This is a genomic window from Burkholderia sp. BCC1977, from assembly GCF_905339595.1.
Taxonomy (GTDB): Bacteria; Pseudomonadota; Gammaproteobacteria; order Burkholderiales; family Burkholderiaceae; genus Burkholderia.
The window spans coordinates 55848-167288 of record NZ_CAJPGQ010000013.1 but is presented as its reverse complement, the minus strand read 5'-3'; the positions used below and the strand labels follow the sequence as shown (position 1 = coordinate 167288).

96 protein-coding genes, 2 tRNA genes and 2 pseudogenes are annotated in these 111441 nt (G+C 67.7%); 48 read left to right on the top strand and 52 right to left on the bottom strand.

The features are described 5' to 3' along the window. Positions 1–404 precede the first annotated feature (404 nt). The 4 genes from U5771_RS14065 (at position 405) to U5771_RS14050 (ending at position 3387) form a co-directional block, all read left to right on the top strand. A complete protein-coding gene (locus tag U5771_RS14065) occupies positions 405–1319 on the top strand; it encodes an integrase domain-containing protein (RefSeq protein WP_322024532.1) in 915 nt (304 codons plus the stop codon). A 213-nt stretch (positions 1320–1532) separates the two neighbouring features. Beyond that, positions 1533–2093 (top strand): hypothetical protein, encoded by a 561-nt coding sequence (locus U5771_RS14060; protein WP_322024531.1) that lies wholly within the window; start codon positions 1533–1535, stop codon positions 2091–2093. Between the two features lie 191 nt (positions 2094–2284). Then, positions 2285–2632, top strand: a complete 348-nt coding sequence (locus U5771_RS14055; protein ID WP_322024530.1) for a hypothetical protein — start codon at positions 2285–2287, stop codon at positions 2630–2632. Beyond that, positions 2629–3387 carry an HNH endonuclease signature motif containing protein gene (locus U5771_RS14050; RefSeq protein ID WP_322024529.1) on the top strand — a complete coding sequence of 253 codons (759 nt, stop codon included), beginning with the start codon at positions 2629–2631 and terminating at the stop codon, positions 3385–3387. The genes U5771_RS14055 and U5771_RS14050 overlap by 4 nt, the downstream gene beginning before the upstream one ends. Before the next feature lie 19 nt (positions 3388–3406). Here U5771_RS14050 and U5771_RS14045 read toward each other — a convergent pair whose 3' ends face one another. From U5771_RS14045 to U5771_RS14030, 4 genes are all read right to left on the bottom strand, one after another. Continuing rightward, on the bottom strand, positions 3407–4402 hold the full coding sequence (locus tag U5771_RS14045; RefSeq protein ID WP_322024528.1) for a hypothetical protein: 996 nt from the start codon (positions 4400–4402) through the stop codon (positions 3407–3409). A gap of 28 nt (positions 4403–4430) precedes the next feature. Beyond that, complete coding sequence (locus tag U5771_RS14040; protein ID WP_322024527.1) at positions 4431–5660, bottom strand: tyrosine-type recombinase/integrase; 1230 nt, start codon at positions 5658–5660, stop codon at positions 4431–4433. A gap of 167 nt (positions 5661–5827) precedes the next feature. After that, positions 5828–5902: transfer RNA gene (locus tag U5771_RS14035), tRNA-Arg, on the bottom strand. 147 nt (positions 5903–6049) lie between these two features. Beyond that, a complete protein-coding gene (locus tag U5771_RS14030) occupies positions 6050–6232 on the bottom strand; it encodes a rubredoxin (protein WP_006478164.1) in 183 nt (60 codons plus the stop codon). Between the two features lie 196 nt (positions 6233–6428). Between U5771_RS14030 and U5771_RS14025 the strand changes: the two genes are divergently transcribed. The 5 genes from U5771_RS14025 (at position 6429) to U5771_RS14005 (ending at position 14316) form a co-directional block, all read left to right on the top strand. Continuing rightward, positions 6429–6836 (top strand): DUF4399 domain-containing protein, encoded by a 408-nt coding sequence (locus U5771_RS14025; protein WP_322024526.1) that lies wholly within the window; start codon positions 6429–6431, stop codon positions 6834–6836. 200 nt (positions 6837–7036) lie between these two features. Next, positions 7037–9022 (top strand): ATP-binding cassette domain-containing protein, encoded by a 1986-nt coding sequence (locus U5771_RS14020; protein ID WP_322024525.1) that lies wholly within the window; start codon positions 7037–7039, stop codon positions 9020–9022. A gap of 221 nt (positions 9023–9243) precedes the next feature. Next, entirely contained in the window at positions 9244–11226 is a 1983-nt protein-coding gene (locus tag U5771_RS14015) for a DNA topoisomerase IV subunit B (RefSeq protein WP_124487170.1), read from the top strand. Positions 11227–11288: 62 nt separating this feature from the next. Then, the gene (gene parC, locus U5771_RS14010) at positions 11289–13610 is read left to right on the top strand and encodes a DNA topoisomerase IV subunit A (RefSeq protein ID WP_322024524.1); all 2322 of its coding nucleotides are present in this window, start codon (positions 11289–11291) and stop codon (positions 13608–13610) included. Positions 13611–13857: 247 nt separating this feature from the next. Next, positions 13858–14316, top strand: a complete 459-nt coding sequence (locus tag U5771_RS14005; RefSeq protein WP_322024523.1) for a CopD family protein — start codon at positions 13858–13860, stop codon at positions 14314–14316. Between the two features lie 62 nt (positions 14317–14378). On the opposite strand, the gene U5771_RS14000 is transcribed toward U5771_RS14005, so the two are convergent. Then, positions 14379–15263, bottom strand: a complete 885-nt coding sequence (locus U5771_RS14000) for a LysR family transcriptional regulator (protein WP_322024522.1) — start codon at positions 15261–15263, stop codon at positions 14379–14381. Between the two features lie 113 nt (positions 15264–15376). On the opposite strand from U5771_RS14000, the gene U5771_RS13995 reads away from it, so the two are divergent. Next, positions 15377–15823, top strand: coding sequence for a multidrug/biocide efflux PACE transporter (locus U5771_RS13995; protein ID WP_322024521.1), 447 nt, complete (start codon positions 15377–15379; stop codon positions 15821–15823). Positions 15824–15859: 36 nt separating this feature from the next. Here U5771_RS13995 and U5771_RS13990 read toward each other — a convergent pair whose 3' ends face one another. From U5771_RS13990 to U5771_RS13960, 7 genes are all read right to left on the bottom strand, one after another. After that, the gene (locus U5771_RS13990; RefSeq protein WP_322024520.1) at positions 15860–17068 is read right to left on the bottom strand and encodes a chromate transporter; all 1209 of its coding nucleotides are present in this window, start codon (positions 17066–17068) and stop codon (positions 15860–15862) included. A gap of 197 nt (positions 17069–17265) precedes the next feature. After that, positions 17266–19605: an EAL domain-containing protein gene (locus U5771_RS13985; protein WP_322024519.1), complete on the bottom strand. Its 2340-nt coding sequence runs from the start codon at positions 19603–19605 to the stop codon at positions 17266–17268. 218 nt (positions 19606–19823) lie between these two features. After that, complete coding sequence (locus U5771_RS13980) at positions 19824–20705, bottom strand: PhzF family phenazine biosynthesis protein (RefSeq protein ID WP_322024518.1); 882 nt, start codon at positions 20703–20705, stop codon at positions 19824–19826. Positions 20706–20718: 13 nt separating this feature from the next. After that, entirely contained in the window at positions 20719–21177 is a 459-nt protein-coding gene (locus tag U5771_RS13975; RefSeq protein WP_006478174.1) for a RidA family protein, read from the bottom strand. A 42-nt stretch (positions 21178–21219) separates the two neighbouring features. After that, a complete protein-coding gene (locus U5771_RS13970) occupies positions 21220–22401 on the bottom strand; it encodes a PLP-dependent aminotransferase family protein (protein WP_322024517.1) in 1182 nt (393 codons plus the stop codon). Between the two features lie 152 nt (positions 22402–22553). Then, positions 22554–23462 (bottom strand): DMT family transporter, encoded by a 909-nt coding sequence (locus U5771_RS13965; RefSeq protein ID WP_322024516.1) that lies wholly within the window; start codon positions 23460–23462, stop codon positions 22554–22556. 54 nt (positions 23463–23516) lie between these two features. Continuing rightward, positions 23517–24209, bottom strand: coding sequence for a VOC family protein (locus tag U5771_RS13960; protein ID WP_322024515.1), 693 nt, complete (start codon positions 24207–24209; stop codon positions 23517–23519). A 230-nt stretch (positions 24210–24439) separates the two neighbouring features. On the opposite strand from U5771_RS13960, the gene U5771_RS13955 reads away from it, so the two are divergent. After that, positions 24440–25906, top strand: a complete 1467-nt coding sequence (locus tag U5771_RS13955) for a PLP-dependent aminotransferase family protein (protein ID WP_322024514.1) — start codon at positions 24440–24442, stop codon at positions 25904–25906. A 288-nt stretch (positions 25907–26194) separates the two neighbouring features. Here U5771_RS13955 and U5771_RS13950 read toward each other — a convergent pair whose 3' ends face one another. Further along, entirely contained in the window at positions 26195–26653 is a 459-nt protein-coding gene (locus U5771_RS13950) for a DUF2778 domain-containing protein (protein ID WP_322024513.1), read from the bottom strand. 260 nt (positions 26654–26913) lie between these two features. Between U5771_RS13950 and htpG the strand changes: the two genes are divergently transcribed. From htpG to U5771_RS13935, 3 genes are read left to right on the top strand one after another with little or no spacing between them, the layout of a single operon-like run. Next, complete coding sequence (htpG, locus tag U5771_RS13945; RefSeq protein WP_322024512.1) at positions 26914–28812, top strand: molecular chaperone HtpG; 1899 nt, start codon at positions 26914–26916, stop codon at positions 28810–28812. Between the two features lie 8 nt (positions 28813–28820). After that, complete coding sequence (locus U5771_RS13940) at positions 28821–29420, top strand: chorismate--pyruvate lyase family protein (RefSeq protein WP_322024511.1); 600 nt, start codon at positions 28821–28823, stop codon at positions 29418–29420. Further along, on the top strand, positions 29420–29896 hold the full coding sequence (locus U5771_RS13935) for a DNA-deoxyinosine glycosylase (protein ID WP_322024510.1): 477 nt from the start codon (positions 29420–29422) through the stop codon (positions 29894–29896). The genes U5771_RS13940 and U5771_RS13935 overlap by 1 nt, the downstream gene beginning before the upstream one ends. Positions 29897–29931: 35 nt before the next feature. Here U5771_RS13935 and U5771_RS13930 read toward each other — a convergent pair whose 3' ends face one another. Beyond that, positions 29932–30735, bottom strand: a complete 804-nt coding sequence (locus U5771_RS13930; RefSeq protein ID WP_322024509.1) for a hypothetical protein — start codon at positions 30733–30735, stop codon at positions 29932–29934. Between the two features lie 76 nt (positions 30736–30811). Continuing rightward, on the bottom strand, positions 30812–31507 hold the full coding sequence (locus U5771_RS13925) for a mobilization protein (RefSeq protein WP_322024508.1): 696 nt from the start codon (positions 31505–31507) through the stop codon (positions 30812–30814). Between the two features lie 156 nt (positions 31508–31663). Between U5771_RS13925 and U5771_RS13920 the strand changes: the two are divergent. Then, positions 31664–31912, top strand: a pseudogene (locus tag U5771_RS13920) (DNA-deoxyinosine glycosylase); the annotation flags it as partial. On the opposite strand, the gene U5771_RS13915 reads toward U5771_RS13920, so the two are convergent. The 4 genes from U5771_RS13915 to U5771_RS13900 form a co-directional block, all read right to left on the bottom strand. Beyond that, a complete protein-coding gene (locus tag U5771_RS13915) occupies positions 31887–33689 on the bottom strand; it encodes an alkaline phosphatase D family protein (protein WP_322024507.1) in 1803 nt (600 codons plus the stop codon). The pseudogene U5771_RS13920 and the gene U5771_RS13915 overlap by 26 nt on opposite strands. A gap of 396 nt (positions 33690–34085) precedes the next feature. After that, complete coding sequence (locus tag U5771_RS13910) at positions 34086–34340, bottom strand: hypothetical protein (RefSeq protein ID WP_322024506.1); 255 nt, start codon at positions 34338–34340, stop codon at positions 34086–34088. Positions 34341–34354: 14 nt separating this feature from the next. Continuing rightward, positions 34355–34663, bottom strand: a complete 309-nt coding sequence (locus tag U5771_RS13905) for a type II toxin-antitoxin system RelE/ParE family toxin (RefSeq protein ID WP_322024505.1) — start codon at positions 34661–34663, stop codon at positions 34355–34357. Next, positions 34660–35055: a YlcI/YnfO family protein gene (locus U5771_RS13900; protein WP_415859405.1), complete on the bottom strand. Its 396-nt coding sequence runs from the start codon at positions 35053–35055 to the stop codon at positions 34660–34662. The genes U5771_RS13905 and U5771_RS13900 overlap by 4 nt, the downstream gene beginning before the upstream one ends. Before the next feature lie 50 nt (positions 35056–35105). Between U5771_RS13900 and U5771_RS13895 the strand changes: the two genes are divergently transcribed. The 3 genes from U5771_RS13895 to mctP all read left to right on the top strand — a co-directional run bounded on the left by U5771_RS13895 (position 35106) and on the right by mctP (position 38010). Continuing rightward, a complete protein-coding gene (locus U5771_RS13895) occupies positions 35106–36023 on the top strand; it encodes a spermidine synthase (protein WP_322024504.1) in 918 nt (305 codons plus the stop codon). A 197-nt stretch (positions 36024–36220) separates the two neighbouring features. Beyond that, positions 36221–36463, top strand: coding sequence for a DUF3311 domain-containing protein (locus U5771_RS13890; protein ID WP_011352801.1), 243 nt, complete (start codon positions 36221–36223; stop codon positions 36461–36463). Then, the gene (mctP, locus tag U5771_RS13885) at positions 36460–38010 is read left to right on the top strand and encodes a monocarboxylate uptake permease MctP (protein WP_322024503.1); all 1551 of its coding nucleotides are present in this window, start codon (positions 36460–36462) and stop codon (positions 38008–38010) included. The genes U5771_RS13890 and mctP overlap by 4 nt, the downstream gene beginning before the upstream one ends. 62 nt (positions 38011–38072) lie before the next feature. Here the strand turns inward: mctP and U5771_RS13880 are convergent, their stop codons facing one another. The 5 genes from U5771_RS13880 to U5771_RS13860 all read right to left on the bottom strand — a co-directional run bounded on the left by U5771_RS13880 (position 38073) and on the right by U5771_RS13860 (position 43206). Next, on the bottom strand, positions 38073–38525 hold the full coding sequence (locus U5771_RS13880; protein ID WP_047898684.1) for a VOC family protein: 453 nt from the start codon (positions 38523–38525) through the stop codon (positions 38073–38075). Between the two features lie 249 nt (positions 38526–38774). After that, a complete protein-coding gene (gene tal / locus U5771_RS13875; protein WP_322024502.1) occupies positions 38775–39728 on the bottom strand; it encodes a transaldolase in 954 nt (317 codons plus the stop codon). Positions 39729–39896: 168 nt separating this feature from the next. Continuing rightward, the gene (locus tag U5771_RS13870; RefSeq protein ID WP_322024501.1) at positions 39897–41108 is read right to left on the bottom strand and encodes a benzoate/H(+) symporter BenE family transporter; all 1212 of its coding nucleotides are present in this window, start codon (positions 41106–41108) and stop codon (positions 39897–39899) included. 58 nt (positions 41109–41166) lie between these two features. Then, positions 41167–42342, bottom strand: a complete 1176-nt coding sequence (locus U5771_RS13865) for a VWA domain-containing protein (protein ID WP_322024500.1) — start codon at positions 42340–42342, stop codon at positions 41167–41169. 21 nt (positions 42343–42363) lie between these two features. After that, complete coding sequence (locus tag U5771_RS13860; RefSeq protein ID WP_322024499.1) at positions 42364–43206, bottom strand: MoxR family ATPase; 843 nt, start codon at positions 43204–43206, stop codon at positions 42364–42366. Positions 43207–43451: 245 nt separating this feature from the next. On the opposite strand from U5771_RS13860, the gene U5771_RS13855 reads away from it, so the two are divergent. Continuing rightward, entirely contained in the window at positions 43452–43811 is a 360-nt protein-coding gene (locus U5771_RS13855; protein ID WP_322024498.1) for a c-type cytochrome, read from the top strand. Positions 43812–43852: 41 nt separating this feature from the next. Then, positions 43853–44212, top strand: coding sequence for a cytochrome c (locus U5771_RS13850; protein ID WP_322024497.1), 360 nt, complete (start codon positions 43853–43855; stop codon positions 44210–44212). Between the two features lie 71 nt (positions 44213–44283). Here the strand turns inward: U5771_RS13850 and U5771_RS13845 are convergent, their stop codons facing one another. Next, a complete protein-coding gene (locus U5771_RS13845) occupies positions 44284–44718 on the bottom strand; it encodes a DUF1841 family protein (RefSeq protein WP_322024496.1) in 435 nt (144 codons plus the stop codon). A 247-nt stretch (positions 44719–44965) separates the two neighbouring features. Here U5771_RS13845 and U5771_RS13840 point away from each other — a divergent pair, with 247 nt between their 5' ends. Continuing rightward, entirely contained in the window at positions 44966–45895 is a 930-nt protein-coding gene (locus tag U5771_RS13840; RefSeq protein ID WP_322024495.1) for a DMT family transporter, read from the top strand. A gap of 97 nt (positions 45896–45992) precedes the next feature. On the opposite strand, the gene nth is transcribed toward U5771_RS13840, so the two are convergent. Both nth and rsxB read right to left on the bottom strand, forming a co-directional pair. After that, a complete protein-coding gene (gene nth, locus U5771_RS13835; protein ID WP_322024494.1) occupies positions 45993–46637 on the bottom strand; it encodes an endonuclease III in 645 nt (214 codons plus the stop codon). Then, entirely contained in the window at positions 46634–47626 is a 993-nt protein-coding gene (gene rsxB, locus U5771_RS13830; RefSeq protein WP_322024493.1) for an electron transport complex subunit RsxB, read from the bottom strand. The genes nth and rsxB overlap by 4 nt, the downstream gene beginning before the upstream one ends. Positions 47627–47782: 156 nt before the next feature. Between rsxB and U5771_RS13825 the strand changes: the two genes are divergently transcribed. Beyond that, positions 47783–48415, top strand: a complete 633-nt coding sequence (locus U5771_RS13825; RefSeq protein WP_322024492.1) for a TetR family transcriptional regulator — start codon at positions 47783–47785, stop codon at positions 48413–48415. 97 nt (positions 48416–48512) lie between these two features. Here the strand turns inward: U5771_RS13825 and U5771_RS13820 are convergent, their stop codons facing one another. After that, positions 48513–50018 (bottom strand): polyhydroxyalkanoate depolymerase, encoded by a 1506-nt coding sequence (locus U5771_RS13820; protein ID WP_322024491.1) that lies wholly within the window; start codon positions 50016–50018, stop codon positions 48513–48515. 211 nt (positions 50019–50229) lie between these two features. After that, a complete protein-coding gene (locus tag U5771_RS13815) occupies positions 50230–52059 on the bottom strand; it encodes a glycoside hydrolase family 15 protein (RefSeq protein WP_322024490.1) in 1830 nt (609 codons plus the stop codon). A gap of 166 nt (positions 52060–52225) precedes the next feature. Between U5771_RS13815 and U5771_RS13810 the strand changes: the two genes are divergently transcribed. Next, a complete protein-coding gene (locus U5771_RS13810) occupies positions 52226–53473 on the top strand; it encodes a lactonase family protein (RefSeq protein WP_322024489.1) in 1248 nt (415 codons plus the stop codon). Between the two features lie 114 nt (positions 53474–53587). On the opposite strand, the pseudogene U5771_RS35590 reads toward U5771_RS13810, so the two are convergent. Together U5771_RS35590 and U5771_RS13800 are read right to left on the bottom strand one after the other, a co-directional pair. After that, a pseudogene (locus U5771_RS35590) lies at positions 53588–55660 on the bottom strand (DNA translocase FtsK); the annotation flags it as partial. A gap of 3213 nt (positions 55661–58873) precedes the next feature. After that, positions 58874–59419 carry an META domain-containing protein gene (locus U5771_RS13800; protein ID WP_322024487.1) on the bottom strand — a complete coding sequence of 182 codons (546 nt, stop codon included), beginning with the start codon at positions 59417–59419 and terminating at the stop codon, positions 58874–58876. A gap of 226 nt (positions 59420–59645) precedes the next feature. On the opposite strand from U5771_RS13800, the gene purT reads away from it, so the two are divergent. From purT to U5771_RS13780, 4 genes are all read left to right on the top strand, one after another. Then, the gene (gene purT, locus U5771_RS13795; protein WP_322024486.1) at positions 59646–60860 is read left to right on the top strand and encodes a formate-dependent phosphoribosylglycinamide formyltransferase; all 1215 of its coding nucleotides are present in this window, start codon (positions 59646–59648) and stop codon (positions 60858–60860) included. 18 nt (positions 60861–60878) lie between these two features. Next, complete coding sequence (locus U5771_RS13790; RefSeq protein ID WP_322024485.1) at positions 60879–61073, top strand: DUF6726 family protein; 195 nt, start codon at positions 60879–60881, stop codon at positions 61071–61073. Between the two features lie 82 nt (positions 61074–61155). Continuing rightward, the gene (locus U5771_RS13785) at positions 61156–61539 is read left to right on the top strand and encodes an MliC family protein (RefSeq protein ID WP_322024484.1); all 384 of its coding nucleotides are present in this window, start codon (positions 61156–61158) and stop codon (positions 61537–61539) included. 454 nt (positions 61540–61993) lie between these two features. Beyond that, a complete protein-coding gene (locus U5771_RS13780; protein WP_322024483.1) occupies positions 61994–63538 on the top strand; it encodes a DEAD/DEAH box helicase in 1545 nt (514 codons plus the stop codon). Positions 63539–63789: 251 nt separating this feature from the next. Here the strand turns inward: U5771_RS13780 and gluQRS are convergent, their stop codons facing one another. Both gluQRS and U5771_RS13770 read right to left on the bottom strand, forming a co-directional pair. Continuing rightward, entirely contained in the window at positions 63790–64683 is an 894-nt protein-coding gene (gene gluQRS / locus U5771_RS13775) for a tRNA glutamyl-Q(34) synthetase GluQRS (RefSeq protein WP_322024482.1), read from the bottom strand. A 22-nt stretch (positions 64684–64705) separates the two neighbouring features. Beyond that, on the bottom strand, positions 64706–65563 hold the full coding sequence (locus tag U5771_RS13770) for a sulfurtransferase (protein ID WP_322024481.1): 858 nt from the start codon (positions 65561–65563) through the stop codon (positions 64706–64708). A gap of 222 nt (positions 65564–65785) precedes the next feature. Here U5771_RS13770 and dnaE point away from each other — a divergent pair, with 222 nt between their 5' ends. The 3 genes from dnaE to U5771_RS13755 all read left to right on the top strand — a co-directional run bounded on the left by dnaE (position 65786) and on the right by U5771_RS13755 (position 72097). Further along, positions 65786–69319 (top strand): DNA polymerase III subunit alpha, encoded by a 3534-nt coding sequence (dnaE, locus tag U5771_RS13765; RefSeq protein WP_322024480.1) that lies wholly within the window; start codon positions 65786–65788, stop codon positions 69317–69319. A 333-nt stretch (positions 69320–69652) separates the two neighbouring features. After that, positions 69653–70684, top strand: a complete 1032-nt coding sequence (locus U5771_RS13760; RefSeq protein WP_322024479.1) for a glycosyltransferase family 9 protein — start codon at positions 69653–69655, stop codon at positions 70682–70684. Positions 70685–70918: 234 nt separating this feature from the next. After that, on the top strand, positions 70919–72097 hold the full coding sequence (locus U5771_RS13755; RefSeq protein ID WP_322024478.1) for a glycosyltransferase family 9 protein: 1179 nt from the start codon (positions 70919–70921) through the stop codon (positions 72095–72097). A gap of 142 nt (positions 72098–72239) precedes the next feature. Here U5771_RS13755 and U5771_RS13750 read toward each other — a convergent pair whose 3' ends face one another. The 3 genes from U5771_RS13750 to U5771_RS13740 form a co-directional block, all read right to left on the bottom strand. Continuing rightward, positions 72240–73520, bottom strand: coding sequence for an O-antigen ligase family protein (locus U5771_RS13750; RefSeq protein ID WP_322024477.1), 1281 nt, complete (start codon positions 73518–73520; stop codon positions 72240–72242). 134 nt (positions 73521–73654) lie between these two features. Next, a complete protein-coding gene (locus U5771_RS13745) occupies positions 73655–74497 on the bottom strand; it encodes a glycosyltransferase family 2 protein (protein ID WP_322024476.1) in 843 nt (280 codons plus the stop codon). 152 nt (positions 74498–74649) lie between these two features. Continuing rightward, positions 74650–75402, bottom strand: a complete 753-nt coding sequence (locus U5771_RS13740; RefSeq protein WP_322024475.1) for a glycosyltransferase family 2 protein — start codon at positions 75400–75402, stop codon at positions 74650–74652. A gap of 224 nt (positions 75403–75626) precedes the next feature. On the opposite strand from U5771_RS13740, the gene msbA reads away from it, so the two are divergent. After that, positions 75627–77378 (top strand): lipid A export permease/ATP-binding protein MsbA, encoded by a 1752-nt coding sequence (msbA, locus tag U5771_RS13735; protein ID WP_322024474.1) that lies wholly within the window; start codon positions 75627–75629, stop codon positions 77376–77378. Positions 77379–77461: 83 nt separating this feature from the next. Next, on the top strand, positions 77462–77854 hold the full coding sequence (locus U5771_RS13730; RefSeq protein WP_322024473.1) for an RcnB family protein: 393 nt from the start codon (positions 77462–77464) through the stop codon (positions 77852–77854). Positions 77855–77910: 56 nt separating this feature from the next. Here U5771_RS13730 and U5771_RS13725 read toward each other — a convergent pair whose 3' ends face one another. The 15 genes from U5771_RS13725 to upp form a co-directional block, all read right to left on the bottom strand. After that, positions 77911–78501, bottom strand: a complete 591-nt coding sequence (locus U5771_RS13725) for an FUSC family protein (protein WP_322024472.1) — start codon at positions 78499–78501, stop codon at positions 77911–77913. 36 nt (positions 78502–78537) lie between these two features. Continuing rightward, the gene (locus tag U5771_RS13720; RefSeq protein ID WP_322024471.1) at positions 78538–79797 is read right to left on the bottom strand and encodes an MFS transporter; all 1260 of its coding nucleotides are present in this window, start codon (positions 79795–79797) and stop codon (positions 78538–78540) included. Beyond that, positions 79794–80762: a PRC-barrel domain-containing protein gene (locus U5771_RS13715; protein ID WP_322024470.1), complete on the bottom strand. Its 969-nt coding sequence runs from the start codon at positions 80760–80762 to the stop codon at positions 79794–79796. The genes U5771_RS13720 and U5771_RS13715 overlap by 4 nt, the downstream gene beginning before the upstream one ends. A gap of 257 nt (positions 80763–81019) precedes the next feature. Continuing rightward, positions 81020–82141: a collagen-like triple helix repeat-containing protein gene (locus U5771_RS13710; RefSeq protein ID WP_322024469.1), complete on the bottom strand. Its 1122-nt coding sequence runs from the start codon at positions 82139–82141 to the stop codon at positions 81020–81022. Between the two features lie 465 nt (positions 82142–82606). Beyond that, entirely contained in the window at positions 82607–82942 is a 336-nt protein-coding gene (locus U5771_RS13705) for a YggL family protein (protein WP_322024468.1), read from the bottom strand. A gap of 649 nt (positions 82943–83591) precedes the next feature. Next, positions 83592–83668: transfer RNA gene (locus U5771_RS13700), tRNA-Met, on the bottom strand. 215 nt (positions 83669–83883) lie between these two features. Then, positions 83884–85353, bottom strand: a complete 1470-nt coding sequence (gene rng / locus U5771_RS13695) for a ribonuclease G (RefSeq protein WP_322024467.1) — start codon at positions 85351–85353, stop codon at positions 83884–83886. An 8-nt stretch (positions 85354–85361) separates the two neighbouring features. After that, positions 85362–85994, bottom strand: a complete 633-nt coding sequence (locus U5771_RS13690) for a Maf family protein (RefSeq protein ID WP_322024466.1) — start codon at positions 85992–85994, stop codon at positions 85362–85364. Positions 85995–86045: 51 nt separating this feature from the next. After that, positions 86046–86516, bottom strand: coding sequence for a 23S rRNA (pseudouridine(1915)-N(3))-methyltransferase RlmH (gene rlmH / locus U5771_RS13685; protein ID WP_044844705.1), 471 nt, complete (start codon positions 86514–86516; stop codon positions 86046–86048). A 19-nt stretch (positions 86517–86535) separates the two neighbouring features. Next, positions 86536–86982, bottom strand: a complete 447-nt coding sequence (gene rsfS / locus U5771_RS13680; protein ID WP_322024465.1) for a ribosome silencing factor — start codon at positions 86980–86982, stop codon at positions 86536–86538. Positions 86983–86986: 4 nt separating this feature from the next. Then, positions 86987–87700 (bottom strand): nicotinate-nucleotide adenylyltransferase, encoded by a 714-nt coding sequence (locus U5771_RS13675; protein WP_322024537.1) that lies wholly within the window; start codon positions 87698–87700, stop codon positions 86987–86989. Positions 87701–87740: 40 nt separating this feature from the next. After that, the gene (hemF, locus tag U5771_RS13670) at positions 87741–88661 is read right to left on the bottom strand and encodes an oxygen-dependent coproporphyrinogen oxidase (RefSeq protein ID WP_322024464.1); all 921 of its coding nucleotides are present in this window, start codon (positions 88659–88661) and stop codon (positions 87741–87743) included. Between the two features lie 118 nt (positions 88662–88779). Next, on the bottom strand, positions 88780–90060 hold the full coding sequence (gene purD / locus U5771_RS13665) for a phosphoribosylamine--glycine ligase (protein WP_322024463.1): 1281 nt from the start codon (positions 90058–90060) through the stop codon (positions 88780–88782). Between the two features lie 105 nt (positions 90061–90165). After that, complete coding sequence (locus tag U5771_RS13660) at positions 90166–90894, bottom strand: YebC/PmpR family DNA-binding transcriptional regulator (protein ID WP_006752214.1); 729 nt, start codon at positions 90892–90894, stop codon at positions 90166–90168. Positions 90895–91112: 218 nt separating this feature from the next. After that, entirely contained in the window at positions 91113–91763 is a 651-nt protein-coding gene (gene upp, locus U5771_RS13655; RefSeq protein WP_006478229.1) for a uracil phosphoribosyltransferase, read from the bottom strand. A 217-nt stretch (positions 91764–91980) separates the two neighbouring features. Here upp and U5771_RS13650 point away from each other — a divergent pair, with 217 nt between their 5' ends. The 16 genes from U5771_RS13650 (at position 91981) to U5771_RS13575 (ending at position 109414) form a co-directional block, all read left to right on the top strand. Beyond that, a complete protein-coding gene (locus U5771_RS13650; RefSeq protein ID WP_322024462.1) occupies positions 91981–92760 on the top strand; it encodes an SDR family oxidoreductase in 780 nt (259 codons plus the stop codon). A 55-nt stretch (positions 92761–92815) separates the two neighbouring features. After that, the gene (locus U5771_RS13645) at positions 92816–93208 is read left to right on the top strand and encodes a methylglyoxal synthase (RefSeq protein ID WP_322024461.1); all 393 of its coding nucleotides are present in this window, start codon (positions 92816–92818) and stop codon (positions 93206–93208) included. Positions 93209–93411: 203 nt separating this feature from the next. Beyond that, entirely contained in the window at positions 93412–94386 is a 975-nt protein-coding gene (locus tag U5771_RS13640; RefSeq protein WP_322024460.1) for a quinone oxidoreductase, read from the top strand. 329 nt (positions 94387–94715) lie between these two features. Continuing rightward, positions 94716–94808: a K(+)-transporting ATPase subunit F gene (gene kdpF / locus U5771_RS13635; protein WP_006752209.1), complete on the top strand. Its 93-nt coding sequence runs from the start codon at positions 94716–94718 to the stop codon at positions 94806–94808. Further along, positions 94805–96610: a potassium-transporting ATPase subunit KdpA gene (gene kdpA / locus U5771_RS13630; protein WP_322024459.1), complete on the top strand. Its 1806-nt coding sequence runs from the start codon at positions 94805–94807 to the stop codon at positions 96608–96610. Before kdpF ends, kdpA begins: the two co-directional genes overlap by 4 nt. Positions 96611–96664: 54 nt before the next feature. Continuing rightward, complete coding sequence (gene kdpB, locus U5771_RS13625; protein WP_322024458.1) at positions 96665–98749, top strand: potassium-transporting ATPase subunit KdpB; 2085 nt, start codon at positions 96665–96667, stop codon at positions 98747–98749. A 24-nt stretch (positions 98750–98773) separates the two neighbouring features. Further along, the gene (gene kdpC / locus U5771_RS13620) at positions 98774–99355 is read left to right on the top strand and encodes a potassium-transporting ATPase subunit KdpC (RefSeq protein WP_322024457.1); all 582 of its coding nucleotides are present in this window, start codon (positions 98774–98776) and stop codon (positions 99353–99355) included. Positions 99356–99517: 162 nt separating this feature from the next. Then, entirely contained in the window at positions 99518–102355 is a 2838-nt protein-coding gene (locus U5771_RS13615) for a DUF4118 domain-containing protein (RefSeq protein ID WP_322024456.1), read from the top strand. Next, positions 102348–103046: a two-component system response regulator KdpE gene (gene kdpE / locus U5771_RS13610; RefSeq protein WP_322024455.1), complete on the top strand. Its 699-nt coding sequence runs from the start codon at positions 102348–102350 to the stop codon at positions 103044–103046. Before U5771_RS13615 ends, kdpE begins: the two co-directional genes overlap by 8 nt. A gap of 157 nt (positions 103047–103203) precedes the next feature. Then, on the top strand, positions 103204–103488 hold the full coding sequence (locus U5771_RS13605; protein WP_322024454.1) for a DUF333 domain-containing protein: 285 nt from the start codon (positions 103204–103206) through the stop codon (positions 103486–103488). Positions 103489–103735: 247 nt separating this feature from the next. Then, positions 103736–104056, top strand: coding sequence for a quaternary ammonium compound efflux SMR transporter SugE (gene sugE, locus U5771_RS13600; protein WP_322024453.1), 321 nt, complete (start codon positions 103736–103738; stop codon positions 104054–104056). 222 nt (positions 104057–104278) lie between these two features. Continuing rightward, complete coding sequence (locus U5771_RS13595) at positions 104279–104896, top strand: DUF4126 domain-containing protein (RefSeq protein WP_322024452.1); 618 nt, start codon at positions 104279–104281, stop codon at positions 104894–104896. A 107-nt stretch (positions 104897–105003) separates the two neighbouring features. Continuing rightward, complete coding sequence (locus U5771_RS13590) at positions 105004–107508, top strand: ABC transporter permease (protein WP_322024536.1); 2505 nt, start codon at positions 105004–105006, stop codon at positions 107506–107508. A gap of 42 nt (positions 107509–107550) precedes the next feature. After that, on the top strand, positions 107551–107961 hold the full coding sequence (locus U5771_RS13585) for a group II truncated hemoglobin (protein WP_322024451.1): 411 nt from the start codon (positions 107551–107553) through the stop codon (positions 107959–107961). A gap of 107 nt (positions 107962–108068) precedes the next feature. Then, the gene (locus U5771_RS13580) at positions 108069–108800 is read left to right on the top strand and encodes an alanyl-tRNA editing protein (protein ID WP_322024535.1); all 732 of its coding nucleotides are present in this window, start codon (positions 108069–108071) and stop codon (positions 108798–108800) included. After that, a complete protein-coding gene (locus tag U5771_RS13575; protein WP_322024450.1) occupies positions 108797–109414 on the top strand; it encodes a DUF924 family protein in 618 nt (205 codons plus the stop codon). The genes U5771_RS13580 and U5771_RS13575 overlap by 4 nt, the downstream gene beginning before the upstream one ends. A 96-nt stretch (positions 109415–109510) precedes the next feature. On the opposite strand, the gene U5771_RS13570 is transcribed toward U5771_RS13575, so the two are convergent. Next, positions 109511–111406, bottom strand: coding sequence for a glycosyl transferase (locus U5771_RS13570; RefSeq protein ID WP_322024449.1), 1896 nt, complete (start codon positions 111404–111406; stop codon positions 109511–109513). Between the last annotated feature and the right edge of the window lie 35 nt (positions 111407–111441).

Below are 111441 nucleotides of genomic sequence, written 5' to 3'. Positions count from 1 at the left end.
AATCAATCCGTGACGTGCGCTCACCAGCGCTAACGCCGTGTCTTGTCGCGTCTGTCTCAATCGTCTTCGTGACGATCGACGGCGTGCTCGGCCTCGGTGTCTGGAATCTCGTGCCGACTCAATCGGTACGCATCAATTCGCGCGGTCGGGGCATTGGCGCCCCCCGATCGGTCGCACAGCCAAAACACGGATCAAACGGGGGAAGCGTCTTCCCGCCACGCGTCGAACCTCATTGGGTTCATGCGTGCCGGGCTGCGTCAGCTGGCTGGCGTAGAACGCTCCCAATCTCACCAGGCCGAGGCTCGTGCCCCCGTTTGTTGTCTCCCAGCTGCGTTTTCGCGGCTCCGTCCAGCGGACAGGCGGGCAACTGGGGTCGAGCCTCACGTCATGGATGCGGGGTACGCATGTCGCACAAATCTCTCACGGCCGACCTGTGCCGTGCTGCGCGCGGGGCGCGTGGCAAACAGGCAAACGCGACTTCCAAAGGTCGCGAGAAGTCGCTCGCGCGTTTCGCGCGGTTTCTGTGGGACATGGGCTTTCAGGTTCACACGACCGATCAGCTCAAAGAGAAGCATCTGATCGCCTGGTCGAACGACATGACGGGCCGAGGGCGTTCGAAGCGGACGGCCGTCAACAACATGTCGCACATCCGAACTGCGCTCGAAGGGATCGGTCGACGGCCGTTTGCTGACAAGATGAGCAATCCGGCGCTCGGTCTGTCGGGCGCGAGCCGGGCCGGCACGAAGCGGCCGATGATGCGCGACGAGCTGGAGCCGTACCGCGCCGCCGTTGCTGCGATCGACCAGGGTATTGCGGTTGTGCTTGAGCTGCAGCTCGAACTTGGGCTGCGGGCGCGGGAGGCGGTTCAGAGCGTCAAATCGCTGGCTGACTGGCAGCGCGCGCTGTCGAGCTCGATCGGGGATGGCTTCGTGACCATCATCCACGGGACGAAGGGAGGTAAGACGCGTCGGAGTCCGCCGTTGGATCGGCGGCGCGCCGCGGAACTGGTGGAACGGGCGATCGAGCTTTCTGGCGAATACGGCGGGAAGCTGGTCCGCAAGCAGGATCTGAAACGGGCGATGGAGCGCTATCACTATGTCGTGCGCAAGGTCGGCATGACCGATGAGCGCGCGCCGCACAGCCTCCGCTACGGATACGCAACCGAGCATCTGGAGCGCCAGAAGGCGGCCGGCGTATCGCGCCGTGAGGCGGCCGCTGGGGTGTCGACATGGCTCGGCCACGGAGAAGGGCGCGGGACGTGGGTGGAGCGCATCTATGGACGGGAGGTGCTGGTCGATGCGGAGGTGACGCATGCATAAGCGCGTCGACACGCTGCCCGTAGTCGGCCATTCGCGCTGGAGCCAAATCGCACCGTTTGTGGGTGTTTGTCGGGAGACGTGGCGAAAGCTTTGCTTGGCCGGACGCGCGCCTCAGCCGATTCAACTATCACCGCGGTGCACGGTATGGAAGAACACGGAGATTCATCGTTACCTTTCCGATCCATTGCAGTATCGGGGCGAATAAGTCGAGCTATGGAAAATTCGCAATTGTACATCTCAAGTTACATGATTGATGACCGATATGACGTATCAAGGAGGTGTGACTTTATGGACATGGCGGATCTTGGAAATTCATTCGGCATCGCGTCGCTCATAGGTGCTGTCGTTATACTCGTTGGTGTAAAGGGCGCAAAACCGTATAGCGCCACGACTTTCGTCTCTGGCGCTGTATTGATCATGATTGCAGCAACAACGGCATCAACCTTTTCACATTTCGAAGTGATTGCGAAGGCTCTGAATTTGCAGCACCGGTTGAGTGATAGGGCGTTAGAGGAGGGCCTCCGCATTAATAGTTTGTGGGTACTTATATACCCCGCGCTTGTCGGAGCGATGGGTGTAAACCTTTTGACAACATGGTTTCAATCCAGCAAGCCGAAGTCTGACAGAGACTCGATCGAAACAACTGTTCTGAGACTCGTTGCGGAGGCGCGCAACTTAGATGCCGGCAAGAACGTTCAACGTGAGCAAGGATCCTCTGGACCCACGCGACGAGTTCGGAAAAATGAGAGGGCGACGCTTGTGCGGAAGCGCTGATGGCCATGCTCAGAAGCGGGCCTTGTATTCCGGCTTGGCGTAACTGAGACCGTTTGCCTCGGACTTTCGGCTACTTGTTAGCCCAGTATGAAGGAGGAAAACGGACGTGACGGACGAGTGCCTATCGCCGGCGCGACTATATCGATCAGCGGAAAGTCGGGGGATGAGAGCCCGCACATCAAAGGAACGCTATGATGCGGCTGCTAAGTGGCATGTACGAAGTGTGGTTGAATTTGTCGCTGAAGACAAAGGTCGTCATCGTGACGGGATTGGTAGGATTGGTTTTGGGTATCCCCACAAGCGAAAGGGCGCTGGCTTGGCGCTGGTTCAGGCAGGGAGTCCAATCGCAGAATTGCATCGAGGATGCAACGAAGCCAATTTTAAGCGCCGAAGCGACTGGCGACCCGGAGGCCGTAGAGCGTGCCGTCAGTTCAGATCGGATGCGCGACATACGGAAATGCGGGGACGAGGCCATCAAGAGACCGAAAGGCAGTGTCAGTTTTCTACTCGACGAGTATCGTCGCAAACCAGCACCATGACAAAAATATCAATAGACCAGATCAAAATCGCATATGCAGTAGCTATCGACGTGTACGACGGGGCGCTGTCGAGAGCGGACGGTGTTCGGCTGCTTCATAACGATCACGGTATAAATCTCGCGAGTGCTGCCGATTTCATCGAGAATCTTCGGAGGATGCTCGCCGGACAGGAATTCCAACGTACTCTAAGCGTAGAGGCAACTGATTATTTTCTCAGCCGGATTGCGGCTGAGCGGGATGATGTTGAGCTAGAAAAAGCTATTGCTGCGAGCTATGCGCATCTGGACTATTACGCGATGCTCTCAAACGGAGGGCCTCAGCATGCGAAACGCTCGGTAGTTGATAAATGGGCGGCGAAACGGCCTTTGTCTCGTGATCTTCGCGTAATGCTGTCAGAGTTTGAGGAGGCGGTAGAGCGGTCTCGAGCAGACACTCCTACAGCACGTCGGCACCGGCTAATGACTGCGCAGAAAATGCCCAGGAAGGTGCAGGTTGTCACTGAGGTTTATGTCCGAAATCCGGACGTTGTTGCCGATGTGTTGGAGCGAGCCAGAGGTGCTTGCGAGCGGTGTACCAAACCGGCGCCGTTTATCCGACGTAGAGGGCAAATTCCCTATCTCGAAGTGCATCATCGCAAGCGACTGGCCGATGGCGGCGAGGACACGGTTGAGAACGCTATCGCACTATGTCCGAACTGCCATCGCGAGTTGCATTTCGGTATGCTGCCTCAGCGCACGCCAATTCGTTCCAACTAAGAACGGGCGCGGAAGAAAATCATTGGGTAGTCCGCCATTTGTGCCACTTTGTCAGGTGCTCGTTCAGTTCTTGCTTTGACGTCGAACGTACCGCCCAGTTTGGCACTGTACGGTCGACGTTCATGCTGAGTAACCCGACGGAGTGATTCCATGGTTCGTGAAATTGGTCGTTGGTTGGACAGTGCAATCTGACGCTATTTCCGGGGGTACCATTCAGGACCTTCAGAAAACCGATGACGTTATGTATTGATACACCTAGGAGTACAAGCAAAGAGCGAGTCTGCTCGACACTCCAATTGATGCGATGGTGTTGTGGTAGCAAGCTACGATTTGCGCGCTCGTTGCCCCCGATGCGCTCCAAGCGGAAGTATGACGAACCGTATTTGCTTCCACCTAGCGGAAGATATTTGGTAGGAGATTCGCTGGCCTCTGGGCCCTTGACTTGCATCTCAAGTTGGAATCCACCAAGTTCGACGCGGAAGCCGTGCTTGAGACTGTTGTATTCGTCGATGCTCTGTTGTCTCAAGAAGATTTCGGCGCACTTTGCCCAAAGATCGGCAAAGCACTCTATTGCCCGAATGCGCTCATCTTCATCGGTATCGCCGTTGCCAAAGATCCACGTGGCAATCGACGTCCACGACACGGTGTCATCTTTCATGACATGTGGAGACGCAAATTTCTCTTCAGAGATTTGCTCGACTAGAGTTCGCAGCGCCTCCGTTTTGCATTGAGTGAGCCATCCGTATACGCAGTGCGGGGCCTGTAGAGTGGCGCCTATTAGTGAAAAGAATGTCTCCATTGCATGGTGGTAGACGGAGCGAAGTAAGGTTGCAGTTCGGCGTTGATCATCACTCGACTGCTCACTAGCGTTGAGCTTGTCTGCCGCGAACCGGAAGTACTCGGTGTCGATACCTGCCAGGAAATCGACGTTATGTTGATCGAGTGGGTGTTCCCAGACACAATAGGGCTCGTCCATAACAGCGAACACGTGTGTTTTCATTGCGTTTTTGCTCATAGGGATCTCTGGGCATGTGAGCTACGCGTTATCGCCCGGCATTGATTGGAATCACCGCAGCACCGGCCTCCAGTGCATCGAGGTGATCCGCCCAATGTTGCATCATCTTGCGACGCTCGGGCAGGAACTCGGCGTGCACGTATGCTGCCGTGACCTGGTTGCGTTCAGCGTGAGCGAGCTGGCGGTCAACAACGTCGCGACTGTAGCCGAGTTCTCGGAGCACTGTTGCGGCAAGGCCGCGGAAGCCGTGTCCGGTCATGCGCGACTTGTAGCCCATGCGATATAGCGCATAGAGCATGGTGTTGTTCGAGATATGGCTTCGGCCCTGGACGCTATAGAAGACGTGCCGATGGCTACCGTTGAGCTCACGCAACGCGGCCAGTGCGTCGAGCGCTTGGCGCGACAGCGGGACGATGTGCGGATCACGCATTTTCATCCGCGCCGGCGGAATCCGCCATTCGGCGGCGCGCTCGTCGAACTCGTCCCACTCGGCATTGATCATCTCGGTTGTCCGAGTGAACGTCAGTGCCATGAAGCGGAGCGCCAGTCGAGTAACTAGGTCGCCTTGGTACGCGGCGATGTCTCGCATGAGCTCCGGAATTTCGACGGGCTTGACCCGAGCCATGTGTTGGACGCCGGTCCCTTTCTTGAGAACAGTCTCGGCGTCGATGTCCGCAGCAGGATTGCGAGGGCATCGCCCGGTCATGATTCCGTACTGGAACACGGCCCGCGAGCGCTGGAGAATGCGCTTTGCTGTCTCTCGCACGCCACGAGACTCGACGGCCCTCAGGATCTCGAGCATGTCGGGCGCTTCGATGTCTCGGATCGGACGATGGCCGATTTTAGGAAAGACATCGACCTCGAGCGAACTGATCACCTTGCCCGCATACACCTCGGTCCAGCCATCCTTTTGGGCCGCAAACCACTCGCGTGCGACAGCCTCAAACGTCGACGCAGCTTCGATCGCCCGGGTGCGTTTGACTTCCCTTTTCTGCTCGGTCGGATCGGTGCCGGCGGCCAGTTGCTTCCGTGCATTGAGACAGGCTTGCCGAGCCTCTGCCAGTGTCACCTCCGGATATACGCCGAAGGCGGCGCGCTTCTCTTTGCCGTCGAATCGATACTTCATCCGCCAGTAGCGCGACCCGTTCGGCATTACCTCTAGATATAGCCCCTTGCCGTCTGCCAAGCGATACGGCTTCTCAGCCGGCTTGGCCTTGCGGACCTGCATCTCGGTTAGCGGGGTAGCGCGCTTCGGCATGGCGTGGGGGCATCGAGTTTGGGGGCATGGAGGCATGTCCCAAAAGATGCCCCCAAGTTAGGTTGCTTGTACTGGGCAACCTTGGGCAATGATGGCAGCAAAAGCCTAGGCGACACAAGGCTGTGCGCGACTTTTTGGGCAAACTTGGGAAGTGTTGGGAACTTAGATGGTCCCCCCGACAGGAATCGAACCTGTATCTAGCGCTTAGGAGGCGCTTGTTCTATCCATTGAACTACGGGGAGAGCCATGTCCGCGATGTCGCGCGCAGAAGACGCGAACGGGACGGCGATGTGGACAGCGCGCAGAGTATAGCAAACGCGCGGCGCATCGGCGGACGGAATGCGTGCCGATACGCGCCACCCGCGCCCAATCGAGTCCGAAAACCCGAATCAGAAATCGACGACGACGAAATCTTCCTTGCCCACGTCGCACAGCGGGCAGCGCCAGTCGGCGGGAATATCGGCGAAACGGGTGCCGGCGGGGATGCCCTCGTCCGGCAGGCCTTCCGCTTCGTTGTAGACCCACCCGCAAATCAGGCAGACCCAGCTCTGGTATTCGGTTACTTCGCTCATGTGGCGCTCGGGATGATGAAAGTCGGTGATGCCGTCCGCAGTATGGCCGGCGGACGAAAGGCGCAATGGTACCGGAATTTCGCCGAACGCCTCCGCAACGTCGTTTTAAACGTACGCATCGCGAACAACGGCCGTCATCGCGCGAGCCGGGCGCGCAGTGTATGCTGCGTGAGCCTTTCAATCTGAAGGAGAAACGATGCTCAACAACAAGAAATGGATCGCAGGTGCGGTATGTGTCGCGGCACTGGCCGGGTCGACACTCGCGCGTGCCGAGGCGCGCGTGTTCATCACCGAGCCGAAGGACGGCGCGACGGTGTCGAGCCCCGTGCACGTGAAGTTCGGCCTCGAAGGGATGGATCTCAAGCCGGCCGGCGACATGACGCCCGATACGGGCCACCATCACCTGCTGATCGACGGCAAGCCGGTACCGAAGGGCGACGTGATCCCCGCCACCGACCATTCGCTGCACTTCGGCAAGGGCCAGACCGAAACCGACGTGAAGCTGCCGCCCGGCCAGCACACGCTGACGCTGCAGCTCGGCGACGGCGCGCACCGTTCGTACGGTCCCGAACTGAGCTCGCCGATCACGGTCAACGTGAAATAAGCGCACGTCCCGCATGCGGGCGCCCGGCCGGGAAGCCGCGGCCGGATGCCCGCCACCGGCGCGCGTGGCGCTGTCCCCGTCCGCGGAACGCGTGCCGACACGCCGCCGAGCACAAATCCGGCACAAACTCAGCACAAAAAGCACCGCGTACCGGCGTAGTCCGTCCGGCCATCCCGGCGCAGGCGTCCGCCACCGGTACAATGGGCGCTTCCGATTTCTCTCTTCGCCGTCTCCCCATGTCGCTTTATTCCATTACCGGCGCGCAACTCGCGTTCGGTCACGTCGCGTTGCTCGATCACGCGGACTTCTCGCTGGAGGCCGGCGAGCGCGTCGGCCTGATCGGTCGCAACGGCGCGGGCAAGTCGTCGCTGCTGAAGATCGTCGCCGGGCTGGCGAAGCCCGATGACGGGCTGATCACGCGTCAGCAGGAGCTCGTGACCGTCTACGTGCCGCAGGAGCCCGAATTCGAACCCGGCGCGACCGTTTTCGACGCCGTGGCATCGGGGCTCACGCATACGCGCGAAGTGCTCGAAGAATACGATTCGATCGCGCACCGCCTCGCGGAAACGCCGGAAGGCGCCGAGCACGATGCGCTGCTCGCGCGCATGAACGCGCTGCAGTCGTCGCTCGATGCGCACGACGCATGGAACTGGCGCACGCGCGTGTCGATGACGCTCGCGCAGATCGGCCTGACGGACGGCGACGCGCAAGTCGACGCCCTGTCGGGCGGGATGCAGAAGCGCGTCGCGCTGGCGCGCGCACTGGTGGTGCAGCCCGACGTGCTGCTGCTCGACGAACCGACCAACCACCTCGACTTCGACGGCATCCGCTGGCTGGAAGAACTGCTGGTCGCGCAGCGCGCGGGCCTCTTCTTCATTACCCACGATCGCGCGTTCCTCGACCGCGTTGCGACGCGCATCGTCGAACTCGATCGCGGCCGGCTGCTGTCGTATCCGGGCAATTTCTCCGCATACCAGACGCGCAAGGCGCAGCAGCTCGAAGTCGAGCGCGTGGAAAACGAGAAGTTCGACAAGCTGCTCGCGCAGGAAGAAGTGTGGATCCGCAAGGGCGTCGAGGCGCGCCGCACGCGCAGCGTCGGCCGCATCGCGCGGCTCGTGCAGATGCGCAACGAGCGCGCGGAGCGCCGCAATTCGCAGGGCAACGTGAAGCTCGACGTCGCGCAGGGCGAGAAGTCGGGCAAGATCGTCGCGGAACTGACGGACGTGACGAAGCGCTACGGCGACCGCACGGTCGTCGACACCGTCTCGACGACGGTGATGCGCGGCGACAAGATCGGTTTCGTCGGCCCGAACGGCGCCGGCAAGACGACGCTGCTCAAGCTGATCCTCGGCGAGCTGAAGCCCGACGCGGGCACGGTGCGCACCGGCACGAACCTGCAGGTCGCGTATTTCGACCAGATGCGCGCGCAGCTCGACCAGGAAAAGAGCCTGGCCGACACGATCAGCCCGGGGAGCGAATGGGTCGAGATCGGCGGCGTGCGCAAGCACGTGATGAGCTATCTCGGCGATTTCCTGTTCGCGCCGGAGCGTGCACGCTCGCCGGTGAAGTCGCTGTCGGGCGGCGAGCGCAACCGGCTGCTGCTCGCGCGCCTGTTCGCGCGTCCGGCCAACGTGCTGGTGCTCGACGAACCGACCAACGACCTCGATATCCCGACGCTCGAACTGCTCGAAGAGCTGCTGGCCGACTACGACGGCACGGTGCTGCTCGTCAGCCACGATCGCGCGTTCCTCGACAACGTCGTCACGTCGGTGATCGCGGCCGAGGGCGACGGCAAGTGGCGCGAATACGTCGGCGGCTTCACCGACTGGCAGATCCAGAGCGAGCGTTCGCAGCAGCTCGCGCAGCAGGAAGCGGCGAAGCGCGCGGTGAAGGAAGCGGCGCCGGTCAAGGAAGACGCGGCGAAAAGCGCGGCCGGCCGCAACGCGCAGCGCACGGTGAAGCTGTCGTTCAACGAGCAGCGCGAACTCGATGCGCTGCCGGAGAAGATCGCGGCGCTCGAGGAAGAACAGAAGACGATCAACGCGCAGCTCGAGGACGGCTCGATCTTCGCGAAGGATCCGCAGGAGGGCACGCGCCTGACCGAGCGGTTCGCGGCGATCGACGACGAGCTCCTCGCCGCGCTCGAGCGGTGGGAGACGCTCGAGGCGAAGCGCAAGCCGGTCTGACGCGGCGCGCGCCGCGTGAACGATGTTGCGACGGCGCGCCACGCGGAACCAGTAAAATACCGCGCGTCCCGGGAAGCGCAGCACGCCGCGCGCCCGCTTTCGGAGCAGTCCAAGCACACCGTTGTTTCGATTCGCTTTTTTACGGAACTCAACGTTTTGTCCACGACGTTATCCACATGAGATGTGGACAACGTCCCGATGAATGACGAAATTCAGCGCCTATGTCAACGAAGAAGCCCAGCGCGGCCTATAGCGAAGCATCGATCAAGGTGCTCAAGGGTCTCGAGCCGGTCAAGCAGCGGCCCGGCATGTACACCCGTACCGAAAATCCGCTGCACATCATCCAGGAAGTCATCGACAACGCGTCCGACGAGGCGCTCGGCGGCTACGGCAAGCAGATCACGGTCACGCTGCACGCCGACCAGTCGGTGTCGGTCGAGGACGACGGTCGCGGTATTCCGTTCGGGATGCACCCCGAAGAGGGCGTGCCGGTCGTCGAGATCGTGTTTACGCGCCTGCACGCAGGCGGCAAGTTCGACAAGGCCGCGGGCGGCGCGTACACGTTCTCGGGCGGCCTGCACGGCGTCGGCGTGTCGGTGACGAACGCGCTCGCGACGCGTCTCGACGTGACGGTCTGGCGCGACGGCAAGATCGCCGAGCTCGGCTTCGCCGATGGCGACGTCGTAAAGCCGCTCGCGACGCAGGGCGCGGGCCGCGGCGAGAAGAAGTCCGGCACGCGTGTGCAGGTGTGGCCGAATCCGAAGTACTTCGATTCGCCGAACCTGCCGCTCGGCGAGCTGCAGCGCCTGCTGCGCTCGAAGGCCGTGCTGCTGCCGGGCGTCGAGGTCGTGCTCGTCAACGAGAAGACCGGCGAGCGCCAGGCGTGGAAATACGAGGACGGCCTGCGCGGCTACCTGCTCGACGAGATGAACGGCAGCGAGCTGCTGATCCCGCTGTTCGAAGGCGAGCGCTTCGCCGATGCGCGTTCGACCGACGACACCTTCGCCGAAGGGGAAGGCGCGTCGTGGGTCGTCGCATGGAGCGAGGAAGGTTCGCTGGTGCGCGAGTCGTACGTGAACCTGATCCCGACGCCGGCCGGCGGCACGCACGAGTCGGGCCTGCGCGACGGTCTCTACCAGGCGGTGAAGAGCTTCGTCGAACTGCACAACCTGCAGCCGAAGGGCGTGAAGCTGCTCGCGGAAGACGTGTTCGCGCGCGTGTCGTTCGTGCTGTCCGCGAAGGTGCTCGATCCGCAGTTCCAGGGGCAGATCAAGGAACGCCTGAACAGCCGCGATGCGGTGAAGCTCGTGTCGTCGTTCTCGCGTCCGGCGCTCGAACTGTGGCTGAACCAGCACGTCGAGCATGGCAAGAAGCTCGCCGAACTGGTAATCAAGCAGGCGCAGGCGCGCACGCGCGCCGGCCAGAAGGTCGAGAAGCGCAAGAGCTCGGGCGTCGCGGTGCTGCCGGGCAAGCTGACCGACTGCGAGACGGAAGATATCGCGCGCAACGAACTGTTCCTCGTCGAGGGCGACTCGGCGGGCGGTTCCGCGAAGATGGGCCGCGACAAGGAATACCAGGCGATCCTGCCGCTGCGCGGCAAGGTGCTGAACACGTGGGAAACCGAGCGCGACCGCCTGTTCGCGAACAACGAGGTGCACGACATCTCGGTCGCGATCGGCGTCGATCCGCACAGCCCGGACGACACCGTCGACCTGTCGAACCTGCGCTACGGCAAGATCTGCATCCTGTCGGACGCGGACGTCGACGGCTCGCACATCCAGGTGCTGCTGCTCACGCTGTTCTTCAAGCATTTCCCGCAACTGATCGAGCGCGGTCACGTGCATGTCGCGCGGCCGCCGCTGTTCCGCGTCGATGCGCCCGCGCGCGGCAAGAAGCCTGCGCAGAAGCTCTATGCGCTCGACGACGGCGAACTCGAGGCGACCCTCGACAAGCTGCGCAAGGACGGCGTGCGCGAAACGCAGTGGAGCATCAGCCGCTTCAAGGGCCTCGGCGAAATGAGCGCGGAGCAGCTGTGGGACACGACGATGAACCCCGACACGCGCCGCCTGATGCCGGTGAAGCTCGGCGAGCTCGACTACGAGGCGACCGTCGCGCGAATGACGATGCTGATGGGCAAGGGCGAGGCAGCCGCACGGCGCGGCTGGCTCGAGGAAAAGGGCAACGACGTCGAAGCGGACATCTAAACCCGCGCGGCCGGGCATGACGCCTGGCCCGGCCTCACGCCACTTACGAATACGGAATTCAGATGGACGACAATACTTCCGATCTCTTCGCCGGGTCCGACGCACCGGACGCCGATGCGCTGACGCTCGGCAACTACGCGGAGCAGGCGTACCTCAGCTACGCGGTCAGCGTCGTGAAGAGCCGCGCGCTGCCCGACGTGTGCGACGGCCAGAAGCCGGTGCAGCGCCGGATCCTGTTCGCGATGAACGAAATGGGCCTCGGCCCCGACGCGAAGCCGGTGAAGTCGGCGCGCGTGGTCGGCGACGTGCTCGGTAAATACCACCCGCACGGCGACCAGTCGGCGTACGACGCGCTCGTGCGTCTCGCGCAGGATTTCTCGCTGCGCTATCCGCTGATCGACGGGCAGGGCAACTTCGGCTCGCGCGACGGCGACGGCGCGGCGGCGATGCGATACACCGAAGCGCGGCTCACGCCGATCTCGAAGCTGCTGCTCGACGAGATCGACCAGGGCACGGTCGACTTCATGCCGAACTACGACGGCTCGTTCGAGGAACCGAAGACGCTGCCGAGCCGCATGCCGTTCGCGCTGCTGAACGGCGCGTCGGGCATCGCGGTCGGTCTCGCCACCGAAATCCCGTCGCACAACCTGCGCGAGGTCGCGGCGGCGGCGGTCGCGTTGATCCGCAATCCGAAGCTCACGCACGCGGAGCTGATGAACCTGATCCCCGGCCCGGACTTCCCGGGCGGCGGCCAGATCATCTCGAGCGACACCGAGATCGCGGCGGCCTATGAATCCGGCCGCGGCAGCCTGAAGGTGCGCGCGCGCTGGAAGATCGAGGATCTCGCGCGCGGCCAGTGGCAACTGGTCGTCACCGAGCTGCCGCCCAACACGTCGGGCCAGAAGGTGCTCGAGGAAATCGAGGAGCTGACCAACCCGAAGCTCAAGCTCGGCAAGAAGACGCTCACGCCCGAGCAGCTCAACACCAAGAAGGCGATGCTCGACCTGCTCGACGCGGTGCGCGACGAGTCGGGCAAGGAAGCGGCGGTGCGGCTCGTGTTCGAGCCGAAGTCGCGCACGATCGACCAGACGGAATTCGTGAACACGCTGCTCGCGTACACGAGCCTCGAATCGAACGCGACGCTGAACCTCGTGATGATCGGCGCCGACGGCCGGCCGGGCCAGAAGGGGCTGCTGACGATCCTCGACGAATGGGTGAAGTTCCGCCAGCTGACGATGACGCGCCGCTGCCGCCATCGTCTCGCGAAGGTCGACGATCGCATCCACATCCTCGAAGGGCGGATGATCGTCTTCCTGAACATCGACGAGGTGATCCGCATCATCCGCGAGTCGGACGAGCCGAAGGCCGCGCTGATGAGCGCGTTCGGGCTCTCCGACCGCCAGGCCGAGGACATCCTCGAAATCCGCCTGCGTCAGCTCGCGCGGCTCGAGAAGATCAAGATCGAGAAGGAACTCGAGGCGCTGCGCGACGAGAAGGCGAAGCTCGAGGAACTGCTCGCGAACGAAAGCGCGATGAAGCGGCTGATGATCAAGGAGATCGAGGCCGACGCGAAACAGTATGGCGACGATCGCCGCACGCTGATCCAGCAGGAAAAGCGCGCGACGTTCGAGGCGAAGGTGGTCGACGAGCCGGTGACGGTCGTGGTGTCGCAGAAGGGCTGGGTGCGTGCGCTGAAGGGCCACGGGCTCGACCCGGCCGGCTTCTCGTTCAAGGCTGGCGACCACCTGTACGCGGCGTTCCAGTGCCGCACGCCCGATCGCCTGATCGCGTGGGGCAGCAGCGGCCGCGTGTACTCGGTCGACGTGTCGGTGCTGCCGGGCGGGCGCGGCGACGGCGTACCGGTGACGTCGCTGATCGAGCTCGAATCGGGCTCGCACCTGATGCACTACTACGCGGCGCCGGTCGACCAGCCCCTGCTGCTCGCGTCGAGCAACGGCTTCGGCTTCCTCGCGAAGGTCGGCGACATGGTGAGCCGCGTGAAGGCCGGCAAGTCGTTCATGACCATCGATGCGGGCGCGGTGCCGCTCGCGCCGATGCCCGTGCTGCCGAATGCGACGCAGGTCGCGTGCCTGTCGAGCGGCGGCCGTCTGCTGGTGTTCGGGATGGATGAGATGAAGACGCTGTCGGGCGGCGGTCGCGGCGTGATCCTGATGGCGCTCGACGACAAGGAAACGCTCGTGCAGGCGCTCGCGATCGACCCGGCCGGCGTCGTGCTGATCGGCACCGGCCGCGGCGGCAAGGCGCAGGACGAAACGCTGTCGTACGCGGGGCTCGCGCCGCACATCGGCAAGCGCGCACGCAAGGGCCGCGCGCCGGAAACGAAGCTCAAGGTCGTCAACGAGCTGCGTCCGCTGCTCGGCTGACGCCGCATCCGGTGGCCGGTTCGACCGGCATCGCGGGCCGCACCTCTGCTTCGGCGGGCGTGCGGCCCGTTCTTTTTGGGGCGGTGCATTCTGGTAAGCGAGCGTGGCGCCGTCATGCGGAACTTGCAAAATAGTGTGAAATGCCGCGCGGGCTCTGAACCGAGCGGCGGCCCGGCGGTCGAACGTCGCTCGAGCCCGCGCGTGACGCGGCTGTTCGTTGCACTCAACTTATAACAGGATTGCCGCCATGTCCCACGCCGTTGCCGTCGCGCTGTTTCTTCATCTGCTGGCCGTCGCCGTGTGGGTGGGCGGGATGGTCTTCGCGAACTTCTGCCTGCGCCCGGCGCTGTCCGACCTGACGCCGCAGTTGCGGCTGCCGCTGATCGAGGGCGTGTTCGGCCGCTTCTTCAACTGGGTGTCGGGCTCGGTGATCGTGATCCTGCTGTCCGGCGGTTTCCTGCTCACGGCATTCGGCGGCGCGCACGCGACGTGGTCGCTGCATGCGATGGCGGGGCTCGGTGTCGTGATGATGCTGATCTTCGGCCATATCCGCTTCGCGCTGTTCCCGCGCATCCGCCGCGCGGTGCAGGCGCAGAACTGGCCGGACGGTGCGCGCGCGGTGAACACGGTGCGCCTGCTGGTCGTCGTCAATCTCGTGCTCGGTGTCGTGACGATCGGTGCGGCCGTGCTGTCGCGCGGCTTCTGATCGCCGAACGCTGACCGTGCGGCGCCGTTCGGCGCGCGCCGCCGGTACGGTGCCGCGCGCCGCTACGCGGCCAGCATCGCGTCGAGCAGCCACGCGCCGGCCGGGCCGAGCGGCCGGTTGCGCGACCACACCGCATCGACCCGCACGCGGCGCGGCCAGCCGCGCGAGCGCAGCTCGCACAGCCGATCGCGCGCGAAGTGCTCGACCATCCAGCGCGGCAGCTCGGCCCAGCCGAACCCCAGCACCGCCATTTCCAGCAGCATCAGATAGCTCGGCGCGAGCCAGCGCTGCGTGCCGACCACGATCCGGTCGTCGGCATCGCGATCCTCCGGTTTCACGTAGGTGTTGAGGCGCAACTCGCGCGCGTCGCGTAGCGCCGCATGCGGCACGTCGGCGTCGCCATGGGCCGCCAGCGCGTGCGTGCGTCCGACGAACAGACCGATCTCCGACTCTTCCGCCACCGTCGCCGCGCCGATATCGGGCGGGTAGACGGCGCGCGCGGCCATCAGTCCGAGTTGCGCACGGCCCTGCTGGATCAGGTCGAGCACGTCCTCGTGTTCGGCGATCTGGCATTCGAGCTCGAGCGTCGGAAAGCGCCGCTCGAGCGCCATCAAGGTTTCCTCGTAACGCTTCGACTGGTACGTGTCGGACACGACGAGCGTCAGCCTTGCTTCCTCGCCCTGCGCGAGCCGCGCGGCGGTGCGGTCGATCGCCGCGCCGGCCTCCAGCGCGCGCTGCACCTGCGGCAGCAGCGCGCGGCCGGCATCGGTCAGCGTCGGCGCGCGCGTCGAGCGGTCGAACAACTGCACGCCGAGGTCGATCTCGAGGTTCGCGATCGCCTCGGACACCGTCGACTGGCGCTTGCCGAGCTTGCGCGCGGCGGCCGTGAACGAGCCGAGCAGCGCGGCTTCGGCGAAGGCGAGCAGGGCTTCGGGGGCGTGGCGCATGCGGCGGACCTCACGGCGTTATATCGGTAAAACCGATGATATCAAACTGGATTCGCACGGTTTTGCCGATCAAAATGGTCGACATACGCTGCACCAACGAATCGGAGGGAACCATGAAACAGATCAACAAAACGGTGACGGAACGCCTCGTTCACGCGCTGACGTTCGAGCTGGTGGCAATTGCGCTGTGCGCGCCGATCGGCGCGTGGCTGCTCGACATGCCGGTGTCGCACGTCGGCGTGCTGACGGTGATGGTGTCGCTGATCGCGATGGCCTGGAACATGACGTTCAACACGCTGTTCGACCGCTTCGAGCGGCGGGCCGGCCTCACGCGCACGCTCGGCATGCGGATCGCGCATGCGGTCGTGTTCGAGCTCGGCCTTGTCGCGATGGTGGTGCCGGTCGCCGCGTGGTGGCTGAACGTGAGCCTCGTCGAGGCGCTGCTGCTCGACCTCGGCATCGTGCTGTTCTTCCTGCCTTATACGTTCTGCTTCAACCTCGCGTACGACGCGCTGCGCGCACGCTGGGTCGCACGCCGCGTCGCGGTACAGGCGGGCTGAGCGGCCGGCGGCGGGAGCGCCGACCGGGGCCGGCCGTCAGTGCGCGACGGCCCACAGCCACACGCCGCATGCGATCGCGACCGCACCGTAGACGGCATACACGGGCACCTTGAAGCGCGCGAAGCACAGCGTCGCGAAGGCGCCCGTGAGCCAATAGACGGGATCGGCCGGTTCGCGATGCAGGATCTTCACGACGGCGACGACGAGAAAGCCCGTCGTCGCCGCGCGCAGCAGGCGCATGCCGTGCTCGAAGCGCGAATGGCGCTTGAGCCGGAACAGATGGTTCTGTGCGAACACGACGAGACACCCCGACGGAATGAACAGCGCGGCGGTCGCGAGCAGCGCGCCGATCCAGCCGTCGGTCAGGTAGCCGAGAAACGGCACGACGTTCAGCAGCGGGCCGGGCGCAACCGGCGACAGCGCGAACGCGAGCGTGAAGTCGTGATCGGAGATGCCGGTGGCCGGCGACACGAACAGCGTCTTGAGCACGGGCAGCGCGGAGAAGCCGCCGCCGAACAGCGTCATGCCGGCGCCGGCGAGCCGCGGCCACAGCAGCGTCATCTGGTAGTCGCCGGGCAGCGGCAGTGCGAATACCGCGACGAGGACGGCCAGCAGCACGAGCAGGTTGCGGTCGCGCTTCGACAGCGTGAAGTCGACCGAGTCGTGTTGCGGCGGGCCGGTCAGCCAGCCTGCTGCAAACGCAGCGAAGAGAATCACGACGAAAGCGGCCGGACTATGCGCGAAAGCGAGCAGAATCGTCGACAGCGCGGCGATCAACTGTTCGAGCCGTGTGCGCGCGAGCGTGCGCAACTGCCTGACCCACGTGACGCCGATCAGCGCGGCAAGCACCATCCCGAAGTGATTGACCAGCATCGGCGCGGCAAGCGAGCGCACGATCGGCGTGCGGTAGAAGATCGCGAACAGCGTCATCAGTATGGAGAACGGAAGGACGCTCGCGACGCCGGCAACCCAGGCGCCGGCGCGGCCGTGCAGCGTCTGGCCGACCTGCACCGCGACATTGCAGCCGACGGGGCCTGGCACGAGCCATGCGAGGGCGACGAGATCGGCGAACACGTGCGGCTCGATGCGCTGCAACCGTTCGACGTAGTGGCGTTCGAGCTGCGCCATCATCGAAAGCCCGCCCCACGATACGGCGGAAATGCCGGCGACGACCTTGAACAAGGCCCACAGGGATGCCTGTGCCTGTTCGACACGTTCGGCCGCTTCGACTTCGACGGTGGTCATGATAGTGCTGTTGGCGCTGGGCCCGGTCTTGCGCATGAAAACGTGCCGGCGACTCGCCGGCACGACGGCCCTCCCGATTGTCCGCCGCGGGTCGTGACACTGCCATGCGCGAAAACGCTAGTTAATGAACTAAACAACCGGATCGGAAACCGAAATAGTGGGGGTGCCGCGCAACATGGGCCGCGCGGGTTGCGGGCTCAGGCGCCCGTGCTGCCCGTCGCGCGGTGCGCGAGGACGTTCGGCCGGTCGCCGCGCACGCCGAAGCGCGCGATCAGCGGGGGGATCGCGTCGGCCGGCACGGGGCGCGAGAACAGGAAGCCCTGCGCCTCGATCTCGCCGAGCGCGGACAGCCATGCGATCTGCTCCTCGGTTTCGGTGCCTTCGACGACGACCGTCAGGCCGAGCGAGCGCGCGAGATGCACGATCGACGACACCATCACGCACACGCTGCGATCGTTCGGGATCGCCTGCACGAACGAGCGGTCGACCTTCAGCGTATCGACGGAGAAGCGGTGCAGGTACGACAGCGACGAGTAGCCGGTGCCGAAATCGTCGAGCGCGATCCGGATGCCGAGCTTCTTCAACGCGACGATCTTCTCGGACACGAGCTCCGGATATTCCATCATCGCGGTCTCGGTGATCTCGAGTTCGAGCCGGTTCGCGGCGATGCCGGTGTCCAGCAGCGCCTGGGAAATCGTCTCGATCAGGTCGCCGCGCCAGAACTGCACCGGCGAGATGTTGACCGCGAGCGTCAGCGTGTCGTGGCCGTCGTCGCGCCAGCGCGCGATCTGTTCGCACGCGGTGCGGATCACGAAGTCGCCGATCGGCACGATCAGGCCCGTCGATTCGGCGATCGAAATGAATTCGTTCGCGGAGATGATCCCGTGTTCGGGGTGGTCCCAGCGCGCGAGCGCCTCGAAGCCGGTGATCGTGCGGTGCGTCAGGTCGATCTTCGGTTGATACGCGAGGAACAGTTGCCCCTCGGCGAGCGCGACGCGCAATTGCTGTTCCCAGCGCATCAGGTGGTCCGCGCGATGCGACAGGTGCGGCGCGTAGAACTGGTAGCAGTTCTTGCCCGCGTCCTTGGCGCTGTACATCGCGAGGTCGGCCTTCTTCAGCAGGTCGATCTCGCTTTCGTTCGCGACGGTGTGCAGCGCGATGCCGATGCTCGCGTGCAGTACGAACGAACTGCCGCGCACGTCGAACGGCTCGCCGAACATCCGGATGATCGCTTCCGCGAGCCGCACCGCGCGCCGTTCGACGTCGTCGCCCTTCATCACGACGACGAACTCGTCGCCGCCGATCCGCGCGAGCGACCCTTCGTCGTCGACGGCATCCGACAGGCGCGACGCGGTCATCTGCAGCACGATGTCGCCGGCGTTGTGGCCGAGCGTGTCGTTGACGGTCTTGAAGTTGTCGAGGTCGATGAACAGCAGGCCGAGCCGCGACAGGCTGGCCGGCATCGACACGTCGTTGCGCAGCCCGCGCAGCGTCGCGTAGCGGTTCGCGAGGCCGGTGAGCAGGTCGTATTCGGCGAGCTGGGTCATCTCGCGCTCGCGGCCGAGCAGCTTGCCGATCAGCCCCGTCGCGACGCCGAAGAACGCGAGCATCGCGAGCGTGATGAAGCTGGTCATCAGCAGGTAGACGTTGCGCGTGTGGTAGTAGTCCGCGTATTCCTCGGTCTGCGACAGACCGACCATCACCGCGAGCGGGTAGCCGTCGAGGTGGCGGTACGACACGATGCGCGTCACGCCGTCGATCGGGTCGATGATCGTGCCCGTCACGCGCTCGGCGATCGGGTAGACGCCCGATGCGGAGAACGCCCCCGGTGCGTTGCTGACCGAGCCGGTGCGCCGCGCGAGCACGGCGCCCGTGTCGGACACCACCGAGATCACGCCTTCCTTGCCGATCGCCGCGTTGTTGTAGAAGTCGTTCGTGAAGTAGCTCGGGTCCTCCGACACCACGACGATGCCCGCGAAGCTGCCGTCCGGGTTGTTCAGGCGCCGCGTCATCTGCAGCGTCCAGTGGCTCGACACGCGGCCGAGCACGGGCTTGCTGATGTACAGGCGGTCGTCGTTGTGCGAGAGGTGGACCTTGAAGTGCTCGCGGTCGGCCAGGTTGATCGGCTGCGGATGGCGTTCGGCCGTGTTCGCGAACAGGATCCCCTTCGCGTTGACGAGCGAAACCTGGATCAGTGTGTCGCTCGGCACGACGCCTTTTTCGACCGTGCTCGCGAGATTGAAGCGCGCGGGCGATTTCTCGAATTCGAACTTGACGAAGCGGGTGATCTGGTCGACCTGGTGGATCGCCTTGACCGTGTGCTGTTCGAGCGCGGACGACAGGATCGCCGCGGAAGCCGCCGCTTCCTTGTACGCGCTGTCCTTTTCGACCGACAGCCGCGCGATGATCACCGCCCACAGCAGCGCAAGCGCCAGCATCCCGAGCAGCGGGATCGCGAACAGCGCGCGCCGGCGCGACTTGCGTGGCGCGCGTAGCGGCCGGTTCGGCGGCGTGTGGTTTGACCGGGCGGAGCTCATTGAAGAGGGCGGCGTCCTGCTCGCGTGCGCCATCCCGCGTCGGGATGGTCGGCTATGTAGGGTCGCACCGGCGTCTGTTCGTTCGCGGGATGCGCAACCATGGACAGACCCGCCGAAGCGACGGATTAGGCCCGATATTACTGGCTGGAACGTTTTTGCGATAGCCGGGGGAATCGTAGGGCGCCGGCCGGGCCGGCGCCCTTGCGCAAGGCGAAACGTCAGGCGGGCGCCTGGAACGTGCCGTCCACGACCGTTACGACGTGGCCGCCGATCCAGATCGTGCCGTCGTCGTCGTAGCGGACGAAGATGCGGCCGTCGCGGCCGATCGCCGTACCCTGACGGGCCGTATACGACTGGCCGGGGCGGCGTGCCTGCCGGGTCAGCAGCCCGGCCAGCGCGGCGTTTGCGCTGCCGGTGACCGGGTCCTCGCCGAAACCGAAGTTGCCGCCCGTCATCAGGCAGCGGATTTCGAACGTCGCGGGGCCGCCTTCGGCGTGCGGCCCGTAGACCGCGAGGCCGTCCATGCCGTAGCGGTGCGTGAGCGCCGCCAGCGCGGCCGGATCGGGCGACAGGCCGATGCACGCGTCGGCCGACTTCAGCCGCACGACCAGCCACGGCGCGCCGTTGTCGACCGCGCACGGCTCGGCTTCCAGGTCGATCGCGTCGCTGCGCAACGCGGCCACCAGTGCCGGGTAGTCCGAAGGGGCGAGCGGCGTGAACCGTGCCGGCGGCGCGGCAAATGCCCAGCCATCGGCCTGTTCGCGCAGTTCGACCCGGCCGACCCCGCATTGCTGGATCAGCCGGCCCGGCGTGCGCGGCCGCGCGCCGCTTTCCAGGAACGCATGCGCGGTGCCGAGCGTCGGGTGGCCGGCGAACGGCAGTTCGCCGGCCGTCGTGAAGATCCGGACCCGGTAGTCGGCCTCCGGATCGGTCGGCGTGCAGACGAACGTGGTTTCCGACAGGTTCGTCCAGCGGGCGATCTCGAGCATGGCGTGGTCGCCGAGCGACTCGGCGTCGAACACCACGGCGAGCGCGTTGCCCTTGAACGGTACCGACGTGAACACGTCGACCTGCTTGAAGGGGACGAGACGGCCGGGCATCGCGCTGGGTCCGTTACGCCACTTCGGCGATCAGCTCGATCTCGACGCACGCGCCGAGCGGGATCTGCGCGACGCCGAACGCCGAACGCGCATGCTTGCCCGCGTCGCCGAACACTTCCGCGATCAGTTCCGACGCGCCGTTCGTCACGACGTGCTGTTCGGTGAAGTCGAGCGTCGAGTTGACGAGGCTCATCAGCTTGACGATGCGCGTGACCTTGTTCAGGTCGCCCGTGTGCGCGTGCAGCGTCGCGAGCAGGTCGATCGCGATCGAGCGCGCGGCCGCCTTGCCGTCTTCCGTCTGCAGGTCGGCGCCGAGCTTGCCGGCCCAGACCTTGCCGTCCTTCTTCGCGATGTGGCCCGACAGGTAGACCGTGTTGCCGCTTTGCGCGCTCATCACGTAGGCGGCAGCCGGCGCGCCGGCGGTCGGGAGTTCGATGCCGAGCGACTTCAGTTTGTCGTAGACGTTAGCCATGTGTTCGATTCCTCGTAGAGAGTCGTGACAGGAAAAAGGGGATCAGAGACGCTCGCGCAGCAGCTTGCCGAGGCGCGCGACGCCTTCCTCGATCTTCTCCGGCGGCACCGTCACGAACGACAGGCGCAGCGTGTTCTGCTGCGGATCGTTCGCGAAGAACGGCGCGCCCGGCACGAAGGCGACGTGGTTGTCGACCGCGGCCTCGAGCAGCTTCATGCTGTCGATCTGCGCGGGCAGGTTCACCCAGATGAACATGCCGCCGTCCGGGCGGTTCCACGTGACGCCTTCCGGCATGTGGCGCGCGAGCGACGCGAGCATCGCTTCGCATTGCGCGCCGTACAGCTGGCGGATCGTCGGGATGTGCTCGTCGAGGAAGCCGTCCTTGATCACTTCGTGCGCGATGCGCTGCGTGAGCGTCGGCGTGTGCAGGTCGGTGGCCTGCTTGGCCTGCACGAGCTTGAAGTGGAGTTCCTCGGGGGCAATGATGTAGCCGATCCGCAGGCCCGGCGCGAGCACCTTCGAGAACGTGCCGAGGTGCACGACGTGGTCGGGTGCCATCGACAGCATCGTCGGCAGCGGCTCGCCCTGGTAGTTCAGCGCGCCGTACGGGTCGTCTTCCAGCACCGGGAACGGGCTCGACTGCGCGAACGCGGCGAGCGCGCGGCGGCGCTCGACGGGCAGGCGGCGGCCGGTCGGGTTCTGGAAGTTCGGCTGCGCGTACAGCAGGCGCGCGCCTTGCGTCAGCTCGGGCGTGAGGCCGTCGGGCAGCAGGCCCTGCTCGTCGGTCGGCACCTGCACGTAGCGCGGCTCGTACAGCGAGAACGACTGCAGCGCGCCGAGGTAGGTCGGGGTTTCGACGAGGATCGGGCTGTTCGGATCGATCAGCGCCTTGCCGAGCAGGTCGAGCGCCTGCTGCGAGCCGGTCGTGATCAGCACCTGCGACACGCGCACGCTGTAGCGCTCGGCGATCCATTCGCGCAGCGGCAGGTAGCCTTCGGTCGCGCTGTACTGGAGTGCGGCGGCGGGCGAATCGCGCAGCACGCGGTCGGCCGCGGCACGCATGCGTTCGGCCGGGAACGTCGCGGGAGCGGGCAGGCCGCCGGCGAACGAGATGACCTCGGGGCGTTCCGTGACCTTCAGGATCTCGCGGATCGCAGAGCTCGTCAGCTTGCGGGCGCGTTCGGAAAGCTGCCAGTGCGGCGGATGCAGGTCGCTCGGATTCATAGTCTCCTCGTTCGGATATCGTGGTCAGTCAAGAAAGGTCGATCAGGCAGATTGCGTCGACGCAGCCGGGTGGGCGTGCGGGAGCGCGATCGGGCCGTCGCGGCCGGGTGGGCAAAACCGTTCAGGCAAAACGAACATTATGGCGCACCTCTTCAACCGGCGCGAGCGGGACGCGGGGCCGTGGCCACCGCCGAGCGCCGGCCGAGCATCACGGTCGCGATCACGGCGGCCGCGAACAGCCAGGTCGACGGCATCACCGTTTCGCCGAACAGCAGCGCGGAAAAGGCGATCGTGAAGAAGATCTGCAGCAGTTGCACCTGGCCGACGCGCGCGATGCCGCCCATGGCGAGCCCGGCGTACCACGCGAAAAAGCCGATGAATTGCGAAAAGAGGGTCACGTAGCCGAACGCGAGCCAGGTGCGCAGCGCGAGCGGGGCGGGGTGCGCGACGTGCTGCGTCCATGCGAGCCAGCCGACCGGCAGCACGAGGAACGGCGCGGACACGACGAGCGCCCAGCAGATCACCTGCCAGCCGCCGATCTGGCGCGCGAGGCGCGCGCCTTCCGCATAGCCGAGCGCGCCGATGCCGACCGCGACGAGCATCAGCGCGTCGCCGGCCTGCACCGTGCCGCCGCCGTCGCGCAGCGCGAACGCGATCACCAGCGCGCTGCCCGCCAGCGCGCTGGCCCAGAACGCCTTCGACGGCCGTTCGTGCGACAGCCACGCCGCGTACAGCGCGACGAACAGCGGCTGCAGACCGTTTACGACCGCGCCATGCGACGCCGGCACGGTTTTCATCGCCCACGCGGAGAACACCGGATACGCGATGATCACGCCGGCCGACACGACCGCGAGGCTTTTCAGCTGCGCGCGGGTCGGCAGCCGTTCGCGGCGCCACCACAGCAGCAGGCCGGCCGGCACCGACGCGGCGAGCGCGCGGCCGAGCCCGTTCAGCAGCGGGTGGAGTTCGGCGACGACGATACGCGTCATCGGCAGCGTCAGGCTGAAGATCATCACGCCGATGAGGCCGAGCAGCATGCCCCGGGTTTCGCGCGAATTCATGTACTGGGTGTCTCCATATTGCTGGGTTCGTGCATCGAAGGAGCGGCAGGGTGCTCAGCGCAGCGTGCGCGCGCCCTGCGGCGTGTCGAATTCGGCGACGAGCGCCGGCGGGCCGTCGCCGGTTTCGAGGTCGAGCAGATGGCCGGCGCCGAGCCAGTCGAGCTGCTCGCGGATGGCGTCCGCACGCGGGTGAACGCCCTTGAGCGTCTTCAGCGCGACACCGTCGTTCGGCAGCGATTCGGCCGGATGGCGCGGGCTGTCCCACTGGATCAGCGACGGCACGAGGCCGTCGCCGGCGCCTTGCCATGCGGGGAACGCGCCGTCGTCGGGCACCGTGAGGCCCCAGCTCAGGTCGCCGCGCCGCATGGCGACGACCGGCGCGATGCGCGTCGGGTACTGGCTTTGCCACAGCGAGAGCTGGCGCGGGCGGTCGACGCGCGCGACCCAGTGCGCGAGGAACGGGCCCTGCGCGAGCCGCGCCTGCAGCGCCGGATCGTCGAGGCCGAACAGCCGCGCGCGCGGCGGCGTGGCGTCGCCGTCGGTGGCGGGCGCATCGGGATCGATCGCGATCACTTCGAGGTACAGCCCGCCCCACGCGCCGAACAGCGCGTTATGGGTGCGCATCAGCGGATGGCGGCCGCCACCGGCCGGTTCGATGCCGAGCGCGTCGGCGACATGGCGCACGCCTTCGTCGAGCGTGCGCGCGGCGATCACGAGATGGTCGAGGGTCAGGGAGCGGGCTGGCATGAACGTCGGTCGGGAAGCGAAAGTGTCATGGTGGGCGGGCGATGCGCCGGGCGGTTGCGGAACCGGCCGGTGCCCGGGCCGCAACGCAGGCCGGGCGGTGCGGCGCCGCGTGCGGCAGGGCCGCGACGGCGTCCGCACGATCACCGTTCCGGTCAACTGTAATCGTCAGCACCGGCACAGTAACGGTACAATCGGCGCGATAGCCTTCGGTACAGTTGGAGCTGCCGCCCATGTCAACCGTCCCTCTCGCCCAGATTCCCGCGCCGCACGACACGGCCACGCTCACGCTCGTCGACCAGCTCGTCCAGTGGGCGCGGCGCCGCATCGACGAACGCGTGTTCCGGCCCGGCATGCGGATGCCGTCGATCCGCAAGCTCGCGCTCGACAAGAGCGTGTCGCGCTTTACCGTGGTGGAGGCGTACGAACGGCTCGTCGCGCAGGGCTACCTCGACTCGCGGCGCGGTTCGGGCTTCTACGTGCGCGAGCGCACGGCCGCCGGCCCGCAGCCGGCCGACAACGTGGTGCGCGTGGCCGAAGCCGCGCCGGTGCACAACACGATCGACGTCGTCTGGCTGCTGCGCAACATGCTGCACACCGCCAGTCCGGAAAAAGGGCCGGGTCTCGGCTACCTGCCGGGCCGCTGGCTCGACGGCGAGCTGATCACCGGCGCGCTGCGCGCGCTCGGGCGCCAGTCCGGCGCGCAGATGCTCGGTTTCGGCACCGCGCAGGGTTTCCTGCCGCTGCGCCAGCAACTGCAAACGCGGCTCGCGGAAGTCGAGATCGGCGCGAAGCCCGAGCAGCTCGTGCTGGTGTCGGGCATCACGCAGGCGATCGACCTGATCTCGCGGATCTACGTGCGGCCCGGCGATGCGGTGATCGTCGGCGATCCCGCGTGGTTCCAGATGTTCGGCCGCTTCGCGTCGCAGGGCGCGCAACTGGTCGGGATGCCCTATACGCCCGACGGCCCCGATCTCGACGCGCTGGAAACGCTCGTGCAGATGTGGCGGCCGAAGATGCTCGTGATCAATTCGGTGCTGCAGAACCCGACCGGCACGTCGCTGTCGGCCGCGCAGGCGTTCCGGATCCTGAAGCTCGCGGAGGCGTACGACTTCCTCGTCGTCGAGGACGACGTGTACGGCGACCTGTGCCCGCCGAGCTATCCGGCCACGCGACTCGCGAGCCTCGACCAGTTGAAGCGCGTGATCTACCTCGGCAGCTATTCGAAGACGCTCGCGGCGAATCTGCGGGTCGGCTATGTCGCGTGCGCGCCGGAGATCGCGAAGGCGGTCACCGACCAGAAGATGCTGGTCGGGATGACGACGCCGGAACTCAACGAGCGCGTGCTGTACAAGATCCTGACCGAAGGGCATTACCGGCGCCACGTCGAGCGGCTGCGCGCGCGGCTCGACGGCGTGCGCGACAAGACCGCGCGAATGCTCGAGCGCACCGGGTTGCGGCTCTTCACGATGCCGGCCGCCGGGATGTTCCTGTGGGCCGACACGGGCGTCGATTCGGATGCGCTCGCGGCGGCCGCGCACGAGGAAGGGTTCCTGCTGACGCCGGGGAGCCTGTTCTCGCCGCAGCAGTCGTCGTCGACGTGGACGCGCTTCAACGTCGCGAACTGCGGCGATCCGGCGCTGCCGGGGTTTCTTGCGCGGTATCTTGATTCGGTCGAGCGGCGTGCGTCGTCAATGTGACGCTTCGAATCGAGTCATCGGGACGCTTTGATCGAGCAAGGCGCTGGCAGATTTTCAGGCAGCCAAAAGTGCCTGCACTCACCAGTAGTGCCGATACGACGAGCACATAGTAGAGGTCAATGTTTGCTGAAGATTCGCAACAGCGTGCGGCGAAAAGTCGGTCGAGCCATAGAGAGAACGTAAGGGGCGGGGCGGGGACCAGATCGGGATGACGGAACCACCCATATGCCAGCGCGAGCGATGCGGCCGAAATCCAGATGGCGGCTGCGGCGATTCGAACGAGTCGCTTCATCGCACGGTCACCATTCCATAGGCTCGCAACCTGCTTCCGGGGATCGGGTGCGGGCGGCTGCCGAGCAGCAACTCCCGCACGCGCTGGAAGTCGCTTGGGCTGTCGATGACGATGCATCCGCGACTGATTCCGCGAGGTCCGCGTGGATGCAACCGGAACTGACCGCGTTTCACATCGTCGCATAATGTGAAGTCGTCGACAGAACCATCGGCCGCATATAGCGCAAACCACTCGGATTTGCCGCCGACGCTGTCGTGCAGCCAGCCGAGCCGCCCTCCGGACTGCCTGTCGACTACGTAATATTGTCCGGGCGGTATCGGTCCGAGGTCTGCGACGCAACCGGCCGCCGCCGCGTTGACGTAAGGCGGGAGCCCTGAAAATGCCGGCAGCTTGAGGCCGTGAATTCGGAATAGGCTCATTGGCTGATCATTGAGTTCAAAGCTGCACTGAATCATTTTGTTTTCCGATTCGGTCTCGGACGGGAAATTTCAGCAAATTGAAAGCGGTGACAACATTGGATCAGTTCGAACCTGCATCAGGAGAGTCTCGTTCTTGACCGGTACCATTGGGCCTATCCAGGCATCGCTCCCTAAAGCGGCTCGGTCTGGCACCTTGAAATCCGTTCGACTGCCCCCATCTGCCCGCGCAAACCGCTTGCGCCAGGCCGGGCGCCTGCGCCACACCATTCAAGTTCAAGTAAGAGGAAACAGCATCCATGGCACACGAAACGATGAGCTTTCAGGCAGAGGTCAAGCAACTCCTCCACCTGATGATCCATTCGCTCTACAGCAACAAGGAAATCTTCCTGCGCGAACTGGTGTCGAACGCGTCCGACGCGGCCGACAAGCTGCGTTTCGAAGGGCTCGCGGACGCCGCGCTGTACGAGAACGATCCGAACCTGCGCATCCGCATCGGCTTCGACAAGGCGGCACGCACGATCACGATCGAGGACAACGGCATCGGCATGAGCCGCGACGAGGCGATCGCGAACCTCGGCACGATCGCGCGTTCGGGCACCAAGGAATTCTTCACGAAGCTGTCCGGCGACCAGCAGAAGGACGCGGCGCTGATCGGCCAGTTCGGCGTCGGCTTCTACTCGGGCTTCATCGTCGCTGACAAGATCACCGTCGAGACGCGCCGCGCCGGCCTGCCGGCGAACGAAGCCGTGCGCTGGGAAAGCGCGGGCGAGGGCGATTTCACGATCGACGCGATCGAGCGCACGCAGCGCGGCACGACGATCACGCTGCACCTGCGCGAAGGCGAGGACGAACTGCTGTCGTCGCACCGCCTGAAGTCGATCATCCAGAAGTATTCCGATCACATCGCGCTGCCGATCCTGATGCAGAAGGAAGAGTGGGATCAGGAAAAGGGCGAGATGGTCCTGAAGGACGAGGACGAGACCGTCAACCAGGCGAGCGCGCTGTGGACGCGTTCGAAGAGCGACGTGACCGACGAGCAGTACACGCAGTTCTACCAGCACGTCGCGCACGACCACCAGGATCCGCTCACCTGGACCCACAACCGCGTCGAGGGCCGCAGTGAATACACGCAACTGCTGTTCGTGCCGGCGCACGCGCCGTTCGACATGTGGAACCGCGACTACCGCGGCGGCCTGAAGCTGTACGTGAAGCGCGTGTTCATCATGGACGACGCCGAGCAGCTGCTGCCGCAATACCTGCGCTTCGTGAAGGGCGTCGTCGATTCGGCCGACCTGCCGCTGAACGTGTCGCGTGAAATCCTGCAGGAAAGCCGCGACGTGAAGGCGATCCGCGAAGGCGTGACGAAGCGCGCGCTGTCGATGCTCGAGGAACTCGCGAACGCGGAAGAGGACGCCGGCAAGGAGAAGTACAAGACGTTCTGGAGCGCGTTCGGCCAGGTGCTGAAGGAAGGCCTCGGCGAGGATCACGCGAACCGCGAGCGCATCGCGAAGCTGCTGCGCTTCGCATCGACGCACGGCGACACCGACGCGCAGGACGTGTCGCTCGCCGACTACGTGTCGCGCATGAAGCCCGAGCAGAGCAAGATCTACTACGTGACCGCCGATACGTGGCTGGCCGCGAAGAACAGCCCGCACCTGGAAGTGTTCCGCAAGAAGGGGGTCGAGGTGCTGCTGCTGACCGATCGCGTCGACGAATGGATGCTGTCGTTCCTGCATGAATTCGACGGCAAGCCGCTCGCGAGCGTTGCGCGCGGCGATCTCGACCTCGGCGAGCTGAACGACGAGGAAAAGAAGGCGCAGGAGCAGGCGGGCGAGGCGATCAAGCCGGTCGTCGAGAAGATGAAGGAAGCGCTCGGCGACAAGGTGAAGGAAGTGCGCGTCACGTTCCGCCTGACCGATTCGCCGTCGTGCCTCGTCGCGGACGACAACGACATGAGCGGCTACCTGCAGCGGATGCTGAAGGCGGCCGGCCAGAACGCGCCGGCGATGCAGCCGATCCTCGAGATCAACCCGGATCACGCGCTCGTGAAGCAGCTGAGCGCCGACAGCGCCAATTTCGGCGACTGGTGCCATCTGCTGTTCGACCAGGCATTGCTGGCCGAAGGCGGGATGCTCGACGATCCGGCGAGCTTCGTGAAGCGGACCAACGCGCTGCTGCTGTCGCGCAGCGCGTGAACGTGCGGATGCGATTCGACGGCGCACGGGCGGGCTGGCGCGACACGCCCCGGCCCGGCTGCACGCTCGACCAGCGCGACTGGCTGACGCGCGGCGGTTCGCTGACCGCGCATCTCGCGCGGCTGGGCCGCGTGAGCGTGCGCGTGACGCGCGAGGCCGTCGACTGTCCGTGGTTCGACGAGCCGGACGCGCTCGACAGTGCGCCGCGCGCGCCGATGTGGGTGCGCGAGGTGATCCTGTCGGTCGACGGCGCGCCGTACGTTGCCGCGCACAGCATCGCGCCGCTCGCGGCCAGCAAGGGTGTCTGGCAGGCGATGCGGCGGTTGCGCACGCGGCCGCTCGCGGAACTGCTGTACAGCGATCCGCAGGTCGAGCGCTCCGCGCTCGTCAGCCGGCGCGTGATCGCCGGTCATCCGCTGTATGCGCTCGCGAGCCATGCGCTCGGCGCGGGCGTGCGCGCGCCGCATGCGTTCGCCGCGCGGCGCTCGGTGTTCCAGCGGCACGGCAAGCCGTTGATGGTCACCGAGTGCATGCTGCCCGCGCTGTGGCGCCATCTCGACGCGCACGGCGACGGGCCGCGCTCCGCCGGGCCGCGCGGAGCAGCGTGATGCTGCAAGGCTTTCCGCCGGTCGTCGGGCCGCATACGCATACGATGATCCTCGGCAGCTTTCCGGGCGAGGCGTCGCTCGATGCCGCGCAGTACTACGCGCATCCGCGCAACCAGTTCTGGCGGCTTTTGGGAGCGGTGATCGGCGTGCCGTCGCTCCATGAACTGCCGTACGAAGCGCGGCTTGTGTGTGTGCTTTCGCACGGCATCGGCATTTGGGACGTACTGGATGCATGCCATCGCGAGGGCAGTCTCGATTCTGCGATCCGCAATGCCAGGCCGAATGACTTTGATGCGTTGCGCGAGCACGCGCCGTTGCTGAAGAAAGTCTGCTTCAACGGCAAGCAGGCAGGGCGGTTTGCCGATGTAATCGGCGCGGCGGGTTATGAAACGCTCGTGTTGCCTTCGTCGAGTCCCGCGAATGCGATGTTGTCGTTCGAACAGAAACTGGTGCTCTGGCGCGCACTTCGCACCTGAGGCGCGCTGGATTCCGAGTATTCGGTGAAGCGGTATCAGGTGGGCGGCGGCAGGTGCCTGGCGCCCGTGGCCGCGGCAATGCGACCTTGTGCAGCGACGAGTTGGTCATCCGTGGTCGCCACCAGCCACAGACGTGCGTGCTCCTCGATCCGACGGTTGTGGTCCTTCAACGGGCCCATCGCGGCAGCGGCCTTCCAGACCACCGGGCCGATCCGGCTACTCCTGCCCGACGGCGCGCCGACCAGCAGGCAGTAAGGTCCCAGCGGAAGCGATACGAACGGAAGTGCCGGACTGGCGATCACGCGCCAGTCGATGAAGGGTGTCTCGCTGATCAGCAGCGGCGTGGGCAAGCCGTAGAGCACACTGAAGTCGTACAGCGCCAGCTGCTCTCGCATGCCGACGTAAATTCGCCGGATGTCGTCGACAACCGCCGCGCGGATCTCGTCCTCGAACATGGGTTCCTGTGCGTAGCGGGCAAATGCCTTTCGAGCCTCCCATTGATACGCGCTGAACAGGCCGATCTCCACACAGTCCTGCACTGCGCGCTGAACCTCCGCGACAGAACCGGCTTCCCCTGGCGTGCCCAGTTGCGCAGCCCGCAAAAAACGGGCAAGTCCTGCCTCGTGGATCGCAGGACCCTCCGCGGATGCGTCGTCGTCAGTGTTCCTGCCCAAGGGCACGTAGATATATTTCTCGGCAGCGAAATGCGATTTCTTGCCTGCATCGAACTTGATTTCGCCATCGACGCAGTCGAGATAGCGAGTCCCGATTCGGCCGTGCTCCCAAACCCAATTCTTCAGGAGCGGACGGAGTGGATGCAGTCTGTCGTGATCGGTCATCGAAACCTCCAAGTTTCCCCAGTATGAGCCGTTCCAGCCACTCGCCGCACACTCCGCACCGTCGCAGGGTCCCGCACTACAAGGCGAGTGTGCCCAGCTCCTCATAAGTACGATGCAGCCAGACCTTGACGCGCTGCCGCTCCAGCAAGCCGAGCCCCGTGGCGGCGCGGTCGGGATGATTGACCGCCGCCCAGAAGCTCGCGCTTTGTCGATCGATCTTCTGCATCGTCGTATCGGGCAGGCGGCGCAGCGTAATCACGCTGGCGCCAAGGGCCTCGGCCCGCTCGCGTTCGCCGGATGCCTCCAGAATCTCGAAGCGATCGCCGCGGACTTCATTCAGCACCAGCACCAGCTTGATTCGTCCGCCGAATTCGTCGAGCCATTGCCGCAGCAGATCGACCGAATCGCGTCCGGTGTCCATCACGTGCCACCACGTCAACGTGAGGCCGTGTTCTTCGGCAAAATCGAATACGTCCGAATCGTCGAGCCACCTGGCGAGTGACTGCCGCGTCTGGGCCGCGAGGTCGACCAGTATGCGCCGCTGCGGATCTTCGAGCGCCGATTCCATGACCGGATCGAGGCTGTCATGCTGGTCGAGCACGGCAGGCGCGGCAAAATCAGCATAGAACCGCAGTAGCGCGCCGTGCGATCGGTCCGTATCGAAGCCCATGAAGGGCATGCTCCGATCGATGAAATACTGGGCCAGTACGCGGGCGGCGAGCGATTTGCCGACACCGCCTTTTTCCCCGCCAATGAAGTGGATGTGACTCATGATGACGAAATCCCGTGTGATGGAGCAGGTATGACCGGAGCGGATGTTGGCAGGCTTCGATGACGTTGCGGCGTAACAGGCCACGTCGAAGGAAAATGCGTGCGCGGCAGCAGCATGCTGTCTGATCGACGCCGATGTCAAACTGAACAAAATGACCATCAGTTGTGGCGGCCTTTAGGGGGGGCGGTTCCGCGTGAGCCGGAACTGCACGCGCTCGCTTACGACGCGCGGCTCGAACGCGTGCCGAAGCACGGCATCGGCATCCGGGACGTGCTTGCCGCGTGCCATCGCGAAGGCAGTCTCGATTCGGCGATCCGGAATGCGCAGCCGAACGACTTCCACGCATCGCACGAGCATGCGCCATCGCTGAAGCGTGAAGCTAGAAACGCTCGACGCGTACCTCGACCGAGTCCTTGGGCACGGTCAGCCGCGTGCGCTCGAGCAGGGCATCCGCGGGCGCGGTGGCGTCCGGGTTCAACGGCCTCACTTTGTTGAACACCACGGAAAAACGCTCCGGCGTGACGGTGGCTGACGCATAGCCCTGTGCGTCGTGGTCGGCGTAGCGCAGATCGGGGTTGTTCGTCATCAGGAAGGTGTCGAGTTTGGCGGGGGTGGCGGCCAGCGACGCAAACGGCGTGCCGCTCCACGCGGCTTTCAGGTAGGAATAGAAGGACGCGCTGCTGATGCCCGCGCAGACGAAATCGACGGCCACGGGCACACCTTTTGCAGGGTCGGGGTCGTCCCGCACGACACCACACTGAAACGCATGCAGGTCCCCGCTGATCGCGACGACGTTGCGGATCCCCTGCTCGTTCAAGTATGAGAGCAGTTCGTGTTTGTGCGCCGGATAGCCGTCCCATGCGTCGCAATCGACCACGAGGCGTGCTGCCGGTGTCTGCGGCGCGCCGGGCATCACGGCCCACAGACGGTTCAACATCACCTCGTTGCCCCACACCTTCCAGGTCGCGGGCGAACCCTTGATCGTGGCCTTCCACCATTGTGTCTGCTCCGGGCCGAGCATCGACGGCGCGCGACCAAGCTGCGCGGTATCCCGCGCCTCGAAGCGCTGCAGCACATTCTGGTTGACGAAGTAGCGCGAGCCGGCTGAGTCATCGCCATTGACCGGGTCGTGCCCGTGTGTGCGCGCGACAGCCGCCTCGCTGACGACGTGGTCGTCGCGATACAGCCGCTCGTCCGTCATCACGAGATGCATCAACATGCCGAAGCGAAATTCGCGATAGATACGAATGTTGGTGTACGACGGATTGTCCGGTTCGAAGCGCACGTCGCTCCAGTCCACCGGCATGTACTCCGCCCACGCACGACTGGCGTTGCGGCGGCGCTGCGTCTCCTGCTTTTCCTCGTTGGTGTAGACCTGATGATCCTGCCAGCAGTCGTCGGAAAATTCGTGGTCGTCCCATATCGCGATCATCGGCAGGCGCTGGTGCAGCGTCTGCAAGCGCGGGTCGGTACGATAGGTGCGATAAAGCGTCCGATAGTCTTCGAGCGTTTCGGCATACACGCGGCCATCGGCGAGCGGCTTTCCGTCAGGCAGGCGCAGCGGAGGGTGTGCCGCCTCGACCGCGCCGGGTCTCGAGGCCCCAACCGTTTCATAGATGTAATCGCCTACATGCACGACGAAATCGAGATCGCTTTCGGCTGCCAGCAGGCTCATGGCTTGCCAGTGATTGATGCTCCAGTCCTGGCAGGTGAGCCATGCGAAGCGAACGCGGGTGTTGGCCTCATGTGCATCCGGAGCCGTGCGCGCGACGCCGGTGGCACTCACGTCGTCGCCGGCGACGAACCGGTAGTGGTACGTGATATTCGGTGAGAGCGCCGTTACCTTCGCGCGCACGGTGAAGTCATAGGTGGCGCGTGCCCCCAACGGTACGCTGGCGACGAGCGCCGAGAAATCCGGCCGCGTCGATACTTCGAGCCGTAACGGAACCGTGCGCACGACGCCTTTTGCGCGGCGCCGCGTGTCCTCCAAGACCGGCACGCATCGCGTCCAGAACACGACGGAGCGATCGTGCGGATCACCGCTGGCGACGCCTTGCGGGAACCGGTACCGGCCTTTGCGCGCGGTGCTGGCGGACGGGGCCGACCGCGGCACGCCAAGCGTACCGGTGGCTACCGCAACCGTGAAAAAGGTCGACGACTTGAGGAAATGGCGGCGATCCATCGATCCTCCCGATCGACATACCAAGGATGCCAGGAGAGGCGCGTCGCGATGCAGCAGTACGCGATCGAGTCTCGCTCTGCAATCTTGCCTCCCGCCACCGGGCACGAGCGGGGGAATAGTCGATTTACGACACTACCTCGAAGATCTGCTCGTGAAAAGCCGTGAACCATTCCGTTTCCATGCCGTGGGCCTCGCGGCGATTGATCCGATGTCAAATCGACCGGAACATCAATCCGTTCTGGCGGTTGCCCGGTGCGGTGCTCGGCGAACCGGGGCTGCACGCGCGTCTCGTACGTGGCGAATGCGATGCTGTCGTTCGAGCGGAAGCTGGTTCAGTGGCGGGCGATTCTCGATTGACGCCGATCCGGCCGGCGCAGGCGGACGTCGCGCCGGCGCTCAATCGTGCTTGCCCCATCTCCACCTGGGCTTCTCGCCCTTGATCCAGCAAACGGCGGTCAGCAGCGTGACCAACACCACGATGCATGCGCCGTACGCAAGCGGCGATCGGTGCGGCGGCACCCGCCACGCGCTCGCGATGATCCCGAGCGCGAACAGCAGCAGCACGACCCAGCCCTGCCAAGCGACCGGCAACCCCCATCCCCAGCCGTAGCGCTTCGCCGGAAACCAGATCTTCTTGTCGTTCGAGGTCATGTGAGTCCTCGTCGTCAGTGGTAATCGCTTTCTCGCTGGTGGCGCACTGCGAGGATCGTCACCGTTTGACCGTCATCGATCTCGAACAATGCGACGTAGCCGGAGGCGCCGAATGGAATGAGCAGTTCCCGCAGAAACGGCATCGACGGATGGACTTTACGGCAGGTGAACGGCGACGATTCGAGCGTGGCGATGCCCGAGGCGACGGCTGCCGGTGCGCGTTCGCCTCGCTCGACCTCCGCATCGTCACGGTCGACGACGCAAGCATAAAGCCGGTCCAGGTCGTCCGCTGCCGCGGACGTAAAGCGAACCGTACAGGTCATCGAGTCTGCCGCTTCCTGTCACGCAGCGTATCGAGTCGCCGACCCAGTCGCTCCAGCACGTCGGCCGACGAGACATACTCGCCGGTCCGTCGAGCCTCGTCGCGCGACGCAATACCGCGCGCAATGAACTCGCTTTGGAGACGTCGACGTTCGATGCCTTCGCGAATCGATTGCTCGACGAAGCTCGACAGCGTTTCGCCTTCCTCAAGGACATTCTCGGCGGCATCGCGCAATTCCGGTTCGACCCGGACAGACGGAAAAGTCGCAGTTTTCATCGTGACCTCTTTTGCATCGCAATTGCGATGCATTAGCTCGCACGCCCGGATCGCATGCAACTCGACCGAATGGCCGGGGATCCGCCGTGCGCTCGCCCGGCCGCCGCCATCCCCCACCAATGCTATCCTCTCGTCCGCTCATCCAGCGTCACCCAGCGAGATTCAACATGACCCGACTGATCAAGCGCGCGTCCGCCGAGGCGCGTGCGTTCAAAAAACGCAAGCCGTCCGCCTACAACGGCTCCGACAAGCTCCAGCCGCCGCGCGTGAAGCGCCGCCCGGACATCGACGAACACGACGACGTGCCCGTCCTCGAAGCACCGCGCAAGCCGCGCTTCGCGCCCGTCACGTTCTCGGAAGAGCGCGGCGTGCGCTTCCTGCACTTCGGTACCGAATGGGTGCAGGGTGCGATGCGGATCTCGAAGCCGCTGCACATCGAACTCGAATACGCGCAGCAGATGATGGCGTGGCTGCTGTTCCTCGAAACGCCCGAGCGGATCGTCCAGCTCGGGCTCGGCACCGGCGCGCTGACCAAGTTCTCGCACCGCTTCCTGCCGCACGCGAAGGTCGAGGCCGTCGAACTGAACCCGGCCGTGATCGTGGCGGCGCGCACGATGTTCGCGCTGCCGCCCGATGACGCACGCCTCGTCGTGCACGAAGCCGACGCATGGGACTTCGTCAACGATCCGGCCAACCGCGGCACGACGGGCGCACTGCAGATCGACCTGTACGACGCGACCGCGCGCGGCCCGGTGCTCGACAGCGTCGCGTTCTACCGCGCGGTGCGCGGCTGTCTCGCCGACGCGGGCATCGCGACGATCAACCTGTTCGGCGACCATCCGAGCTTCGTGCGCAACATGAAGCACCTGAACGCGGCGTTCGACCATCGCGTGATCGCGCTGCCGGAAGTGCACGACGGCAACCGGATCGCGATCGCGTTCTCGGGCCCCGCGCTCGACGTGCCGTTCGCGCAGCTGGAAGGCCGCGCGAAGCTGATCGAGGACACGCTGAAGCTGCCCGCGCGCAAGTGGGTGAAAGCTTTGAAAGAAACGACCGGCGCACGCGAATCCTCGTTCGCGATCTGACGCTCATGCACCGGCCGCATGCCGGTGCAACCGCATGACTGGGGGCGGATCACCTCGGGTTCGCCCCCGCTTGACCGCTCGCTCGCGGCTCCTATACTGGCTCGAGGCCAGGGGGCCGCAGCGTACCCGTTTTGCCGCTCCTCTCGCCGCCGTACCCGCTTAACAAGATCGATAACCGGGAAAGATGAGGAGACGTCATGGCTCACGATGCCGACGCCAATCGGGCCGCCAAGCGCTGGCTCTGGCTGCTGGTGCTGCCGCTGATCGCGATGGTGTGGGTGCCGTCGTACAGCAAGATCGAACCGCAATGGTTGGGATTTCCGTTTTTCTACTGGTACCAGTTGCTTTGGGTGTTCATTAGCGCGGTGATCACCGCGTTCGTCTATTTCAAGACGAAGAACGCGTGGAAGGCGAGCGGCCCGCAGGGAGGTGCACGATGAATCTCGGCGCGACCTTCGTCTTCGTACTCCTGTTCATCGGCGTCACGATCATCGGTTTCCTGGCTGCGAACTGGCGCCGCGGCGATCTCGCCCACCTCGACGAATGGGGCCTCGGCGGCCGCCGCTTCGGCACGATCGTCACGTGGTTCCTGCTCGGCGGCGACCTCTACACGGCCTACACGTTCGTCGCGGTGCCCGCGCTCGTGTTCGGTGCCGGCGCGATGGGCTTCTTCGCGCTGCCGTACACGATCCTGATCTATCCGTTCGCGTTCATCGTGTTCCCGAAGCTGTGGAGCATCGCGAAGCGCCACGGCTACGTGACGGCCGCCGATTTCGTGAACGCACGCTACGGCAGCCGGATGCTCGCGCTCGCGATCGCGGTGACGGGCATCGTCGCGACGATGCCGTACATCGCGCTGCAGCTCGTCGGCATCGAGGTCGTGATCGGCGCGCTCGGCTTCGACACGACCGGCTTCGTCGGCGACCTGCCGCTCATCATCGCGTTCGCGATCCTCGCCGCGTACACGTACACGTCGGGGCTGCGCGCGCCCGCGATGATCGCGATCGTGAAGGACATCCTGATCTACATCACGATCGCCGCGGCGGTCATCGTGATCCCGGCGAAGCTCGGCGGCTTCGGCCACATCTTCGCGAGCGTGCCGCCCGCGAAGCTGCTGCTGAAGGCGCCGGACGCGGCGAGCCTGAACGGCTACAGCGCGTACGTGACGCTCGCGATCGGCTCGGCGCTCGCGCTGTTCCTGTATCCGCACTCGGTCACGGCGATCCTGTCGTCGTCGTCCGGCAACTCGATCCGCCGCAACATGGCGATGCTGCCCGCGTACTCGTTCGTGCTCGGCCTGCTCGCGCTGCTCGGCTACATGGCGCTTGCGGCGGGCGTGAAGGACATGCCGCAGTACGCGCCGTACTTCAAGGCGTTCGGCCCGAACTTCGCGGTGCCCGCGCTGTTCCTCGAGTATTTCCCGTCGTGGTTCGTCGGCGTCGCGTTCGCGGCGATCGGCATCGGCGCGCTGGTGCCGGCGGCGATCATGTCGATCGCGGCCGCGAACCTCTATACGCGCAACATCCACCGCGAGTTCATCAACCGCAACATGACGCACGATCAGGAGACGCACGTCGCGAAGCTCACTTCGCTGATCGTGAAGGTCGGCGCCGTCGCGTTCATCCTCGGGCTGCCGCTGACCTACGCGATCCAGTTGCAGCTGCTCGGCGGGATCTGGATCATCCAGACGCTGCCCGCGATCGTGCTCGGCCTGTACACGCGGGTGCTCGACCATCGCGGCCTGCTGGTCGGCTGGGCGGCCGGCATCGCGTGCGGCACGTGGATGGCGGTGTCGCTGAAGCTCGCGAGCTCGATCTTCACGATCCACCTGTTCGGCCTCGCGATTCCCGGCTACGCGGCCGTGTGGTCGCTGGTCGTGAACCTGGTGGTGGCGGTGGTGGTGAGCGTGCTGGTGCGCGTGATGGGCATGGCGCATGCGGAGGATCGCACGCGGCCGGAGGACTATCTCGACGTCGTCGAAGGCTGAGACGGACGACGCGCGGCAACGCAAACGCCCGCCACCGCAAGGTGGCGGGCGTGTTTCTTGCGTCAGCCCTGCGCGCGTTTCGCGAGATCCTCGCGCTGCGACAGGTCCTCGACGTTGACCATCCAGTGCACGCCGAAACGGTCCTTCGCCATCCCGAAGCCGAGCGCCCAGAACGTCTTGCCGAACGGCATCGTGACTTCGCCGCCGTCGGCGAGCGCATTGAACAGCTTCTGGCCTTCCTCGACCGTCGCCGGGTTCAGCGACAGTGAATAGCCGGCGTGCGTGCCGCCCGGCTGGCTGCAGTCGCCGTCCGAGCACATGATCATCGAGTCGCCGATCGTGAAGCTCGCATGCATCACCTTGTCGGCCATCTCGGGCGTGATCGCGTGTTCGGGATTCGGCGGCGCATCCTTGAAGTGCATCTTGAACATCGTCTTCGCGCCGAGCGCCTTTTCGTAGAACTGAAGGGCTTCGTCGGCACGGCCGTAGAACGTCAGATACGGTTGGACTTGCATCGTTGTCTCCTGTAATGAGCCGGACCCGCGCGTCGGAGCGGGTTCGGCGTCGAGCACGACTGACTGGGAAAGGGCGCGTCGGGAGGCGGCCGGCGCACCCGTGACGTGGATTGTAGTGCGCGCGCTTGACGATGGAATGAAAAATAAAAACGGCCGCGAACACGAAGTTCGCGGCCGTTCGTCGCGCTTGCTGACGGCTGTTGTCAGCGTTGCTGACAGTTCAACTGACAGCAATCACGCGCATGCGGTTCAGCGCAGCGCGTCGATCAACTTCTCGAGCTTCACCGCGTCGGCGGCGAACACGCGGATGCCTTCGGCCAGTTTTTCCGTTGCCATCGCTTCGTCGTTCAGCTGGAAGCGGAACGACGCCTCGTCGATCGCGACGCGCTCGGTCGGCTGGTCCTGCAGCGCGTCCGGCGACAGCTTGCGCGCCACGGTGTCGGTGCTGTCCTGCAGCTTCTGCAGCAAATCGGGGCTGATCGTCAGCAGGTCGCAGCCGGCGAGCTCGGTGATCTGGCTCGTCGTGCGGAAGCTCGCGCCCATCACTTCGGTGTGGTAGCCGAACGTCTTGTAATACGTGTAGATGCCGCGCACCGACTGCACGCCCGGATCGTTCGCGCCGCCGTTCTTCGCTTCATCCCACTCGGCGCCGGCCTGCTTCTTGTACCAGTCGTAGATGCGGCCGACGAACGGCGAGATCAGCTGCGCGCCGGCTTCCGCGCACGCGGCGGCCTGCACGAGCGAGAAAAGCAGGGTCATGTTGCACTTGATCCCTTCCTTCTGCAGCACCTCGGCCGCGCGAATGCCTTCCCAGGTCGACGCGAGCTTGATCAGGATGCGCTCGCGGCCGATGCCGGCGGCTTCGTACAGCTTGATGAGTTCGCGACCCTTGTCGATCGAGCGCTGCGTGTCGAACGACAGGCGCGCATCGACCTCGGTCGATACGCGGCCCGGGATCAGCTTCAGGATCTCGGTGCCGAATGCGATCAGCAGGCGGTCGATGATGAAATCGGTGCTTTCGTTGCGATGATCGCGGACGGTTTTCTCGAGGATCGGCTTGTACGCGTCCTTCTGGACGGCCTTCAGGATCAGCGACGGGTTCGTGGTCGCGTCCTGCGGCTTGTATTGCGCAAGCTGCTGGAAATCGCCCGTGTCGGCGACGACGGTCGTGTACTGCTTCAGCTGGTCGAGTGCGGTAGTCATGGCGATTCGGAAGAAGGGCGCGGGGCGCCGGGTTCTCACGGGCCGCGCGAGCGCGGCGGCGAAGCGAGGCGGCGCCGGGCGCCGCCTCCGATCCATCATTTTAGGCCCGATTCGTGTCGAGCACGTTTTGGCGTGTCCGGCGCCCGCCGCGGCGGGCGTCGTGCCGCATCACGCGGGGCGCCGCGCGTTCAGGATCACCTGCGTGACGATCCCCGCGACGAGCCCCCAGAACGCCGAGCCGATCGACAGCAGCGTGAGGCCCGACGCGGTGACCATGAACGTGACGAGCGCGGCTTCGCGCTGCTTCACGTCCTGCATCGCGTTCGCGAGCCCGCTCATGATCGAGCCGAACAGCGCGAGCGCGGCGACCGACACCACGAGCGCCTTCGGCAGCGCCGCGAACAGCGCGGCGATCGTCGCACCGAAGATCCCGGCGATCAGGTAGAACGTGCCGCACCACACGGCGGCCGTGTAGCGCTTCGCGTGATCCTCGTGCGCTTCGGGGCCCGTGCAGATCGCGGCCGTGATCGCCGCGAGGTTCACGCCGTGCGAGCCGAACGGCGCGAGCAGCAGCGACGCGAGGCCGGTGGTCGCGATGAGCGGCGACGACGGCGTCGAATAGCCGTCCGCGCGCAGCACCGCGATGCCCGGCACGTTCTGCGACGCCATCGCGACGACGAACAGCGGAATGCCGATGCTGACGATCGACGCGATCGAGAACGCGGGCATCGTGAACACGGGCTGCGCGAGCGCGATGTGGAAGCGGCTGAAATCGAGCAGGCCGAGGCCGCCGGCCACCGCCGTGCCGACGATCAGCGTCGTGACGATCGCGTAGCGCGGCGCGAGCCGCTTGACGATCAGGTAAGTGAAGAACATCGCGAGCACGAGCGCGGTCTGGAACTGCGCGGCGCGGAAGATCTCGATGCCGATCTCGAACAGGATGCCTGCGAGCAAGGCGGCGGCGATGCCGGCCGGAATGCGCCGCATCAGCGTGTCGAACAGCCCGCTCACGCCGACCGCGGTCAGCAGCAGCGCGCACACGACGAATGCGCCGATGGCCTCGGGATACGGCACGCCGGGCAGCGACGCGATCAGCAGCGCGGCGCCGGGCGTCGACCATGCGACCACCACGGGCGCGCGAAAGCGCAGCGACAGGCCGATCGTCGTCAGCGCCATGCCGATCGACAGCGCCCAGATCCACGACGATATCTGCGCGTCGGTCAGGTGCGCGGCGCGGCCGGCCTGGAACATCAGCACGAGCGAGCTCGTGTAGCCCGTCATCATCGCGACGAAGCCGGCGACGAGCGCGGAGACGGACGTATCGGTGAAAAAGCGGCGGCCGCCGGCGCGGCCAGCGCTCGCGGTGGGCGAAGGGTTCATGCTATCTCCGGGGGGGAGGCCGCGCGGACGCGGCCTTCGTGTCTGCAGGGTGGGTTCGTTATTGGCTCAGTGCGCGCATCGCGGTTTCGAGGCCCGCGAGCGTGAGCGGATACATGCGCTGGCCGAGCACGTCGCGAATGATCGAGACCGATTGCCGGTATTCCCATAGCCGCTCGGGCTCGGGGTTCAGCCATGCGTGATGGGGGAACTGGTCGGCGAGGCGGCGCAGCCAGACGGCGCCGGCTTCCGGATTGTTGTATTCGACCGAGCCGCCGGGCTGCAGCACCTCGTACGGGCTCATCGTCGCGTCGCCGACGAAGATCAGCTTGTAGTCGGGCGTGAACTTGTGCAGCACGTCCCACGTCGCGGTGCGCTCCGCGTGACGGCGGCGGTTGTTCTTCCACAGGTGGTCGTACACGCAGTTGTGGAAGTAGTAGAACTCCAGGTGCTTGAACTCCGCCTTCGCGGCCGAGAACAGCTCCTCGGTGCGCTTGATGTGGTCGTCCATCGAGCCGCCGACGTCGAGCAGCATCAGCACCTTCACGTTGTTGTGGCGCTCGGGCACCATCCGCAGGTCGAGCCAGCCGGCGTTCGCGGCCGTGCTGCGGATCGTGCCGGGCAGGTCGAGCTCCTCGGCCGCGCCTTCGCGCGCGAAGCGGCGCAGGCGCCGCAACGCGACCTTGATGTTGCGCGTGCCGATCTCGACCGAATCGTCGTAGTCGCGGTACGCGCGCGCCTCCCACACCTTGACCGCGGTGCGCTTGCCGCTCGACGGGCCGCCGATGCGCATGCCTTCGGGGTTGTAGCCGCCATGGCCGAACGGCGACGTGCCGCCGGTGCCGATCCACTTGTTGCCGCCTTCGTGGCGCTCCTTCTGCTCGTCGAGCAGTTCCTTCAGGCGCGCCATCAGCTTGTCGAGGCCGCCCATCGCTTCGATCTGCGCCTTTTCCTCCGGCGACAGCTCGCGCTCGAGACGCTTCTCGAGCCAGTCGAGCGGAATGTCGAACGCTTCGGACGGCAGTACGGACACGCCGTGGAAATACGCGCCGAACGCCTGGTCGAACTTGTCGAAGTACTGCTCGTCCTTGACGAGCGTCATCCGCGCGAGGAAGTAGAACGCGTCGATCGACGGCGAGATCAGCCCGGCCTTCAGCGATTCGAGCAGCGTCAGGTATTCCTTCACCGAGACGGGCAGCCTGGCTGCGCGCAGCGCGTAGAAGAAATTGAGCAGCATGGCCGGGCCTTCGCGGGTGGGTTACCGGTTGTGCCGGTTCATGTAGACGAGCCGCTCGAGCAGGCTCAGGTCCTGCTCGTTCTTCAGCAGTGCGCCCGCGAGCGGCGGCACGATCTGTTTCGCGTCGGCACCGCGCAGCGCGTCGGCCGGGATGTTCTCGGCGAGCAGCAGCTTCAGCCAGTCGAGCAGCTCGGACGTCGACGGCTTCTTCTTCAGGCCCGACACGGCGCGCAACTCGAAGAAGCTCTCGAGCGCCGCGCGCAGCAGTTCCTCGCGGATGTTCGGAAAGTGGACCGCGACGATCTGCTGCATCGTCGACGGATCGGGAAACTGGATGTAGTGGAAGAAGCAGCGGCGCAGGAACGCATCGGGCAGCTCCTTCTCGTTGTTCGACGTGATGATCACGAGCGGGCGATGCTTCGCGCGCACGGTCTCGCGCGTCTCGTATACGTGGAACTCCATCCGGTCGAGCTCGCGCAGCAGGTCGTTCGGGAATTCGATGTCGGCCTTGTCGATCTCGTCGATCAGCAGCACGCTCGGGCGCTCGGCGTCGAACGCCTGCCACAGCACGCCCTTCACGATGTAGTTCGAGATGTCCTTCACGCGCTCGTCGCCGAGCTGCGAGTCGCGCAGCCGCGATACCGCGTCGTATTCGTACAGGCCCTGCTGCGCCTTCGTTGTCGACTTGATGTGCCACTGCAGCAGCGGCATGTCGAGCGCGGCCGCCACTTCCTCGGCGAGCATGGTCTTGCCGGTGCCCGGCTCGCCCTTGATCAGCAGCGGGCGCTGCAGCGTCAGCGCGGCGTTGACCGCGAGCTTCAGGTCGTCGGTGGCGACGTAGTGCGAGGATCCTTCGAAACGCATGGCGGCGCTCTTTCCTGGTCGCAAAAAAACCCAGTATAAGTCAGAAGGGCTGTCCGGTTGGGCCGGGGCCGCGTATCGTTGCGGGGCTGCGGCGGGGCGGGCCCGGGCGCCGTATGGACGCATTCCCCGCCGACGCGGTACAATCTGGCCGTTTTTTTTGGCCTGCGTGGCGATCCGATAAGCAAAACGGCGCGGGCCGTTGCCGCTTCGGCGCCAGTTTCCCCTCAAGCTAGGTTACAAGAGCTATGAACAAATTCGTCGGCAAACACGTCGTTGTCGCAGCGCTCGTGGCGCTCGCGGGCAGCGCGCAGGCGGCCGGTGTGGTCGGCAACCCGAAGGACGGGGCAAGCAAGGCCGCCATGTGCATCGGTTGCCACGGCATCCAGGATTACCGCGCGGCATACCCGGAGGTCTACCGGGTTCCCGTCATCGGCGGCCAGAACCAGCAATACCTCGAGAACGCGCTGAAGGCCTACCGCAAGAAGGATCGTCACTTCCCGTCGATGAACGCGATCGCCGGTTCGCTGACGGATCAGGACATCGCGGACCTGGCGGCCTACTACGCCGCCCAGAAGGCCGACACGAAGGACAATCCCTACAAGTAAAGCGCGCGCCGCCGATTCTTACCGGCGGGACAGGAGCATTCATGAACAACGCATTCAAGACGGCGGCGGTTGCACTGGTGGCCGGCCTCGCGATCGGTACCGCGCATGCGGCGGACACCACGAAGGGCAAGGAACTGGTCGAATCGCACAACTGCGCGGCCTGCCACGGCGCGCAGCTGAACAAGCCGATCAACGCCGAGTATCCGCGCCTCGCGGGCCAGCACGCCGACTACCTCGTGTGGGCGATGCGCCAGTACCAGATGGGGCTGACGAACCCGCTGCTCGGTCGCAACAACGCGATCATGCAGGCGCAGGTGCAGAACCTGTCGGTCAGCGACATGAAGGACATCGCGGCCTACATCGAGTCGCTGAAGGAGACGGATCTCGTCTTCAAGAAGTAAGTGCGCCGGGCCTTGCCGGTCCGTGCAGCCAGGATACCCCGCCGTAGCGGGGTATTTTTTTGTCCGCGGGATCAGTCGCGCGACGCGCGGCGCAGGATGCGCTGCAGGTACGCGTCGGTATCGGGCGGCGTGCCGGTGCGCTGCGCTTCCCAGATCGTCTCGCCGAGGCATTCCATGATGATGTGCTGCGCTTCGTGGGTCGAGTCGAGCTTCGCGGCCAGCTTGTCGTGCGCGGCGCGGATGCCGGGCGGCTGGTCGATCGACAGCTGCTCGCTGATCGCGAGGTGCATCGACAGGTGCAGGAACGGGTTCGTGCGGCCTTCCTCGGGCGTGTAGTTGCGCGCGGCGGCGCCGTCGGCGTCCGCGAGGTCGTCGTGGTATTCGGGGTGCTCGACGATCCAGTCGGCTGCCATCGCTTCCAGCGGCGTCAGGATCTCGCCGGCGCGCTGCTTGCGCCAGGTCTCGGTGAAAAAGCGACGGACTTCGTCGCGACTCGGATTGAACATGGTGGGGAAACGTCGTGATTCGGGCGGCCTCATGCCGCGTCGCGCATTGTACGCCGGGACGGCGCACGGTGCTGGCGGCGGGTGGCGCGCGGGCGGGGCGCGCACCGTGGCGTATCGCGGCGACGTCGGGCGGAGCCAGCCGGTGCTGGCGGCGGCGCGGTCCCAACGGGTAAGCGCGGGCTAGGCTGCCGGCCGCCGCGCCGCTACACTCCGACGATTCCCGTCGTCGCGCTCGCACCGTTCCGTCATGTCCGCCACCGCCCGCTCATCGTCCGCCGCGCTGCAGGGCGCGCTCTATGTCGCGCTGTCCGCCGCCGCCTTCGGCGCGATGGCGATCTTCGGCCGCTACGCGTATGCGGCCGGCGTCGACGTGCTCGGGTTGCTGATCGTGCGCTTCGCGATCGGCGGCGCGATCCTCGCCGCGATCGCCCGGCACCGCCGCGTCGCATGGCCGCGCGGCCGCACGCTCGCGCCGCTCGTGGCGATGGGCGCGCTCGGCTACGTCGGGCAGTCGTTCTGCTATTTCAGCGCGCTCCAGCATGCGCAGGCGAGCCTCGTCGCACTGCTGCTCTACCTGTATCCGGCCTTCGTCACGCTGCTGGCCGCATGGTGGCTCGGCGAGCGCCTCACGCGCGCGAAGGCGGTCGCGCTCGTGCTCTGTGTCGCGGGCTCCGCGCTGATGGTCGGCGGCGGCCACGGCGAGCCGCTCGGCATCGCACTCGCGCTGGCCGCCGCGGTGATCTATTCGCTGTACATCGTCGGCGGCACGAAGGCGACACGCGGTGTCGATCCGCTCGCGACCACCGCGATCATCTGCCTGTCGGCGACCGCGACCCTCGTCGCGATCGCGATCGTGCGGACCGTGGCGTTCGGCGCGCCGCCGCGCTGGCCGGCGTCGGCCGCCGGCTGGGCGTCGATGCTCGCGATCGCGCTGGTATCGACGGTTGCCGCGATGCTCGCGTTCTTCGCCGGGCTCGAGCGGCTGGGGGCCGCGCGCACGTCGATGCTGTCGACGCTCGAACCGGTCGTGACGGTCGCGCTCGCGGCGCTGCTGTTCGGTGAGGCGCTGTCGCCGCTGCAGTGGCTCGGCGGCGCCGCGATCCTCGCAGCCGTGCTGGCGCTCGTGCGCGCGGGCGGCGCGGCGGCCGACGACGCGACGGCCACGTCCAATGCTTGATGGGGAAGGGGAACGCAGCCGGCGCCGCGACGGGGCCAGCCGGTTGTACCGCGCGCGGCCCGAGCGGCCGGCGCGGCGAGTCAGCCGCGGCTGACGCTCACTCGTTCGGCGGCGGCGTCTTCGGCCGGAATTCGCACAGCGGCTCGATCGCGCAGTGCCAGCATTCGGGCTTGCGGGCCTTGCACACGTAGCGCCCGTGCAGGATCAGCCAGTGATGCGCGTCCTGCAGGAATTCCTTCGGCGTGAACTTCTCGAGCGCGGCCTCGACGGCTCGCACGTCCTTGCCCGGTGCGAGCCCCGTGCGGTTCGCGACGCGGAAGATGTGCGTGTCGACCGCGATCGTCGGCTGGCCGAACGCGGTGTTCAGCACGACGTTCGCGGTCTTGCGGCCGACGCCCGGCAGGCTCTCGAGCGCCTCGCGATCGGCCGGCACCTCGCCGTCGTAGCGCTCGAGCAGGAGGTTGCACGTCGCGATCACGTTCTTCGCCTTGGTGCGGTACAGGCCGATCGTCTTGATGTAGTCGGCGACGCCTTCTTCACCGAGTGCGACGATTTGTCGCGGAGTGTTCGCGACCGGGAACATCTTGCGCATCGCCTTGTTGACCGACACGTCGGTCGCCTGCGCGGACAGCATCACCGCGATCAGCAACTCGAACGGCGTCGTGTATTCGAGTTCGGTGGTCGGATGCGGATTGAGGCTTTGCAGCGTTTCGTAGATCGCGCGTCGTTTGGTGGCGTTCATGGACGGTTCTTGTCGGGCGGCGCGGACGGGGCGTTCCGGTCGTCGTTGCCGTTTTGATCGTCATGGTCGTCGCCGGCGGCCCCGGCATCGCGCTGCGCCTGCTGCTCGGCGAGCCGCTTGCGGCGGGCTTCGGCCGCGTCGATCTGCGCCTGCACGGCCGCGCTCACGCCTTCGGTGTTCTTCGGCCCAGCGCCTTGCTCGGACAGTTCTTCCTTCTTCTTGCGTGCGCGTTCGAGCGCGGCGGCGATGATCGCGCGTTTCTTCGCGTCGGCGTCGTCGGCCGGGGCGGCGCTCGGCGCGCTCGGCTGCTCCTCGGCCGGCGCAGCCTTGGACGCACCGGCGCTGGCCGCGCGGCGGGCGGCGGCGCGCGCTTCGGCGGCCTCTCGGTCGCGACGCTGGCGCGCGAGCCGGCGGTCGTGGCGTTCGCGTGCGGCGTCCGCCTGTTCCTGCGACCACGCGTCCCAGCCGGTGCGCTCGTCGGTCACGGGGACCATCGCGATGCAGTCGACCGGGCAGGGCGGCACGCACAGGTCGCAGCCCGTGCACAGCGATTCGATGATCGTGTGCATCTGTTTCGGTGCACCGATGATCGCGTCGACCGGGCACGCCTGCATGCACAGCGTGCAGCCGATGCACAGGCTTTCGTCGATGAACGCGACGGCGCGCGGATGCTCGGTGCCGTTGACGGGGTTCAGCGGGATCACGGGCTTGCCGAGCAGGTTCGCGAGGCGTGCGATGCCTTCGGCGCCGCCGGGCGGGCACTGGTTGTAGTTCGCGTCGCCGGCGGCGATGGCGTCGGCGTAAGGACGACAGCCGTTATAGCCGCACTTCGTGCATTGCGTCTGGGGCAGCAGATCTTCGATGCGATCCGCGAGGGTCTTGGAATCGGTCACGGTGACAACGGGCGCAGCAGCGCCGAATGGCTCTCGGCCGCGTCTGGCGCGGCCGGAAAGGTTTGCCAAACCTTGATTATCGCCGATTTCCCGCATTGCGCTGAACGCTGTCTGTGCGCATAATCGAACCGCTTTTTTGCAGGGGCTCAGCAGGAGGGCGGCCGTACGCGGCGCGCTCGTTCCAGGGCAGCCGGCGCCGAGGCGATGGGGGTGCCGGTCCGGATCACGCGGCTCACATAGCAAAACGCCACCATGAATCAGCCAAAAATCAAAAGAGATCCTGAAGGTACACGCCGCCGCATCCTGATGGCGGCAGCCGAAGAGTTCGCGAGTGGAGGGCTGTTCGGCGCACGCGTCGACCAGATCGCGCGCCGGGCCGAAACCAACGAGCGCATGCTCTATTACTACTTCGGCAGCAAGGAGCAGCTGTTTACGGCCGTACTCGAGCACGCGTTCTCCGCGCTGACCGAGGCCGAGCGCGTGCTCGATCTCGATGGCGTCGCGCCCGTCGAGGCCGTCACGCGGCTCGCGCATTTCGTGTGGGACTACTACCGCGATCATCCGGAGCTGCTGCGGCTCATCAACAACGAGAACCTGCACGAAGCGCGCTACCTGCACAAGTCGACACGGATCCGCGAGATGATGTCGCCGATCGTCGCGAAGCTCGGCAACGTGCTGATGCGCGGCCAGAAGGCCGGGCTGTTCCGCCGCGACGTCGATCCGCTGCGCTTCTACGTGACGCTGTCGGGGCTCGGCTACTACATCGTGTCGAACCGCTTCACGCTCGCCGCGACGCTCGGCCGCGACTTCAGCGAAACCGACGAGCGCGCGGAGATGGTCAGGATGAACACCGAGGTGCTGCTCGCGTATCTGTTGCGACGCTGAGCCGACGCGCCGACGAGCGGCCCACCCGCGGCCGCCGGATAAAAAAACGCCGCCGTGCGCAAGCAACGGCGGCGTTTTTGCATCGGAACGCGGCGCGTCAGGCGGCCTTGCGCGCGCGAACGGGTTTGGCGCGCGTGCTGCCCGCGCGTTTTGCAGCAGGTGCGGCCGGTGCAGCCTTCGCGGCTGCCGTCTTGGCGGGCGCAACCGTCGCGGCCGGTGCCTTCGCGCGCGTGCGCTTTGCGGCGGTCGCTCGCGCCGTCGCTTCAGGCTGCGGCTTGGCGGTCGGCACGGCGGCGAGCGTCGGCGCAACCGGCGCAGCCGGTGCATCGGCGGGCGCCTGCGTCGCGCCGTTCTTCGGCTCCGGCGCATGCTCGCGGATGAAGTCGCGCAGCTGCGGGTAGATGATCGTGCGCCAGCGGCGGCCCGAGAAAATCCCGTAGTGACCGCACTTCTCGGCGGTCAGGCTGCGGCGATCGTCCTGCGGGATGCCCGTGCACAGCTCGTGCGCGACGTGCGTCTGGCCGCTGCCCGAGATGTCGTCGAGTTCACCTTCGATCGTCATCAGTGCGGTGTGCTTGATGTCCTGCGGACGCACGCGCTCGCCTTCGACATCCCACGTGCCTTCCGCGAGCCGGAATTCCTGGAACACGACGCGGATCGTCTCGAGGTAGTACTCGGCCGCCATGTCGAGCACCGCGTTGTACTCGTCGTAGAAGCGGCGGTGCGCCTCGGCGTCGTCCTCGTCGCCGCGCAGCAGGCTCTGGTAGAAGTCCCAGTGCGATTGCGCGTGACGTTCCGGGTTCATCGCGACGAAGCCCGTGTGCTGCAGGAAGCCCGGATACACGTGACGGCCTTCGCCCGGATAGTTCGCGGGCACGGTGTGGATCACGTTGTTCTCGAACCACGCGGTCGAGTGCTGCGTCGCGAGCGAGTTCACCGACGTCGGGCTGCGGCGCGCGTCGATCGGGCCGCCCATCATCGTCATCGTGAGCGGCGTGTCCTCGCCGCGGCTCGCCATCAGCGAGATCGCCGCGAGCACCGGCACGGTCGGCTGGCACACGGAGATCACGTGCAGGTTGCGCGCGCCGATGCGGCGGATGAATTCCTGGATATACGCGATGTAGTCGTGCAGGTGGAACGGGCCGACCTCGACCGGCACCATCCGTGCGTCGATCCAGTCGGTGATGTACACCTTGTGATCCTGCAGCAGCGTGCGCACGGTGTCGCGCAGCAGCGTCGAGTGATGGCCCGACAGCGGCGCGCAGACCAGCACGACCGGCTCGTCCTTCAGCTGCGTGACGGCATCGGCGTCGTCCGAATAGCGTTTGAAGCGCAGCAGCCGGCAGAACGGCTTCTCGACGATCGTCTGCTCGACGATCGGGATGTTGTGGCCGTCCTTGACGATCTGGTGAATGTTGAATTCGGGCTTCTCGTAATCCTTGCCGAGCCGGTACATCAGTTCGTACGCGGCGGCCATCCGCGTCGCGCCGGGCATCAGCGAGAACGGGCTGGACGGATTGGCGAACGACTTGGAAGCGGCCTGGGCCCAGGCCGTGAGCGGGCTCAGCATCGCCCGCTGGAATTCGTGCAGTTGGTAAAGCATGCAGACTACTCCCGCGTGGGGGACGGTGCGCAAGGGCGGCGTGAGGCGTCGCGGCGTGCCGTGTGGGTCAGCGACCGGCCATGGTGCAGTGCGGCCGGACAATCGAGTCGATCATATCGGACAACGATCGGTGTTGCAATGCAACATTTCCCCGATTTTTCATCAAAGTTTTGCGAATTGACGATCTCTGAAGAAGCCGCCCGGGTACCGGTCAGCGCCCCGTCGCCACGGCTGGCGCGGGCTGGCCGGCCGCACGCGCCATGGCCTCTTCGTGGTGCATCAGGTTCATCGCGGTATGCACCAGCGCCACGTGCGAGAACGCCTGCGGGAAGTTGCCGACGAGCCGGCCCTCGACCGGGTCGTATTCCTCGGCGAGCAGCCCGAGGTCGTTGGACAGCGCGAGCAGCCGGCTGAACAGCCGGTGCGCGTCGTCGATCCGGCCGAGCAGCGCGTAGTTGTCGACCAGCCAGAAGCTGCACGCGAGAAAGGTGCCTTCGCCGGGCGGCAGGCCGTCGTCGTAGTCGGTCGTGCGGTAGCGCATCACGAGCCCGTCGTGCAGCAATTCCCGCTCGACCGCGTCGACCGTGCCGACGATGCGCGGGTCTTCCGGCGGCAGGAAGCCGAGCAGCGGCAGCAGCAGCACGCTCGCGTCGAGTTCGTCGCTGCCGTAGCTCTGTGTAAACGCCCGTTTGCCTTCATGCCATGCGTTGTCGCACACGTCCGCGTGGATCCGGTCGCGCAGCGCGCGCCAGCGGTCGAGCGACGCGGGCAGCCGGAACATCTCGGCCGACTTGATCGCGCGGTCGAACGCGACCCACGCCATCACCTTCGAGAACGTGAAATGGCGGCGGCCGCCGCGCGTCTCCCAGATGCCCTCGTCGGGCTCCTGCCAGATCTTCTCGAGATGGTCGAGCAGCGAACACTGGACGGACCACACCGTGTCGTCGGCCTGCAGGCCGCCCACGCGTGCGAGGTGCAGCGCGGCCATCACTTCGCCGAACACGTCGAGCTGGAGCTGGTTCGCGGCGCCGTTGCCGACGCGCACCGGTTTCGAATCCTGGTAGCCGGGCAGCCAGTCGAGCTCCATTTCCGGCAGCCGGCGCTCGCCCGCGATCCCGTACATGATCTGGATCTGCTCGGGCGAGCCCGCCATCACGCGGCCGAGCCACGTGCGCCACGCGCGCGCCTCGTCGTAGTAGCCGCCGCGCATCAGCGCGAGCAGCGTGATCGTCGCGTCGCGCAGCCAGCAGTAGCGGTAGTCCCAGTTGCGGTTGCCGCCGATCTTCTCGGGCAGCGACGTGGTCGGCGCCGCGACGATGCCGCCGGTCGGCTCGTACGCGAGCGCCTTCAGCGTGATCAGCGAACGGCGCACGGCGGCCGCGTAGCGGCCCTGCACCTGGCAGCGGCCCGACCATTCGAGCCAGTAGTTCTCGGTGCGCGCGAGCATCGACAGCGGGTCGCGCGCGGGCGGCAGCCGCAGGTGCGACGCCGCATAGCTGAGCGAGAACGGCACGCGTTCGTCGGCGCTCACCGTGAATTCCGCGAGCGTGTGCAGGTTCTTGCCGGTGAGCGGCACCGGCGTGCGCAGCACGACGGTATCGGGGCCGGCGATCGCCTTCATGCCATCCTCGCGCGTCAGCTGCGTGACCCACGGGATCGAGAAACCGTAGTCGAAGCGCAACACCAGTTCCATGCGCATCTTCATCGTGCCGTGGCGGCCGACGACGATCCGCACCAGTTCGGACCAGCCGTTGCCGGGCGGCATGAAGTCGATCACGGTGACGGCGCCGTCGGCGCTTTCGTAGTCGGTTTCGAGGATCAGCGTGTCGCCGCGATAGCGGCGCGTCGTGTGCGTGATCGCGGCGTTGGCGGCCGGCGCGAGCAGCCAGCGGCCGTGCTCGGGGGTGCCGACCAGCGCCGCGAAACAGGCGCCCGAATCGAAGCGGGGCCAGCACAGCCAGTCGACGGAGCCGTCTTTCGAGATCAGCGCGGCGGTGTGGCCGTCGCCGACGAGGGCGTAGTCTTCGATCAGGGCGGGCATGGGCAAGCGGTCCTTGGGTATTCGAGTTCACAATGCAGGCTGCGGCGGCCCGGACTACACGCGCCGGCGTCGCGCCCCGTATACTCGGCCGGGCGGCGGAGCGCATGAACGGCCGGCGTTTCGTCCTATCTCAACACTTGAAGCGACTCGATGCAAGGAGGATTCAATGCCCAACCGTTTACGCGCGCATGACGCGCGCGCTTCGACACGAGGGTTCCCGCTTAGGCTCGCTCACTGGATGAAAGGTTTCGCGATCGTGCTTTCCTTGTCCGCGACCCACGCCTTCGCACAACAATCGCCGGCACCGGCCGACGGCGTCTACAACCTGCTCGTCGGAACCTATACGGGGCACGGCAGCGACGGGATCTACGTGTACCGCTTCGATACGAAAACGGGCAGCGTCGCGCCCGTGTCGTCGGCGAAGACCGTGAACCCGTCCTACCTGTTGCCGAGCCGCGACGGTCGCACCGTCTACGCGGTCAACGAACTGCCCGGCGACAACGGGCCGGCGTCGCAGCGCGGCGGCATCAGCGCGTTCGGCTTCGATGCGAAGTCGGGCGCGCTCACGTTCATCGACCGCGTGTCGTCGGAAGGGAACGATCCTTGCTATCTCGCGCTGTCGCCGGACGGCAAGTACCTCGTCACGGCCAACTACTCGGTCGCGGCCGATCCGGGCGGCAGCTTCGCGGTGCTCCCGATCCGCGACGGCGGCGCGGTCGGCCCGGCCGTGCTGACGGTGCATCACGAAGGCACCGGGCCCGTGAAGGGGCGCCAGGACGGCGCGCACGTGCACTCGACGGTGTTCTCGCCGGACGGCCGCTACCTGTTCGTGCAGGATCTCGGCGCGGACAAGCTCTACGGCTACCGCTACACGGTGGACGGCAGCCGCGGGCTGATCAGCCCGACCGACACGCGCTACACGCCGGTGAAGGCCGGCTCCGGCCCGCGTCACATGGTATTCAGCGCCGACGGCCGGTTCGCGTACGTGACGAGCGAACTCAACGCGTCGGTCGAGGTGTTCGGCTACCACGACGGCAAGCTGACGCCGATCGAGACGCTGCCGATGACGGTGCCGGGCTTCAAGGGCAAGGTCGGCGGCGGCGCGATCCACCTGTCGCCGGACGGCCGCTTCCTGTACGTGAGCAACCGCGGCGACGTGAACGACCTCGTGATCTACGCGGTGAACAAGGCCGACGGCCGGCTGAAGACCGTCGGCCGCCAGTCGAGTCTCGGCAAGACGCCGCGTGAATTCCTGATCGATCCGACCGGCAAGTGGCTGATCGTCGGCAACCAGGACAGCGACACGTTCTACGTGTTCAGCCGCGATGTCGAAACGGGGCAGCTCGGGGCGAATCCGCAGAAGGTGGCGGTCGGCAGCCCGGTCGACTTCAAGCTGGTGCCGGTGGCGCAGTAAATCGCGGCCGATGCAAAAAGGGCGCTGCCGAGTGAGGCAGCGCCCTTTTTCGTTCCGGCGGCCGCTTGCGCGGGGCGCTCGGATCGGTCGTCGGCGGCCGTGCGGCCGCCATGCTCAGTCGGCCGCGGCCGGCACGAGCACCTCGCGGCTGCCGTTGATGCCCATCGGCGACACGAGTCCGGCCGCTTCCATCTGCTCGACGAGGCGCGCGGCGCGGTTGTAGCCGATGCGCAACTGGCGCTGCACCGACGAGATCGACGCGCGCCGCGTGCGCACGACGAACGCGACCGCTTCGTCGTACAGCGGATCGGCTTCCGCATCCGGCGTGTCGCCGAACAGGTCCTGCGTCGCACCGTCGGCGGCCGGGCCGTCGAGAATCCCTTCCTCGTACTGCGGCTCGCCGAACTGCTTCAGGTATTCGACGATCCGGTGCACTTCCTCGTCCGCGACGAACGCGCCGTGCACGCGCTGCGGGTAGCCGGTTCCCGGCGGCAGGAACAGCATGTCGCCCTGGCCGAGCAGCGATTCGGCACCCATCTGGTCGAGGATCGTGCGCGAGTCGATCTTCGACGACACCTGGAACGCAACGCGGGTCGGGATGTTCGCCTTGATGAGGCCGGTGATCACGTCGACGGACGGGCGCTGGGTCGCGAGGATCAGGTGGATGCCGGCCGCGCGCGCCTTCTGCGCGAGACGGGCGATCAGCTCCTCGATCTTCTTGCCGGCGACCATCATCAGGTCCGCCAGCTCGTCGATCACGACGACGATCAGCGGCAGCTTCGACAGCGGCTCGGGATCGTCGGGCGTCAGCGAGAACGGGTTGCCGATCTTCTTTTCCTTCGCCTCCGCGTCGCGGATCTTCTGGTTGAAGCCCGCGAGGTTGCGCACGCCGACGGCCGACATCAGCCGGTAGCGCTTCTCCATTTCGCCGACGCACCAGTTCAGTGCGTTCGCCGCGAGCTTCATGTCGGTGACGACCGGCGCGAGCAGGTGCGGGATCCCTTCGTAGACCGACAGCTCGAGCATCTTCGGGTCGATCATGATCAGCCGCACGTCCTCGGGCGTCGCCTTGTACAGCAGCGACAGGATCATCGCGTTGATCGCGACCGACTTGCCCGAACCCGTCGTGCCGGCGACCAGCATGTGCGGCGCCTTCGCGAGATCGGTGACGATCGGGTGGCCGGTGATGTCCTTGCCCATCGCGATCGTCAGCTGCGACGTCGAATGCTGGTACTGGCGCGATTCGAGGATCTCCGACAGGCGGATCGTCTGGCGTTTCGCGTTCGGCAGCTCGAGGCCCATGCAGGTCTTGCCGGGAATCGTCTCGACGACGCGGATCGACGTGAGGCCGAGGCCGCGCGACAGGTCCTTCATCAGGCCGACGATCTGGCTGCCGCGCACACCGAGCGCGGGTTCGATCTCGAAGCGCGTGATCACCGGGCCCGCCGATGCGCCGACCACCGTCACCGGCACCTTGAACTCCTGCAGGCGCTGTTCGATCACCTGGGCGGTCTGTGCGAGGTGTTCCTCGGTGATCGTCTCGACGTCGCCGGAGGCGGGCTCGAGCAGGTCGAGCGTCGGCAGTTCGACGTTGAACGACGCGGGTGCATGGAATTCGAACGCATTCGGACGCGGCTGGCGCGCGGCAGCGGCCGATGCGTCGGCGGCAGTGGCGCTCGATTCCACCGGTGCCGGCGGCACGGCGGAATCGGGAGGCGTTGCAGCCGGAAGCGGCGCGGTCGTGACGGCCGGGACGGCGGTCGCGGTTGTGTCGGGTGTCGCGGGCGTCTCGGGTGTCGCGCCGGCGCCGGGCAGGGACCAGCTCGCCGGCGAAGCAGCGGGAGCCGGCGGGGTGGTGAACGACGGGACCTGCGGTGCCGGTGCGGACGCGACGGGTTGCGCCGGTGTCGCCGTGTCGAAGGATCCGCCCGGTGTGGAGAAGGTCGGCATTGCCGACCCCGACGGGGGCGCGGAAGTCGGGGACGCGGCCGACGCCGTCGCGACGGTGGTTGCGGCGAAGGAGGCGAGCGCGCCACTTGTCGCGGCAGGCGTGCCGCCGAACGCGGCGGGTGCGGCAGCGGCGACCGTGCTCGGCGGGACGACTGCGCCGGAAGACGGCGCCGGGACGGCGGCAGCGGGAGGCGCGATGCCGGTTGCCGTCTGCGCTGCTCCGCTCGGCGCGGCCGGTTGACCGATCGACGAAGCGTCGGGCGTGCGGTTCGTCGGTGCTGCCGAAGGCGTCGCCGATGCGGTCGACGCTGCGGCAAATGCGCTGCCCGACGGGACGGAAGACGCGGCGGCAGGCGACGCCGGCGTGCTTGGCACCGGTTGCGATGCGGTTGCGCTGAAGGACATGCCGGTCGATGCGGGGTGGGCCGCGGTCGGCGCGGTCGCGGACGGCTGCGTGGCGGTCATGCCCGAGGCGCCCGTCGCGGACGTCGCTGACGTCGCGGCGAACGGCGCGGGTGCGAGAGGCTGCACCTCAGTCGGGCTGGCAGCGCCTGCTGCGGATGTCGGGACAGATGTTGCGGCTGCTGCGATCGGTGTCGACCCGAACGGTTGTACGGTGGCCGGACCGGACGCGCTGGTCGCAGACGTCGGGACGGAGGCCGCCGCTGCGCTCGGCGCGGACGCAAAAGGTTGTGCCGTCGTCAGACCGGAGGCGCCGGTCGCAAGCGTCGGGGCAGCCGTTGCCGCAGGTGCGGCAGGCTGCCCGGCGGGCAGGACGGACGCCCCCGTCGAAGGCGCGTGGGCCGGCGTCGTCGGTGCGGGTGCCGTCGTGACCGTGCCGGATGCCGGGCCCGTGGCGCCGATCGCCGACGCTGCCGAAGCCGGCACGCGACCGCTGGAACCGTAAGCGGTGCCCGTGGCACCCGCCGGCGCGGACGGCGCAACCGATGCAACGGGCGCTGCCGATGCGGCCGGTTGCGACAGCGAACCGGAGGCCGTGTTCGTCATGCCGGCGAACGCAGGTGTCGCGGCGACAGGCGTGCCGCTCGATGTGTTCGCCGGTGCCGGCGCAGTAGAAGCGGGCGCGCTGCCGACGGGCGATGACGTGTCGGCGGCCGAGGTTGTCCGCGCAGCAGAGAAGGGCTCCGCGGACAACGGCCTCGACCACGGTGCAGAGGATGCCGCGGCATTGACGGGAGCGGATTCCGCGATCGCGGAGGTTGACGCCACAGGCGCCGGTGCCGGCGGCGTGGCGTGTTGCATGCCGGCGGGCAACGGTGCGGTTTCGGCAGCGTGCTGTGTTGCCGTGTGCCGGACCGTTTCCGTCACGGCGCCGGCTGGTGCCGGATTCGACGCGACCGAGACCGCCGTCGTCCCTGCTGCGACGGGCATCGCATCGGCAAGCAGCTGCGTCGGCGTTGCCGCGATCGACGAAGGGGAGAGGGGAGTGGTCGGCGTGGCCTGCAGGACAGGTTTTACGACGTCCTGAGTCGCGTGCGCGTCTTGTTTCGCATCGACCGATGGCGCGGTATCGGCAAAAGCCGTGGATTGCGATTGGACTTGACTGACGATCCCGGCGGCCGTTGCCGCATCCTTTGCATCGACGGCGCGGCTCATGTCGCTTGCCGTCGACGTGGCAGCGGCCGAATGCGCGTCGACAGCCGTGCTCGCGGCCACCGACTCATCCGCGTCCGACAGCGGCGCGGCAATCGGGTGTTCACGCGACGCGACGCGTCCGGAAACCGGCTGGCCGACGATGTCTTCCCACGGCGCGAAGTCGATCGGGGCATCGAATGCCGGCGCGGCGGGGGCATCGGCGTCATGCCGATGCTCGCCGTCCGTGAGACGCGTCGGCGCATCGGTCTCGACGCCGAGCTCCGGCATGGCATGCCGCCCAGCCTCGCCGAACGCCGAGGCGCGCGTATCAACAGCAGGCGCGCGCACGCTCGGCTCGGCCGGCATGAACGCATCCAGCACGATCGGTGCGTCGTCGTCGTCGTCGTCGTAGGCGGGCACAGCTTCGTGCGCACCCGGATGGCCTGCGTCGTGAGGCGCGGCCTGGTGCGCACCCGGAACGATCCCGGCCGGTGCGGCCGTCGATGCCGACGCGGCGACGCTGCCTGCTGCTGCAACCGCGCCTGCGACGGTCGCTGCGGCGGCCGCCGCCGGCGACCCATCGGCCGACCGCGCACCGTCCATCGCTGCCCACTGCGCGGTACTGGCTTCGATCGAGCGCAGCGTGTCGTGCACGCTCGGCGCCGGCGTGATCGGCTCCGCGGGCTGTTGTACCCACGCGTAGAGCGGCGCGCGTGCGGGGGCCGGCGGCGCGGGGCGGCGTCGTGCCGCATCCGGCGACTGGCCGGCGGCGCCGGCGCCCGTCCCCGGGCGCGCGGGCGTGCGCGGCGGCGTCGTGGCGGCCGGGCGCGGCGTGACCGCGGTGCGCGGCGCGGCCGGCTGCTTCAGTGCGGCAGCGGCCGGTCGCGCGGTGGTCGGTTGCGGCCGAACGGGCTCGAAACCGGCCGGAAGCGGGGCAGGGTTGGGGCGCGGCACTTGTGCGTTCGCGGCGGCGCGCGCGAGGCTGGCGGTGCTGCCCGTCGTCGGCGGCGGCATGGCGCTCGTCGTGCCCGGCGCGGGTGGCGCGGGCATCCGGTTGGCCGCCGTCGGCTTCAGCCAGCCCGACGGCGCGACCGGCTCCGCGAGCGGACGCGGCGCGGCCTGGCTGCGCGGCTTCGGCCGGGCCTGCGGATCGGGTTTCCACAGCGTCGGGCGCGAATACCGGCCGTTCTGCCGTGGCGCCATCGAGTTGACGGTATGGGCGGTGGTCGGCTGCACGATGTCGTCGTCGCGATGCAGCGCGCTGCGCGGCAGGTCGGCGACGCCGCGCACATCGTCGTCGTCGACGTCGCGCGCGAGCTTGACGCCGAACGACGTGTCGACCCACGCGGCGAACTGCCGCCAGCCGATGCCGGTCAGCCACGGCAGGCCCGCGAAGAACAGCACGACCATCGCGACCGGCGTGCCGATCGGGCCGAGCACGTGCGCGAAGCCGTTCGAGAACGCGTGGCCGAGCGCATTCGTGTCGGGGCCCGACAGCGGGCTCGTCAACGCGCAGCTTGCGATGAACACGGCCGCGAAGCCGAGCCACAGGCGAATCGAGCCGCGGCCGGCGAGTCCGCCGCCGCCGGGCAGCATCGCCTGGACGAGGCGCCAGATGAGAAGGAGGAACCAGACGGCGGAGATGCCGAACCAGCCGAAGACAACCGTGTGCATGCTTTGATGAAACAGGAAGAGGGCGGGGAGCGCGGTGCGCGACCCGCCGAGTTTAACCGGCCGACGAACAGGACTCTAAGGCGGCATGAAGGCGTCGAAGCGCTTCCAGGCCGCGGGACGCATGCGTCCGGGATCCGCGCGTGGCGAAGGCGGCCGGTCGGCCTTCGCCCGCGCGCTGCATCAGGGGCTCCGGCGCGTGAAGGTCAGCGTCGCGCCGGCTTCGGTCACGATCTGCAATTGCTGCGGCTCGCGCATCTGCACGCCGGTCTTGTCGATGTGCGCGAGCGCATCGAGGTATGCGTGTTCGAGCTGGCCGCCGAGCGCGTTCGGGCATGCCATGCGCGTGCCGGCGAGCGGCCCGAAGCTCAGCAGGCCGTTCTTGAGCGCGTAGGTCCCCATGTAGCGGTTGCAGCCCGAAAAGCCGCTGGCGCGCCGGACGCCCGACTCGGTGGACAGCGCGAGCTTGATCGGCTCGCCGTTGTCGCCGTGCGGAATCGTGCGTGGCGTGCCGTCGGCGTTCACCCAGCTCGTGAGCTCCCAGCTCGTGTCGTCGAGCAGCTGGACGGCGGCGGGGTTGTACGGGTCGGGTGCGGGGGCGGCGGAATCGGGGTGGGTCGGCATCGCGCAGGCGGCGAGAAGCGTGGCAAGCGTCAACGCGCAGAGCGGCGCTCGCAACGGGCGAAGCAGGCCGGTGCGTGCGCGTGCGGCGGCGGACAGGTGGGACATGAGCCTCGTTCCTCATCGGATTCTGATCAAGGCGTAAGAGTAACGCACCCGCCCCGCGCGAGGCGAGCCGACACTTCGCGCGTGAAAACGTTCGCAACCCGCCCGCGGGCCGCGCGCGGCGGGCGGCGACGCGACGAAACCGGCCGGACCGGCGCGGGTGCGCGTGGGGTGCGCGTGTTAACATCGAAGCCGTTTTCGTCCTCCAACAGAACCAGCGGGAAATCACATGCAGATCGGTCAGCGGCTCGGTACGCCGCTTTCACCCTCGGCCACGCGCGTCATGCTGCTCGGCGCGGGCGAACTCGGCAAGGAAGTCATCATCGCGTTGCAGCGGCTCGGCGTCGAAGTCGTCGCGGTCGACCGCTATCCGGACGCACCGGGCCACCAGGTCGCGCATCGCGCGCACGTGATCGACATGACCGACGCCGCCGCGCTGCGCGCGGTCGTCGAGGCCGAGCGTCCGCACCTGATCGTGCCGGAGATCGAGGCGATCGCGACCGATGCGCTCGCGGCGATCGAGGCGGCCGGCCTGGCCGAGGTGATCCCGACCGCGCGCGCGACGCAGCTCACGATGAACCGCGAGGGCATCCGCCGCCTCGCGGCCGAGGAGCTCGGGCTGGCGACTTCGCCGTACGCGTTCGCGGAGTCGTTCGACGCGTTCAGCGCGGCCGTCGCGAAGATCGGCATGCCGTGCGTCGTGAAGCCGGTGATGTCGTCGTCGGGCAAGGGACAGTCGGTCGTGCGGACCGAGGCCGACGTGAAGCCCGCCTGGGACTACGCGATGGCGGGCGGCCGCGTGAACCACGGCCGCGTGATCGTCGAGGGCTTCATCGATTTCGACTACGAGATCACGCAGCTGACCGTGCGCGCGATCGACCCGGCGACGCTCGAGACGCGCACCTACTTCTGCGAGCCGGTCGGGCACGTGCAGGTGGCGGGCGACTACGTCGAATCGTGGCAGCCGCAGCCGATGAGCGCCGTCGCGCTGGAAAAGTCGCGCGAGATCGCGCACAAGGTGACCGAGGCGCTCGGCGGGCGCGGGATGTTCGGCGTCGAGCTGTTCGTGCGCGGCGACGAAGTCTGGTTCTCCGAGGTGAGCCCGCGGCCGCACGACACCGGCCTCGTGACGCTCGCGTCGCAGCGCCAGTCGGAGTTCGAACTGCACGCGCGCGCGATTCTCGGGCTGCCGGTCGATCCGACGCTCGGCTCGCCGGCCGCGTCGGCGGTGATCTACGGCGGGCTCGACGAGCGCGGCATCGCGTTCGAGGGCGTGCGCGACGCGCTGGCCGTGCCGGGCACCGACCTGCGCCTGTTCGGCAAACCGGAAAGCTTCGCGAAGCGGCGCATGGGTGTCGCACTCGCGACCGGCGCGACCGTCGACGAAGCCCGCGAACGCGCGAAACGCGCCGCGGCCGCCGTGCGGCCCGTGTCGGCGCGCTGACCGGACCAGGAGAGCACGATGGCGTCGACATGGCGGCGGATCGGACGTATCGGCAAGCTGGGCGCCGCGCTGGCGCTGGTCGCGAGTCTCGCGGGGTGCGGCCTTGCGGCCGCGCCGTGCCGGGTCGCATCGGCCGGGCTGAAGATCGTGCCGCTCGTCGGCCATGTCGCGGCCGCGCCGACCGACGCGTGCGCCGACGTCATCGATCCCTGACCGGCGAACCCTCGATCCATAAGCAACGATAATCGCGCGTCCCGCGAGGGGGCGCTTCCACCCGTCTCGTGAGAGGACCTGCATGATTCGCCAAACCTTCGCCGCGCTCGCGCTGGCCGGTACCGCCGTTTCCGTCGTGCATGCCGCGCAACTGACCGTCGAGGAGATCGACGCCGATTCGCGCGTGCAGACCCTCTATCAGTGCGCGAACCAGAAGCAGCCGGTACGCGTGTCGTACTGGCGCGCGGGCAACGGCCAGAGCTTCGCGCTGGTGCCGGTCAACGGGCAGCAGATGCTGTTCGTCGATACCGTTTCGGCGTCGGGCGCGCGTTACCAGGCCGGACGCTATACGTGGTGGACGAAGGGCAAGGAAGGGACGCTGCGCGACGAGATCGCCGATCAGAATGCGGCGCCGCTGCTCGGCGACTGCGTGCAGGTCGAGAAGAAGAAAAAGAAGAAGGGCTGAGCGCCGCGCGCGATCGGATACGCCGGGCGGGCGTGCCGATTGCCGCGATCGGTGCGGGCAGCCGGGTTCGCCCCTGGGCTGGACGGCGGGGCGGGCGGCGCTCGGTTTCGTCGGCTGCCTGCCGATTTCCCGAAGGATGTGGTCGGGATTCGACCCCTAATTTAGATCATCAGCCGATCGGGATAGCCCGATCGCTCGACGCATCGCCCGCGCCCGGCCTGCCCGCGCACGCCGCGAACCGCCACCGGGGCCGTTCGCGGCGTTCACCGGGGGCCGTTCGCGGCGTTGTCACAGACAGATTGCTGCGCAGTGCTACAATACGGCCCTTTCCGCCGGCATTCGCGCCGAACGGAGTCCGCACGGCCTGTGGCGCCCGATGTTCGAATTGAACCGGTCCCAAGCGCCAGAGCGGCGCCGCGCGGCGCGCCGCGGCTCCGTCTACTTCCGAAATGTGATGAGCGCAGGCCCGGCCGGCCTGACGCACGATGTCCCCGCCGCGCCTTTTGAGCGAAACGCCACCATGTCCGATTCTGTCGCCAAGCCAGCCGACGCAACCTTCGATCAATTCGGCCTTGCCGCCGATATCCTGAAAGCCATTGCGGAGCAGGGCTATACGACGCCGACGCCGATCCAGGCGCAGGCCATTCCGGTCGTGCTCGCCGGCCGCGACGTCATGGGCGCCGCGCAAACGGGCACCGGCAAGACCGCGAGTTTCTCGCTGCCGATCCTCCAGCGCCTGCTGCCGCAGGCCAACACGAGCGCATCGCCAGCGCGCCACCCGGTGCGCGCGCTGATCCTCACGCCGACCCGCGAACTCGCCGACCAGGTCGCCGCGAACGTGCATGCGTACGGGAAGCACACGCCGCTGCGCAGTGCGGTCGTGTTCGGCGGCGTCGACATGAACCCGCAGATGGCCGAGTTGCGCCGCGGCGTCGAGATCCTGATCGCGACGCCGGGCCGCCTGCTCGACCACGTGCAGCAGAAGACCGCGAACCTCGGGCAGGTGCAGATGCTCGTGCTCGACGAGGCCGACCGGATGCTCGACATGGGCTTCCTGCCGGACCTGCAGCGCATCCTGAACCTGCTGCCGAAGGAACGTCAGACGCTGCTGTTCTCGGCCACCTTCTCGCCGGAAATCAAGAAGCTCGCATCGACCTACCTGCGCAACCCGCAGACGATCGAAGTCGCGCGCAGCAACTCGACGAACGCGAACGTCACGCAGATCGTCTACGACGTCGCCGAAGGCGACAAGCAGGCGGCCGTCGTGCAACTGCTGCGCGATCGCGGGCTCAAGCAGGTGATCGTGTTCTGCAACAGCAAGATCGGTGCGAGCCGGCTCGCGCGCAATCTCGAGCGCGACGGCGTCGTCGCATCGGCGATCCACGGCGACAAGACGCAGATCGAGCGGATGCAGGCGCTCGACGCGTTCAAGCGCGGCGAGATCGAGGCGCTGGTCGCGACCGACGTGGCCGCGCGCGGTCTCGACATCGCCGAACTGCCGGCCGTGATCAACTTCGACCTGCCGTTCAACGCGGAAGACTATGTGCACCGGATCGGCCGCACGGGCCGCGCGGGCGCGACGGGCGATGCGCTGTCGCTGTGCAGCCCGAACGAGCGCAAGCAGCTCGCCGATATCGAAAAGCTGATCAAGCGTCCGCTCGAGGTGCAGATGCTCGCGCTCGACAAGCCGGCGCGCCATCGTCACGACGAGCGTGGCGGCGAGCGTGGGGAGCGCGGCGGCGAACGCGGCGGCCGTCGCGAGCGCGACGAGCATCGCGGTGCGTCGGGGCGCCGTTCGGGCGGTTCCGAGCGTGGCGGCCATCACCGTCGTCACGAGGCGCCGGTCGACGATTTCTTCCTGAAGCCGTACGAGCCGTCGGCGCCGGCGAAGCAGCCGGAAGAGACGAAGTCCGCGCAACAGCCCGAGAAGAAGGGGCCCAAGCGTCAGGTCGCCGCGCTGCTCGGCGGCTTCGGGATGCCGCGCAAGCCGTCGGCGTAAGCGGACGGTTCAGGCGATCGGTGCGGCGCGCGAGCGCCGCCGCGGAAACGGGTGCATGCGATGAGCATGTGCCCGTTTTTCATTGGGCGAGACGATTCGTGAAGGGGCGTGCGAGACGGGCGACGACTTGCCGCAGGGATGGTCGAGGGGGCATTTCGATGCCGTGCCGTCGGCGGGCGAGCCGTTCCGATCGGCTCGACGCTGATGGATGCAGGAACGCGGTCGGTACAAACCGGCGTCCCGCGAGCGACTCAACCGGCGCGTGGCCCGAAGCGACGCGCCCACGCTGCGGTCGCGGCCGCGTAGAACGCATCCATCGTATCGACCGATGGATCGCCATCGGCCAAAAGGCCGAGGTGCGCGGCGGCGGCCCGCAGCGCCGGCAGCGGATCGTCGCGTTCGAGCGCGATCGCACCGGTCTGCTTGCTGAGCTTTTCGCCGTTCGCATCGACGACGACGGGGACGTGCAGGTAGTCGGGCGTGGGCACGCCGAGACAGCGCTGCAGGTAGATCTGGCGCGCGGTCGAGTCGAGCAGGTCGGCGCCGCGCACGACGTGCGTGATGCCCGCGTCGGCATCGTCGACCACGACCGCGAGCTGATACGCCCATTGGCCGTCCGCGCGCTTCAGCACGAAATCGCCGACCTCGGTCGCGAGGTTCTGCGCTTGCGTGTGCTGCCAGCGGTCGTCGAACGTGACGATCGCGGCGTCGCCGTCCGGCACGCGCAGCCGCCATGCACGCGCGGGCTTGCCGTGCAGGCCGGTGCGGCAGGTGCCCGGGTATGCGAGCGTCGTGTGGCGTTCGTGCGCGGCACGCAGCGAATCGGCGATTTCCTTGCGCGTGCAGCCGCACGGATAGACGAGCCCGGCGGCGACGAGCCGTTCGAGCGCGCCCGCATAGTCGGCCTCGCGCGTGCTTTGCCAGACGGGCGGCTCGTCGGGCGTCATGCCGAAATGCGTGAGCGTCGCGAGAATCTCGTCGGCGGCGCCGGGCACCGTGCGCGGGCCGTCGATGTCCTCGATCCGCACGAGCCACGCGCCGCCGTGCGCGCGCGCATCGAGCCAGCTCGCGAGCGCACCGACCAGCGAGCCGAAATGCAGCGGGCCGGTGGGCGACGGCGCGAAGCGGCCGCGGTAGCCGTTCATCGGGGCGCGGAGCGACGCGCGCTTACGCGGCGCTGGCGGCGGCCTGCGCGCAGGCCGGGCACGACTTGCCGGGCACGTAGCTCGGCGATTGCTGGGCTTCCGGCGTGACGACCGCGCGGCACGCGAAGCACGTGACGTTCTCGGTCGGCTGCAGTTGCGGGTTCAGCGCGGTGCGGTAGTCGAACACGAAGCAGTCGCCGTGATAGTGCGCGCCGCCGACTTCCTCGAAATACTTCAGGATCCCGCCCTCGAGCTGGTAGACGTTCTCGATGCCGATTTCCTTCATGTGGATCGCCGCCTTCTCGCAACGGATGCCGCCGGTGCAGAACGACACGACCGTCTTGCCCTCGAGATCGGCGCGGTTCGCATCGATCACTGCCGGGAACTCGCTGAACTTGTCGATCCGGTAGTCGAGCGCGTCGTCGAACGTGCCGACGTCCACTTCGAACGCGTTGCGCGTGTCGAGCATCACGACCGGGCGGCCGGCATCGTCGTGGCCGCGGTCGAGCCACGCCTTCAGCGTGCGCGCGTCGACCGCCGGCGCGCGGCCGAGCTCCGGCTGGATCGCGGGCTTCTTCATCGTGATGATCTCGCGCTTCAGGCGCACGAGCATCCGGCGGAACGGCTGCGAGTCGGACAGGCTCTCCTTGAACTGTAGCGTCGCGAACTTGCCTTCGAACAGCGGATCGTGGCGGAGGTAGTCGATGAATGCGTCGGTCGCTTCGCGCGGGCCGGCGATGAACAGGTTGATGCCTTCCGGCGCGAGCAGGATCGTGCCGCGCAGGCCGAGTTCGTTGCAGCGGGCGGTGACGAGCGGGCGCCATTGCTCGGTCGCGTCGAGCGACACGAAGTGGTAGGCGGCGAGGTTGACGATGGTCATGATGATCCGACGGGAAAACGGCCGCGGCCGTGCGGCGGGCGCACGGCGGCCCCGCAAAAAAGGGTGCGAAGCCGGGGCGATGATTCGAAAACCCGTATTATCCCGCAAACTGCGCATGCGCCGGCACCCGACCGTTCGGCCGGCGCCGCGCGCATCGGCCGAACGGCCGGGCGCGGGGATTTTTTGGGCAGCCTGCGCGACGACGCGGCTACAATAACGCCCATGTCAGATCCCCGCTTCGTCCATCTTCGCGTTCACTCCGAATTCTCGATTGCCGACGGCATCGTGCGTCTCGACGACATCGTCAAGGCGGCGGCCGCAGACGGCCAGGGCGCGCTCGCCCTGACCGATCTCGGCAACGCATTCGGCCTCGTCCGTTTCTACCAGGAAGCCCGCGGCAAGGGCATCAAGCCGATCGCCGGCTGCGACGTCTGGATCACCAATCCGGACGATCGCGACAAACCGTCGCGCCTGTTGCTGCTGGTGAAGGACAAGGTCGGTTACCTGAACCTGTGCGAGCTGCTGTCGAAGGCCTGGCTCACGAACCAGTACCGCGGCCGCGCGGAGCTCGACGCGAGCTGGCTCGACGGCGAGCTCTCGCAAGGGCTGCTCGCGCTGTCGGGCGCGCAGCAGGGCGATATCGGGCTCGCGTTCGCGGCCGGTAACGAGGAAGCCGCGCGCCGTCATGCCGAGCGCTGGGCGAAGGTGTTCCCGGGCGGCTTCTACATCGAGCTGCAGCGTTACGGCCAGCCGGGCGCCGAGGCGTACATCCAGCAGGCCGCGACGCTCGCCGCGTCGCTGAAGCTGCCGGTCGTCGCGACGCACCCGACGCAGTTCATGACCGACGACGATTTCACCGCGCACGAAGCGCGCGTGTGCATCTCGGAAGGCGACATGCTCGCGAATCCGCGGCGTCAGAAGCGCTTCACGACCGATCAGTACTTCCGCACGCAGGAGGAGATGGCCGCGTTGTTCGCCGACCTGCCGTCGGCGATCGCGAACACGGTCGAGATCGCGAAGCGCTGCAACCTGAAGCTCGAGCTCGGCAAGCCGAAGCTGCCGCTGTTCCCGACGCCTGACGGCATGTCGCTCGACGACTACCTGGTCCAGCTGTCGAAGGAGGGGCTCGAGAAGCGCCTCGAACAGCTGTATCCGGATGCCGCGGAGCGCGATGCGCAGCGCGACACGTACTACAAGCGGCTCGAATTCGAGTGCGGGACCATCACGAAGATGGGCTTCCCGGGCTACTTCCTGATCGTTGCCGACTTCATCAACTGGGCGAAGAACAACGGCGTGCCGGTCGGCCCGGGCCGCGGCTCGGGTGCCGGATCGCTGGTCGCGTACGCACTCGGCATTACCGACCTGGACCCGCTGCGCTACAACCTGCTGTTCGAGCGATTCCTGAATCCGGAACGCGTGTCGATGCCCGACTTCGACATCGACTTCTGCCAGCACGGCCGCGATCGCGTGATCCAGTACGTGAAGGAAAAATACGGCGCGGACGCCGTGTCGCAGATTGCCACCTTCGGCACGATGGCCGCGAAGGCGGCCGTGCGCGACATCGGCCGCGTGCTCGATCTCGGCTACATGTTCACCGACGGCGTCGCGAAGCTGATCCCGTTCAAGCCGGGCAAGCACGTGACGATCGCCGACGCGATGAAGGAAGAGCCGCAACTGCAGGAGCGCTACGACCACGAGGACGAAGTGCACCAGTTGCTCGACCTCGCGCAGCGCGTCGAGGGCCTGACGCGTAACGTCGGGATGCACGCGGGCGGCGTGCTGATCGCGCCCGGCAAGCTGACCGATTTCTGCCCGCTGTACACGCAGGGCGACGACGGCGGCGTCGTCAGCCAGTACGACAAGGACGACGTCGAAGCCGTCGGCCTCGTGAAGTTCGACTTTCTGGGTCTCACGACGCTGACGATCCTCGACTGGGCCGAGCGCTACATTCGCCGCCTCGATGCGTCGAAGGCCGACTGGTCGCTCGCGCAGGTGCCGCTCGACGATCCGGCATCGTTCCAGATCCTGAAGAAGGCCAACACGGTCGCCGTGTTCCAGCTGGAAAGCCGCGGGATGCAGGGCATGCTGAAGGATGCGCAGCCCGACCGCTTCGAGGACATCATCGCGCTCGTGTCGTTGTACCGTCCGGGCCCGATGGACCTGATCCCGAGCTTCTGCGCACGGAAGCACGGCCGCGAGAAGGTCGACTATCCGGATCCGCGCGTCGAACCCGTCCTGAAAGAGACCTACGGCATCATGGTCTATCAGGAGCAGGTGATGCAGATGGCGCAGATCATCGGCGGCTACTCGCTCGGCGGCGCCGACTTGCTGCGTCGCGCGATGGGCAAGAAGAAGCCCGAGGAGATGGCCCAGCACCGCGAGATCTTCGCCGAGGGTGCGGCCAAGAACGGCCTCACGCGCGAGAAGTCCGACGAGATCTTCGACTTGATGGAGAAGTTCGCGGGCTACGGCTTCAACAAGTCGCACGCGGCGGCCTACGCACTGCTCGCGTATTACACCGCGTGGCTGAAGGCGCACCATCCGGCCGAATTCATGGCGGCCAACATGACGCTCGCGATGGACGACACCGACAAGGTGAAGATCCTGTTCGACGACTGCGTCGCGAACAACCTCGCCGTGCTGCCGCCCGACATCAACGCATCGCATTACCGGTTCGAGCCGGTGGCCGAAGCCGACGGCAAGCGCTCGCGCACGATCCGCTACGGTCTCGGCGCGGTGAAGGGCAGCGGCCAGAACGCGATCGAGGAAATCCTGCGCGCGCGCGAGGAAAAGCCGTTCACCGACCTGTTCGACTTCTGCGAGCGGATCGACCGGCGCGTCGTCAACCGCCGCACGGTCGAGGCACTGATCCGCGCCGGCGCGTTCGATTCGCTCAACGCAAACCGCGCGCAGATGCTCGCGTCGGTGCCGCTCGCGATGGAAGCAGCCGACCAGGCCGCGGCGAACGCGATGCAGGCCGGCCTGTTCGACATGGGCGCCGAGTCGCCGCACGCGCATGCGCTCGTCGACGAACCCGCGTGGGACGACAAGCGCCGCCTGCAGGAAGAGAAGGGCGCGCTCGGCTTCTACCTGTCCGGCCACCTGTTCGATGCGTATCGCGACGAAGTGCGCCGGTTCGTGCGGCAGAAGGTCGGCGACCTGAAGGAAGGGCGCGACAAGCTCGTCGCGGGCATCATCGCGTCGCTGCGCACGCAGATGACCCAACGCGGCAAGATGCTGATCGCGCTGCTCGACGACGGTTCGGGCCAGTGCGAGATCACGATCTTCAACGAGCAGTTCGAGGCGAACAAGGCGCTGTTCAAGGAAGACGAACTGCTGATCGTGCAGGGGCAGGCGCGCAACGACGCATTCACCGGCGGCATCCGCTTCACGGCCGACACGGTGATGGATCTCGAACGCGCGCGCAGCCGCTATGCGCAGGCGGTGCGGCTCACGATGAACGGCAATGCCGATGCGGCGGCGCTGCGCCGCGTGCTCGAGCTGCACGTGTCGAAGGACGATCCGGCGGCCGCGCCCGCGGTCGAGGTGCCCGCGCCGCGCGGCGGCGGACGCGACGGCGGCCGTCGCCCGCAGGCACCGCTGCCGAACGGGCTCGCGGTCCAGGTTCACTACAGCAACGCACGCGCGCAGGGTGAAATGCGTCTCGGCGACGCGTGGCGCGTGAAACCGAGCGACACGCTGCTCGCGGAGTTGCGCGCGACGTTCGACGGCAGCATCGTCGAAATCACGTACTGACCGGGTCCCCGCCCGGACGGTCGTCGCCTGCGCGGCCCGTCGCATCGCCATCGTGCGGTGCGGCGGGCCGTTTTCATTTCGGCGGGTGCTTGGGGCCGTCATCCGGACGCTATACAATCCGTCGCGCGCGACGCTGATGCGGCGCCGGCTGCGGTCCGCCGGCCGGCGGCGACGTCATGCGTGTGAGGAAAACGGGGACAGTTCCGCGCGGCACGGGATGCGGCGCGGTGCCGCTAGCGACCGCGCGACGAGGCCGGCATGGGGAAGAGCATCGGAAACACCAGATTGCCGGCCGGTACGGACGATAAAAAAACCGACAGCACCACCAAAACAATGGCCAACGGGAAACCGGCGGGGCGGATCCTCGTGATCCGGATTGATTTTCTGGGCGACATGCTGTGCACGACCGCTTTTCTCGGCGCGCTGAAACAGCGCTGGCCCGGTGCGGAACTGCATGTGGTCGCGAACCGCTACAACGCGGCCGCGCTGGCCGGCAACCCGGACGTGCACGCGGTCCATACCTACGTGTACAGCCGTCAGTGCGAGCGCAACGACCACCCGGGACGGATGCGCGCGTTCTTCGACCGGCTGTGGCTCGTGCGGCGGCTGCGCCGCCTGCGGTTCGACCTCGTGGTCGTGCCGAACGGCGGCATGCATCGCAGCAGCATCCAGTTCGCGCGGCAGCTCGGCGTGAAGGATTGCCGCTGGCACGATGCCGATTCCGAATTCGACGATCGCAAGCCCGAACACATCGCGTCGCGGCCGATGTGCCATGAAGCGCTGTCGGGGTTTCGGCTCGTGCCCGAACTCGGCCGCCTCGATCTCGACGGTCTGGCGCTGTCCGTCCACCCGGACCGCGCGCTGCAGGACACGTGGTATCGGCTGCTCGGGCCGCGCACGAAACCGCGCGTCGGGCTGTTCGTGTCGAACAAGGCGGCCGAGCGGCGCTGGCCGGCCGATCGATGGCGCGACCTCGGCCGGCGGCTCGCACCGTTCGCCGACGTGATCGTGTTCCGCGATCCCGCCGTGTCGGCCGAGGCCGAGGCCGACCGCGACGCGTGGCGGGACGTGAACGCCCGGCATGTCACGCCGTCGTCGATCCCCGAACTGGTGGCCGCCACAAGCCTGCTCGACGCGATCGTGTCGGCCGACAGCGCGCCCGTGCATCTCGCGTCGGCGCTCGGCGTGCCGCACATGATCCTGCGGGCCGGCGCGACGGTCGACGCGATCGGCGTCGACGCGCTCGAACGTGCGGTGCTTCATCTGTTGACGCAGGCAGGACAGCCCGGCGACGCGCTGGACGGCGCGCTGCCGTTCCCGGCCGCCACGCCGGCGGCACCGGCGGTCGGCGTGATCGTTTCGTAGCGCCTGAAGGCCGGCGGCGCCGGCACTGCCACTGGGCGGGCAAACGGGAGCCAGGGTGGCCGCAAGCCTCGCCGTGCGCGGTGCGTTGTTGCCTGCCGCGTTGCCGGACGGGCGACACCGGCTGCCGGCCGCGGCGTGTCCCCGGACGCCCGCGCCCGACGCCATGCCACGCCACCGGCCGCAAAATCCTGTACATTGCGAGCCTTGTCCAGCCAGCTAGACGGAACGATCGCCGTGGCCCTGTTTTCTTCCGCCCGCCCGCCCAGAACCATCCTCGTCGCCGCACCGCGCCGTATCGGCGACGTGCTGCTGACGACGCCGCTCGTGCGTTCGCTGAAGGCGCGCTGGCCCGATGCGCAGATCGACATGCTGGTGTTTCGCGGCACCGAGGGCGTGCTGGAGCACAACCCCGACGTGCGGCAAGTGATCGTCGTCGCGCAGCGTGCGGGGTTCCGCGAGCGGCTGCGCGACGCGCTGTCGATGTGGCGCCGCTACGATCTCGCGTGCGCGGCGCTGAGTTCCGACCGGCCGCGCTTCTACAGCTGGTTCGCCGGCCGCAAGCGCGTCGGCCTTGTCGATCCGAACCGCGTCACGTGGCTGACTCGAATGATGCTGAACGGCATTGCGATCAATCATCACGAATCCGCGCATACGGTCGTCAGCACGCTCGCGCTCGCACCGGTGATCGGCATCGAGCCGGTATCCGAGGTTGTCGCGCCGGGCATCGGCGACGATCCCGCGCGGCGCGCGCGTTTCGATGCGTGGCTCGCCGAATCGCCGGCGATCCGCGACGGCAAGCCGCTCGTCGTGCTGCATCCGTATCCGATGTTTCGCTACAAGCAATGGCGGCTCGAAGGCTGGGTCGAGATGATCGAATGGCTGCGCGCGCAGGGGTTTGCGATCGCGCTGTCGGGCGGCCCGGCCGATCGCGAGCGCGAGTACGCGGAGCAGGTCGCGGCCGAGGCGGGCGGCGACGTGCTGAACCTGGTCGGCCGCCTCACGTTCGGCGAAAGCGCGGAGCTCGTGCGGCGTGCGCGGCTGTTCATCGGGCCCGATACGGGCGCGACGCACGTTGCGGCCGCGACCGGCACCGACACGATCGCGCTGTTCGGTCCGTCCGACCCGGTGCGCTGGGGGCCGTGGCCGCAGCACTGGCCGGCGACCGAGAACCCGTGGGCGCTGCGCGGCTCCGCGCGGCACGGCAACGTGTGGCTGCTGCAGGGTGAGGGCGATTGCGTGCCGTGCCGGCACGAAGGCTGCGAGCGCCATGTCGACAGCCATAGCGACTGTCTCGTCAATCTCGGCACGCAGCGCGTCAAGGCGGCGGCGGCCGAGATGCTCGGGCTGAATCCGCCGGGCGCCGCCGACGCGGTCGTCGACACGTCGCGGCTGCATCGCGCGCGCTCGGACTGACGCGCGCGAAAGCCGTACGTATCCTGATTTGAAAAGCGGGGAGGGGGCGCGGCACGATGCGTCGGCGGCGCGGGTGCGCCGCCCTTGGGCCGAACCGGCGACGGGCGGCCGCGTCGCGCCCGCCGCCCCGGCGCATGATGCGTTATGCGCTGCGCCGGATCGCCGACGTTTCGCGCGGCAGCGCTTCGCTGCGCGCGCCGCAGCCGAGCAGGATGCCGGCGAGCAGCACCAGCAGGTGACCTTCGGCGAAATCGAGCAGCAGCGAATTCGCGAGACTGCCGATCGTGAAGATCGCGAGCCACGCGAGCAGCACATGCCGCGAGCGCGGATCGAGTGCGCGGCTGCCGCGCGCGATCTGCACGATCAGGTTCACGAACAGCAGTACGCCGAGCGTGCCGAGCTGCACGGCCATCAGCAGGTATTCGTTATGCGGATTCGACGTGAGCTGGCCTTCGGCAGCCGTCTTGCCGGCCGTGAGTTTCTGGAACTCGAACTCGAGGCCGCCCGCGCCGTAGCCGATCACGGGGCGCTGGCGATACAGCTCGAGCCCCTTCCTGTACCACTCGAGACGCAGCCCGGTCGACGTGATCGCGTCGCTCTGCCGATACTGCTGCACTTCCGACACGACTTTCACGAGCCGGCCGTTGTGCACCGTGCATGCGGCGACGACGAGCGCGGCGCCGGCCAGGACCAGCGCCCCGGCGGCGAGCCCCGCGCGCAGCGCCGACTGGCGGCGCAGCAGCAGCACGAAACGCACCGCGACGACGAGCATCAGCAGCAGCGCGATGACTTGCCCGGTGCGTCCCTGCAGCATCACGAACACGTTGATCAGCGACCACGCGGCGACGCCGGCATACGCGGCGCGCGACAGCACGGTGCGGGCCGACAGCGCGAGGTCGGCCGCCTGGTAGAACAGCAGCGCGCCGAACATGCCGGCCGCGATATGGTTCTTGAACACCCACGCGCGCGACAGCGGCAGCTCGGACGCATGCGCGGGCCCGATCGCGGTCAGCCCGAGGTAGTTGGTGGTCGACAGCAGCAGGATCACGCACAGCGTGCCGAACCACGCGCGGCGTACGATCGGCGCCCAGTTCGAATGGCGGAACGCGAGCACGGCAAACGGCAGCAGCAGCAGCTTGTCGTACTTGGCGACCCAGTTCCATGCCTTCGGGTGCGGCGCGACCGTATAGGCGACGCTCGCGGTCAGCGCCGCGAGGATCAGGAGCGCCGCGAGCGACGCCGGTTCGGTGACGAACGTGCGCAGGTCGCGCCAGAATTCGGGGGAGATGACGAGCGCGGCCGCGAACAGCCCGCAAAACACGTTGGTCAGCGCGGTCGAGACCGGCACCATGCAGAGCGCGATGACGGCGAAGGCGCGGGCGGCGGTCAGGCGCCGCGTGGCGGGAGCGGAAAACGAAAGCATCGGAACCTGTCGAATGGACGAATGCGGCATGCGGGCACCGTGCTGCGCGCCGCGCGTCCCGGCTGCACCGCGCGGGACGAAGCGCGCAGTATACGCGAAGCCGCGGGCGTTTCCGTGGCGTTTCCGGGGTCCGATCAGCTGAATGCGCGCTTGATCCGCGAGCGCAGCAGGGCGCGCTTGAGGCGCCCTTCGACGGCCGGCGTGTCGAGCGCGAGACGCGAGCCGGCCGGCTCGCCGCGATGCAGGTAATAGCGGTCGAACGTGGCCTGCGTCATGCCCCATTTGTTGAGGAACTGGCGGCGGCCGTCGTTCTTGACGATCTTGCCGGTGCTCTTCTGCTGGAAGTGATAGACGAGGCTGTCGCCGACGCCGAGGAAGATCCGGCAGCCGGCGTCCCAGAATTTCATCGAGAAGTCGTTGTCGCTGCTCATCCCCGGCGACAGCTCGCTGCTGTAGCCGCCGATGCGGTTCCACCAGTCGCGGTGCACGAGCGTCGGCGGCCAGGTCGAGCCGAGCCAGTCCGCGCGCGCGAGCCGCGGCGTGGCCGCGACGAGTCCGGCCGCATCGAACTGGTCGGCGTCGCGGCCGAAATTGCTGACGACGACGCACGGGTTGCGCGTGTCGACCGGTTCGACCATCGTGCCGGACAGCATGAAGAGGTCGGTCGGCATCTGCTCGATGCGCCGCACGAGCGCCGCGTCCCAGCCCGGGCAGCAGACCATGTCGTCGTTCATGTAGACGACGTAGTCGCGCGTCGCGCGCGCCGCGGCCAGGTTCACCGCGTGGCAGATGCCGATGTTGGCCGGCGACGCGGTGTGCTCGATGCCTTCGCTGCGCACCCAGTCGAGCGTGCCGTCCGAGCCGTCGTTGACGTGGACGATGATCTGGTGGTCGTACGCCGAATGACGGCGCAGGCTGTCGACGACGAGCTTGAGGTACGGCAGGTTGTTCCAGGTCGGAATGATGATGGAGAACATGGCGGTCGGATTCGGTGGTCGTCGTGTCGGCGGCGCGTGGCGTATGGCGCGGCGCCGCGCTCGGGCGCGCATGGCGCGCGGGCAGCCCGGCATTGTAACGCCGGGCCGGCCGCATGCCGGCGTCGTCGGGGTGGGGGCAGGGCGGGGTGCGCTCAGCGGGTCGGCTCGTGGCCGAGCTTCAGGAACCGGTAGTACACCGTTTCCGCGTTGAACACGGCGATCATGAAGCCCGCACGGCCGTCGAGGAACCCGCGCCGCAGCACGTAGGTCCGCACGAACGCCCACGCGCCGCGCGCGAGCGCCTTGCCGAAGCCGCCGCGCTGGCCGGCCGCACGGCGCTGGCGGGCGCCGGCCGTCGAATAGGCATCGAGCTTGCGCACGACGGTTTCGAAATCCTCGTACGAATAGTGCATCAGCTTGCCCGGCAGCCGCTGCGCGGGCGTGTCGAACACGAGCCGTTCGTGCACCAGGTCGTCGGAGAAGCGGGCGGTGCCGCGCCGGAACAGGCGCGGCACCCAGTCAGGATACCAGCCGCCGTGGCGAATCCACTGGCCGCAGAAGCTCGACAGCCGGTCGAGCGCGTAGACCTGCGCGGCCGGCGTGCGGATGGCCGCGCGGATCGACTGCGCGAGTTCCGGGCTGACCACCTCGTCGGTGTCGAGCGACAGGATCCAGTCGGTGTCGAGCGCGTCGAGCGCGCGATTCTTCTGCGGGCCGAAGCCCGGCCAGTCGCGCTCGACGATCACACGAGCGCCGTGTGCGCGGGCGATTTCGACCGTATCGTCGGTGCTGCCGCCGTCGATCACGACGACGTCGTCGGCGAAGGTCAGCGCGTCGAGGCACTGCGCGAGCCGCGCGGCCGCGTTGAGGGCGATGAGGGCGACGCCGAGGGTGGGTTCTGCCATGAAATCGTCGAAAGGGCGGAGAAAACGGTGAGCGGCAGTATACCCGCGCGCCGGCCGGCGGCCGCTTCCGCACCGGCCGTGCCGGCGGGGGCGGTGCGGCTATAATGTTGGGCCTTTTTCGGCACTCGCCGGACGGGGGCGAATCCCGGGCAGCCATGCCCCGGGCGCCGCGTCGCGGCTCAAGAAGGATTGCCTTGGAAACCCAGAACACTCTTCGCAAACCGATGGACGGCACCGGTACGTCGCCGGTCACGGTCCTCAAGCGCCTGTGGCCGTACATCCGGCCGCTCATCGGCATCGTGCTGCTTGCCGTGATGACGATGGGCGTCGTCGCGGCCACGGAAGCCGGGATTCCGGCGCTGCTCAAGCCGCTGCTCGACCACGGCTTCGGCTCGCACGGCAGCGACCGCGCGAAATGGTACGTGCCGATGGCGGTGATCGGCCTGGCGCTTGTGCGCGGCGTGTCGCAGTACACGTCCAACTACCTGCTCAACTACGTGTCGAACCGCATCCTGCTGCAGCTTCGGCTCGAGATGTTCCAGCGGATGATCCACACGGGCGCGTCGTTCTTCCAGCGCGAGACCGCGAGCACCGTGATCAACGCGATCGTGTTCGAGGTCAACCAGATCCTGTCGGTGCTGACCGGCGTGATGGTCACGCTCGTGCGCGATTCGCTGACCGTGATGTTCCTGCTCGGCTACCTGTTCTACCTGAACTGGCGCCTCACGCTGATCGTCGCGGTGATCCTGCCGGGCATCGGCTGGCTCGTCAGCAAGATCAACCGCCGCCTGCGCCGCCTGAACCGCGAGCACCAGACGCTGACCAACGAGCTGTCGTACATCGTCGAGGAGACGGTCGGCGGCTACAAGGTCGTCAAGGTGCACAACGGCGAATCGTACGAGCTGGACCGCTTCACGACGATGAGCAAGCGCCTGCGCGGCTATGCGATGCGCATGACGATCTCGGGCGGGCTCGCGCAGCCGCTGACGCAGTTCCTCGCGTCGATCGCGCTCGCGGTCGTGATCACGATCGCGGTCGTGCAGTCGACCAACGACCAGACGACGGTCGGCGGCTTCGTCGCGTTCGTCACGTCGATGCTGCTGGTGATCTCGCCGCTCAAGCACCTGATCGACGTCAACCAGCCGCTGCAGCGCGGGATGACGGCCGCGGAGCTGATCTTCGGGCTGATCGACGAGCCGGCCGAGCCGCAGGGCGGCGGTCGCGCACTGCCGCACGCACGCGGCGAGATCGAGTTCCGCAACGTGTCGTTCGACTACGGCGCCTCCGAGCGTCCGACGCTCGACCGCATTTCGTTCAAGGTCGCGCCGGGCGAGATGATCGCGCTCGCGGGGCCGTCGGGCAGCGGCAAGACGACCCTCGTGAACCTGCTGCCGCGCTTCTTCGACCCGACCGACGGCGCGATCCTGGTCGACGGCGTGCCGGTGGCCGACTACGACCTCCACGCGCTGCGCGGCCAGATGGCGATGGTCAGCCAGGACGTCGTGCTGTTCAACGACACGATCGCCGCGAACGTCGCGTACGGGCAGACGCCCGACCGCGCACGCGTGCAGGCGGCGCTCGAGGCCGCGAACCTCGCCGACGCGGTCGCCGCGATGCCCGACGGGCTCGACACGCTGGTCGGCGGCAACGGGATGCGTCTGTCGGGCGGCCAGCGGCAGCGGCTCGCGATCGCGCGCGCGATCTACAAGGACGCGCCGATCCTGATCCTCGACGAGGCGACCTCCGCGCTCGATTCGGAATCCGAGCGTCACGTGCAGGCCGCGCTCGAGCGGCTGATGGAAGGACGCACGACGCTCGTGATCGCGCACCGGCTGTCGACCATCGAGCGCGCGGACCGGATCCTCGTGCTCGAGGCCGGCAAGATCGTCGAAGAGGGCAGTCACGACGAACTGCTGCGCCACGGCGGGCTGTACGCCCACCTCCATCGGATCCAGTACCAGCAGCAGGCGGCCTGACGTCGGGTCATGCCGGTGTGCTAGTCTTGACCGCGCAGGTCCAGTTGTTTCCGGTTCGACGTGACAACACGGAGGGAAGGACAATGAGGAAGGTGCACGGGATGATGCTCGCCGCGCTGATCGCGGCGGGTTTCGCGGTGCCGGTCGCGATGGCGCAGGATCACGGCAATGACGACAACCACAAGGACCACGGCAACCACGGCATGCAGCGCGGCCACGGTCCGAAGCACATGCCGCCCGGCCAGGCGATGCATCGCGACGACGACATGCCGCAGCGCTGGGCCGATCAGCCGCGCCGCGACTGGCACAAGGGCGATCGCCTCCCGAACGAATTCCGTGATCGCCAGTACGTGGTCGACGACTGGCGCGGCTACCGCCTGAGCGCGCCGCCGCGCGGCTATCAATGGGTCGGCGTCGGCGGCGACTATCTGCTCGTGCAGATCGGCTCGGGCATCGTGCTGCGGGTCGGCCCGTAACGCACCGTCGATTATCGATTCATCCGGCTGCCGGGGCGTGCGTCCCGGCAGCCGCGTCACTTGTCCTTGCTCTCGCCCTTGCCCTTGTTCGCCGCCCGGCGGAACCAGCGTCGCTCGATCCGCGCCATCGCCCAGCACACGGCCAGCGCACAGACGGTGCCGAGCGCGACTTCCCCGAGCCGCATCAGCGGAATGTCCCATAACGGGCCGTTGCCCGGAAACAGCAGCACGATCGTCGCGGTCACGCCGCCGAGCCGTGCCGCGCTGCCGATGTTCAGGCACCAGCAGCTGACGATCGTGATCGCGACCGCAAGCGCATAGGCGACGAGGCGGTCGCCACCGAGCGCGGCACCCGCGAACCCGACCAACCCCCCGATCATCGCGCCGATGAACTGGTCGCGCGACAGCGACATCGTGTCCGAATAGTTGTGCTGCGTGACGGCGATCGCGGTGACCGCCGCCCACACGGCCTGCTCGGTGTGCAGCGCACGGCCGATCGCATACGCGAGGCAAGCGCCGCAGACCGCCTGCAGCGCCATCAGCGCGCCCTGCGTGAGCCGTTCGCCGAACGTCAGCCCCTTGAACAGATCGAAGATCGACTGCTGGATCTGCTGACGGGCTTCGTTGAGTGTCCTGATCGTATCCATCGTGTCGGGCCAAGAAGCGGGCGTGGTGCGAGCGCGTCAGTGCGCCTGTTCGGACGGCGCGGCAGCCGGTTCTCCGGCGCTCGCGTCGCCGTTTTCGACGCGCGTTTCGGGCATCGCGAGCCAGACCAGCAGCACCGCGAGCGTGCCGGCAGCGGCGAGCCCGAAGAAGCTGATCGCGTTGCCGAAGTGATCGGCGACATAGCCGGCCACGGCCGTGCTGAGCGTCGCGCCGATCCCGGCCGCGAGCCCGAACAGCCCGATGCACAGGTTGTAGCGGCCCTTGCCGCCCGCGACGTCGGCCGCGATCAGCGGCAGCATCACGCCGAACACGGCCGCGCTGATGCCGTCGAGCATCTGCACGGGCACGAGCAGGTACGGGCTGCTCACGCCGGCGAACAGCAGCGCGCGCACCGGCAGCGCCGAGAAGCCGAGCAGCAGGATCGGCCGGCGTCCCCAGCGTTGCGCGGAGCGGCCGACCCACGGCGACAGCATCGCGACGATCGCCTGCGGCACGATGATGCACGCCGCGATCACGAGCTGCACGTTCTCGCCCATCCCGGCCGTCACTTCGCCGGCCGCGAGGTTGAGCATCGCCGCGTTCGACAGGTGGAACAGCACGACGCATGCCGCGAAGATCAGCATCCGGCGATCGCGCAGCAGCTCGAGCAGCGTCTCGCGCTCCTCGCCTTCGTCGTGATCGTCGGGTTGCGACGATTGCGGGATCACTTCGTGCGTCGGCTGGATCATCGCGAGCGCGAACAGCGCGGGCAGCGCCAGCACGGCAGTCAGCCAGAACACCGCGCGCGCGGAGAAATACTCGCCGGTGAGCCCCATCAGGCCCGCCGCGACCGCGCTGCCGATCGACGCCCAGCGCGCATTGCGGCCGAGCCGGTCGCCGAGGTCGGCGCGGCCGACCAGCGAGAACGAGATCGCGGCCATCGCCGGCACGAGCATGCAGCTCGCGAAGCCGTGGAACACTTCGGCCGCGATCACCGGCACGATGGTCGGGCTCGACGCGAGCAGCACCGCGGACAGGATGATCGCCGCGATCGCCCATGCGGCCGCGCCTTTCTTGTTCTTCAGCGCGTCGACGGCGGCGCCGCCCGGCACCTGGCTGACCATTGCGCTGATCGTGCCGATCGACAGCACCATGCCGATCTCGCCCTGCGTCCACTTGTGCGACGCGAGGTAGGACGCGATGAACGGACCGAACCCGGTTTGAACGTTTGCAACGAAGAAGTTGAGCCAGTCGAGGGCCCGCAGACTGCGCACGCTGACGGAATGCTTGATCGTCATCGGGTCGCACTCGCAGATGAAGCCGGCACCGGTGCAGGGGCAACGGGCGGGTAGACCGCGACGATCGGCTTGTCGGCCGCGTAGGGCGGCGACGCCTTGATCTGCGCATCGTTCAGGTCGAGCTGCGGACGCAGCGCCTTGTCGCGCGTGACGAAGCGCAGCGCGCCCCAGCTCGCGGCGATCGAGCGGCGGTCGGTATTGACGAGCCCGCCGAGGTCGAGCACGACAGCCTGCGGCTGCGCGGCGCGGTCGATCAGCACGTCGACGATGCGGCCGATCTTCGTGCCGTTCGGGCGCTCGACGTCGCTGTCGAGCAACGGCAGCCGCGTCGCGGGCGACGCCGCGGCCGAACCCGACAGCGGCACGGCCCTGGGCCGCGCGGCCGGCGGCAGGTCGCCCGACGGCACGTCGAGCACGATCGGCTCCTGTTTGCCGCCCGGCGTGAAGCGGAACACGTTCCACGGGAAGATGACCTTGCGGTCGCCGATGCCCATGAAGCCCTGCAGGTTGACGATCATCTCACGCGGCTTGCCGCTCGCGTCGGCCACCATGTCGACCGCGCGGCCGATCACCTTGCCGTTGCGGCGCGCGACTTCGCTGTCGAGCAGCGCATGGATCTGGGTTCGGTCGAGCGTGCGCGTCGCGACGAGCGGCGCAGGCGGCGGCGGGGGCGGCGTCGGTGTTTCGGGGCGCTGCACGGGCTTCGGCCGCACCACCTCGCGGTGCGGCTTCTTCGGCGCTTCCGGTTCCTCCGGCTGCGTCGGCGCGGGCACGGGCGGCATCGTCAGCGGTTCGCCGGCGGTTTCCTCGACGGGTTCGACGAGCGCCTCGCTGATCGGCGCGGGCGGATTCTGCGTCGGCAGCAGCCCGCAGCCGGACAGCAGCGCGGCGGTCGCGAGAACGAGGAAGACCGTCGAGGACGGGAACGACATGCGGGATGCGGGAAACGGGAGTCCGCCGCTCATTGACACTCACTCCATGGGTCGGGGGCGGGCCCGGAGGCTCGCGGCTGGCGATGGATGGCGGGTGCGGGCGGCGCACCACGCGAGGTGAGAGTTTAACGTGTCTTCCTTTCAGGACCGATTTATGCGGAGGATTGGGCGCGGGATGACGGGGAAAGGACGGGGATCGATCGCAGGACGTGCGGCATCGGGCGCTCCAATGAGCACGGCGCCCGACCGTCGACGACGGGTCGGGCGCCGCACGGGCTGCCGGTGTGGCGTTACTTGGCCAGCGCGCCGAGCGTCGTCGTCACCGGGGTGAGCAGGCCGCCGCCGGTCTTCGACAGCGCGCCGGTGCCGCTGCCGCCCGTCAGGCCGCCGACCGGCGAGCTGCCGACCGCCGACGTGAGCGCGCCTGCGGGGTTGCTGCCGCCCGTCGTGCCGCCGAGTGCGCCGGTCGACAGGAGCCCCGTCACCGGGGCGAGCGGATTCGTCGCGGCGCCGCCGCCGCCGAGCAGCGCCGTGCCCGCGGTGGCGACCGTGTTGCCGGTCGCGGTCACGACGTTGCCGACGCCGGTCGTGACCGGATTGTTGCCGGTCTTCGCGAGCGTCGTGCCGGCGTTCGCGACGCCATTGCCGACGGTCGTCACCAGGTTCGTCAGCGGCGCGCCGAGCGGCGTGCTCGCCGCGACCGTCTGCGTGACCGAGCCGACCGTCGTCGTGATCGGCGTGATCACCGAACTGGCAGTACCCGTCACCTGGGCGACCGGGCCGGTCGACAGCTGCGTGCCGAGCGTCGCGCCGCCGCCCGCGATCGTATTGCCGAGCGTCGTCACGGCACCGCCGACGGGCGACGTGACGGGCGCGAGCGGCGCCAGGGCCGAACCGCTGGCGCCGAGGCTCGACACGACGCCGCCGGTTGCGGCGACCGCCTGACCGAGATTCGTGACCACGCCCCCCGTGCTCGCGACCGTCGTGCCGACCGGATTCGACGACGCGCCGAGTTGGCCGAGACCCGACCCGAGGCCGGTGCCGAGCGTCGTGACGGCCGCGCCGACATCCTGCACGACCGCACCGAGCCCCTGCGTCGTCGCCGGGCTCGTGCCGGGCACCGACTGCGCGGCGATCGCCGTGCCGACGCCCGATACGGCGCCGCCGCCGGCCGTCACGATGTTGCTCGACGCCGCGGTCGTCTGGCCGACGCCATTGGCCGACGTGCCGCTGGAGCTGCCGTCCGTGCCGCCGGTCGACGCCGTCGTGTTGGCGGCCCCCGATCCGGAACCGCCGGTGCCCTGGCTCAGCGAGCCGGAGCCGCCGCACGCGGACAGCGACATCAGCGCCGCGGCGCCGGCCGCGATCATAATCATTCGGAGTCCTGCTTGATGAAGGGTGGGCGTATTCATGTCGTCCTCGTCTCGATTATGGAAATGGATCAGGCGCCCTTCGTGTGCGCCGACGTGGCGTCGCTGCGGAAGGGAAGCGGCGGGCGCATCGTTGTTGTCTCCCTGATTGACCTGTCGCCGTGTCGCGTATTCGCCTGAGTCGGAATCCGGAGCGCTTGCAGGACGAATCGTTTGCATTCTTTCGTCTTGCTTGCTGATCGTGCCGGGAATCACCGGATTCGTGCAATCAGAGTAGGTCCGTCGATGCGAGACGTCTTTTAATGATCGTTAAATTGAAGTAAGCGTCCGATTCACTGCCGAAATCGGGGTAATCACGGTCGACACGAGGCGAGCCGTGTGATGGGAGGCGGGAGGGAAGGGGGAAGGAGGGAGGCGGCGGCCCCTGCCTGGCCCGCCGTAACGGCAGGCAGGCGGTCAGGCGGGCAGGCGCGGGCGCTGCCCGAGGGGCGGGACGTAACGCGTGCGTCAGGCGTCCGGATACCACGCGTCGGTGAATTCGCTGACCCGGACGTCGCTCAGCTCCGGACGTGCGGCCAGCCATGCGCGCACGGTCTCGCGGTCGGTGTCGGTCGTCGTGCCGCGCGGCGCGCCGGAGATCACATAGGCGCCGATCCCTTCGTCAGCGGATGCGACGGTCAGCAGCCCGTTCGCTTCGACGAAATCGATGAACGCATCGATCAGCTGGCCGCGTTCGAGGTCGGACAGTTCGTTGCGGTATTGCGCGGTCGCGTTGAACGCGAGTTCCTGGAACTCGGCGATGTGGAGTTTCTTGCGCTGGCGGCGGTTGTGGCGTTGGCTCATGGTGTGTAACGAGTGAATGAGAGGTGGGAAAGGATCGCGCGGCGGCTGGTGCGGGCACGATGCCGACGTGCCGCGCAGCCCGGCCCGCAGCGAGTGGGGCGAGCGTTGCGCCGTCGCGATAGGCGGTTGACGTGCGGTTGCTCATGAAACCATTGTTGAACAATCGATCGACCGGGGTTCGCGGTGCGGCCTGGCCCGGCGGCTGATCGCACGCATGACCGAATGATACAGGGATGGCGAGTCTCGTCGGCCTTGCCAAGGTCGGCGGCTATTCGAACCACGGCGACGGCCGTATGTCGGACCCTCGCCAATCGTACAAGGGTCGTGTCGATCTCAGGCCGGGGGCTGGGTTTCTGGATCGCGGTCGACGAGATCCAGCGGCGCGTCGGGTTCGACGATCTTGCAGCAGCTTCGGCCCTGAAGGGCAGGAGAGGGTGTCGACGTTTCTCGCACTGTCTTCCGAGCGTGACCGCAAGCCACCGCGCGTGCCCCTGACGCTCGGCATGCTGACAGAAGCGACGCGCATCGGCCGATGAAATACGGACGCGATCGAGCGCGCTGCACGAGACCAGGCCGCCCGCGGGAAATGAGCAAACGAATCGGCGAAATGCAAAAAGCCCGCTTGCTGTCGCGAAGCGGGCTTCGATATTGGTTGCGGGGATAGGATTTGAACCTATGACCTTCGGGTTATGAGCCCGACGAGCTGCCAGACTGCTCCACCCCGCGGCGCGAATTATAGTGGCACTGCTGCGGTGCGTCAAACGGTTAGTGAGCCATGTTGAATTCGAGCGACCCTGCTTCGCCCGCCAGGGGGGGGCGCTTACGTTGCCTGAGCCCTCGAAGATCGGCGCGATAGTCGAAATTCTTGCCGATATTCTTGCTCGACACCGGCGGCAAGGGTTGGCGGCGCTCTCCCGGTTCGGAGATCGCCGCGGATCACCCTACATCAGCACGATGTCGTACTGTTCCTGGCTCAGGTTCGACTCGACCTGCAGGGACACCGGCTTGCCGATGAAGTCGATCAGCATCGCGAGATGCTGCGATTCCTCGTCGAGAAACAGGTCGATCACCTGCTGCGCGGCGATCACGCGGAATTCGCGCGGATTGAACTGGCGCGACTCGCGCAGGATCTCGCGCAGGATGTCGTAGCACACGGTGCGCGACGTCTTCACCTGGCCCTTGCCCTGGCAGGTCGGGCACGGCTCGCACAGCACGTGCGCGAGCGATTCGCGCGTGCGCTTGCGCGTCATCTCGACGAGCCCGAGCTGCGAGAAGCCGTTGACGGTCACGCGCGTGCGATCGCGCGACAGTGCCTTCTTCAGCTCGGACAGCACCGCGTCGCGATGCTCGGCGTTCTCCATGTCGATGAAGTCGATGATGATGATCCCGCCGAGGTTGCGCAGCCGCAGCTGCCGCGCGATCGTATGCGCGGCCTCGAGGTTGGTCTTGAAGATCGTGTCGTCGAAGTTGCGCGCACCGACGTAGCCGCCGGTGTTCACGTCGATCGTCGTCATCGCCTCGGTCTGGTCGATCATCAGGTAGCCGCCCGACTTCAGGTCGACGCGGCGCGACAGCGCGCGCTGGATCTCCGTCTCGATGTTGTACAGGTCGAACAGCGGTCGCTCGCCGGTGTAGTGATGCAGCTTCGGGCTCACCGCCGGCGTGAACTCGCCCGCGAATTCCGCGAGGCGCTGGTACGTCTCGCGCGAATCGACCTGGATGCGCGTCGTGTCGTCGTTCGCGAAATCGCGCAGCACGCGCTGCGCGAGATCGAGATCCTGGTACAGCAGGCTCGTCGCCGGCAGCCGCTGCGCTTGCGCGACGATGGTCGCCCAGGTCTTGCGCAGGTAGGCGACGTCGCCGCCCAGTTCGTCGGAGGTCGCATCCTCGGCGATCGTGCGCACGATGTAGCCGCCTTTCTCGTCCGGCGGGATCACGGCGGTCAGCCGCGCACGCACGGCCTCGCGTTCGGCCTCGCTCTCGATCTTCTGCGAGATGCCGATGTGCGGCTCCTGCGGCAGGTAGACGAGCGTGCGGCCCGCGATGCTGACCTGCGTCGACAGTCGCGCGCCCTTCGTGCCGATCGGATCCTTGATCACCTGGACCATCAGCGTCTGGCCTTCGAACACGGTCTTCTCGATCGGCTGGTGCGGCGCGCCCGACTGCGGCTCGCCCGCGAGGCGCGGATGCCAGATGTCCGCGACGTGCAGGAACGCCGCGCGCTCGAGGCCGATGTCGATGAACGCCGACTGCATGCCGGGCAGCACGCGCACGACCTTGCCGAGGTAAATGTTGCCGACCCGCCCGCGCGACAGCGTGCGCTCGACGTGAAGCTCCTGCACCGCGCCTTGCTGGACGAGTGCGACCCGCGTTTCCTGCGGCGTGAGGTTGATCAGGATTTCTTCGTTCATGGTGGGATTCAGAAGGCGACGCGCGCGGTGCGCAGCAGCGCGGCAGTCTCAAAAAGGGGCAGACCCATGATACCCGAATGGGAACCGTCGATTCGTTCGATGAATTCGGCCGCGCGTCCCTGGATCGCGTAGGCGCCGGCTTTGCCGAACGGCTCGCGGGTGTCGACGTAGCGCTCGAACGCGTCGCGCGGCGCGGCCGAAAAGCGCACCGACGAGCGCGACAGCGCGGGCGGCAGCAGTTCGCCGTCGGCGCCGATCACCGCGACGGCAGTCAGCACCTCGTGTTCGCGGCCCGCGAGGCGGGTCAGCATCGCGAGCGCGTCGTCGGCATCGGCCGGCTTGCCGAGGATCGCACCGTCGATCGTCACCGTGGTATCGGCGACGAGCACCGGTGCGGCCGGCTTGCCGCTCGCGACGAGGCGCGCACGCGCGGCCTCGGCCTTCGCGACGGTCACGCGCTGCACATATGCATCGGCGGCTTCGCCGGGCCGTTCGGCTTCGAGCGCCTCGGCGTCCTCGTCGGGGCGCGGCAGCAGCAATTCGAAGCGCACGCCGATCTGCTGCAGCAGCTCCTGGCGGCGCGGGCTTTGCGAAGCGAGGTAAAGGGTCGGAAAAAGGGCAGGGGGCGTGCTGGACGGCATGGTGTCGTTTTCTCGTTGAGCGCGCGCGGCGCGCGTCCCGAGGACGACACGTCATGCGCGGTGATAGGGGTGATTCTGCGTGATGCTCCACGCCCGGTAAAGCTGTTCGGCAAGCAGCACGCGCACCATCCCGTGCGGCAGCGTCATGCTCGAGATGCGCAGCAGCAGGTCGGCGCGCGCCTTGAGTTCCGGATCGAGCCCGTCGGCGCCGCCGATCACGAACGCGACGTCACGGCCGTCCTGCTGCCAGCCGGGCAGCGCCTGCGCGAGCTGCATGGTGGTCCAGTCGCGGCCGCGCTCGTCGAGCGCGACGATGCGCGCGCCCTTCGGCAGCGCGGCCTCGATCTTCTGCCGCTCGGCCGCCATCACGCTTTCCGCGCTGCGGCCGCCCGAACGCAGTTCGGGCTTGATCTCGCGCAGCTCGATGCGCAGCTCGGGCGGCATCCGCTTCGTGTATTCGTCGAAACCGGACGCGATCCAGCCGGGCATCTTGTGGCCGACCGCGAGGATGAAAAGCTTCATCGGGACGACTCGCTGCGACTCAGCGGCGGCGGGCCGCCGTCTTGCGCGCCGGGCGTGCGGGCGCTTCTTCCTCGTCGTCCTCGTCTTCGCTGGCGGTCGCGAAACCGTTCGGGCCCTTGCCGCCGCCGAGCTTCATCCGCACGGGCTTGTCGCCCCAGATTTCCTCGAGGTTGTAGTACTGGCGCAGCGCCGGCTGCAGGATGTGCACGATTGCGTCGCCGCAGTCGACCAGCACCCATTCGCCGGTGTCTTCGCCTTCGGAGCTGACGATGTCGCCGCCGGCTTCCTTGACCTTGTCGCGCACGCTCGACGCGAGCGCCTTGGTCTGGCGGTTCGACGTGCCCGACGCGACGATCACGCGGTCGAACAGTTCGGTCAGGTGGCTGGTGTTGAACACCTTGATGTCTTGCGCCTTGATGTCTTCGAGAGCGTCGACGATCACGCGCTGCAGTTTGCGAATATCCATGGAATCAGGAATGGTAGAGACGATGTTGAAGAATATAGGCCCAGACGGCGGCCGGCACATGCTCGGCCGACGCATCGGGCATTTGCGCGTGACGCGCGATGCATTCGCGCAGGTGTGCGCGGATGTCGGTTGCGGCGATATCGAACGCCAGCGTCGTGTCGATCAGCAGGTGGCCGGCCGGCGTGGTTTTCAGCACGTCGGCGCCGGCCTGCCGCCGCGCGATTTCCCGCGCGACGTCCGGCGGCGCCGCGCCGAGGTCGAAGCCCGGGCGCGTCGACGCGCACACGTGCGCGTAGTCGAACAGCTTGCGCCAGTCGCGCCAGGTGTCGAGCCGCACCAGCTGGTCGGCGCCGATCAGCAGCGACAGCGACGCATCGGGGCCGATCCGCTCGCGCCAGCGCGCGAGCGTCTCGACCGTATAGGTCGGCCCCGCGTGCTCGATCTCGTCGGTTGCGACGGTGACCGTCACGCCGGGCAGGGACAGCGCGCCGGCAGCGGCGCGCGTCATCGCGAGCCGATGCTCGGCGGCCGACACGTCGCGCTTCTGGTACGGCTGCCCGGCGGGCAGCAGTGCGAGCTCGGTCAGGCCGAGCACGTCGGCGAACCGGCGTGCGAGCGCGAGGTGGCCGTCGTGGATCGGGTCGAACGTGCCGCCCAGCAGGCCGATGCGACGTAACGGCGGGCGCGGCTGCGGGGCGGGGCGGGCGGTGGTGTTCAGAAAAACGTGTCCTGTTCTTGGGGCGGCGGGGGCGGCGGGCTCAGACCCAGTCGCGCGGCACGAGGAATTCGCTCAGGCGCGCTTCCGGCGAGCCCGGCTCGGGCTGCCAGTTGTAGCGCCAGTTCGCGACCGGCGGCATCGACATCAGGATCGACTCGGTGCGGCCGCCGCTTTGCAGCCCGAACAGCGTGCCGCGGTCGAACACGAGGTTGAATTCGACATAGCGGCCGCGCCGGTAAGCCTGGAAGTCGCGTTCGCGCTCGCCGTACGGCAGCGCGACACGGCGTTCGACGATCGGCAAATACGCGTTCAGGAACGCGTCGCCGACGCTCTGCATCATCTCAAACGAGCGTTCGAATCCGGGCTCGGAGAAATCGTCGAAGAAGATCCCGCCGATGCCGCGCGTCTCGTCGCGGTGCTTCAGGAAGAAATACTCGTCGCACCACGTCTTGAAACGCGGGTAGAGCTCGGCGCCGAACGGATCGAGCGCGTCCTTGCAAGTCTGGTGGAAATGCCGCGCGTCGTCCTCGAACGGATAAACCGGTGTCAGATCCATGCCGCCGCCGAACCAGAAGATCGGCGCCTCGCCCGGCTTCGTCGCGATCAGCATCCGCACGTTCATGTGCACGGTCGGGCAGTACGGGTTGCGCGGGTGCAGCACGAGCGACACGCCGAGCGCCTCGAAGCCGCGGCCGGCCAACTGCGGGCGCGCGGCGCTCGCCGACGGCGGCAGCGCATCGCCCGCGACGTCGGAAAAACCGATCCCCGCGCGCTCGAACACGCGGCCGCCTTCGAGAATCCGCGTGCAGCCGCCGCCGCGCAGGCGCTCCTCGGGCCCGCGCTGCCACGTGTCGGTCGCGAGCGGCGTGCCGTCGAGCGCGCCGAGCGCGTCGGCGATGCGTGTCTGCAGGCCCTGGAGGTACGTGCGCACGCGCGTCACGTCGTAGGTCGAATCGGTCATGTCTGGACTGGGTGCGCCCGCACGAAGCGGGGGCCGTAAAAAAGGCATCTGCCGGGCATTCTATCGAACCCCGGCAGAGGAGGCCGCCGTTTGCGACGGCAAGGCGGCGGTCAGCGCGTTACGTGCTCTTGCGATTCAGCGCGCGGAAACCGATGTCGCGGCGGTACTGCATGCCTTCGAAATTGATCTGGTTGATCGTCTCGTACGCATGCTGCTGCGCTTCGCGCACCGAATCGGCGAGGCCGACCACGCACAGCACGCGGCCGCCCGACGTGACCAGCTTGTCGCCTTCGGCGAGCGTCGTGCCCGCATGGAACGTGACGGCCTGCGCGGTCTCGGCCGGGATCCCGTTGATGCGGTCGCCCTTGCGCGGCGCGTCCGGATAACCGTGCGCGGCCAGCACGACGCCGAGCGCGGTGCGGCGGTCCCAGTCGAGCTCGACCGTGTCGAGCGTGCCCGCGATTGCCTGTTCGACGACCTTCGAGAAATCGCTCTTCAGGCGCGCCATGATCGGCTGCGTCTCGGGGTCGCCCATCCGGCAGTTGAACTCGAGCGTGCGCGGATTGCCTTCCTTGTCGATCATCAGGCCCGCGTACAGGAAGCCCGTGAAGCGGATGCCGTCCTTCTCCATCCCGCGCACCGTCGGCATGATGATTTCGCGCATCACGCGTGCGTGCATCTGCGGCGTGACGATCGGCGCGGGCGAATACGCGCCCATGCCGCCCGTGTTCGGGCCGCGGTCCTCGTCGAGCAGGCGCTTGTGGTCCTGGCTCGAGGCCAGTGCCAGCGCGTGCTTGCCGTCGACCATCACGATGAAGCTCGCTTCCTCGCCGTCGAGGAATTCCTCGATCACGACGCGCGCGCCGGCGTCTCCCAGCTTGTTGCCCGACAGCATCATGTCGACCGCGGCGTGCGCTTCTTCCAGCGTCATCGCGACGACGACGCCCTTGCCGGCCGCGAGGCCGTCGGCCTTCACGACGATCGGCGCACCCTTCGCGTCGAGGTACGCATGCGCGGCGGCGACGTCGGAGAAGGTTTCGTAGTCGGCGGTCGGGATGCCGTGGCGCTTCATGAACGCCTTCGCGAAATCCTTCGAGCTTTCGAGCTGCGCGGCTTCGCGGGTCGGGCCGAACACCTTCAGGCCGCGTGCGCGGAACAGGTTGACGATGCCGGCCGCGAGCGGCGCTTCCGGCCCGACGAGCGTGAACGCGACGCCTTCGCTTTCCGCGAAGTCGGCCAGTGCGTCGAGCGACGTGATGTCGACATTCTTCAGACGCTCGTCCTGCGCCGTGCCGCCATTGCCGGGCGCGACGTAGACCATCTGGACGCGCGGCGATTGCGCGAGCTTCCACGCCAGCGCATGTTCGCGGCCGCCGGAACCGACGACGAGTAGTTTCATGGGATTCCCCGCAGACTAGAAAACAGGGCGGCCGGCACGCTCAGGCGCGCCGGCCGCGAAATCGGTCGGGCCGCCGCCGCGACGATGCACACGGCGGCCGGCATCTCATTCCTCGACGATGACGGCGTTCGTATACACCTCCTGCACGTCGTCGAGGTTCTCGAGCGCGTCCAGGAGTTTCTGCATCTTCGCCGCATCGTCGCCGGTGAATTCGACTTCGTTCTGCGGCTTCATCGTCACTTCGGCGAGTTCGGCCTTGAAGCCCGCGGCTTCGAGCGCGTCCTTCACCGCCGAGAATGCCTGCCAGTCGCACAGCACTTCGATCGAGCCGTCGTCGTTCGTGCTGACGTCGTCCGCGCCGGCTTCGAGCGCGGCTTCCATCAGCGCGTCTTCCGACGTGCCGGGCGCGAACAGGAACTGGCCGACGTGATCGAACATGAACGCGACCGAACCGTCGGTGCCCATGTTGCCGCCGAACTTCGAGAATGCGTGACGGACTTCCGCGACCGTGCGGGTGCGGTTGTCGGTCAGCGTGTCGACGATGATCGCCGCGCCGCTGATGCCGTAGCCTTCGTAACGGATTTCTTCGTAGTTCGCGCCGTCCGCGCCGCCGACGCCACGGTCGATCGCGCGCTTGACGTTGTCCTTCGGCATGTTCGCGTCGGCTGCCTTGTCGACCGCGAGACGCAGGCGCGGGTTCGAGTTCGCGTCGCCGCCGCCCAGGCGGGCCGCGACCTGGATTTCCTTGATCAGGCGGGTCCAGATCTTGCCGCGCTTCGCGTCGGCTGCTGCCTTCTTATGCTTGATGTTGGCCCATTTCGAATGACCAGCCATACCTTTCTCCGTGCCCGGGCGCGTTGCGCGGGCGATTGTGCCAATGTGTCGTTGAATCGGCGGCCGTCTGGGCGGGCGTGATGCCGCGGGGCCGCGCGTGTCGAGTGGAGCGTGATTTTATCACGCGGCGACCGTCGCTTCGGGGCCGCCGCGCATGGCCGAACGGCCGGACGGGCCGTCGCGGCATGCCGCGCCGCGCGGCCCGGCGGCGCCGTGCGTCAGTTCTTGGTGCCGAACAGGCGGTCGCCCGCGTCGCCCAGGCCCGGCACGATGTAGGCGTGCTCGTTCAGGTGCGAGTCGAGCGACGCGACGAACAGCTTCACGTCCGGGTGCGCGTCCTGGAACACCTGCACGCCCTCGGGCGCGGCGACCAGCGCGACGAACATGATGTTCGCGGCCGGCACGTTGCGGCGCTTGAGCACGTCGACCGCGTGCACGGCCGAATAGCCGGTCGCGACCATCGGGTCGCACAGGATGAAGATGCGATCCTCGAGGTCGGGCAGGCGCACCAGGTATTCGACCGGGCGGTGATCTTCGGCGCGGTACACGCCGATGTGGCCGACGCGGGCGGACGGCACCAGGTCGAGCAGGCCGTCCGACATCCCGATGCCGGCGCGCAGCACGGGCACGATCGCGAGCTTCTTGCCCGCGATCACCGGTGCGTCGACCGCCACCAGCGGAGTTTCGACCCGCTTGGTCGTGATCGGCAGGTTGCGGGTGATCTCATAGCCCATCAGCAGCGTGATCTCGCGCAGCAGTTCGCGGAACGTGCGCGTCGACGTGTCCTTGTCGCGCATGTGGGTCAGCTTGTGCTGGATCAGCGGGTGATCGGTGATGAAGAGATTCGGGAAACGGCTGTCCTGTTTCATGACGGGGTGCCTTGGCGGCAAAAGGGGATCGGGGGCGGCGATGGCGTCAGGCCGGCCGCCGCTTATGGCCGCAATTTTACCAAGGCGCGCCGCGTGATCCGGATATTATCGACGTCTCACGACAATCCGCGTGCCGTGTCCGCTGGTTCGCAACCGTCCGCCCGTCCGGCGACGCGGCCGGGCCGCGCCGGCGCGCGTCGCCATAAAGGAATCGACGATGGATCTCGGCATCGCAGGAAAGACCGCGCTCGTGTGCGCGGCGAGCAAGGGGCTCGGGCGCGGCTGCGCGGAAGCGCTGGCCGCCGAGGGCGTGAATCTCGTGATCGTCGCGCGCACGCGCGACACGCTGGAGGAAACCGCGGAGGAGATCCGCGCCGAGTCGAACGTGTCGATCACCGCCGTCGCCTGCGACATCACCACGCCCGACGGGCGCGCGGCCGCGCTCGCCGCCTGCCCGCAGCCGGACATTCTCGTGACGAATGCCGGCGGGCCGCCGCCCGGCGACTTCCGCGATTTCTCGCACGACGACTGGATCCGCGCGCTCGAGTCGAACATGCTGACGCCGATCGAGCTGATCCGCGCGACCGTCGACGGGATGATCGGCCGCGGCTTCGGCCGGATCGTCAACATCACGAGTTCGGCCGTGAAGGCGCCGATCGACGTGCTCGCGCTGTCGAACGGCGCGCGCTCGGGGCTGACCGGCTTCGTCGCGGGGCTGTCGCGCAAGGTCGCGGGGCAGGGCGTGACGATCAACAACCTGCTGCCCGGGCTGTTCGACACCGACCGGATCGCGACGACGCTCACCGCGTCGGCGCAGGCGCAGGGCGTGACGGTCGACGAGATGCGCGCGCGGCGCACGAAGGAAATCCCGGCCGGGCGCCTCGGCACGCGTGCCGAATTCGGCGCGGCGTGCGCGTTCCTCTGCAGCGTGCATGCCGGCTATATCACCGGGCAGAACTGGCTGCTCGACGGCGGCGCTTATCCAGGCACGTTCTGACGCGGGCAGCGCCATTCACGACTACGACGACAATCGAATCACGAAGGAACCGGAGATGAGCAAACCCCGCATCGCACTGATTGCGCACGACGCGAAGAAGGACGAGATCGTCGCGCTCGCGGGCCAGTACCGCGCGACGCTCGCGCAATGCCGGCTGGTCGCGACGGGCACGACGGGCGGCCGGATCGCCGCCGCGCACGGGCTCGAGGTCGAGCGCAAGCTGTCGGGGCCGCTCGGCGGCGACCTGCAGATCGGTGCGGAACTGGCCGAGGGCCGCGTCGACATCGTCGTGTTCCTGCGCGACCCGATGACCGCGCAGCCGCACGATCCGGACATCACCGCGCTGGTGCGCGCGTGCGACGTGCACGACGTGCCGGTCGCGACGAATGTCGCGACCGCGCGGATGCTGCTCGACGATCTGGCGAAGAACATGCAGGACGTCTGCTAGGCGTTTGGCTGCCATCCGCCAGCCGTCTGCCAGCCCGATTGTCCCTGCTGGTGGCAGGGCCATGCACGCGCGGCGGCGACGCGCGAGAATCGGGCGTCGCGACGCGCATCGGCCGCCGGTCCCGGCCTGCACCGGTCGGCACTGGCCCGCGCGTCGGCGACCCGACTATCCCCCTGACCGATTCAGAAACGAGGAGCGAAACGATGCCGAAAGCAATCCGATACGACCAGCCGGGCGGCCCGGACGTGATGAAGTGGGTCGATGTCGAGGTCGGCGAGCCGAAGGCGGGCGAAGTCCGCATCCGGCAGCACGCGGTCGGGCTCAACTACATCGACGTGTATTTCCGCACGGGCCTTTATCCGCAGCCGCTGCCGGGCGGCCTCGGGATGGAGGCGGCGGGCGAGGTGACGGCCGTCGGCGACGGCGTGACCGCGCTCAAGGCGGGCGACCGCGTCGCGTATGTCGGGCAGCCGCCGGGCGCGTATGCGCAGGAGCGCGTGATGCCGGCCGAGCGGCTCGTGAAGCTGCCGGACGGGATCAGCTACGACGACGCGGCATCGGTGATGCTGCAGGGGCTGACCGCGCACTACCTGCTGCGCCGCACGTACCCCGTGAAGGCCGGCGACACGATCCTGATCCACGCGGCGGCCGGCGGTGTCGGCCTGCTCGTGTGCCAGTGGGCGAAGGCGCTCGGCGCGACCGTGATCGGGACGGTCGGCTCCGACGAGAAGGCCGCGCTCGCGAAGGCGCACGGCTGCGATCATCCGATCGTCTATACGCGCGAGAACTTCACGCAGCGCGTGAAGGAGATCACGAACGGCGCGGGCGTGCCGGTCGTCTACGATTCGATCGGCAAGGACACCTACATCGGGTCGCTCGACTGCCTCGCGCCGCTCGGCTACTTTGTCAGCTTCGGCAATGCGTCGGGCCCGCTGCCGGCGATCGACTCGAAGGAGTTTTCGTCGCGCGGCTCGCTGTTCTTCACGCGGCCGACGCTGTTCTCGTATATCGCGAAGCGTGCGGATCTCGAATCCGCGGCGGCCGAGCTGTTCGACGTGATCCAGTCGGGCAAGGTGAAGACGAGCATCAACCAGCGCTATCCGCTCGCGGAAGTCGGCCGCGCGCATGCCGACCTCGAGTCGCGCAAGACGACCGGCTCGACGATCCTCGTTCCCTGACGCATCCCTGCGTGCCGGCACACGCCGGCACGCACCCTCGCGGGCGGCGCCGGCCGCCGCCCGCCGTTCCCCGCCCGCCGTTCCCCGCCCGCCATTCCCCGCCCGCCATTCCCCGCCACGCGCGTTTACGCGTTTTTTATACCGGCCCGATTACCTTTGACCCGTCCTTTACGCGCGTTCCCATAAGGTTCTAGTCGTCTGATTCCGACGACGGAGAACACAAAAATGGATGGGGTTTTCATCGGCGTACTGGTGCTGTTCACCGCGCTGATCCTCGGTTTGCTTGCCGGTTGCGAGAAGCTCGTGCAATACGGCCGCGGGGGACGCGCATGACCTGGATGCTTTGGCTGGCGGGTGCCTCGACGGCCCTGCTGTTCGCGTATCTCGTCTTTGCGCTGCTGCGCGCGGAGGACATCGAATGAACGCGAACAACCTGTTGCAGACGCTGCTGTTCATCGTCGTGCTGCTCGCGGCGGCCGTGCCGGTCGCGCGCTACCTGACGGGCGTGATGGACGGCAGTTCGCGCGTCGTGCGCGTGTTCGGACCGCTCGAGCGCGCGCTGTACCGCATGGCCGGCGTCGACGCCGGCACCGAAATGAACTGGAAGCAGTATGCGATCGCCACGATCGCGTTCAACGCGCTCGGCGCGCTGTTCCTGTACGGCCTGCTGCGCCTGCAGGGCTTCCTGCCCGGCAACCCGCAGCAATTCGGCGCGATGACGGCCGACGGCGCATTCAACACGGCCGTCAGCTTCGTCACCAACACCAACTGGCAGGACTACTCGCCCGAACAGACCGTCAGCTACCTGACGCAGATGCTCGGCCTGACCGTGCAGAACTTCCTGTCGGCGGCGACCGGCATCGTCGTCGTGATCGCGCTGATCCGCGGCTTCGCGCGTCATACCGCGCAGACGATCGGCAACTTCTGGGTCGACCTCACGCGCGTGACGATGTACGTGCTCGTGCCGATGTCGGTGGTCATCGCCGCGCTGCTGATGAGCCAGGGCGTGATCCAGAACATGAAGGCGTATCAGGACGTGCCGGTGCTGCAGGCGAGCACGTATGCCGCGCCGAAGCTCGATGCGCAGGGCAACCCGGTGAAGGACGACAAGGGCAACCCGGTGACGGTGCCGACGCAGCTCGTGAAGCAGACGCTCGCGATGGGCCCGGTCGCGTCGCAGGAAGCGATCAAGATGCTCGGCACCAACGGTGGCGGCTTCTTCAACGCGAACTCGGCGCACCCGTACGAGAACCCGACGCCGTTCGCGAACTTCCTGCAGATCTTCTCGATCCTGATCATCCCGGCCGCGCTGTGTCTCGTGTTCGGCCGCGTGATCGGCGATCGCCGGCAGGGCATCGCGGTGCTGGCGGCGATGACGGTCGCATTCGTGATCGCGGTCGGCGTCGAGGTGAACGCGGAGCAGGCCGGCAACCCGACGCTCGCCGCGCTGCACGTCGACCAGTCGGCGAGCGCGCTGCAGCCGGGCGGCAACATGGAAGGCAAGGAAACCCGCTTCGGCATCGCACAGACCGGCATCTTCACGGTCGCGACGACCGCCGCGTCGTGCGGCGCGGTCGACACGATGCACGATTCGCTGACCCCGCTCGGCGGTCTCGTGCCGATGCTGCTGATGCAGCTCGGCGAGGTGATCTACGGCGGTGTCGGTTCCGGTCTCTACGGGATGCTCGTGTTCGCGCTGCTCGCGGTGTTCGTCGCCGGCCTGATGATCGGCCGCACGCCGGAATACGTCGGCAAGAAGATCGAGTCGTACGAGATGAAGATGGTGTCGATCGTCGTGCTGCTCACGCCGCTGCTCGTGCTGGTCGGCACGTCGATCGCGGTGCTGGCGGACGCGGGCAAGGCCGGCATCGCGAACCCGGGCCCGCACGGCTTCTCGGAAATCCTGTACGCGTTCAGCTCGGCGGCGAACAACAACGGCAGCGCGTTCGCGGGCCTGACGGTCGGCACGCCGTTCTACAACTGGATGACCGCGATCGCGATGTGGTTCGGCCGCTTCGGCACGATCGTGCCGGTGCTGGCGATCGCCGGCTCGCTCGCCGCGAAGAAGCGCATCGCGGTGACGAGCGGCACGCTGCCGACGCACGGCCCGCTGTTCGTCGTGCTGCTGCTCGGCACCGTGCTGCTGGTGGGCGCGCTGACCTACGTGCCGGCGCTCGCGCTCGGCCCGGGCGTCGAGCATCTGATGATGTGGCTGGGCGCGTGACGCGTGCCCGCATGGCGACACCTTGCAAAGACTGAAGAGATTGAAGAGATCGCAATGACTCAACATTCCGCAACACGGTCCATGTTCGATCCGGCGCTGCTGCGTCCGGCGATCGTGGACTCGTTCAAGAAACTCACGCCGCGCACGCAGTTCCGCAACCCGGTGATGTTCTGCGTGTACGTCGGCAGCATCCTGACCACGATCCTGTGGATCGCGGCGCTCGCCGGCCAGGCCGAGGCGCCGGCCGGCTTCATCCTCGCGATCGCGCTGTGGCTGTGGTTCACCGTGCTGTTCGCGAACTTCGCCGAAGCGCTCGCCGAAGGGCGTTCGAAGGCGCAGGCCGCATCGCTGCGCAGCGCGAAGAAGGACGTGATGGCGAAGAAGCTCAACGAGCCGCATCCGAAGTCGCCGATCCGCGTCACGACCGCCTCCGACCTGCGCAAGGGCGACGTCGTGCTGGTCGAGGCCGGCGACGTGATCCCGGCCGACGGCGAAGTCGTCGACGGCGTCGCATCGGTCGACGAATCGGCGATCACCGGCGAATCCGCGCCGGTGATCCGCGAATCGGGCGGCGACTTCTCGTCGGTGACGGGCGGCACGCGCGTGCTGTCCGACTGGATCGTCGTGAAGGTCACCGCGAACCCCGGCGAGGCGTTCCTCGACCGGATGATCGCGATGGTCGAAGGCGCGAAGCGCAAGAAGACGCCGAACGAGGTTGCGCTGACGATCCTGCTCGTCGCGCTGACGATCGTGATGCTGCTTGCAACGGCGACGCTGCTGCCGTTCTCGATGTTCTCGGTCGAAGCGATGAAGGCCGGCCACGTGGTGACGATCACCGCGCTCGTCGCGCTGCTGGTGTGCCTGATCCCGACGACGATCGGCGGGCTCCTGTCCGCGATCGGCGTGGCCGGGATGAGCCGGATGATGCAGGCGAACGTGATCGCGACGTCGGGCCGCGCGGTGGAAGCGGCCGGCGACGTCGACGTGCTGCTGCTCGACAAGACCGGCACGATCACGCTCGGCAACCGCCAGGCGTCGATGTTCGTGCCCGCGCCGGGCGTGAGCGAGGAAGCGCTGGCCGACGCCGCGCAGCTGTCGTCGCTCGCCGACGAAACGCCGGAAGGCCGCAGCATCGTCGTGCTCGCGAAGGAGCGCTTCAACATCCGCCAGCGCGACATGGCGCAACTGCATGCGACGTTCCTCGGTTTCTCCGCGCAGACGCGGATGAGCGGCGTCGATCTGCCCGGCCGCGAGATCCGCAAGGGCGCGGCCGATGCGATCCGCCGCTACGTCGAGACGCACGGCAGCCGCTTCCCGGAAGACGTGCGTCGCGCGGTCGACGACGTCGCGCGCCGCGGCAGCACGCCGCTCGTCGTGGCCGACCTGCATGACGGCGTCGCGCGCGTGCTGGGCGTGATCGAGCTGAAGGACATCGTGAAGGGCGGCATCAAGGAGCGCTTCGCGGAGCTGCGCAAGATGGGCATCAAGACCGTGATGGTGACGGGCGACAACCGGCTGACGGCCGCGGCGATCGCGGCGGAAGCGGGCGTCGACGATTTCCTCGCGGAAGCGACGCCGGAAACCAAGCTCGCGACGATCCGCGAACACCAGGCGGCCGGCCGGCTCGTCGCAATGACCGGCGACGGCACCAACGACGCGCCGGCGCTCGCGCAGGCCGACGTGGCGGTGGCGATGAACACCGGCACGCAGGCGGCGAAGGAAGCCGGCAACATGGTCGACCTCGATTCGAACCCGACCAAGCTGATCGAGATCGTCGAGATCGGCAAGCAGATGCTGATGACGCGCGGCTCGCTGACGACGTTCTCGATCGCGAACGACATCGCGAAGTACTTCGCGATCATCCCGGCCGCGTTCGTGACGACCTACCCGCAACTGCGCGTGCTCGACATCATGCACCTGACGTCGCCGGCATCCGCGATCCTGTCGGCGGTGATCTTCAACGCGCTGATCATCGTCGCGCTGATCCCGCTCGCGCTGAAGGGCGTCACCTACCGGCCGCTTGGCGCCGCGTCGCTGCTGCGCCGCAACCTGCTGGTGTACGGCCTCGGCGGCGTGCTGCTGCCGTTCCCGTTCATCAAGCTGATCGACATGACGCTCGCCGCGCTCGGCTGGGCCTGATGTGCCGCATTTGAAGGAACCATCATGAAAACGTTGATTCGCCCGCTCGTCGTGATCTTTGTCGTCCTGACCGTCGTGACGGGGCTCGCCTACCCGGCCGTGATGACCGTGTTCGGCCAGGCCGTGTTCCCGTCGCAGGCGAACGGCAGCCTGATCGAGAAGGACGGCAAGGCGGTCGGCTCCGCGCTGATCGGCCAGCCGTTCGATGCGCCGAAGTATTTCTGGGGCCGGCTGTCGGCCACGTCGCCGATGCCGTACAACGCGACCGGCTCCGGCGGCTCGAACCTCGGTCCGCTGAACCCGTCGCTCGCCGACCAGATGAAGGCGCGCATCGCCGCGCTGCGCGACGCGGGCACCGACATGTCGAAGCCCGTTCCGGCCGACCTCGTGACGGCGTCGGCGAGCGGCCTCGATCCGGAGATCACGCCGGCCGCCGCCGCATACCAGGTCGGGCGCGTCGCGAAGGCGCGCAACCTGACGGCCGACGCGGTGGCGCAACTGGTCGCCGCGAACACGACGGGCCGCCAGTTCGGCGTGCTCGGCGAGCCGCGCGTGAACGTGCTGAAGCTGAACCTCGCGCTCGACGCGGCGCAGGCCGCGCACTGAACGCGCGGCCGGGCTCCCGGCGCGGCAACCGGCGTCCGGCGCGGCCCGATCCGCGCCGGACGCGCTTTCCCGACGGCGCATGCGCCGTCTTTGCCTTTTGCGGCGATTTGGAACAACAATGACAGTACTCGTTCGCCATCCCGCGCTTCGCCTTCCTGACGCATGAACCGTCCCGATCCCGACCAACTCCTCGACAAGCTGCAGCGAGACGAAGAAAAGCAGCGGCGCGGCCAGCTCAAGATCTTCTTCGGCGCGTCCGCCGGCGTCGGCAAGACCTACGCGATGCTGCAGGCCGCGCGCCAGCGGCTGCAGGACGGTGTCGACGTCGTCGTCGGCATCGTCGAGACCCACGGCCGCAGCGAAACCGCCGCGCTGCTCGACGGTCTCGACGTGCTGCCGCTCGCACACATCGAGTATCGCGGCCGCACGCTCGCCGAATTCGATCTCGACGGCGGGCTCGCCCGTGCGCCGCAGCTGATCCTCGTCGACGAGCTCGCGCATTCGAACGTGCAGGGCGCGCGCCACCTGAAGCGCTGGCAGGACGTCTACGAACTGCTCGACGCGGGCATCGACGTGTACACCACCGTCAACGTCCAGCATCTCGAGAGCCTGAACGACGTGGTCGGCGCGATCACCGGCATTCGCGTGTGGGAGACCGTGCCCGACCGCGTGTTCGACGCGGCCGACGAGGTCACGCTGGTCGACCTGCCGGCCGAGGAACTGCTCGAGCGGATGCGCGACGGCAAGGTCTATCTCGCGCAGCAGGCCGAGCGCGCGGTGCGCAACTTCTTCCGCAAGGGCAACCTGATCGCGCTGCGCGAACTGGCGCTGCGCCGCACGGCCGACCGCGTCGACGCGCAGATGCGCGAGTACCGGGCCGACCGTTCGATCCAGCGCATCTGGCAGGCGCGCGAACGGCTGCTCGTGTGCGTCGGGCCCGGCCCCGAGGCGCCGACGCTCGTGCGCGCGGCCGCGCGGCTCGCCGCGAGCCTGAAGGCCGACTGGATCGCCGTGTACGTCGAGACGCCGCGGCTGCAGCGGCTGCCCGACGCGCGGCGGCAGCGCACGCTCGATGCGCTGAAGCTCGCGGCCGAGCTCGGCGCGGAGACGGCCACGCTCGCCGGCGACGACGCGGTCGCCGCGCTGATCGGCTATGCGAAGGTGCGCAACGTATCGAAGCTCGTCGCGGGCGGCTCGCCGAAGGTCGGGCTGGTGCGCCGCTTCGCGCGGCCGTTCGGCGAAAAGCTGGCCGAACGCGCGGGCGACGTCGACCTGATGCTGATCCGCGCGTCGGCGAGCGACGAGGTGCGCGCGACGCCGCTCGATGCGCGCGCGCGCGACTGGCGCGACGCGTTCGCGCAATTCGGCATGCGGCGTTCGCCGCCGCGGCACTACCTGTACGCGGCCGCGATCTGCGCGGCGATCACCGGCGTCGCGAACCTCGTGTCCGAGCGGCTCGACCTCACGAACCTCGTGATGCTGTACCTGCTCGGCGTCGTGTTCTCGGCCGTGCGGCTCGGGCGCGGCCCGGGCGTGCTGCAGTCGTTCCTGTCGGTCGCCGCGTTCGATTACTTCTTCGTGCCGCCGCGCATGTCGTTCTCGGTCAGCGACACGCAGTACCTGCTGACCTTCTTCGGGATGCTGCTGACGTCGCTCGTGATCAGCCACCTGACGTCGACGCTGACGCGCCAGGCGAGCATCGCGCAGCGCCGCGAGCGCCGCACCGGCGCGATCTACGCGATGGCGCGCGAGCTCGGCGCGGCGCTGACGACCGAGCAGATCGTCGAGATCGGCAGCCGTCACGTGGGCGAGGTGTTCCGCGCGCGCGTCGCGTTCCTGCTGCCCGACAGCGCCGACCAGGTGCGGCAGAAGATCGAGGAGCCCGACGCGGCCGTCACGCTGACGGGCGCGGATCTCGACAGCGACGTCGGCCAGTGGGTGTACGACCAGCAGAAGCCGGCCGGCCGCGGCACCGAAACGCTGCCCGCGACCGCCGCGCTGTACCTGCCGCTGAAGGCCCCGATGCGCACGCGCGGCGTGCTCGCGGTCGCGTCGCGCGAGCCGCGCGAGCTCGAGGTGCCCGAGCAGCAGCGGATGCTCGACGCGTTCGCCGCGCAGATCGCGCTCGCGCTCGAGCGCGTGCACTACGTCGAGATCGCGCGCGACGCGCTCGTCAACATGGAGTCCGAGCGGCTGCGCAACTCGCTGCTGTCGGCGATCTCGCACGACCTGCGCACGCCGCTCACGACGATCGTCGGCTTTTCGTCGATGCTCGCGAACGCGCGCGCGGCCGAAGCGCACACGCCGGCGACCGAACGGTCCGCGCAGCGCGAAGGCGAACTGGTCGACGCGATCCACGACGAGGCGCTGCGCATGACGGGCATCGTCACCAACCTGCTCGACATGGCGCGGCTGCAGGCCGGCAGCCTGCAGCTCAAGCGCCAGTGGTCGCTGCTCGAGGAAACCGTCGGCGCCGCGCTCGCCGCGTGCAAGCGCGTGCTCGCGCGCCATCCCGCGCGCGTGTCGCTGCCGGCCGACCTGCCGCTCCTGCAGATGGACGCGGTGCTGATGGAGCGCCTGTTCACCAACCTGTTCGAGAACGCGGCGAAGTACACGCCGGCCGACGCGCCGATCGACATCGGCGCCGAACGCGTGACCGACGACGGTCAGCCGTTCGTGCGCGTGCACGTCGACGATCACGGCCCGGGCCTGCCGGCCGGGATGGAAACGCGGATCTTCGACAAGTTCACGCGCGGCGAGAAGGAGTCGGCGACGCCGGGCATCGGGCTCGGCCTCGCGATCTGCCGCGCGATCGTCGAGGCGCATGGCGGTAGAATCGGCGCGCTCAACCGTACCGGGCCCGACGGCCGCGTGACGGGCGCGCGCTTCTGGTTCACGCTGCCGGTCGACACGCCGCCGGCCGTGCCTGCCGTACCCGACGACGAAATCGACGTGTCCGGCGCGTCGTCACCCTCAGAGCCATTGCCAGACCATGAGTGAACCGAGCCTGACCGTCGTCCTGATCGAGGACGAAAAACAGATCCGCCGTTTCGTGCGCGCCGCGCTCGAAGAGGAGGACATCGCCGTGTTCGAGGCGGAGACGGGCAAGCAGGGGCTGATCGACGCGGCGACCCGCAAGCCCGATCTCGTGATCGTCGACCTCGGCCTGCCCGATACCGACGGCCTCGACGTGATCCGCGAGCTGCGCGGCTGGTCCGAGGTGCCGGTGATCGTGCTGTCCGCGCGCACGCAGGAAGAGGAGAAGGTCGCCGCGCTCGATGCCGGCGCCGACGACTACCTGACCAAGCCGTTCGGCGTGTCCGAGCTGCGCGCGCGGATCCGCGCGCAACTGCGCCGGCGCAACCAGGGCGGCGCGAACGAGTCGCCGAAGGTGAGCTTCGGCACGGTGACCGTCGATCTCGCGCTCCGCCAGGTGTGGCGCGACGGCGAGATCGTGCACCTGACGCCGCTCGAGTACCGGCTGCTCGCGACGCTCGTGCGGCACGCGGGGCGCGTGCTCACGCACCGCCAGCTGCTGCGCGACGTGTGGGGGCCGTCGCACGTCGAGAGCCATCACTATCTGCGCATCTACATGGCGCATCTGCGCCAGAAGCTCGAGCGCGATCCCGCGCAGCCCGAGCACATCGTCACCGAAACGGGCGTCGGCTATCGGCTCGTCGGCGCTGCGTGACGTCCGCGGCGTGCCGCGCGATGCGGTCGGAATGCAAGGCCGCACGCCGGTGAAGTTGCAACGGCGCGACATTGCCGCCGCATGCGCCGGCCGCGTACACCGGCCGCGGATTCCCCGCTATGCTGACCGTTCCGCGAACGAAATCGAGGAGCGTGCAATGTCCGTCCGTCTGGTCGTCATCTGTGCGCTGGCGCTTGCTGCGCCCGGCGCGTTTGCGCAGCCGCTGCCGCCCGGGCAGCAGCCTTCCGCGCCGCAGCAGGCGCTCGCCAATCCCGCATCGGTCAATTGCGAGAAGCTCGGCGGCCGCCACGTGATCCGCAACCTGCCGCGCGGGCAGGTCGGCATGTGCATGTTCAAGGACGGCCGCGTGTGCGACGAATGGGCGCTGTACCGTGACGACCGCTGCGTCGGCGACGTCGGCGCGAAGCGCGTGTCGAACTGACACCGCGCGCGGCAGGGTGGGCGCGGCCGAGCCATGATGCTTCGGCCTGATCGCCTGATCGCCCGATCGCCCGATCACCCGATCACCCCGGCCCCCGGCCCCCGGCATCCGGCATCCGGCATCCGGCATCCGGCCCCCCGCATCAGGCATGCCCGTAAGCATCTTGTTATACTCGGCGCCGCCCGGGGACGACCCCGGGTCATTCGCTTCAACGGGGACGGCCCCATCCGATACGGAGTACGTCGAGATGGCGTGGATATGGTTGTCGATCGCCGGTTTGCTGGAGGTGGCCTGGGCGGCCGGCATGAAATCGTCCGAGGGTTTCACGAAGCTCGGACCGTCGGTGTTTACGATCGTGACGGCGCTCGCCAGCTTCGGGTTGCTCGCGGTCGCGATGCGCCAGTTGCCGCTCGGCACCGCGTATGCGGTGTGGACGGGCATCGGCGCGGTCGGCGCGTTCGTGTTCGGGATCGTGATGATGGGCGAGGCGCTCACCGCCGCCCGCGTCGCGAGCGCGTCGCTGATCGTGCTCGGGCTGATCGGCCTGAAGCTGTCGTCGGCCGCCTGACGCCGACGCGCCGGGCGCCGGCCGGCGTCCGCGCCCGGCCGTGACGCACTGCGGAATTGCGCCGGCCCGCTTGCCAGCCTGTCTATAATGGAACGCATTCGGGCCTGAATGCCGTTGTGCCGTTCGCGGCAGGCGGCGCCGGTCGCCACGCGCCGCGCGGCCGGTCATACCGACTCGATCCGATCAATCGGCAAAGCGCACGGAAAGTGCAAGGAGAGGGCCATGATCGAAGCCATTTCGCTCGGCGCGGGGCTCGCGTGGGCGAGCGGGCTGCGCCTTTATCTGACGGTGCTGATCGCCGGCGTGCTCGCGCGGGTCGGCTGGCTCCATCTGCCGGACACGCTGGCCGTCCTGACCTCGCCGTGGGTCATCGGCGCCGCCGGCGTGCTCGCCGTCACCGAATTCCTTGCCGACAAGATTCCCGCGTTCGATTCGCTGTGGGACGCCGTGCACACCTTCATCCGCATTCCGGCCGGCGCGGTGCTGGCCGCCGGTGCGCTCGGCCATGCCGATCCGACCGTGCTCGCGGTCGCCGGGCTGGCCGGCGGTTCGCTCGCCGGTGCCGCGCACGTCGCGAAGGCCGGCACGCGCGCGCTGATCAACCTGTCTCCCGAACCGATCTCGAACTGGGTCGCCTCGTCCACCGAGGACGGGCTCGTGTTCGGCGGCCTCGCACTCGCGTTCTTCGTTCCGCTCGCGTTCCTCGTGCTGCTCGCGGCCTTCATCGCGGCGTCGGCCTGGGCGCTGCCGCGGCTGTGGCGCGGCGTGTCGGGCGGGTTCCGCGGGATGGCGAACCACATGGTGTCGCGACTCAACTCGATCGGGGGCAAGCGCGATTGAAGGCGCCGTCACCCGCCGAGCGGCAGCACGCTGACCCGTCGCCGGCCGGGCGGCCCGGCCATGCCGGCCGCTTCGGCTGGCACGACCTGATCCGCCAGGCCGCGCGGATGACCGCGCGCGACTGGCGTGCCGGCGAACTGACGCTGCTGGTGCTGGCGCTGGTGCTCGCGGTCGCCGCGCTGACGAGCGTCGGTTTTCTCGCCGACCGGTTGCGCCAGGGGCTCGAGCGCGACGCGCGCCAGATGCTGGGTGCCGATTTCGTCGTGCGTGCCGACCATCCCGTCGATCCGTCGTTCGACCGCGAGGCGCGCGCACTCGGGCTGCGCACCGCAACCACCGCGATCTTCCCGAGCATGATCGCGTCGGCCGCCGGCGGGCAGGCGAGCGACGCGGCGCCCGCGCGCCTCGCGGCCGTGAAGGCCGTGTCGCCCGGGTATCCGCTGCGCGGCGCGGTCGAGATCGTACCGGCCGGCGCGACCGCCGCGCACAAGGCGGCCGCGATTCCCGCGCCCGGCACCGTGTGGGCCGATCCCGTGCTGCTCGATGCCTTGCATCTGAAAGCGGGGGACACCGTGCGCGTCGGGTTGCGCACGTTCACGGTCGCCGCGTCGATCTCCCGCGAACTCGATCGCGGGTTCTCGTTCGTCAATTTCTCGCCGCGGCTGATGATGCGCGCGGACGAGCTCGCCGCGACGGGGCTCACCGGTTACGGCAGCCGCGTCACGTACCGGCTGCTGGTCGCCGGCGACACACCGGCCGTCGCGCGCTTCGAGACCTACGCGCACGGGCGCGTCGATGGCGGCAAGCTGCGCGGCGTCGGCCTCGAATCGCTGCAGGAAGGCCAGCCGCAGGTGCGCCAGACGCTCGATCGCGCGCGCCATTTCCTGACGCTCGTCGCGCTCCTGACCGCGCTGCTCGCGGCGGTCGCGATCGCGATGGCCGCGCAGCGCTACATGCGGCGCCATCTGGACGGCTGCGCGACGATGCGTTGCCTCGGCGTGAGCCGCCGCACGCTCGGTGCGCTGTTCGCGCTCGAATTCGCCGGCATCGGCATCGTCTCGGGCGTCGCCGGCGCGGTGCTCGGCTACGGCGGCCACTGGGCGCTCCTCGCGGCGCTCGGCGGCCTGATCGACGTCGTGCTGCCGCCGCCGACGCTTTGGCCCGCGCTCGTCGGTATCGGCGCCGCGCTCGTGCTGCTGCTCGGCTTCGCGCTGCCGCCGCTCGCGCCGCTCACCCGCGTGCCGCCGGTACGCGTGCTGCGGCGCGACTGGGGTGATGCGTCGCGCATCGCGTGGGCCGCGTATGCGGTCGGCGTCGTGCTGTTCGCCGGGCTGCTGATCGTCGCGGCGGGCAACCTGAAGCTGGGGCTGATCGTCGCGGGCGGGTTCGCGGGCGCGCTGGTCGGTTTCTCGCTGATCGCGCGGCTCGTGCTGTACGCGGCGGCGCGTGCGGTGCGCAATGCGCGCGTGGCGGCGGGCATCGGCTGGCGTTACGCGCTCGCGTCGCTGCACCGGCGCGGCACGGCGAGCGCGCTGCAGATCACCGCGCTCGCGCTGGGGCTGATGTGCCTGCTGCTGATCGCGATCACGCGCAACGACCTCGTCGCCGGCTGGCGGCAGTCGACGCCGCCTGATGCGCCGAACCAGTTCCTGATCGACATCCAGCCCGACCAGCGCGACGACGTCGCGGCCTATCTGGCCGCACACGGCGTGCGCGACGCGGTGCCCGCGCCGATGGTGCGCGGCCGGCTCGTCTCGATCAACGGCAAGCCCGTGAACCCCGACGCGTATCCGTCCGACGAGGCGCGCCGGCTCGTCGACCGCGAGTTCAACCTGTCATATACGACCGAGCTGCCGTCCGACAACCGGATCGTCGACGGCGACTGGTTCGGCACCGCGGCCACGCCGCAGATCTCGATCGAGGCCGGTCTCGCCAAGACGCTGAACGTGAAGCCAGGCGATACGCTGCGCTTCGACGTGACCGGGCTGACGGTCGACGCGCCGATCACCAGCGTGCGCAAGCTCGACTGGGGCTCGTTCCGCGTCAACTTCTTCGTGCTGATGCCGCCGCCGGTGCTGAAGGATTTCCCGTCCGTGTACCTGACGAGCTTTCATTTGCCGGCATCGGACGCCGCGCTGCTCGATCCGCTGATCGCGCGCTACCCGAACCTGACCGCGATCGACGTCGCGCCGATCCTCGCGCAGCTGCAGCGGATGATGCTGCAGGTGGTCGGCGCGGTGCAGTTCCTGTTTGCGTTCACGCTCGCGGCGGGCGTGCTCGTGCTGTATACGGCGCTCGCCGGTTCGCGCGACGAGCGTGTGCGCGAGGCCGCGCTGCTGCGCGCACTCGGTGCGTCGCGCGCGCAGGTCAATGCGGTGCAGCGCGCGGAATTCATCGTCGTCGGCGCGCTGGCCGGCGCACTGGCGTCGGCGGGCGCGATCGCGGTCGGCTGGGTGCTCGCGTCGCGCGTGTTCGAGTTCCGGCTCGCCGTCGATCCGTGGCTCGTGCCGGCCGGCATCGCGGCCGGCGTCGCGTGTGCCGGTGCGGCCGGCTGGCTGAGCCTGCATAATGTGTTGCGGCGCCCGGCGCTGCAGTCGCTGCGCGACGCCTGAGCGTCGCCGGCGGCCCCGACTATCCCGTTTCCGATTATCCGTATGACCGATGTGAATGATGATGCGCCGTCGCAGCCGACGGCGTTCGAGCTCGTGGGCGGCGAAGCCCGTGTGCGCGAAATGGTGGACCGCTTTTACGACCTGATGGACCTCGAGCCCGAGTTCGCGGAGATTCGCGCGCTGCATCCGGCGTCGCTCGACGGCTCGCGCGACAAGCTGTTCTGGTTCCTGTGCGGCTGGCTCGGCGGCCCCGATCACTACATCAGCCGGTTCGGTCATCCGCGGCTGCGCGCACGGCACCTGCCGTTCCCGATCGCGTCGGCCGGGCGCGATCAGTGGCTGCGCTGCATGGCGTGGGCGATGGAGGACATCGGGTTGCCCGAGCCGTTACGCGAGCGGCTCATGCATTCGTTTTACGACACGGCCGACTGGATGCGCAACCGGCCCGGTTGATCGACCGGTACGCCGCTGTCCGGACGCCGGACGAACTGCGTCTGGGCGGCCGGTCCGGTGCGGCGCGACACTCATCGTTTCCCCACCGATACGAGGCTCGCCCGATGATGACCACCCAGGCCCTGTTTCGCGAAGATGCCTATCTGACGCAATGCGAGGCCGTCGTCGCGGCCGTCGGCGATGACGGCATCCGGCTCGACCGCACCGTGTTCTATCCGCTCGGCGGCGGGCAGGCCGGCGACAGCGGCACGCTGACGCTGCCCGACGGCAGCACGATCGCGATCGCCGACACACGCAAGGCGAAGTTCGAAGGCGCGACGCCCGACGATGCCGTGCACGTGCCCGAGGCGGGCCAGGACGCGCGCGTCGCGGCGCTCGCACCCGGCGCGCGCGTGGTGGCGGACATCGACTGGCTGCGCCGCTACCGGCGCATGCGGCTGCATACGGCCGCGCACCTGATGTGCGCGGTGCTGCCGTACCCGGTCGACGGCTGCAGCGTGACGACCGACTACGTACGGCTCGATTTCGCGACGTCGGACGCGATCGACCGTGTCGACGTCGAGCGCCGTCTCGCGGCGCTGGTTCACGGCGCGCATGCGGTCACGACCGAATGGATCACCGACGCGGAGATGGCCGAGCGGCCCGAACTCGTGCGCACGATGAGCGTGAAGCCGCCGCTCGGGCTGGGCCGTGTGCGGCTGCTGCGCATCGAAGGCGTCGATCTGCAGCCGTGCGGCGGCACGCACGTGCGCAATACGTCGGAAATCGGCGACCTGCGGGTCGCCAGACTTGAAAAGAAGAGCGCGCGGACACGGCGCCTCGTACTGGAGTTTGCATGACGATCGACAACCTGACGGACAGCGCCGCGGCGCTCGATCCGCAAGCACGCGAGATTCTCGATTTCTGGTTCGGCGAGCCGGATTCGGCGGAGTTCGGCCGCGCGCGCAAGGTGTGGTTCAACGGCGGTGCGGCGTTCGACGACGTGCTGCGTGTGCGCTACGGCGCCTTGCTCGACGCCGCGTGCGACGGCGCCCACGATCGCTGGGCCGGCACGCCGCTCGGCGCGCTCGCGCTGATCGTGGTCCTCGACCAGTTCTCGCGCAACATTCATCGCGGCACGCCACGTGCGTTCGCCGCCGATCCGAAGGCGCTGGCGATCGCGCGGCGCGTCGTCGCGGCCGGGTGGGACGCGCAATTGCCGAGCGGCCATCACCGCGCGTTTGCATACCTGCCGTTCGAGCATGACGAGTCGGACGAGAGCCAGCGCGAGGCCGTGCGGCTGTGCGTGGGCATTCGCGGCGAGGCCGGGTGTGCGAGCTATCACGACTTCGCGTTGCGTCATGCGGCCGTGGTCGAGCGCTTCGGCCGTTTCCCGCACCGGAACGCGATTCTCGGCCGTGCGTCGACCGACGAGGAGGCGGCATTCCTGCGCGAGCCGGGTTCGTCGTTTTGACCCGTGGGGTGAGGTGCGGCGTGAAGCCGCGCTCGCGCGCCGCTTGCCCGGCCTTCCGGAGATGACGGCGGCGCCGTTTCGCGGCGCCGCCTTGCATTACTGCGCTTCGTGCTCGTCGGGCGTGCGCACGTAGACGCGCAGCAGTTCCTCGTCGTCGCCCGGGCGCGCGCCGGTCCAGAACAGTTTCCATTCGCTGCCCGGCGCCGGATCGACGGCCCGCACGCCCTGGACGATCATCCACGTGCAGCGCGTGGTCTTCGCATCGTCGATCGGCGTGTGCTGGATACCGGAGAAGTAGTACAGCATCGGCGCTTCCGATTCGCCGAGCCCGTGCAGGCTCGCCATGCAGTCGCCGTCGCTCCATTCGAGCGCGAGATGCGCGTTCAGGTCGTCGAACACCGACCGGTAGCTCTTCGCGACGTCGAGCCACGGCAGCAGCAGCGTATACACGAGACCCCATGCGACCAAGCCGCCAGCGCCCCACGACAGCGCGCCGCGCCACCGGCCGGTCGTGCGCAGCTTCGGCAGCAGCCACAGCCAGCCGGCCGTCAGCGCGAGTGCGCCGATCACGAACCCGGGCACGATCGGCATCGTCCAGTCGAGCGGCAGCCAGCGGCCAAGCGGCGCGAGATTCGCACGCGATGCACCCGGATCGGCCATCACCGCCCAGATCACCCACGCGAGTGCGACGACGGCGCCGAACAGCAGGCGGCTCAGGTAGTCCCATGCGAGATGCAGCCCGCGCGGCAGGCGCTCGATCGCCTGCGCGGCGACCAGCGCGAGCGGCGCGAAGAACGGCAGGATGTAGAGCTGGCGCGAGGTCGCGGACACTTGCAGCACCGCGAGGCCGATTCCGGCGAACAGCACGGGCAGCGCGATGCGCGGCGTGCGCCAGTCGCGCCATGCGCCGCGCGCCAGCGCGACGATCGCGAGCGGCGCGACCGGGAAACCGAGCAGCAGGAACGCACGCAGGATAAAGAACGGCTTGTCGTTTTCCGCGCCGAGCTCGGGCACCGAGAAACCGAAGAAGCGGCCGACGTTGTTGTCCCAGAACCACGTCATGAACAGCGTCTCGGAACGCAGGAACAGCGCGGTCGGCCAGATGAGCGCGAACGGTGCGAACACCAGCGCGGCGACGCCGAGCGAGCGTGCGAACGCGCGCGTCCGGCAGGCGGGGTAGAGCACCAGCGCGCCCGTGAGCGTGGCCGCGAACACGAGCGGTACGAACAGCCCCTTCGCCATCAGCGCGATGCCGACGCCCGCGCCGAAGATCGGCGCGGCCCAGCGGCCGGACGGCCGCACCGGCAGCCCGTGCCGCATCTGCCGCGCGCGCGCGACGTGCTGGATCACGAGTTCGAGCAGGCCGCAGAAGCCCATCGCGGTGCCGGCGAACAGCGCGACGTCCGTCATCATGTCGTGCAGGTGCTTGATCACGACGAGCGTGCCCGCGCTCAGGACGACGGGGCCGATCACGCGCAGGTCGAGCCAGCTGTCGGCCCGGCTGGCGCTGCGTGCCGCGCGAGCGATGAAACCGAACGCGAGCGCCGCGAACAACGCGCTCGCGAGCCGTGCCGCGTCGTGTAGCGGCATCACCCGCTGCAGCAGCCATGCGAGGCTCGTCGCGACCCACGCGTAGAGCGGGGGCTTTTCCATGAACGGCAGGCCGGCATTGGTCGGCACGACGAAGTCGCCGGTCTCGAGCATGTGCTGGATGATGCCGAACGTATAGGTTTCGTCCTGCTTCCACGGATCGTGGCCGAGCACGCCCGGCAGCGTATACGCACAGACCAGCGCGGCAACCAGCAGCCAGACGCGCCAGCCGAGCCGGAGGGCGCGATCGCGGGCGGCGTTCGTCGCGGTGGCGCCGGCCGCGGCGGGCGTGCCGGCGGCATTGAGCGCCGCGCTGAGGTCGGGATCGGCGGCTGATCGGGCGGGCGTGGCCGAAGCGGGCACGGACGTGCGTCGCCGGCCGGGCGCTGCGGTTCCTGGCATGGAAAAGATCTCGGTCGGGTCAAGCCGGTCCGGCG

What these genes read in the sequence shown, in the direction of transcription:
- U5771_RS14065 (WP_322024532.1), top strand. Translation starts at nt 405, where the DNA reads ATGTCGCACAAATCTCTCACGGCCGACCTGTGCCGTGCTGCGCGCGGG.
- U5771_RS14060 (WP_322024531.1), top strand. Translation starts at nt 1,533, where the DNA reads ATGGAAAATTCGCAATTGTACATCTCAAGTTACATGATTGATGACCGA.
- U5771_RS14055 (WP_322024530.1), top strand. Translation starts at nt 2,285, where the DNA reads ATGATGCGGCTGCTAAGTGGCATGTACGAAGTGTGGTTGAATTTGTCG.
- U5771_RS14050 (WP_322024529.1), top strand. Translation starts at nt 2,629, where the DNA reads ATGACAAAAATATCAATAGACCAGATCAAAATCGCATATGCAGTAGCT.
- U5771_RS14045 (WP_322024528.1), bottom strand. Translation starts at nt 4,402, where the DNA reads ATGAGCAAAAACGCAATGAAAACACACGTGTTCGCTGTTATGGACGAG.
- U5771_RS14040 (WP_322024527.1), bottom strand. Translation starts at nt 5,660, where the DNA reads ATGCCGAAGCGCGCTACCCCGCTAACCGAGATGCAGGTCCGCAAGGCC.
- U5771_RS14030 (WP_006478164.1), bottom strand. Translation starts at nt 6,232, where the DNA reads ATGAGCGAAGTAACCGAATACCAGAGCTGGGTCTGCCTGATTTGCGGG.
- U5771_RS14025 (WP_322024526.1), top strand. Translation starts at nt 6,429, where the DNA reads ATGCTCAACAACAAGAAATGGATCGCAGGTGCGGTATGTGTCGCGGCA.
- U5771_RS14020 (WP_322024525.1), top strand. Translation starts at nt 7,037, where the DNA reads ATGGGCGCTTCCGATTTCTCTCTTCGCCGTCTCCCCATGTCGCTTTAT.
- U5771_RS14015 (WP_124487170.1), top strand. Translation starts at nt 9,244, where the DNA reads ATGTCAACGAAGAAGCCCAGCGCGGCCTATAGCGAAGCATCGATCAAG.
- parC (WP_322024524.1), top strand. Translation starts at nt 11,289, where the DNA reads ATGGACGACAATACTTCCGATCTCTTCGCCGGGTCCGACGCACCGGAC.
- U5771_RS14005 (WP_322024523.1), top strand. Translation starts at nt 13,858, where the DNA reads ATGTCCCACGCCGTTGCCGTCGCGCTGTTTCTTCATCTGCTGGCCGTC.
- U5771_RS14000 (WP_322024522.1), bottom strand. Translation starts at nt 15,263, where the DNA reads ATGCGCCACGCCCCCGAAGCCCTGCTCGCCTTCGCCGAAGCCGCGCTG.
- U5771_RS13995 (WP_322024521.1), top strand. Translation starts at nt 15,377, where the DNA reads ATGAAACAGATCAACAAAACGGTGACGGAACGCCTCGTTCACGCGCTG.
- U5771_RS13990 (WP_322024520.1), bottom strand. Translation starts at nt 17,068, where the DNA reads ATGACCACCGTCGAAGTCGAAGCGGCCGAACGTGTCGAACAGGCACAG.
- U5771_RS13985 (WP_322024519.1), bottom strand. Translation starts at nt 19,605, where the DNA reads ATGAGCTCCGCCCGGTCAAACCACACGCCGCCGAACCGGCCGCTACGC.
- U5771_RS13980 (WP_322024518.1), bottom strand. Translation starts at nt 20,705, where the DNA reads ATGCCCGGCCGTCTCGTCCCCTTCAAGCAGGTCGACGTGTTCACGTCG.
- U5771_RS13975 (WP_006478174.1), bottom strand. Translation starts at nt 21,177, where the DNA reads ATGGCTAACGTCTACGACAAACTGAAGTCGCTCGGCATCGAACTCCCG.
- U5771_RS13970 (WP_322024517.1), bottom strand. Translation starts at nt 22,401, where the DNA reads ATGAATCCGAGCGACCTGCATCCGCCGCACTGGCAGCTTTCCGAACGC.
- U5771_RS13965 (WP_322024516.1), bottom strand. Translation starts at nt 23,462, where the DNA reads ATGAATTCGCGCGAAACCCGGGGCATGCTGCTCGGCCTCATCGGCGTG.
- U5771_RS13960 (WP_322024515.1), bottom strand. Translation starts at nt 24,209, where the DNA reads ATGCCAGCCCGCTCCCTGACCCTCGACCATCTCGTGATCGCCGCGCGC.
- U5771_RS13955 (WP_322024514.1), top strand. Translation starts at nt 24,440, where the DNA reads ATGTCAACCGTCCCTCTCGCCCAGATTCCCGCGCCGCACGACACGGCC.
- U5771_RS13950 (WP_322024513.1), bottom strand. Translation starts at nt 26,653, where the DNA reads ATGATTCAGTGCAGCTTTGAACTCAATGATCAGCCAATGAGCCTATTC.
- htpG (WP_322024512.1), top strand. Translation starts at nt 26,914, where the DNA reads ATGGCACACGAAACGATGAGCTTTCAGGCAGAGGTCAAGCAACTCCTC.
- U5771_RS13940 (WP_322024511.1), top strand. Translation starts at nt 28,821, where the DNA reads ATGCGATTCGACGGCGCACGGGCGGGCTGGCGCGACACGCCCCGGCCC.
- U5771_RS13935 (WP_322024510.1), top strand. Translation starts at nt 29,420, where the DNA reads ATGCTGCAAGGCTTTCCGCCGGTCGTCGGGCCGCATACGCATACGATG.
- U5771_RS13930 (WP_322024509.1), bottom strand. Translation starts at nt 30,735, where the DNA reads ATGACCGATCACGACAGACTGCATCCACTCCGTCCGCTCCTGAAGAAT.
- U5771_RS13925 (WP_322024508.1), bottom strand. Translation starts at nt 31,507, where the DNA reads ATGAGTCACATCCACTTCATTGGCGGGGAAAAAGGCGGTGTCGGCAAA.
- U5771_RS13915 (WP_322024507.1), bottom strand. Translation starts at nt 33,689, where the DNA reads ATGGATCGCCGCCATTTCCTCAAGTCGTCGACCTTTTTCACGGTTGCG.
- U5771_RS13910 (WP_322024506.1), bottom strand. Translation starts at nt 34,340, where the DNA reads ATGACCTCGAACGACAAGAAGATCTGGTTTCCGGCGAAGCGCTACGGC.
- U5771_RS13905 (WP_322024505.1), bottom strand. Translation starts at nt 34,663, where the DNA reads ATGACCTGTACGGTTCGCTTTACGTCCGCGGCAGCGGACGACCTGGAC.
- U5771_RS13895 (WP_322024504.1), top strand. Translation starts at nt 35,106, where the DNA reads ATGACCCGACTGATCAAGCGCGCGTCCGCCGAGGCGCGTGCGTTCAAA.
- U5771_RS13890 (WP_011352801.1), top strand. Translation starts at nt 36,221, where the DNA reads ATGGCTCACGATGCCGACGCCAATCGGGCCGCCAAGCGCTGGCTCTGG.
- mctP (WP_322024503.1), top strand. Translation starts at nt 36,460, where the DNA reads ATGAATCTCGGCGCGACCTTCGTCTTCGTACTCCTGTTCATCGGCGTC.
- U5771_RS13880 (WP_047898684.1), bottom strand. Translation starts at nt 38,525, where the DNA reads ATGCAAGTCCAACCGTATCTGACGTTCTACGGCCGTGCCGACGAAGCC.
- tal (WP_322024502.1), bottom strand. Translation starts at nt 39,728, where the DNA reads ATGACTACCGCACTCGACCAGCTGAAGCAGTACACGACCGTCGTCGCC.
- U5771_RS13870 (WP_322024501.1), bottom strand. Translation starts at nt 41,108, where the DNA reads ATGAACCCTTCGCCCACCGCGAGCGCTGGCCGCGCCGGCGGCCGCCGC.
- U5771_RS13865 (WP_322024500.1), bottom strand. Translation starts at nt 42,342, where the DNA reads ATGCTGCTCAATTTCTTCTACGCGCTGCGCGCAGCCAGGCTGCCCGTC.
- U5771_RS13860 (WP_322024499.1), bottom strand. Translation starts at nt 43,206, where the DNA reads ATGCGTTTCGAAGGATCCTCGCACTACGTCGCCACCGACGACCTGAAG.
- U5771_RS13855 (WP_322024498.1), top strand. Translation starts at nt 43,452, where the DNA reads ATGAACAAATTCGTCGGCAAACACGTCGTTGTCGCAGCGCTCGTGGCG.
- U5771_RS13850 (WP_322024497.1), top strand. Translation starts at nt 43,853, where the DNA reads ATGAACAACGCATTCAAGACGGCGGCGGTTGCACTGGTGGCCGGCCTC.
- U5771_RS13845 (WP_322024496.1), bottom strand. Translation starts at nt 44,718, where the DNA reads ATGTTCAATCCGAGTCGCGACGAAGTCCGTCGCTTTTTCACCGAGACC.
- U5771_RS13840 (WP_322024495.1), top strand. Translation starts at nt 44,966, where the DNA reads ATGTCCGCCACCGCCCGCTCATCGTCCGCCGCGCTGCAGGGCGCGCTC.
- nth (WP_322024494.1), bottom strand. Translation starts at nt 46,637, where the DNA reads ATGAACGCCACCAAACGACGCGCGATCTACGAAACGCTGCAAAGCCTC.
- rsxB (WP_322024493.1), bottom strand. Translation starts at nt 47,626, where the DNA reads ATGCGGGAAATCGGCGATAATCAAGGTTTGGCAAACCTTTCCGGCCGC.
- U5771_RS13825 (WP_322024492.1), top strand. Translation starts at nt 47,783, where the DNA reads ATGAATCAGCCAAAAATCAAAAGAGATCCTGAAGGTACACGCCGCCGC.
- U5771_RS13820 (WP_322024491.1), bottom strand. Translation starts at nt 50,018, where the DNA reads ATGCTTTACCAACTGCACGAATTCCAGCGGGCGATGCTGAGCCCGCTC.
- U5771_RS13815 (WP_322024490.1), bottom strand. Translation starts at nt 52,059, where the DNA reads ATGCCCGCCCTGATCGAAGACTACGCCCTCGTCGGCGACGGCCACACC.
- U5771_RS13810 (WP_322024489.1), top strand. Translation starts at nt 52,226, where the DNA reads ATGCCCAACCGTTTACGCGCGCATGACGCGCGCGCTTCGACACGAGGG.
- U5771_RS13800 (WP_322024487.1), bottom strand. Translation starts at nt 59,419, where the DNA reads ATGTCCCACCTGTCCGCCGCCGCACGCGCACGCACCGGCCTGCTTCGC.
- purT (WP_322024486.1), top strand. Translation starts at nt 59,646, where the DNA reads ATGCAGATCGGTCAGCGGCTCGGTACGCCGCTTTCACCCTCGGCCACG.
- U5771_RS13790 (WP_322024485.1), top strand. Translation starts at nt 60,879, where the DNA reads ATGGCGTCGACATGGCGGCGGATCGGACGTATCGGCAAGCTGGGCGCC.
- U5771_RS13785 (WP_322024484.1), top strand. Translation starts at nt 61,156, where the DNA reads ATGATTCGCCAAACCTTCGCCGCGCTCGCGCTGGCCGGTACCGCCGTT.
- U5771_RS13780 (WP_322024483.1), top strand. Translation starts at nt 61,994, where the DNA reads ATGAGCGCAGGCCCGGCCGGCCTGACGCACGATGTCCCCGCCGCGCCT.
- gluQRS (WP_322024482.1), bottom strand. Translation starts at nt 64,683, where the DNA reads ATGAACGGCTACCGCGGCCGCTTCGCGCCGTCGCCCACCGGCCCGCTG.
- U5771_RS13770 (WP_322024481.1), bottom strand. Translation starts at nt 65,563, where the DNA reads ATGACCATCGTCAACCTCGCCGCCTACCACTTCGTGTCGCTCGACGCG.
- dnaE (WP_322024480.1), top strand. Translation starts at nt 65,786, where the DNA reads ATGTCAGATCCCCGCTTCGTCCATCTTCGCGTTCACTCCGAATTCTCG.
- U5771_RS13760 (WP_322024479.1), top strand. Translation starts at nt 69,653, where the DNA reads ATGGCCAACGGGAAACCGGCGGGGCGGATCCTCGTGATCCGGATTGAT.
- U5771_RS13750 (WP_322024477.1), bottom strand. Translation starts at nt 73,520, where the DNA reads ATGCTTTCGTTTTCCGCTCCCGCCACGCGGCGCCTGACCGCCGCCCGC.
- U5771_RS13745 (WP_322024476.1), bottom strand. Translation starts at nt 74,497, where the DNA reads ATGTTCTCCATCATCATTCCGACCTGGAACAACCTGCCGTACCTCAAG.
- U5771_RS13740 (WP_322024475.1), bottom strand. Translation starts at nt 75,402, where the DNA reads ATGGCAGAACCCACCCTCGGCGTCGCCCTCATCGCCCTCAACGCGGCC.
- msbA (WP_322024474.1), top strand. Translation starts at nt 75,627, where the DNA reads ATGGACGGCACCGGTACGTCGCCGGTCACGGTCCTCAAGCGCCTGTGG.
- U5771_RS13730 (WP_322024473.1), top strand. Translation starts at nt 77,462, where the DNA reads ATGAGGAAGGTGCACGGGATGATGCTCGCCGCGCTGATCGCGGCGGGT.
- U5771_RS13725 (WP_322024472.1), bottom strand. Translation starts at nt 78,501, where the DNA reads ATGGATACGATCAGGACACTCAACGAAGCCCGTCAGCAGATCCAGCAG.
- U5771_RS13720 (WP_322024471.1), bottom strand. Translation starts at nt 79,797, where the DNA reads ATGACGATCAAGCATTCCGTCAGCGTGCGCAGTCTGCGGGCCCTCGAC.
- U5771_RS13715 (WP_322024470.1), bottom strand. Translation starts at nt 80,762, where the DNA reads ATGAGCGGCGGACTCCCGTTTCCCGCATCCCGCATGTCGTTCCCGTCC.
- U5771_RS13710 (WP_322024469.1), bottom strand. Translation starts at nt 82,141, where the DNA reads ATGAATACGCCCACCCTTCATCAAGCAGGACTCCGAATGATTATGATC.
- U5771_RS13705 (WP_322024468.1), bottom strand. Translation starts at nt 82,942, where the DNA reads ATGAGCCAACGCCACAACCGCCGCCAGCGCAAGAAACTCCACATCGCC.
- rng (WP_322024467.1), bottom strand. Translation starts at nt 85,353, where the DNA reads ATGAACGAAGAAATCCTGATCAACCTCACGCCGCAGGAAACGCGGGTC.
- U5771_RS13690 (WP_322024466.1), bottom strand. Translation starts at nt 85,994, where the DNA reads ATGCCGTCCAGCACGCCCCCTGCCCTTTTTCCGACCCTTTACCTCGCT.
- rlmH (WP_044844705.1), bottom strand. Translation starts at nt 86,516, where the DNA reads ATGAAGCTTTTCATCCTCGCGGTCGGCCACAAGATGCCCGGCTGGATC.
- rsfS (WP_322024465.1), bottom strand. Translation starts at nt 86,982, where the DNA reads ATGGATATTCGCAAACTGCAGCGCGTGATCGTCGACGCTCTCGAAGAC.
- hemF (WP_322024464.1), bottom strand. Translation starts at nt 88,661, where the DNA reads ATGACCGATTCGACCTACGACGTGACGCGCGTGCGCACGTACCTCCAG.
- purD (WP_322024463.1), bottom strand. Translation starts at nt 90,060, where the DNA reads ATGAAACTACTCGTCGTCGGTTCCGGCGGCCGCGAACATGCGCTGGCG.
- U5771_RS13660 (WP_006752214.1), bottom strand. Translation starts at nt 90,894, where the DNA reads ATGGCTGGTCATTCGAAATGGGCCAACATCAAGCATAAGAAGGCAGCA.
- upp (WP_006478229.1), bottom strand. Translation starts at nt 91,763, where the DNA reads ATGAAACAGGACAGCCGTTTCCCGAATCTCTTCATCACCGATCACCCG.
- U5771_RS13650 (WP_322024462.1), top strand. Translation starts at nt 91,981, where the DNA reads ATGGATCTCGGCATCGCAGGAAAGACCGCGCTCGTGTGCGCGGCGAGC.
- U5771_RS13645 (WP_322024461.1), top strand. Translation starts at nt 92,816, where the DNA reads ATGAGCAAACCCCGCATCGCACTGATTGCGCACGACGCGAAGAAGGAC.
- U5771_RS13640 (WP_322024460.1), top strand. Translation starts at nt 93,412, where the DNA reads ATGCCGAAAGCAATCCGATACGACCAGCCGGGCGGCCCGGACGTGATG.
- kdpF (WP_006752209.1), top strand. Translation starts at nt 94,716, where the DNA reads ATGACCTGGATGCTTTGGCTGGCGGGTGCCTCGACGGCCCTGCTGTTC.
- kdpA (WP_322024459.1), top strand. Translation starts at nt 94,805, where the DNA reads ATGAACGCGAACAACCTGTTGCAGACGCTGCTGTTCATCGTCGTGCTG.
- kdpB (WP_322024458.1), top strand. Translation starts at nt 96,665, where the DNA reads ATGACTCAACATTCCGCAACACGGTCCATGTTCGATCCGGCGCTGCTG.
- kdpC (WP_322024457.1), top strand. Translation starts at nt 98,774, where the DNA reads ATGAAAACGTTGATTCGCCCGCTCGTCGTGATCTTTGTCGTCCTGACC.
- U5771_RS13615 (WP_322024456.1), top strand. Translation starts at nt 99,518, where the DNA reads ATGAACCGTCCCGATCCCGACCAACTCCTCGACAAGCTGCAGCGAGAC.
- kdpE (WP_322024455.1), top strand. Translation starts at nt 102,348, where the DNA reads ATGAGTGAACCGAGCCTGACCGTCGTCCTGATCGAGGACGAAAAACAG.
- U5771_RS13605 (WP_322024454.1), top strand. Translation starts at nt 103,204, where the DNA reads ATGTCCGTCCGTCTGGTCGTCATCTGTGCGCTGGCGCTTGCTGCGCCC.
- sugE (WP_322024453.1), top strand. Translation starts at nt 103,736, where the DNA reads ATGGCGTGGATATGGTTGTCGATCGCCGGTTTGCTGGAGGTGGCCTGG.
- U5771_RS13595 (WP_322024452.1), top strand. Translation starts at nt 104,279, where the DNA reads ATGATCGAAGCCATTTCGCTCGGCGCGGGGCTCGCGTGGGCGAGCGGG.
- U5771_RS13590 (WP_322024536.1), top strand. Translation starts at nt 105,004, where the DNA reads ATGACCGCGCGCGACTGGCGTGCCGGCGAACTGACGCTGCTGGTGCTG.
- U5771_RS13585 (WP_322024451.1), top strand. Translation starts at nt 107,551, where the DNA reads ATGACCGATGTGAATGATGATGCGCCGTCGCAGCCGACGGCGTTCGAG.
- U5771_RS13580 (WP_322024535.1), top strand. Translation starts at nt 108,069, where the DNA reads ATGACCACCCAGGCCCTGTTTCGCGAAGATGCCTATCTGACGCAATGC.
- U5771_RS13575 (WP_322024450.1), top strand. Translation starts at nt 108,797, where the DNA reads ATGACGATCGACAACCTGACGGACAGCGCCGCGGCGCTCGATCCGCAA.
- U5771_RS13570 (WP_322024449.1), bottom strand. Translation starts at nt 111,406, where the DNA reads ATGCCAGGAACCGCAGCGCCCGGCCGGCGACGCACGTCCGTGCCCGCT.